The sequence below is a fragment of the Beijerinckiaceae bacterium genome (assembly GCA_004564215.1).
Classification (GTDB): domain Bacteria; phylum Pseudomonadota; class Alphaproteobacteria; order Rhizobiales; family Beijerinckiaceae; genus Methylocapsa.
Window position 1 is genome coordinate 2,617,501 of the sequence record CP024846.1, and the last position, 110,448, is coordinate 2,727,948.

The 110,448-nt window shown below is 58.9% G+C and carries 129 protein-coding genes and 1 pseudogene (2 of these 130 cut by a window edge); 94 read left to right on the forward strand and 36 right to left on the reverse strand.

Going from position 1 to position 110,448, the window contains the following annotated elements; genetic code table 11:
• The 4 genes from CU048_12375 to CU048_12390 form a co-directional block, all read left to right on the forward strand.
• On the forward strand, window positions 1-294 hold the 3' portion of the coding sequence (locus tag CU048_12375; GenBank protein ID QBR71930.1) for a VapC toxin family PIN domain ribonuclease. It extends 165 nt beyond the left edge of the window; only the last 294 of its 459 coding nucleotides appear in the window; its start codon lies beyond the left edge, outside the window; it ends in the stop codon at window positions 292-294.
• 185 nt (window positions 295-479) lie between these two features.
• Window positions 480-929 (forward strand): diacylglycerol kinase, encoded by a 450-nt coding sequence (locus tag CU048_12380; protein ID QBR71931.1) that lies wholly within the window; start codon window positions 480-482, stop codon window positions 927-929.
• A 309-nt stretch (window positions 930-1,238) separates the two neighbouring features.
• Window positions 1,239-1,490: a hypothetical protein gene (locus CU048_12385; protein ID QBR71932.1), complete on the forward strand. Its 252-nt coding sequence runs from the start codon at window positions 1,239-1,241 to the stop codon at window positions 1,488-1,490.
• A gap of 559 nt (window positions 1,491-2,049) precedes the next feature.
• Window positions 2,050-2,520 (forward strand): SRPBCC domain-containing protein, encoded by a 471-nt coding sequence (locus tag CU048_12390; protein ID QBR72901.1) that lies wholly within the window; start codon window positions 2,050-2,052, stop codon window positions 2,518-2,520.
• Between the two features lie 25 nt (window positions 2,521-2,545).
• On the opposite strand, the gene CU048_12395 is transcribed toward CU048_12390, so the two are convergent.
• From CU048_12395 to CU048_12445, 11 genes are all read right to left on the reverse strand, one after another.
• Window positions 2,546-3,013 (reverse strand): thiol reductase thioredoxin, encoded by a 468-nt coding sequence (locus tag CU048_12395; GenBank protein ID QBR71933.1) that lies wholly within the window; start codon window positions 3,011-3,013, stop codon window positions 2,546-2,548.
• A gap of 53 nt (window positions 3,014-3,066) precedes the next feature.
• On the reverse strand, window positions 3,067-3,510 hold the full coding sequence (locus tag CU048_12400; protein ID QBR72902.1) for a hypothetical protein: 444 nt from the start codon (window positions 3,508-3,510) through the stop codon (window positions 3,067-3,069).
• Between the two features lie 105 nt (window positions 3,511-3,615).
• Window positions 3,616-3,834 carry a HicB family protein gene (locus CU048_12405; protein QBR71934.1) on the reverse strand — a complete coding sequence of 73 codons (219 nt, stop codon included), beginning with the start codon at window positions 3,832-3,834 and terminating at the stop codon, window positions 3,616-3,618.
• Window positions 3,831-4,073, reverse strand: coding sequence for a hypothetical protein (locus tag CU048_12410; GenBank protein QBR71935.1), 243 nt, complete (start codon window positions 4,071-4,073; stop codon window positions 3,831-3,833). Before CU048_12410 ends, CU048_12405 begins: the two co-directional genes overlap by 4 nt.
• Before the next feature lie 134 nt (window positions 4,074-4,207).
• The gene (locus CU048_12415) at window positions 4,208-4,573 is read right to left on the reverse strand and encodes a FeS assembly SUF system protein (GenBank protein ID QBR71936.1); all 366 of its coding nucleotides are present in this window, start codon (window positions 4,571-4,573) and stop codon (window positions 4,208-4,210) included.
• Between the two features lie 51 nt (window positions 4,574-4,624).
• On the reverse strand, window positions 4,625-5,881 hold the full coding sequence (locus CU048_12420; GenBank protein QBR71937.1) for a cysteine desulfurase: 1,257 nt from the start codon (window positions 5,879-5,881) through the stop codon (window positions 4,625-4,627).
• On the reverse strand, window positions 5,871-7,157 hold the full coding sequence (gene sufD / locus CU048_12425; GenBank protein QBR71938.1) for a Fe-S cluster assembly protein SufD: 1,287 nt from the start codon (window positions 7,155-7,157) through the stop codon (window positions 5,871-5,873). Before sufD ends, CU048_12420 begins: the two co-directional genes overlap by 11 nt.
• A 5-nt stretch (window positions 7,158-7,162) precedes the next feature.
• On the reverse strand, window positions 7,163-7,912 hold the full coding sequence (sufC, locus tag CU048_12430; protein ID QBR71939.1) for a Fe-S cluster assembly ATPase SufC: 750 nt from the start codon (window positions 7,910-7,912) through the stop codon (window positions 7,163-7,165).
• A 45-nt stretch (window positions 7,913-7,957) separates the two neighbouring features.
• A complete protein-coding gene (locus CU048_12435) occupies window positions 7,958-9,406 on the reverse strand; it encodes a Fe-S cluster assembly protein SufB (protein ID QBR71940.1) in 1,449 nt (482 codons plus the stop codon).
• Window positions 9,407-9,774: 368 nt separating this feature from the next.
• Window positions 9,775-10,254, reverse strand: a complete 480-nt coding sequence (locus tag CU048_12440) for a hypothetical protein (protein QBR71941.1) — start codon at window positions 10,252-10,254, stop codon at window positions 9,775-9,777.
• 38 nt (window positions 10,255-10,292) lie between these two features.
• Window positions 10,293-11,159, reverse strand: a complete 867-nt coding sequence (locus tag CU048_12445; GenBank protein ID QBR71942.1) for a xanthine dehydrogenase — start codon at window positions 11,157-11,159, stop codon at window positions 10,293-10,295.
• Here CU048_12445 and CU048_12450 point away from each other — a divergent pair.
• Genes CU048_12450 through CU048_12460 form a run of 3 tightly spaced genes read left to right on the forward strand, consistent with a single transcriptional unit; the run spans window position 11,158 to window position 12,099 of the window.
• Window positions 11,158-11,388, forward strand: coding sequence for a hypothetical protein (locus CU048_12450; protein QBR71943.1), 231 nt, complete (start codon window positions 11,158-11,160; stop codon window positions 11,386-11,388). The genes CU048_12445 and CU048_12450 overlap by 2 nt on opposite strands.
• Window positions 11,389-11,413: 25 nt before the next feature.
• A complete protein-coding gene (gene grxD, locus CU048_12455) occupies window positions 11,414-11,749 on the forward strand; it encodes a monothiol glutaredoxin, Grx4 family (protein ID QBR71944.1) in 336 nt (111 codons plus the stop codon).
• Window positions 11,746-12,099 (forward strand): ferredoxin, encoded by a 354-nt coding sequence (locus CU048_12460; protein ID QBR71945.1) that lies wholly within the window; start codon window positions 11,746-11,748, stop codon window positions 12,097-12,099. Before grxD ends, CU048_12460 begins: the two co-directional genes overlap by 4 nt.
• A 103-nt stretch (window positions 12,100-12,202) precedes the next feature.
• Here the strand turns inward: CU048_12460 and CU048_12465 are convergent, their stop codons facing one another.
• The 4 genes from CU048_12465 to CU048_12480 are packed head-to-tail and all read right to left on the reverse strand — an operon-like array spanning window position 12,203 to window position 15,609.
• Window positions 12,203-13,027: a hypothetical protein gene (locus CU048_12465; GenBank protein QBR71946.1), complete on the reverse strand. Its 825-nt coding sequence runs from the start codon at window positions 13,025-13,027 to the stop codon at window positions 12,203-12,205.
• A complete protein-coding gene (locus CU048_12470) occupies window positions 13,024-14,694 on the reverse strand; it encodes a nitroreductase (GenBank protein QBR71947.1) in 1,671 nt (556 codons plus the stop codon). The genes CU048_12465 and CU048_12470 overlap by 4 nt, the downstream gene beginning before the upstream one ends.
• Complete coding sequence (locus CU048_12475) at window positions 14,691-15,128, reverse strand: arsenate reductase family protein (protein ID QBR71948.1); 438 nt, start codon at window positions 15,126-15,128, stop codon at window positions 14,691-14,693. The genes CU048_12470 and CU048_12475 overlap by 4 nt, the downstream gene beginning before the upstream one ends.
• A 46-nt stretch (window positions 15,129-15,174) precedes the next feature.
• The gene (locus tag CU048_12480; protein ID QBR71949.1) at window positions 15,175-15,609 is read right to left on the reverse strand and encodes a hypothetical protein; all 435 of its coding nucleotides are present in this window, start codon (window positions 15,607-15,609) and stop codon (window positions 15,175-15,177) included.
• Window positions 15,610-16,062: 453 nt separating this feature from the next.
• On the opposite strand from CU048_12480, the gene nifH reads away from it, so the two are divergent.
• The 10 genes from nifH to CU048_12530 all read left to right on the forward strand — a co-directional run bounded on the left by nifH (window position 16,063) and on the right by CU048_12530 (window position 25,462).
• A complete protein-coding gene (gene nifH, locus CU048_12485) occupies window positions 16,063-16,947 on the forward strand; it encodes a nitrogenase iron protein (protein QBR71950.1) in 885 nt (294 codons plus the stop codon).
• Window positions 16,948-17,029: 82 nt separating this feature from the next.
• On the forward strand, window positions 17,030-18,532 hold the full coding sequence (gene nifD, locus CU048_12490; GenBank protein ID QBR71951.1) for a nitrogenase molybdenum-iron protein alpha chain: 1,503 nt from the start codon (window positions 17,030-17,032) through the stop codon (window positions 18,530-18,532).
• A 78-nt stretch (window positions 18,533-18,610) separates the two neighbouring features.
• The gene (nifK, locus tag CU048_12495) at window positions 18,611-20,170 is read left to right on the forward strand and encodes a nitrogenase molybdenum-iron protein subunit beta (protein ID QBR71952.1); all 1,560 of its coding nucleotides are present in this window, start codon (window positions 18,611-18,613) and stop codon (window positions 20,168-20,170) included.
• Between the two features lie 132 nt (window positions 20,171-20,302).
• Window positions 20,303-21,991: a nitrogenase iron-molybdenum cofactor biosynthesis protein NifE gene (locus CU048_12500; protein ID QBR71953.1), complete on the forward strand. Its 1,689-nt coding sequence runs from the start codon at window positions 20,303-20,305 to the stop codon at window positions 21,989-21,991.
• A gap of 3 nt (window positions 21,992-21,994) precedes the next feature.
• A complete protein-coding gene (locus CU048_12505; protein ID QBR71954.1) occupies window positions 21,995-23,383 on the forward strand; it encodes a nitrogenase iron-molybdenum cofactor biosynthesis protein NifN in 1,389 nt (462 codons plus the stop codon).
• A 24-nt stretch (window positions 23,384-23,407) separates the two neighbouring features.
• The gene (gene nifX, locus CU048_12510) at window positions 23,408-23,803 is read left to right on the forward strand and encodes a nitrogen fixation protein NifX (protein ID QBR71955.1); all 396 of its coding nucleotides are present in this window, start codon (window positions 23,408-23,410) and stop codon (window positions 23,801-23,803) included.
• An 8-nt stretch (window positions 23,804-23,811) separates the two neighbouring features.
• Window positions 23,812-24,282: a hypothetical protein gene (locus CU048_12515; protein ID QBR72903.1), complete on the forward strand. Its 471-nt coding sequence runs from the start codon at window positions 23,812-23,814 to the stop codon at window positions 24,280-24,282.
• A 14-nt stretch (window positions 24,283-24,296) separates the two neighbouring features.
• Window positions 24,297-24,497 (forward strand): hypothetical protein, encoded by a 201-nt coding sequence (locus CU048_12520; protein QBR71956.1) that lies wholly within the window; start codon window positions 24,297-24,299, stop codon window positions 24,495-24,497.
• A 21-nt stretch (window positions 24,498-24,518) separates the two neighbouring features.
• Window positions 24,519-24,827: a ferredoxin III, nif-specific gene (gene fdxB, locus CU048_12525; GenBank protein ID QBR71957.1), complete on the forward strand. Its 309-nt coding sequence runs from the start codon at window positions 24,519-24,521 to the stop codon at window positions 24,825-24,827.
• A 14-nt stretch (window positions 24,828-24,841) separates the two neighbouring features.
• A complete protein-coding gene (locus CU048_12530) occupies window positions 24,842-25,462 on the forward strand; it encodes a hydrogenase (GenBank protein ID QBR71958.1) in 621 nt (206 codons plus the stop codon).
• 2 nt (window positions 25,463-25,464) lie between these two features.
• Here CU048_12530 and CU048_12535 read toward each other — a convergent pair whose 3' ends face one another.
• Genes CU048_12535 through sseA form a run of 3 tightly spaced genes read right to left on the reverse strand, consistent with a single transcriptional unit; the run spans window position 25,465 to window position 26,931 of the window.
• On the reverse strand, window positions 25,465-25,779 hold the full coding sequence (locus tag CU048_12535) for a hypothetical protein (protein ID QBR72904.1): 315 nt from the start codon (window positions 25,777-25,779) through the stop codon (window positions 25,465-25,467).
• A gap of 5 nt (window positions 25,780-25,784) precedes the next feature.
• Window positions 25,785-26,042 (reverse strand): hypothetical protein, encoded by a 258-nt coding sequence (locus CU048_12540; protein ID QBR71959.1) that lies wholly within the window; start codon window positions 26,040-26,042, stop codon window positions 25,785-25,787.
• A 31-nt stretch (window positions 26,043-26,073) separates the two neighbouring features.
• Entirely contained in the window at window positions 26,074-26,931 is an 858-nt protein-coding gene (gene sseA, locus CU048_12545) for a 3-mercaptopyruvate sulfurtransferase (GenBank protein ID QBR71960.1), read from the reverse strand.
• Between the two features lie 141 nt (window positions 26,932-27,072).
• On the opposite strand from sseA, the gene CU048_12550 reads away from it, so the two are divergent.
• Window positions 27,073-27,279 carry a transporter gene (locus CU048_12550; GenBank protein ID QBR71961.1) on the forward strand — a complete coding sequence of 69 codons (207 nt, stop codon included), beginning with the start codon at window positions 27,073-27,075 and terminating at the stop codon, window positions 27,277-27,279.
• On the opposite strand, the gene CU048_12555 is transcribed toward CU048_12550, so the two are convergent.
• The 3 genes from CU048_12555 to CU048_12565 all read right to left on the reverse strand — a co-directional run bounded on the left by CU048_12555 (window position 27,266) and on the right by CU048_12565 (window position 29,142).
• The gene (locus tag CU048_12555; protein QBR71962.1) at window positions 27,266-27,910 is read right to left on the reverse strand and encodes a molybdenum ABC transporter ATP-binding protein; all 645 of its coding nucleotides are present in this window, start codon (window positions 27,908-27,910) and stop codon (window positions 27,266-27,268) included. The genes CU048_12550 and CU048_12555 overlap by 14 nt on opposite strands.
• A gap of 151 nt (window positions 27,911-28,061) precedes the next feature.
• Entirely contained in the window at window positions 28,062-28,520 is a 459-nt protein-coding gene (locus tag CU048_12560) for a hypothetical protein (protein QBR71963.1), read from the reverse strand.
• Window positions 28,521-28,734: 214 nt separating this feature from the next.
• Window positions 28,735-29,142 (reverse strand): hypothetical protein, encoded by a 408-nt coding sequence (locus CU048_12565; protein ID QBR72905.1) that lies wholly within the window; start codon window positions 29,140-29,142, stop codon window positions 28,735-28,737.
• A gap of 176 nt (window positions 29,143-29,318) precedes the next feature.
• On the opposite strand from CU048_12565, the gene CU048_12570 reads away from it, so the two are divergent.
• Together CU048_12570 and CU048_12575 are read left to right on the forward strand one after the other, a co-directional pair.
• The gene (locus tag CU048_12570) at window positions 29,319-30,944 is read left to right on the forward strand and encodes an amine oxidase (GenBank protein ID QBR71964.1); all 1,626 of its coding nucleotides are present in this window, start codon (window positions 29,319-29,321) and stop codon (window positions 30,942-30,944) included.
• Window positions 30,945-30,972: 28 nt separating this feature from the next.
• Window positions 30,973-31,395 (forward strand): (2Fe-2S)-binding protein, encoded by a 423-nt coding sequence (locus CU048_12575; GenBank protein ID QBR72906.1) that lies wholly within the window; start codon window positions 30,973-30,975, stop codon window positions 31,393-31,395.
• Window positions 31,396-31,424: 29 nt separating this feature from the next.
• Here CU048_12575 and CU048_12580 read toward each other — a convergent pair whose 3' ends face one another.
• A complete protein-coding gene (locus CU048_12580; GenBank protein ID QBR71965.1) occupies window positions 31,425-32,015 on the reverse strand; it encodes a hypothetical protein in 591 nt (196 codons plus the stop codon).
• A 145-nt stretch (window positions 32,016-32,160) separates the two neighbouring features.
• Between CU048_12580 and CU048_12585 the strand changes: the two genes are divergently transcribed.
• The 28 genes from CU048_12585 (at window position 32,161) to CU048_12720 (ending at window position 53,493) form a co-directional block, all read left to right on the forward strand.
• A complete protein-coding gene (locus CU048_12585; GenBank protein QBR71966.1) occupies window positions 32,161-33,864 on the forward strand; it encodes an AAA family ATPase in 1,704 nt (567 codons plus the stop codon).
• A 162-nt stretch (window positions 33,865-34,026) separates the two neighbouring features.
• Entirely contained in the window at window positions 34,027-34,350 is a 324-nt protein-coding gene (locus CU048_12590; protein ID QBR71967.1) for an iron-sulfur cluster assembly accessory protein, read from the forward strand.
• Window positions 34,351-34,392: 42 nt separating this feature from the next.
• The gene (locus tag CU048_12595) at window positions 34,393-34,683 is read left to right on the forward strand and encodes a hypothetical protein (protein ID QBR71968.1); all 291 of its coding nucleotides are present in this window, start codon (window positions 34,393-34,395) and stop codon (window positions 34,681-34,683) included.
• Window positions 34,684-34,695: 12 nt separating this feature from the next.
• The gene (gene nifS, locus CU048_12600; protein ID QBR71969.1) at window positions 34,696-35,895 is read left to right on the forward strand and encodes a cysteine desulfurase NifS; all 1,200 of its coding nucleotides are present in this window, start codon (window positions 34,696-34,698) and stop codon (window positions 35,893-35,895) included.
• A 16-nt stretch (window positions 35,896-35,911) separates the two neighbouring features.
• Window positions 35,912-37,078, forward strand: a complete 1,167-nt coding sequence (gene nifV / locus CU048_12605; protein ID QBR72907.1) for a homocitrate synthase — start codon at window positions 35,912-35,914, stop codon at window positions 37,076-37,078.
• Between the two features lie 47 nt (window positions 37,079-37,125).
• Window positions 37,126-37,908 carry a serine O-acetyltransferase gene (gene cysE, locus CU048_12610; protein ID QBR72908.1) on the forward strand — a complete coding sequence of 261 codons (783 nt, stop codon included), beginning with the start codon at window positions 37,126-37,128 and terminating at the stop codon, window positions 37,906-37,908.
• Complete coding sequence (locus CU048_12615; GenBank protein ID QBR71970.1) at window positions 37,908-38,261, forward strand: nitrogenase stabilizing/protective protein NifW; 354 nt, start codon at window positions 37,908-37,910, stop codon at window positions 38,259-38,261. The genes cysE and CU048_12615 overlap by 1 nt, the downstream gene beginning before the upstream one ends.
• Window positions 38,262-38,551: 290 nt before the next feature.
• The gene (locus CU048_12620) at window positions 38,552-39,406 is read left to right on the forward strand and encodes a nitrogen fixation protein FixA (GenBank protein QBR71971.1); all 855 of its coding nucleotides are present in this window, start codon (window positions 38,552-38,554) and stop codon (window positions 39,404-39,406) included.
• A gap of 14 nt (window positions 39,407-39,420) precedes the next feature.
• A complete protein-coding gene (locus CU048_12625; GenBank protein QBR71972.1) occupies window positions 39,421-40,518 on the forward strand; it encodes an electron transfer flavoprotein subunit alpha in 1,098 nt (365 codons plus the stop codon).
• A gap of 11 nt (window positions 40,519-40,529) precedes the next feature.
• Window positions 40,530-41,834, forward strand: coding sequence for an FAD-dependent oxidoreductase (locus CU048_12630; protein ID QBR71973.1), 1,305 nt, complete (start codon window positions 40,530-40,532; stop codon window positions 41,832-41,834).
• A gap of 5 nt (window positions 41,835-41,839) precedes the next feature.
• Entirely contained in the window at window positions 41,840-42,142 is a 303-nt protein-coding gene (locus tag CU048_12635; GenBank protein ID QBR72909.1) for a ferredoxin family protein, read from the forward strand.
• Window positions 42,143-42,177: 35 nt separating this feature from the next.
• Complete coding sequence (modD, locus tag CU048_12640) at window positions 42,178-43,023, forward strand: ModD protein (GenBank protein ID QBR71974.1); 846 nt, start codon at window positions 42,178-42,180, stop codon at window positions 43,021-43,023.
• A gap of 187 nt (window positions 43,024-43,210) precedes the next feature.
• A complete protein-coding gene (gene nifA, locus CU048_12645; protein ID QBR72910.1) occupies window positions 43,211-44,962 on the forward strand; it encodes a nif-specific transcriptional activator NifA in 1,752 nt (583 codons plus the stop codon).
• Window positions 44,963-45,200: 238 nt separating this feature from the next.
• Window positions 45,201-45,395 carry a ferredoxin gene (locus tag CU048_12650; GenBank protein QBR71975.1) on the forward strand — a complete coding sequence of 65 codons (195 nt, stop codon included), beginning with the start codon at window positions 45,201-45,203 and terminating at the stop codon, window positions 45,393-45,395.
• 234 nt (window positions 45,396-45,629) lie between these two features.
• The gene (gene nifT / locus CU048_12655; protein QBR71976.1) at window positions 45,630-45,848 is read left to right on the forward strand and encodes a putative nitrogen fixation protein NifT; all 219 of its coding nucleotides are present in this window, start codon (window positions 45,630-45,632) and stop codon (window positions 45,846-45,848) included.
• A gap of 3 nt (window positions 45,849-45,851) precedes the next feature.
• A complete protein-coding gene (locus CU048_12660) occupies window positions 45,852-46,724 on the forward strand; it encodes an SIR2 family protein (protein ID QBR71977.1) in 873 nt (290 codons plus the stop codon).
• A 289-nt stretch (window positions 46,725-47,013) separates the two neighbouring features.
• The gene (nifB, locus tag CU048_12665) at window positions 47,014-48,549 is read left to right on the forward strand and encodes a nitrogenase cofactor biosynthesis protein NifB (GenBank protein QBR72911.1); all 1,536 of its coding nucleotides are present in this window, start codon (window positions 47,014-47,016) and stop codon (window positions 48,547-48,549) included.
• A 40-nt stretch (window positions 48,550-48,589) separates the two neighbouring features.
• Window positions 48,590-48,814, forward strand: coding sequence for a ferredoxin (locus CU048_12670; protein QBR71978.1), 225 nt, complete (start codon window positions 48,590-48,592; stop codon window positions 48,812-48,814).
• Between the two features lie 11 nt (window positions 48,815-48,825).
• Entirely contained in the window at window positions 48,826-49,140 is a 315-nt protein-coding gene (locus CU048_12675) for an iron-sulfur cluster assembly accessory protein (GenBank protein ID QBR71979.1), read from the forward strand.
• Between the two features lie 14 nt (window positions 49,141-49,154).
• Window positions 49,155-49,697 (forward strand): hypothetical protein, encoded by a 543-nt coding sequence (locus CU048_12680; GenBank protein QBR71980.1) that lies wholly within the window; start codon window positions 49,155-49,157, stop codon window positions 49,695-49,697.
• On the forward strand, window positions 49,687-50,460 hold the full coding sequence (locus CU048_12685) for an LRV FeS4 cluster domain-containing protein (protein ID QBR71981.1): 774 nt from the start codon (window positions 49,687-49,689) through the stop codon (window positions 50,458-50,460). Before CU048_12680 ends, CU048_12685 begins: the two co-directional genes overlap by 11 nt.
• Window positions 50,457-50,774, forward strand: a complete 318-nt coding sequence (locus CU048_12690) for a nitrogen fixation protein NifZ (GenBank protein ID QBR71982.1) — start codon at window positions 50,457-50,459, stop codon at window positions 50,772-50,774. The genes CU048_12685 and CU048_12690 overlap by 4 nt, the downstream gene beginning before the upstream one ends.
• Window positions 50,771-51,010 (forward strand): nitrogen fixation protein NifZ, encoded by a 240-nt coding sequence (locus CU048_12695; GenBank protein QBR71983.1) that lies wholly within the window; start codon window positions 50,771-50,773, stop codon window positions 51,008-51,010. The genes CU048_12690 and CU048_12695 overlap by 4 nt, the downstream gene beginning before the upstream one ends.
• A 14-nt stretch (window positions 51,011-51,024) precedes the next feature.
• Complete coding sequence (locus tag CU048_12700; GenBank protein QBR71984.1) at window positions 51,025-51,384, forward strand: hypothetical protein; 360 nt, start codon at window positions 51,025-51,027, stop codon at window positions 51,382-51,384.
• Window positions 51,385-51,426: 42 nt separating this feature from the next.
• Complete coding sequence (locus tag CU048_12705; protein QBR71985.1) at window positions 51,427-51,696, forward strand: hypothetical protein; 270 nt, start codon at window positions 51,427-51,429, stop codon at window positions 51,694-51,696.
• Window positions 51,693-52,904, forward strand: a complete 1,212-nt coding sequence (locus tag CU048_12710; protein ID QBR71986.1) for an aminotransferase DegT — start codon at window positions 51,693-51,695, stop codon at window positions 52,902-52,904. The genes CU048_12705 and CU048_12710 overlap by 4 nt, the downstream gene beginning before the upstream one ends.
• A gap of 47 nt (window positions 52,905-52,951) precedes the next feature.
• Window positions 52,952-53,260, forward strand: coding sequence for a ferredoxin (locus CU048_12715; protein QBR71987.1), 309 nt, complete (start codon window positions 52,952-52,954; stop codon window positions 53,258-53,260).
• Between the two features lie 17 nt (window positions 53,261-53,277).
• Window positions 53,278-53,493, forward strand: coding sequence for a hypothetical protein (locus tag CU048_12720; GenBank protein ID QBR71988.1), 216 nt, complete (start codon window positions 53,278-53,280; stop codon window positions 53,491-53,493).
• Window positions 53,494-53,593: 100 nt separating this feature from the next.
• On the opposite strand, the gene CU048_12725 is transcribed toward CU048_12720, so the two are convergent.
• Window positions 53,594-53,878, reverse strand: a complete 285-nt coding sequence (locus CU048_12725) for an aldehyde dehydrogenase (protein QBR71989.1) — start codon at window positions 53,876-53,878, stop codon at window positions 53,594-53,596.
• A 53-nt stretch (window positions 53,879-53,931) separates the two neighbouring features.
• The gene (locus CU048_12730; GenBank protein QBR71990.1) at window positions 53,932-54,618 is read right to left on the reverse strand and encodes a glutathione S-transferase; all 687 of its coding nucleotides are present in this window, start codon (window positions 54,616-54,618) and stop codon (window positions 53,932-53,934) included.
• Between the two features lie 158 nt (window positions 54,619-54,776).
• Here CU048_12730 and CU048_12735 point away from each other — a divergent pair, with 158 nt between their 5' ends.
• The 6 genes from CU048_12735 to CU048_12760 all read left to right on the forward strand — a co-directional run bounded on the left by CU048_12735 (window position 54,777) and on the right by CU048_12760 (window position 58,752).
• Window positions 54,777-55,085: a hypothetical protein gene (locus CU048_12735; GenBank protein ID QBR71991.1), complete on the forward strand. Its 309-nt coding sequence runs from the start codon at window positions 54,777-54,779 to the stop codon at window positions 55,083-55,085.
• An 80-nt stretch (window positions 55,086-55,165) separates the two neighbouring features.
• Window positions 55,166-55,615 carry a (2Fe-2S)-binding protein gene (locus CU048_12740; GenBank protein ID QBR71992.1) on the forward strand — a complete coding sequence of 150 codons (450 nt, stop codon included), beginning with the start codon at window positions 55,166-55,168 and terminating at the stop codon, window positions 55,613-55,615.
• A 43-nt stretch (window positions 55,616-55,658) separates the two neighbouring features.
• Window positions 55,659-55,961, forward strand: a complete 303-nt coding sequence (locus CU048_12745) for a hypothetical protein (GenBank protein ID QBR72912.1) — start codon at window positions 55,659-55,661, stop codon at window positions 55,959-55,961.
• Between the two features lie 6 nt (window positions 55,962-55,967).
• Entirely contained in the window at window positions 55,968-56,153 is a 186-nt protein-coding gene (locus tag CU048_12750; protein QBR71993.1) for a hypothetical protein, read from the forward strand.
• Between the two features lie 111 nt (window positions 56,154-56,264).
• Entirely contained in the window at window positions 56,265-58,331 is a 2,067-nt protein-coding gene (locus CU048_12755) for a thioredoxin domain-containing protein (GenBank protein QBR71994.1), read from the forward strand.
• Window positions 58,324-58,752 carry a globin gene (locus CU048_12760; GenBank protein QBR71995.1) on the forward strand — a complete coding sequence of 143 codons (429 nt, stop codon included), beginning with the start codon at window positions 58,324-58,326 and terminating at the stop codon, window positions 58,750-58,752. The genes CU048_12755 and CU048_12760 overlap by 8 nt, the downstream gene beginning before the upstream one ends.
• A gap of 3 nt (window positions 58,753-58,755) precedes the next feature.
• On the opposite strand, the gene CU048_12765 is transcribed toward CU048_12760, so the two are convergent.
• Together CU048_12765 and CU048_12770 are read right to left on the reverse strand one after the other, a co-directional pair.
• Complete coding sequence (locus CU048_12765) at window positions 58,756-58,995, reverse strand: hypothetical protein (protein ID QBR71996.1); 240 nt, start codon at window positions 58,993-58,995, stop codon at window positions 58,756-58,758.
• Window positions 58,996-59,024: 29 nt separating this feature from the next.
• Window positions 59,025-59,270, reverse strand: coding sequence for a hypothetical protein (locus CU048_12770; GenBank protein ID QBR71997.1), 246 nt, complete (start codon window positions 59,268-59,270; stop codon window positions 59,025-59,027).
• A gap of 254 nt (window positions 59,271-59,524) precedes the next feature.
• On the opposite strand from CU048_12770, the gene CU048_12775 reads away from it, so the two are divergent.
• Window positions 59,525-60,001, forward strand: a complete 477-nt coding sequence (locus CU048_12775; GenBank protein ID QBR71998.1) for a hypothetical protein — start codon at window positions 59,525-59,527, stop codon at window positions 59,999-60,001.
• 122 nt (window positions 60,002-60,123) lie between these two features.
• Here the strand turns inward: CU048_12775 and CU048_12780 are convergent, their stop codons facing one another.
• Complete coding sequence (locus CU048_12780; GenBank protein QBR71999.1) at window positions 60,124-60,441, reverse strand: hypothetical protein; 318 nt, start codon at window positions 60,439-60,441, stop codon at window positions 60,124-60,126.
• Between the two features lie 47 nt (window positions 60,442-60,488).
• Window positions 60,489-61,250 carry a carboxymethylenebutenolidase gene (locus CU048_12785; protein QBR72000.1) on the reverse strand — a complete coding sequence of 254 codons (762 nt, stop codon included), beginning with the start codon at window positions 61,248-61,250 and terminating at the stop codon, window positions 60,489-60,491.
• A gap of 276 nt (window positions 61,251-61,526) precedes the next feature.
• Between CU048_12785 and CU048_12790 the strand changes: the two genes are divergently transcribed.
• From CU048_12790 to CU048_12885, 20 genes are all read left to right on the forward strand, one after another.
• Window positions 61,527-62,126, forward strand: coding sequence for a glycerol-3-phosphate acyltransferase (locus CU048_12790; protein ID QBR72913.1), 600 nt, complete (start codon window positions 61,527-61,529; stop codon window positions 62,124-62,126).
• The gene (gene dprA, locus CU048_12795; protein QBR72001.1) at window positions 62,126-63,403 is read left to right on the forward strand and encodes a DNA-protecting protein DprA; all 1,278 of its coding nucleotides are present in this window, start codon (window positions 62,126-62,128) and stop codon (window positions 63,401-63,403) included. Before CU048_12790 ends, dprA begins: the two co-directional genes overlap by 1 nt.
• A 168-nt stretch (window positions 63,404-63,571) precedes the next feature.
• Window positions 63,572-63,937, forward strand: a complete 366-nt coding sequence (locus CU048_12800; GenBank protein ID QBR72002.1) for an NADH-quinone oxidoreductase subunit A — start codon at window positions 63,572-63,574, stop codon at window positions 63,935-63,937.
• Window positions 63,928-64,464 carry an NADH-quinone oxidoreductase subunit B gene (locus tag CU048_12805; GenBank protein QBR72003.1) on the forward strand — a complete coding sequence of 179 codons (537 nt, stop codon included), beginning with the start codon at window positions 63,928-63,930 and terminating at the stop codon, window positions 64,462-64,464. Before CU048_12800 ends, CU048_12805 begins: the two co-directional genes overlap by 10 nt.
• Before the next feature lie 96 nt (window positions 64,465-64,560).
• A complete protein-coding gene (locus tag CU048_12810) occupies window positions 64,561-65,175 on the forward strand; it encodes an NADH-quinone oxidoreductase subunit C (GenBank protein QBR72914.1) in 615 nt (204 codons plus the stop codon).
• Window positions 65,176-65,200: 25 nt separating this feature from the next.
• Window positions 65,201-66,391, forward strand: a complete 1,191-nt coding sequence (locus CU048_12815; protein QBR72004.1) for an NADH-quinone oxidoreductase subunit D — start codon at window positions 65,201-65,203, stop codon at window positions 66,389-66,391.
• Between the two features lie 84 nt (window positions 66,392-66,475).
• Complete coding sequence (locus CU048_12820) at window positions 66,476-67,420, forward strand: NADH-quinone oxidoreductase subunit NuoE (GenBank protein ID QBR72005.1); 945 nt, start codon at window positions 66,476-66,478, stop codon at window positions 67,418-67,420.
• 8 nt (window positions 67,421-67,428) lie between these two features.
• On the forward strand, window positions 67,429-68,739 hold the full coding sequence (locus CU048_12825) for an NADH-quinone oxidoreductase subunit F (GenBank protein QBR72006.1): 1,311 nt from the start codon (window positions 67,429-67,431) through the stop codon (window positions 68,737-68,739).
• A 9-nt stretch (window positions 68,740-68,748) separates the two neighbouring features.
• Entirely contained in the window at window positions 68,749-70,836 is a 2,088-nt protein-coding gene (locus tag CU048_12830; GenBank protein QBR72007.1) for an NADH-quinone oxidoreductase subunit G, read from the forward strand.
• A 6-nt stretch (window positions 70,837-70,842) separates the two neighbouring features.
• Window positions 70,843-71,871 (forward strand): NADH-quinone oxidoreductase subunit NuoH, encoded by a 1,029-nt coding sequence (locus tag CU048_12835; protein ID QBR72915.1) that lies wholly within the window; start codon window positions 70,843-70,845, stop codon window positions 71,869-71,871.
• Between the two features lie 60 nt (window positions 71,872-71,931).
• On the forward strand, window positions 71,932-72,420 hold the full coding sequence (locus CU048_12840) for an NADH-quinone oxidoreductase subunit NuoI (protein QBR72008.1): 489 nt from the start codon (window positions 71,932-71,934) through the stop codon (window positions 72,418-72,420).
• 76 nt (window positions 72,421-72,496) lie between these two features.
• Window positions 72,497-73,105, forward strand: a complete 609-nt coding sequence (locus CU048_12845) for an NADH-quinone oxidoreductase subunit J (protein QBR72916.1) — start codon at window positions 72,497-72,499, stop codon at window positions 73,103-73,105.
• A 53-nt stretch (window positions 73,106-73,158) separates the two neighbouring features.
• On the forward strand, window positions 73,159-73,467 hold the full coding sequence (locus tag CU048_12850; protein ID QBR72009.1) for an NADH-quinone oxidoreductase subunit NuoK: 309 nt from the start codon (window positions 73,159-73,161) through the stop codon (window positions 73,465-73,467).
• Between the two features lie 7 nt (window positions 73,468-73,474).
• Window positions 73,475-75,511 (forward strand): NADH-quinone oxidoreductase subunit L, encoded by a 2,037-nt coding sequence (locus CU048_12855; protein ID QBR72010.1) that lies wholly within the window; start codon window positions 73,475-73,477, stop codon window positions 75,509-75,511.
• Window positions 75,511-77,022, forward strand: a complete 1,512-nt coding sequence (locus tag CU048_12860) for an NADH-quinone oxidoreductase subunit M (protein QBR72011.1) — start codon at window positions 75,511-75,513, stop codon at window positions 77,020-77,022. The genes CU048_12855 and CU048_12860 overlap by 1 nt, the downstream gene beginning before the upstream one ends.
• Before the next feature lie 11 nt (window positions 77,023-77,033).
• Window positions 77,034-78,467: an NADH-quinone oxidoreductase subunit NuoN gene (locus CU048_12865; protein QBR72012.1), complete on the forward strand. Its 1,434-nt coding sequence runs from the start codon at window positions 77,034-77,036 to the stop codon at window positions 78,465-78,467.
• A 102-nt stretch (window positions 78,468-78,569) separates the two neighbouring features.
• Complete coding sequence (locus CU048_12870) at window positions 78,570-79,286, forward strand: biotin--[acetyl-CoA-carboxylase] ligase (GenBank protein QBR72917.1); 717 nt, start codon at window positions 78,570-78,572, stop codon at window positions 79,284-79,286.
• Between the two features lie 121 nt (window positions 79,287-79,407).
• The gene (locus CU048_12875; protein QBR72918.1) at window positions 79,408-81,078 is read left to right on the forward strand and encodes an MBL fold metallo-hydrolase; all 1,671 of its coding nucleotides are present in this window, start codon (window positions 79,408-79,410) and stop codon (window positions 81,076-81,078) included.
• A 21-nt stretch (window positions 81,079-81,099) separates the two neighbouring features.
• On the forward strand, window positions 81,100-81,504 hold the full coding sequence (mce, locus tag CU048_12880) for a methylmalonyl-CoA epimerase (protein ID QBR72013.1): 405 nt from the start codon (window positions 81,100-81,102) through the stop codon (window positions 81,502-81,504).
• 220 nt (window positions 81,505-81,724) lie between these two features.
• On the forward strand, window positions 81,725-81,958 hold the full coding sequence (locus CU048_12885) for a hypothetical protein (protein ID QBR72014.1): 234 nt from the start codon (window positions 81,725-81,727) through the stop codon (window positions 81,956-81,958).
• A gap of 151 nt (window positions 81,959-82,109) precedes the next feature.
• Here the strand turns inward: CU048_12885 and CU048_12890 are convergent, their stop codons facing one another.
• Window positions 82,110-82,421: a hypothetical protein gene (locus tag CU048_12890; protein QBR72015.1), complete on the reverse strand. Its 312-nt coding sequence runs from the start codon at window positions 82,419-82,421 to the stop codon at window positions 82,110-82,112.
• Between the two features lie 132 nt (window positions 82,422-82,553).
• Window positions 82,554-83,549 carry an extensin gene (locus CU048_12895; protein QBR72016.1) on the reverse strand — a complete coding sequence of 332 codons (996 nt, stop codon included), beginning with the start codon at window positions 83,547-83,549 and terminating at the stop codon, window positions 82,554-82,556.
• A gap of 109 nt (window positions 83,550-83,658) precedes the next feature.
• Between CU048_12895 and CU048_12900 the strand changes: the two genes are divergently transcribed.
• On the forward strand, window positions 83,659-84,081 hold the full coding sequence (locus CU048_12900; protein ID QBR72919.1) for an aminoacyl-tRNA hydrolase: 423 nt from the start codon (window positions 83,659-83,661) through the stop codon (window positions 84,079-84,081).
• Window positions 84,082-84,144: 63 nt separating this feature from the next.
• On the opposite strand, the gene CU048_12905 is transcribed toward CU048_12900, so the two are convergent.
• Window positions 84,145-84,651 (reverse strand): hypothetical protein, encoded by a 507-nt coding sequence (locus tag CU048_12905; GenBank protein ID QBR72017.1) that lies wholly within the window; start codon window positions 84,649-84,651, stop codon window positions 84,145-84,147.
• Between the two features lie 236 nt (window positions 84,652-84,887).
• On the opposite strand from CU048_12905, the gene grxC reads away from it, so the two are divergent.
• The 3 genes from grxC (at window position 84,888) to CU048_12920 (ending at window position 86,036) form a co-directional block, all read left to right on the forward strand.
• Window positions 84,888-85,154, forward strand: a complete 267-nt coding sequence (gene grxC / locus CU048_12910; GenBank protein ID QBR72018.1) for a glutaredoxin 3 — start codon at window positions 84,888-84,890, stop codon at window positions 85,152-85,154.
• Entirely contained in the window at window positions 85,151-85,603 is a 453-nt protein-coding gene (locus tag CU048_12915) for a DUF1178 domain-containing protein (GenBank protein ID QBR72019.1), read from the forward strand. Before grxC ends, CU048_12915 begins: the two co-directional genes overlap by 4 nt.
• A 112-nt stretch (window positions 85,604-85,715) precedes the next feature.
• On the forward strand, window positions 85,716-86,036 hold the full coding sequence (locus tag CU048_12920; protein ID QBR72020.1) for a hypothetical protein: 321 nt from the start codon (window positions 85,716-85,718) through the stop codon (window positions 86,034-86,036).
• Between the two features lie 115 nt (window positions 86,037-86,151).
• Here the strand turns inward: CU048_12920 and CU048_12925 are convergent, their stop codons facing one another.
• From CU048_12925 to CU048_12935, 3 genes are read right to left on the reverse strand one after another with little or no spacing between them, the layout of a single operon-like run.
• Window positions 86,152-87,897 (reverse strand): serine/threonine protein kinase, encoded by a 1,746-nt coding sequence (locus CU048_12925; protein ID QBR72021.1) that lies wholly within the window; start codon window positions 87,895-87,897, stop codon window positions 86,152-86,154.
• Entirely contained in the window at window positions 87,894-88,796 is a 903-nt protein-coding gene (locus CU048_12930) for a serine/threonine-protein phosphatase (protein ID QBR72022.1), read from the reverse strand. Before CU048_12930 ends, CU048_12925 begins: the two co-directional genes overlap by 4 nt.
• 18 nt (window positions 88,797-88,814) lie before the next feature.
• Complete coding sequence (locus tag CU048_12935) at window positions 88,815-90,677, reverse strand: phosphopeptide-binding protein (GenBank protein QBR72023.1); 1,863 nt, start codon at window positions 90,675-90,677, stop codon at window positions 88,815-88,817.
• A 373-nt stretch (window positions 90,678-91,050) separates the two neighbouring features.
• On the opposite strand from CU048_12935, the gene CU048_12940 reads away from it, so the two are divergent.
• The 13 genes and pseudogenes from CU048_12940 to CU048_13000 all read left to right on the forward strand — a co-directional run bounded on the left by CU048_12940 (window position 91,051) and on the right by CU048_13000 (window position 106,758).
• Complete coding sequence (locus CU048_12940; GenBank protein ID QBR72920.1) at window positions 91,051-91,596, forward strand: molybdopterin adenylyltransferase; 546 nt, start codon at window positions 91,051-91,053, stop codon at window positions 91,594-91,596.
• 7 nt (window positions 91,597-91,603) lie between these two features.
• On the forward strand, window positions 91,604-94,123 hold the full coding sequence (locus CU048_12945; protein ID QBR72024.1) for a hypothetical protein: 2,520 nt from the start codon (window positions 91,604-91,606) through the stop codon (window positions 94,121-94,123).
• Window positions 94,120-94,998 carry a transglutaminase gene (locus CU048_12950; GenBank protein ID QBR72025.1) on the forward strand — a complete coding sequence of 293 codons (879 nt, stop codon included), beginning with the start codon at window positions 94,120-94,122 and terminating at the stop codon, window positions 94,996-94,998. Before CU048_12945 ends, CU048_12950 begins: the two co-directional genes overlap by 4 nt.
• A gap of 88 nt (window positions 94,999-95,086) precedes the next feature.
• Window positions 95,087-96,463, forward strand: a complete 1,377-nt coding sequence (locus CU048_12955; protein QBR72026.1) for a hypothetical protein — start codon at window positions 95,087-95,089, stop codon at window positions 96,461-96,463.
• 225 nt (window positions 96,464-96,688) lie between these two features.
• Window positions 96,689-97,381: a glutathione S-transferase gene (locus tag CU048_12960; GenBank protein ID QBR72027.1), complete on the forward strand. Its 693-nt coding sequence runs from the start codon at window positions 96,689-96,691 to the stop codon at window positions 97,379-97,381.
• Complete coding sequence (gene queG, locus CU048_12965) at window positions 97,252-98,523, forward strand: tRNA epoxyqueuosine(34) reductase QueG (GenBank protein ID QBR72028.1); 1,272 nt, start codon at window positions 97,252-97,254, stop codon at window positions 98,521-98,523. The genes CU048_12960 and queG overlap by 130 nt, the downstream gene beginning before the upstream one ends.
• 35 nt (window positions 98,524-98,558) lie before the next feature.
• Window positions 98,559-99,434, forward strand: coding sequence for an NAD(P)-dependent oxidoreductase (locus CU048_12970; GenBank protein ID QBR72029.1), 876 nt, complete (start codon window positions 98,559-98,561; stop codon window positions 99,432-99,434).
• A gap of 134 nt (window positions 99,435-99,568) precedes the next feature.
• Window positions 99,569-99,760: a hypothetical protein gene (locus tag CU048_12975; GenBank protein QBR72030.1), complete on the forward strand. Its 192-nt coding sequence runs from the start codon at window positions 99,569-99,571 to the stop codon at window positions 99,758-99,760.
• A 42-nt stretch (window positions 99,761-99,802) separates the two neighbouring features.
• On the forward strand, window positions 99,803-101,878 hold the full coding sequence (locus CU048_12980) for a peptidase M3 (protein QBR72031.1): 2,076 nt from the start codon (window positions 99,803-99,805) through the stop codon (window positions 101,876-101,878).
• Between the two features lie 33 nt (window positions 101,879-101,911).
• Window positions 101,912-102,022 (forward strand): annotated as a pseudogene (locus tag CU048_12985) (SAM-dependent methyltransferase).
• Window positions 102,023-102,160: 138 nt separating this feature from the next.
• Entirely contained in the window at window positions 102,161-103,201 is a 1,041-nt protein-coding gene (locus CU048_12990; protein ID QBR72921.1) for a glutathione synthase, read from the forward strand.
• 47 nt (window positions 103,202-103,248) lie between these two features.
• On the forward strand, window positions 103,249-106,041 hold the full coding sequence (locus tag CU048_12995; GenBank protein ID QBR72922.1) for a [protein-PII] uridylyltransferase: 2,793 nt from the start codon (window positions 103,249-103,251) through the stop codon (window positions 106,039-106,041).
• Window positions 106,042-106,164: 123 nt separating this feature from the next.
• Window positions 106,165-106,758 carry a nucleotide exchange factor GrpE gene (locus CU048_13000; GenBank protein ID QBR72032.1) on the forward strand — a complete coding sequence of 198 codons (594 nt, stop codon included), beginning with the start codon at window positions 106,165-106,167 and terminating at the stop codon, window positions 106,756-106,758.
• A 50-nt stretch (window positions 106,759-106,808) separates the two neighbouring features.
• On the opposite strand, the gene CU048_13005 is transcribed toward CU048_13000, so the two are convergent.
• Window positions 106,809-107,609 (reverse strand): hypothetical protein, encoded by an 801-nt coding sequence (locus CU048_13005; protein QBR72033.1) that lies wholly within the window; start codon window positions 107,607-107,609, stop codon window positions 106,809-106,811.
• A gap of 6 nt (window positions 107,610-107,615) precedes the next feature.
• Entirely contained in the window at window positions 107,616-108,341 is a 726-nt protein-coding gene (locus CU048_13010) for a hypothetical protein (protein ID QBR72034.1), read from the reverse strand.
• A gap of 262 nt (window positions 108,342-108,603) precedes the next feature.
• Between CU048_13010 and CU048_13015 the strand changes: the two genes are divergently transcribed.
• Window positions 108,604-109,005 (forward strand): copper-binding protein, encoded by a 402-nt coding sequence (locus CU048_13015; GenBank protein ID QBR72035.1) that lies wholly within the window; start codon window positions 108,604-108,606, stop codon window positions 109,003-109,005.
• A gap of 12 nt (window positions 109,006-109,017) precedes the next feature.
• Window positions 109,018-110,448: the 5' portion of a hypothetical protein gene (locus tag CU048_13020; protein QBR72036.1), read on the forward strand. Its footprint extends 606 nt past the window's final position; the window shows 1,431 of its 2,037 coding nt (coding positions 1-1,431); it begins with the start codon at window positions 109,018-109,020; its stop codon lies beyond the right edge, outside the window.

Genomic DNA, 110,448 nt, shown 5'->3' on the forward strand with positions numbered 1-110,448 from the left:
GGAAAATCAAGGACTGACGCCCGCGATGCTTTGCTGAGTTGGCGCGACACCTTTCCCATTGTCGAGACCTCCCCGGAAGTCATGCTGGCGGCGGTCGATCTGGCGACAGATCACCAGTTTGGCATCTGGGATTCAGTCATTCTGTCCGTCGCCTCGCAAGCAGGTTGCCGGCTGCTATTGTCGGAGGACCTTCAGGAGGGCTTCACCTGGGGTGGAGTAACGGTCGTCAATCCGTTCGCATCACCACACCACACGCTGCTGGACGCCTTGTTGGGAGGTGTCGCCGAGTCATAGTCGTATCAAATGCCGCCATCGGTGGGGACTGATTCGCCGATCACTCGGTCAAGTTCAGGAATCGGACTCTCCCCAATTTAGGCGGTAGATCTTTGAGTTCGCGGATCGCGGCTGCGCGAGAACGCGAAGCTTGATCGGAGGCGGCCTGCCAAATCCTCCAACCACAAATTTCGGAGCCTGCCGGAATGACATCGCGCAATAGGAATCAGGGGCCGGGTGGCGCCGATGTCCGGGTGATCTGCGCCATCGGAACCAGTGGCCAACTCGGGCTCAACGGGCGCATGCCTTGGGAGGGGAACCCTGGGGCCGCATTCAAGGCGGATGTTGAGCGTTTTTTCGCTTTGACAAAGGGTCATGTCGTGATCGCCGGACCGCGCACTTTCGCGGCTTTCCCGGATTGGGCGCGGCAGGACAGAACCGTGGTGGAGATCCATGCGTCCGACGAACCGAGGACAATCATTGAACGATACCGCGACCGGGTCGTGTATGTCGGAGGCGGGCCGGCGGTTTGGAAAGCCTATGCGCCGTTTGTAACCCATTGGGACGTGACGCGACTGCCTTACGAGGGCGAAGCCGATAGATATTTAGATCCCGCGTGGCTGTGCGCCGCTGGATTTGGCGACGGACGGTCTTAAGAGCTTCAAAATCAATCATTAACGGAAGGCCATGGCCCGTCTTAAATGGCCCGTCTCAAAATGTGAGATGCCAGTGGGGTCTATTCGCAATTGCCGATCCATGAAACTTAGCGGCGGCAGCTCAACCCTTCGTTGATCGCCCCGGAACTCCCAGCGGCTTGCTAATGTTTAATCGGCCAAATTCGCAAACCTCCACGAGGGTGACGTGGAATTGATAAAATTCTGGCGGAAAGCCGCGCGAGGATGACGAGGACCACTAACCACAGCCTGCCTTATTTCTGAATTCTCGATAGAAGAAGGAAGTTAAGAATGGAAAAGCTGCAAGACGCGCAAGGCTGCATCGTCGACGCGCAACATCTCACCGATCTGGTCGAGATTGTAGCCAGCACGCTCGACAATCGCGAAGGCGCGACGATCTCAAACGCGGTCCGCTGCGCCGGCGGAAAACTCACTCGGGCGATGCTTTTGCTGGAGGAAGTCGAAGCCGATATGAACGCGGCGCGCGCTCCCCAAACCGGCTCGATCGAGGCCGTTTTCATCAATCAGAGACGAGGCAAGTAACAAGACCGGAGAATCATGCTGGCCGTTCCAAATAGCTTGGCCAACGCTTGATTGTAGCATTCACCGTCCGCGGCTACCTCTTTAACAAATGCGCGACGACTCATTGTTGCACGAGCGCTGGCCGAGCCGCCACTTGTAGAACGGCTGTATGAAAGATCAGTGCACTCGGTCAGGTTGAGCGGAGCATTCGGATGCTCTTGCCGTGTCCGCAATAAGTCTTCGGCATCTTCAACGGAACACGCCCCTGTAGGAAAATGGCTTCCGTTCGCGCGGGCGCATGCTCATGGTAGGATTTCCTTCAAGTCGAGCACCAGCAAGACTCGCCCATCCCCAAAAGAATGGTGCCGGAAAACGCCGGGTATTGGAAAGTAGCTCCTGCCTCGGCTTGAACACCACTTCGACGCGATTGCCTATGGCACTCCATCAGGGAACCAAAATTGCACGGACAACACCGCAAAGGGCGTTGCCCTCGTTGTCGCAACGAAATTCGTCCTCACTTATTGTCCGGCGCAAATTGGCCCGATCCTTGCTTTTTTTCCTTTCGACTGGAGTTCGACCCGTGACCGAAGTTTCTGAAAAGCGCTCCGTTCTGACCCAAGCGGATTTTGAGTATCCTGCTGAAACCGTGTGGCAGGCGATGACAGATTCAGAATGGCTCGCCGTATGGTTTTTCCCTAATGATATCCAGCCCGTTGTGGGACATAAGTTCACCATTTGGGGACGCCCGATTGAGCGTTGGGACGGCGAGTTTAACTGCCAGGTGCTTGCTGTCGAGGCGCCCAAGATGATCAGCTTTCGCTGGTACGGTGGGCATGAGGAACTCAAGGCGTTTGGCCACTATATGGATACAACGGTAACCTGGACGCTTTCTCCGCTCGAGAGCGGCGGGACCCATTTCCGTTTCGTCCACGAAGGGTTCGGCACCGATCCTGAGTCAGATGCCCTCTATGACGTGATGGCCAAAGGATCCGAGAGTGTCCTTAGAACACTCGCCAAGCGGCTTCCGGACCTTATCAAATTTGGGGCGTGAGTTGCTCTGTGCCCGACGCTAATGCTTATGGGGAGGCATGCTCCTCCTCCGGCTCGGAGAGGGCGCCATAAAGCCAGCGGCGCAGATCGCCCGCATAAAGCACGCCAGCGACGCGTGCGACTTCGTTTTGATTGCGGATGAAACTCAGTGTCGGAATGGATTGGATGCGGAAATATTGGGCAAGCTCTCTCTCGGCGTCCGTATTCACCTTGGCAAAGCGGACCATGGGCTCGAATTCAGCCGCCAGGGCCTCGAAAATGGGCGCCATCGTCTGGCAAGGTCCACACCAGCTCGCCCAGAAGTCGATCACCAGTGGCAAGCCCTGCGCGAGCGCATGGGCGTTAAAGCGCTCGGCCGTCAGGTGAATGGGATGGCCAGTGAAAAGGGGGCTTGCGCAGGCGCTGCATTGGCCGCTCTTCGCGTCTTGGCCCTCTGCAAGACTGTTGGCCGTGTCGCAGGCGGGGCATGGAATGATCATGTCTTTGTCGCTCATCAACGAATGGTGCCATAGTCGCGCACGCTGCGCATAGTGCGCTTTTAACGCAGTCAAGCCCCTGACACTTCGCTCCCGCCCATCAGCCGGCCGTGCCAGCGCTGTTGAAACGCCGCCCATGACGCTTCGTCTTGAAAGATGACGTCGACAAACCACTCGATCGTGTGGATGCCGTCCGGCCAATGGCGGTCTTCGCCGTGCCAGGTCAGGATAGGCCAAAGGGAGTTGCGATAAGGCCGACCGGTGCTGTCGCGCAACGACGGGCGGCCCAAATGTTCGCTCAGCCAGACCATGATCTCCGGCAGAAAAGTGCTCGCGAAGGAAAGTCCATGGCGGCTTAGGCGTTCCGGCGTGCGCAGCAGATGCTGCTCGATCCAGGCAAAGGCCGGCGGTTCCTTCTCCGTGCGGAGTTCTCGCAGGGTCAAGAGCCGGAAACCAGGCTCCAGCCATTGGGCCGGGACGGCATGGATGGCCGTGGCCTCTGGTTGCAAGCTCATCGTCATCCCATGGTCGTCATGCGGCATGAGGCCCTCTTTTTCAATGGCCTTTATGACGAGCGCAAGGGAAACGCTCGATGCTTTCGTGCTCCTGGAATTGCGAATTCATGCAGGCGGAACGGACGGGACGGGCGGCGCTCTGTCAACCGCCTTTAAGGCATCAAGGCAGGCAAACAGCGCCAATTGAGCGTCCTCAACGGCTTCTTCTTGCGTGTCGCCAACGCCGAGGCAGCCTGGAATATCGGGAAAGCTCACCACATAGCCACCCCCTTCCTCAGGCGGAAGCGGTGCCACATCGTATCGATAGACGCTGAGATCGCTCATCGGTCGAGTTCATCCATGCGGTCGATCAAATCGATAAAAGCCTTCACGTGAACGGCTCTGACCTTCTTTTTCATGGGGATCGCGACGCAATTGGGAACCGAGGGATGGGTGAACGCGACATGAGTGCCCGTCACCTTTCGGAATTTGACCGCATATTGCGATGCCGTGATTTCAAAATCAGCGGGAACCCAATCGCCTCCTGGATTGCCGCGAAAGGCTTCCAGCCGCTTATTATGCATGTCTGAATGTCCAAGTTGTGCGGTCTAATGTGTCGGGTGCAACCATCCCAAATTGCGAAACCCCGGTCCTTCTGGCCGGGGTTTTTGTTTGAACCGAAGTGCCAAAAGTCTGGCCGTTCATTCCAGGGCGAAATCTACATCAAACCCAATTCGAGTTGGGTTTCCTCCGACATCTTCGACTGGTCCCAGGGCGGATCAAAGACGAGATTAACTTTTACCTCCGTGATGCCCTCGACACTACCCACCGCCTTTTCCACCCAGCCCATCATCTCGCCTGCGACAGGGCAGCCTGGCGCGGTTAATGTCATATCGATCTCGACGAGCCCGCCGGGGTCCTTCGCACTGATCCGGTAAATAAGTCCAAGATCAAAGATGTTTACCGGAATCTCTGGATCAAAAACGGTGCGCAGCGCCCCGATGATATCGGCAATAATACCCTCAGGAGGGACGTCAGGCGTCCCCGTCACAGAATCGATTGTCTGATCGCTTGCGTCTGTCATTGGCGGGTCACCTGATTGCGACAATATGGAGATCGCTTAGGCTAGAATCGATCATCGGAAGAGCTCCAGAACCTGCTGAATGCCTCGGATCAGCGCGTCGACCTCCGCATGCGTATTGTAGAGCGCGAAGGAGGCGCGCGTGGACGCTGTCACGCCGAGTCGGTCCATGAGGGGCTGGGCACAATGACTGCCGGCGCGGACGGCGATGCCGGCGCGGTCGAGCAAGGTCGAGACATCATGGGGATGTGCGCCCTCGGTGACGAAGGTCACAAGCGCGCCCTTGTCGGGTGCCCGCCCGAAAAGCCGGAGGGCCTTGAATTTTGACAGCTCCTCGGTCGCATGTGCGAGAAGGGCTGATTCATGCGCGGCTATGGCCGCCCGATCAAGGCTGCTCAGATAGTTCAGCGCGGCACCGAGGCCGATCGCCTCGACGATCGGCGGCGTGCCAGCCTCGAAGCGGTGCGGCGGCTCGGCATAGGTGATCTTGTCCTTGGTCACCGCCTCGATCATTTCGCCACCGCCCTGATAGGGCTGCATGTCTTTGAGATGCTCATATTTTCCGTAAAGGAAGCCAATGCCCGAGGGGCCATAGAGCTTGTGGCCCGTCGCTACGTAGAAATCGCAGTCAAGCGCTTGGACATCGACCTCTGTATGCACGGAGCCCTGACAACCATCGATCAGAATCTTGGCGCCGGCGGCGTGGGTGAGGCGAATGATTTCCGGCAGTGGCGTAAGCGTGCCGAGCACATTGGACATTTGCGTCACGGAGACGATCTTTGTCCTTGGCGAAAGCAGCTCGGCAAAGGCCTCGAGGTCGAAGCAATCATCCGTGGTTAGGGGCACCCAGCGTAGCACCGCGCCTTTGCGCTCGCGCAGAAAATGCCACGGCACGATGTTGGAGTGATGCTCCATTTCGGTCAGGATGATTTCGTCGCCTTCGCCGATGTCCGCTCCCAGGCTCGAGGCGACAAGATTGATGGCCTCCGTCCCGCCTTTGGTGAAGATGATCTCTTCCAGTTTTTCGGCATTGACAAACCGGCGAACGGTTTCGCGAGCTTCCTCGAATGCGACCGTCGAAGCGGTGGACAGAAAATGTACGCCGCGATGAACATTCGCGTAAGTTTCCTCATAGCCCTTAGCCATGGCGTCCAGGACGGCCTTCGGCTTTTGGGCAGAGGCGGCATTATCGAGATAGACGAGCGGCTTGCCGTGAATCTCGCGGCTGAGAATGGGAAAATCCTCGCGCAAGCGGGCGACATCGAAGCCAAGAGCAGGCTTTGCTTGAAGCGTCACCGAGCTATTCGACATGAGAGATCTCGCTGGCATGAACCTTCAGCCAATCTTGAACTGCCGCGGCTGCGAGCGCCCGCAAGGCGTCGCTTTCAATCGCTTCGAGAATTTCGCCGAGGAAGGCTTCGACGAGGAGCGCCCGTGCCTCTGCTTCCGGAATGCCGCGCGCGCGCAAGAAGAACAGCGCCGCCGAGTCGAGTTCACCCACCGTGGTGCCATGGCTGCATTTGACATCGTCGGCGAGGATTTCGAGTTCCGGCTTCGTCGCGATCTCGGCTTGCCGCGAGAGAAGCAGCGTTCTGATCATCTGCCGCGCATCGGTTCCTTGCGCGTCGGGCCGGACCCGAATACAGCCCTGATAGACGCCGCGCGCCGATCCTCCCAACACGCCCCGAAAGGCCTGATGACTCGCCGTGTTTGGGCCAGCATGAGTGATGACGATGGTATTGTCGCAGTGCCGGCTTTCGGTTGCCAGATAAGCCCCGTCCAAACGGGCCTGCGCGTCCTTCTCCGTCAGCGAAAGCAAAGCTTCGTGCCGCGAGAACCGTGCGCCCTCCGACAGATAGAAGCCTTTATAACATGCGGCGGAGGCGACCTCCCCAAGGGTCATCGCCGATTGCCGGGCCGCGGATCCAAGCTGTTCGATGCGGACATGCGTGAGTTCCGACTGGGCAGCAAGCCGAACCTCGGTCACGATCGTGGAGAACCCCGGATTGCCGCTGTGGGCCTCGACGAGCGTTGCCTTCGCGCCCTCATCCAGCAGGATCAGGATGCGCAAATGGCGGCCTTCTGGCGTGCGGGCTTCGGTGCCCTGCCAGTCGAACTGCAGGTAAAGCGGGGCATCGAGGGTCACCCGCGCGGGCACATGCAGGACGAGCCCATCCTCCATGAGCGCTGTATTGAGGTTCAGGAGGGCGTGGTCCTTCTGCGGGTTGATATGCCCGATTTGATTGGCGAAGGGCGTGACGGGGTCGGCAAGGATCTGCCGCAAGGGCACGGCACCAATCTGGGAGAGTCCCGATTTGGCCTCGTTGAGAATGCCGTTCTCGAACAGCGCGAGATGCGCGCCGGGCAGGACAGGCGCGGGCCGCACGGGGCTTGTATCTTCCGTTGTATGGGCAAGCGCCCGGGCAAGGTCGGAATATCGCCATGCCTCGACCTGGCGGGTCGGCAGGCCGCTTTCCGCAAACGTCGTTCTAGCTTCCTCGCGCAAGGCTCCGAGCCAGGGCACGGGGGTCTCGCCGCCATTTGCCATGACGTCCAGCAGGCGGCTCAGTGCAGAGGTCTCGCTCATGTCCGTCAAGCCGCCTTTCCGGTCATGCCGTCATAGCCCTCTTTTTCCAGGAGAAGCGCCAGCGATTTATCGCCGGAGCGAACGATCCGGCCTTCCGCCAGGACATGTACATAATCCGGCACGATATAGTCGAGCAGCCTCTGGTAATGGGTGATCACCAGAAACGAGCGATCGGGCGCCCGCAGCGCGTTGACGCCTTCGGCGACAAGCTTCAAGGCATCGATGTCGAGGCCGGAATCCGTCTCGTCGAGGATTGCCAGCGAAGGCTTCAGAAGCGCCATTTGCAGCACCTCGTTGCGCTTCTTCTCGCCGCCGGAAAAGCCAACGTTGAGCGGACGCTTCAGCATGTCCTCGGACACGTTGAGTTTCTTCGCGGTCTCGCGAACAAGACGCAGGAATTGAACGGCATCGAGATCCGGTTCGCCGCGAAGCCGGGCTTGCGAGTTGATGGCGGTCTTCAGGAACGTGAGGTTCGAGACGCCAGGGATTTCGAGGGGATATTGAAACGCCAGAAAAACGCCTTTGGCCGCGCGTTCCTCCGGCTTGAGGGCAAGCAAATCCTCGCCCTTGAACGTGACCCGGCCGCTTGTGACGTCATACCCTTCACGGCCGGCGAGCGCATAGGATGTCGTCGATTTGCCGGCGCCATTGGGGCCCATGATGGCGTGCACCTCGCCCGCACCTACCTTAAGCGACAGGCCTTTCAGGATCTCCTTGCCTTGAACGCTCGCGTAAAGGTCTTCGATCTCAAGCATGCCGTTCTCCGCTTTGATTCTTACATGGAAACAGGGGCGAACGCCTCACCCGACGCTTCCTTCAAGACTGATGCCGACTAGCTTCTGCGCCTCGACGGCAAATTCCATCGGCAATTGCTGCAGCACCTCGCGGCAAAAGCCATTGACGATGAGCGCGACCGCCTCTTCCGTGGCGATGCCGCGTGAGAGGCAATAAAAAAGCTGATCGTCGCTGATTTTCGATGTCGTGGCCTCATGCTCGAGGATCGCCGTGGGATTGCGGGACTCGATATAAGGCACCGTATGCGCACCGCATTTGGAACCCAGGAGCAGCGAGTCGCATTGCGTAAAATTGCGCGCGCGTTCCGCTTTCTGATGCACACGCACTAGGCCCCGGTAGGTGTTCTGCGCAAACCCGGCGGAAATGCCTTTGGAGATGATCCGGCTTTTGGTGTTCTGGCCCAAATGAATCATCTTGGTGCCGGTATCCGCCTGCTGATAATGATTGGCGATCGCGATCGAGTAAAACTCGCCGACCGAATTGTCGCCGCGCAAAATGCAGGAAGGATATTTCCAGGTAATCGCCGAGCCGGTTTCGACCTGGGTCCAGGAGATTTTCGAATTGGCGCCGCGGCAGTCGCCGCGTTTGGTCACGAAATTATAAATTCCGCCTTTGCCATTCTCATCGCCAGGATACCAGTTCTGCACGGTCGAATATTTGATCTCCGCGCCTTCGAGTGCGACGAGCTCGACCACCGCCGCGTGAAGCTGGTTTTCGTCGCGCATCGGTGCCGTGCAGCCTTCGAGATAGCTCACATAAGCGCCCTTGTCGGCGATGATGAGCGTGCGCTCGAACTGGCCCGTGTTGGATGCATTGATCCGGAAATAGGTCGAGAGCTCCATCGGGCAGCGCACGCCCTCGGGCACATAGACGAATGAACCGTCCGAAAAGACCGCCGAATTCAGCGTCGCGTAGTAATTGTCGGTGACCGGAACGACGGTCCCCAAATACTTCCGCACAAGTTCAGGATGCTTGGCCAGCGCCTCGGAGATCGGGCAGAAGATCACACCCACTTCTTCAAGCTTGGACTTGAAGGTTGTCGCAACCGACACCGAGTCGAACACGGCATCGACCGCCACGCCGGTCAGCATCTTTTGCTCCGAGAGCGGAATGCCGAGTTTCTCATAAGTTTTCAGAAGTTCCGGATCGACCTCGTCGAGGCTGGTCGGCGCATCCTTCTTTGGTTTGGGAGCCGCGTAGTAATAGGAGTCCTGGAAATCGATCTGTGGATAATGAACGCGCGCCCATTTGGGCTCGGTCATGGTCAACCAGCGGCGATAGGCCGCGAGCCGCCACTCCAGCATCCACTCCGGCTCGTTCTTCTTCGCCGAAATATACCGGACGATATCTTCAGATAGGCCTTTCGGCGCGAACTCGCTCTCGATCTCCGTGACGAAACCATATTTGTATTTCTGGTCCGCAATCTCTTGTAGAGTTTCTGCCTCTTGGCCCATGTCAGATTCCCGACGTTGAAATTAAAGAGACATGGCGGCAGGCCGCCATTTCAAAGAGGGCGTTGCCACGCATTGTGAGGATCGGCGCTGCACAAGCTGCATCCGACCTTCGGTTCGCTGTATCGAGTTTTGCTTGATCCACGGCCTCGGTCCTACACTACGACAACGCCGGACTTGGCTGCCACAGTGTTTGGTAGTGCAAGCGTAATGCCACGGGAGGTGAGGACGGAAGGGTTGCAGGCGAAAACGCTTGCAGGTCAACGACATGAACCTGAAAACGAAGGCTCATTTTCCGACGGCTTCAGCAAGTTGATGTCGCAATGTCTGCGGAGCTTTTTCTTCAACGCGGCATTCTGCGCGCGCTTCGTTCAACAGCCTTCGGCAAGCGCCGCGACGACTGGCCAGCCAACCGCGCCTGTCGGATCCAATTTTTGCAACGCCTGCAGGATTTCGAGGGCTTGATCTCGTTCGGTTCGCCGAAGGTGAATGAACGCAAGTGCCTTCAACGTATACAGCGCGAAGCGGCCCGGCCCGTCCGGGATGATGGACGCCGGCTGCCAATTGCGCCAATCCTCTTCCCAGCCGGCCTGTCGCGCTGCTACTTTGAGGCCGAGCTCGGCGACGCCGAGCGCTTTATCGAGGTTTCCCTGATAGGTGTGGATCTTGTATAGGCAGAAATAAGTCGGGAGTTCCTCAGGGGCCGCCGCCAGGGCCTCATGAAACAATCGATCCGCCAGAATGTGGTCGCGGCGATAGGCGGCAACGCCCTGCTGGAGCAAGGCATCGATGGCCTCTGGGAGGTCGCCGAAATTGATGGCCTCTGGTTCTGAAAGCAACTCTATCGACATTTAAAACTCGAAAGCGCTCCCGCTCGGCTCGGCTGCGCCTATTTGACGACCGAAAGCGTGCGTCGAAGCTCAGCTGGAGCGGTCGCGGCGTGAATCGAAACTGCCTTGGTGACGGCGTTGGCGATCGTCTTTGCGCGGCCATCGATCCCTGTCCAGCAGGCTTTGCGACCGCGCGGATCGACTTCGAGAAGCTTCACGGATGCTGGCACCTCGGTGCCATCGCGGACAACGCCGCGAAGAACGCCATCGAAGGGCGCCCGTATTGCCGTACCACCGAGGTGGCCGATAATGAAATCCTTGAATATGCGGGTGCCGATCTCAATCGCCGTATGCCATCGGCCCGGAAACGCGGCATAGACGAAGCGCTCTGCACCTTTGTTCCCAAGTTGACGGGCCAACCCGTCCGCTGCGTCGGTGGAGCCTTGTTGAAGGATTCTCCCGACCTTCGAGGGGCGGGTTTCGATTGCGGCATCGCAATTGGTCCCTGCGCAGAAGCCTGGACCGACGCCGACGGTGAAGCGGGCCAGCCGGCGCAAGTCGGGCGTCACCTGATATTTCTGCATTCTGGCGTCGATGAGAACATCGAGCCGGCGAAGGACGATCAGATCGAGAAGACCGAGCTCGGTGATGATCACGCCCCGGGACCGGGAAAGGCCCGAGAGAATGGCGAGGCCCATGTCCATTCGCTCGGCAGTTACGCCGGCGATCGTGATGGGATCATCGAAGAGAACGTCGTGAAAAGCCATTTTTCGGCGGATCACGGGCGGCAGCGGATCATGGGACAAGACCACGGAATAGCCGTTGCGGTAGAGATTGACCGCGATAGCGGAGGCAATTTCGTTGGTTCCGAGGATCACGGCAAATAATGGGGGCGTGGGCCGGCCGGAATTTGTGAAGCTGTGCATGGAGTGTTCTCTTGACTTCCTCGACGAAAGCAAAAGCCGGGCCGCACCAGCTGGGGCCCGGTTCACGGCCGTTGCCCTGCTGCAAGGGCGGCGAGAAATCCCTGCCGTCTTTCAGGCCATGTCTGGAAACCGACATTATTGCGAGAAAGCGAAATCCGGCCATCCACGGGGCGAGTCGAAACGAAGCGCGCTGTCAACCAAATGGACTGGCGCTTGCATCCCGGAGTGACCGAATTTGACTCGAGAGGCAGTTGATGGCCGATTCAACAGTTAAGCGCATCGAAGATATTGTTGCGGGAAGCGATGTCGTTTTATTCATGAAGGGTATCCCCGCCGCTCCCCAATGCGGTTTCTCAGCTGCGGTCGTCCAGATTCTGTCCCAGCTCGGTGTGCCTTTCCAATCCGTGGATGTCTTGTCCGACCTCGAGATTCGCGAGGGGATCAAAGCTTTTTCGAACTGGCCGACGATCCCGCAGCTTTATGTCAAGGGGGAGTTTATGGGCGGCTGCGACATTGTTCGAGAAATGTTTCAGACGGGTGAGCTCGCCGCGCTGTTGAGCACCAAAGGTATCAAGGCGGCCGCGCTATGACCGTGAGCGAAGACACCGAAATCGAGATTCCGCAGGTCTTTAAGCGCCACGCCTTTGCATGCCACACGCAACGCCCTCCTAATCATCCGCGGGGGAGCTGCGGCAGTCTCGGCGGTCAGCCACTCTGGGATCGGTTGGGCAAGAAGCTCGAGGCGGAGGGGCTTACGGACGTCGGCTTCACGGCGTCCGGGTGTCTCGGCTTTTGCAAGGCTGGCCCCTTAATGGTGGTCTATCCGGAGGGCATCTGGTACCGGCCAACCACGCCCGAAGACATCGACGAGATCGTCGAGTCGCATTTCAAGCAGGGCAAGCTGGTGGAACGCCTCGTCATGATTCTGACGCGGAGCTAAGCCCCCCAGCTTGGTCCTTTCAGGATCCAAAGCGAGGGCGAGATTTGGCTAGCCTGAAATCCCGGGCTCGCCAAATGGCTCAAAGCCACCCGCTTCCTTCTCTTCAAAGATTGAGCTGCTTCATGCCCTGGCCGAGGCGGGGCGCCGACGCATTTTCCTGGGCAGGGACGGCGCGCCGCAACAGGGTGAGGCATTCGATCGTCGCGGCCATGTCAAGGGCGGAGAAGCCATCAAGCGTCTCCGGCCTTGTATCGGCGCCGGCGGCGAGCAGGCGTTCAACGACGGAGGCCTTGCCAGCTGAGGCGGCATACATCAGGCACGTCGCGCCATTGTCGTTCGGATTGTCGATGTTTATCCCCGCCTGGATGAGCACGCTCATGGCCTCCAGGGAGCCGCCGACGCAGGCAAGCCACAGCGCATTGTTGCCGTCGGCGTTTCGTACGTCCAGCTGTGCGCCGGCCGCGATGATCGCGCGCATGATTTCAATGTGCCCCCCATGGCTAGCTTTCATCAGGGCCGTTGTGCCGTTCGCGATCACGGCATTGACGTCATTGGCGGGGAAGCCATTGGCGGTGAGCCAATTCTGCAGGGTTTTCTCAAATGTATCGTCGCTTATGCGCGGCCTTTTGCTCCAGGCCTCATAGCCGCCTTCAAGGCTATAGACTTGGGAAAACCCAAAATCTGAGAAAATCTGCGCATATTCGCGGCTTGCATAGCCGTGATAGCAGTAAATGAGGATCGGCATGCTCTTGGCCGTTGCGTCGATCACCGCGGAAAGATTGGTGATGGAAACGTTGCGGGCCCCTTTGATATGGGCTCGGGCAAACGAGGGGGCATCCCGAACGTCGAGCACCAGCACGTCCTGATCTCGGATCAGGCTTTGGGCCTCATGAATGCCAATGTCCTTGAAGGGAATGCGGGGTCTCATGACGATAGCTCCTCGGGGCGACCGTGACCGATCGGATAGGCAGGCAAGGTCGTAATGCGGCCATCGGTCAAGGGATAGCCGACTGTGAAGTGGTAAAGTGATTGAAAACGCGTGGTTTTCAGTCCCAGCAAATTGTGCAGCAGATCGTCGAAATAGCAGCCGATGCCGGTTCCTCGTAGCCCTGCGGCCTCGGCCTCCAGATAGAGGACATGTCCGAGCAAACCAGCTTCCCAATGAAGCTGGCGGTAACGCCACGGGTTTTGTTTCACGACGTCTTCAAATTCGCCCAGCATCCCAAGCGAGAAGCACCCGTCGCTCGCGATCGCTTGGTGGCAGCTCACCGTTTTGGCGACGTTTCTGCAATCCGCGGCCATCAGTTTGACGAGTGGGAGGTGATGTGGGGCGCTGTCAGGTTTCTGCCAGAGGAAGTCCGGGCTGATCGCTTCTTGCAGAATATGGCCAGCGTCGGGATGGCGGGGCAGCGCATAGAGGCCGGGTTCCAGGCCCTCCACCCGGTGAACAAAGAAAACCGGATGAAGGCGCGGCCTATAAGTCCAGACGTCCCAGGGCGCGAGCGGACGGACCAGCAGGCAATCCACCATCCGATAGAAAGCCTCCGCGCTCATCGTAAATTTGCTGTCGAAACGCTGGGCGCTGCGTCTGTTCAAAATAACTTCGGCCGCCTGAGGTTTCGTTGCCTCCGATTGCAGCGGCGCATAATTTGGACCCTCGGCCGGATGTTCCACAACGGCGCCCTGCGTCGCCAGGCTGACCTGATCGATCACCGGCCAACGATAAATCGGATGTGGGTCGAGGAGGTTGGCGTGTCCCATCCAATGGGTAGCCTGGGGCTCCCAGGGGCTTGGCGTTTTGGGTTCTGCGCTGGAATTGTCGGATTTCGGATCAAAATCGATCGCGACCAGGAGATCGCAATCCTCAGGCTCAACCCCGGCAAACTCGTCGGCTCGGTCAAGCCCCATCAACGCCGTCAGCTCGCGATAGCCAATCGTTTCGACCAATTTCGCCGACCATCCGAGGGTGCCAGCGGCGTATCGCAGGGCACCGAGTGCATGGCCAATGTCGAGCTGGCAATAGCGGAAGGCGCGTTCGCCATATTTCCAAGCTTCCCGCCAATGAATCGAGGAAAGACAAATCCAAAGGCGTTTTTCCGCCGTCGCCGGGGGAGGCACGGCAGCGGGACCGGGCGTGCTCTTGCATCGCTGTTCCAGCGCGTGCTCACGGCTCAAATAATGGTAGAGACCATCATCCAATCCGGGGACATTGTTGGAAATCACATAGGCTTCCGTCGGGTGCAAATTGCCGCTCGACGGGTTGCAGCGTAGCGCCCACCGGTCGGGTCCATATTCCTTCCATGCCGAAAGTCCCAGGGACAGCTCCATGAGCCTGCTTACGGACGTAAGGGACAACGCGGCCGGACGAACGCGGCCCGGCACATAAAGATCCGCAAAACTGGTCTCGAGCCCGCTTGCTCCGAGGGGGAGAGCGATGCGCGCGCTGCCTTCAAATTCCCGGAAGGGATTTGGCTGCGCATCCCAATCCAGCGTCTCGGGTCCGGCGGCATAACGCTCCGGCTTATGCTTGGTCCGCGCGTGATAGGCGAAGGCAATCTCCGCTGGATCCGTCGTCGGGGATACTGCGTGAGTCATCGATGTCCAGGCTCGCTCGGGTGGTTCGGATCGGGGCAGGGCGGAGAGGTCACGGGGCGCCCGCACCCTTGAACGTCCGCCCTCTCGGTCCCAAGCAGCTCCCTGATCAATGCACCGTCAAAGCCAAAAGCTCTTTGCTCATCGACTTCCAAAAGGGGCCTCCGGATCAAAAGCGGCTCGGCCAGCATCAGCGTGAGCGCGGTTGCCGCATCCATTCTTTCCGGATCAATGTCCCCCGATTTCACCCGTGGCGCGGCCGCATTGAACCAGGCGGCCGGATCCGTATCGCCAAAAAAGCCGCGAAGGCGCTCGGCCGTCCAACGCTCCGTGAGCAGATTCCTCGCAACGACGGTGTGGCCCGCCGCCTCGAGGATCCGCTTCTGACGAGCATTGGTCCCGCACCCGGCCTTTTCATAGAAAACGACGACCGCCAAAACATATCTCTCCCAGTGGGTGACCAGCCAGGCCGTAGGTCGACAGCTACTTGAGCATGCCGAGCTGAATGAGCGGTGCCCCGCCGCCACGTCCAAGAATCGTGTCGACCTTTTTTCGGACCGACTCGAGCGTCAGGGGCTTGACCAGGGCGCCATGCGCTCCGGCCTTCATACCGTCGACGGCCGTCGTCTCATCGGCTTTGTCGCAGACGATCAAAATGCGAACGCCGGGAAATTTCGCGTTTAACTCGCCGAGCAGTTCGACGCCTCTTTCCTTCAGAAATGACACGCCAAGCAGCAAGACGTGAGGCTTGAGCCAGCCGGCGCCTCTCTCATACGCTTCTTCGGGAGTCGCCAGCTCATGGGTTTCGATTTCATCGTGCAGCATGAACTGCAACGCCGCGCGTGTGATCTCGTCATGATCGACAACGAACACGCGCCGTTGATCGACGGCCTTGGAAGTTTCGACACCGATCTGCATTACGCCCTCGCCAAAGGTTCCAGGGTCCACATGCGCCGCTCCGTCAAGCGACGTGGGTAGGCTGCTCTAGCAAATCTCGTTCCGAACGCCGCGGAGAGGACGGCATTGGAAATGCGAGACGACCGGGACGAACAGAATGCCGGGAGCCTCGCGGCGGAATTCATCGTTGTTTTGTTTGTTACAGCCTGACATCTGATGTCGGGTTCAAAACATCCTCACGTCGTCCCGTGCCAGAAATTAAAGCGCATAAAAAACAACTACTTAGCTTGATAAAACCGACTGGCACGCTGGTTGCTCGATATGGCCCGGAACGGCGAGTGAGGGCTGAGCGCACGCCGACGCTAATACGAGCGTTGCGCTCCTTCCCGTAATACGCGAGCCAGTTTCTGGCAGAGGAACAGTCTCGCGCGGAATGCGCGGTGGTTATTAGCAATCGTTTCCGAGGAGAGCTACATGTCGGCACTACGACAAATCGCGTTTTACGGTAAGGGGGGCATCGGCAAGTCGACAACCTCCCAAAACACTCTCGCGGCGCTCGCAGAAGACGGGCACCGGATTCTGATCGTTGGCTGCGATCCCAAGGCGGACTCAACCCGTCTCATTCTGCACGCCAAGGCCCAGGACACCATCCTGAGCCTCGCGGCGTCAGCGGGCAGCGTCGAGGATCTCGAGATCGAAGAGGTCATGAAGGTCGGCTTCCGGGACATCCGTTGCGTCGAATCCGGCGGACCGGAGCCAGGTGTGGGTTGCGCCGGTCGCGGCGTTATCACCTCGATCAACTTCCTTGAGGAGAATGGCGCCTACGAGGACATCGACTACGTCTCCTATGACGTGCTCGGCGACGTTGTTTGCGGTGGCTTTGCGATGCCGATCCGTGAAAACAAGGCGCAGGAAATCTACATCGTCATGTCCGGCGAAATGATGGCCATGTATGCAGGCAACAACATTTCCAAGGGCATTCTGAAATACGCTAATTCCGGCGGCGTGCGCCTTGGTGGGTTGGTCTGCAACGAGCGCCAGACCGACAAGGAGCTGGAGCTTGCGGAAGCTTTGGCAGCCAAGCTCGGTTCCAAGCTTATTTACTTTGTGCCGCGCGACAACATCGTGCAGCACGCCGAGCTTCGCCGTATGACGGTGCTTGAATACGCACCCGAGTCCGCGCAGGCCCAGCACTATCGTAACCTGGCCAAGAAGATTCACGCCAATGCCGGCAACGGCGTCATTCCGACTCCCATCACCATGGACGAACTTGAGGACATGCTGATGGCTCACGGAATCATGAAGGCGGTCGACGAAACTCAGGTTGGTAAGACTGCCAGCGAATTGGCGACAGCCTAACCATTTTAAAAAACACGATCCGGCCCCTTTCAGGAGGGGCCGGACTGCGGCGCGATAACAGGGATGACAGCGAGGTAGGGCTATGAGCTTGGCTAAAACGGAGAGCGTTGCGGAAATCAAGGCTCGCAATAAGGAACTGATCAACGAAGTCTTGCAGGTTTATCCTGAAAAGACGGCAAAACGGCGGGCCAAGCACCTCAATGTGCATGAAGCCGGCAAGTCCGATTGCGGCGTGAAGTCCAATCTGAAATCCATTCCGGGTGTTATGACGATCCGTGGCTGCGCTTATGCCGGCTCGAAGGGTGTCGTCTGGGGCCCCATCAAGGACATGATTCACATCAGTCATGGGCCGGTCGGATGCGGTCAGTACTCCTGGGCCGCGCGGCGCAACTATTATATCGGCACGACGGGCATCGATACCTTCGTGACCATGCAGTTTACGTCCGACTTCCAGGAGAAGGACATTGTTTTCGGCGGCGACAAGAAGCTCGCCAAGATCATGGACGAGATCCAGGAGCTGTTCCCGCTGAACAACGGCATTACGGTTCAGTCGGAATGCCCGATCGGCTTGATCGGCGACGATATCGAAGCCGTCTCCAAGCAAAAATCCAAGGAATATGAAGGCAAGACCATCGTTCCGGTCCGCTGCGAAGGTTTCCGCGGCGTGTCGCAATCGCTTGGTCACCATATCGCCAATGACGCGATTCGGGATTGGGTCTTCGATAAAATCAACCCGGATACGCCGGCAAGATTCGAGTCGACCCCCTACGATGTGGCAATCATCGGCGACTACAACATCGGAGGCGATGCATGGTCCTCACGTATCCTCCTCGAGGAAATGGGCTTGCGGGTGATCGCCCAGTGGTCAGGCGATGGCAGTTTGGCGGAGCTTGAGGCGACCCCGAAGGCTAAACTCAATGTGCTGCACTGCTACCGTTCGATGAACTACATCTCGCGGCACATGGAAGAGAAATACGGGATTCCGTGGTGCGAATATAACTTCTTCGGTCCGTCCAAGATCGCCGAATCTTTACGCAAGATCGCAGCGTTCTTCGACGACAAGATCAAGGAAGGCGCGGAGCGCGTCATCGCGAAATATCAGCCCTTGATGGACGCGGTCATCGCCAGGTACCGGCCGCGTCTCGAAGGCAAGACCGTCATGCTGTTCGTCGGCGGTCTCCGCCCGCGGCACGTGATTGGCGCCTACGAGGATCTCGGCATGGAAGTCGTCGGGACTGGCTACGAATTTGGCCACAACGATGACTATCAGCGCACCGCCCAACATTACGTCAAGGATGGCACGCTGATTTACGACGACGTGACCGGCTACGAATTCGAGAAATTCGTCGAAAAGATCCAGCCCGATCTCGTGGGCTCCGGCATCAAGGAAAAATACGTGTTCCAGAAGATGGGTGTGCCTTTCCGGCAGATGCACTCCTGGGATTATTCCGGCCCGTATCATGGTTACGATGGTTTCGCGATTTTCGCGCGTGACATGGATATGGCCATCAATGCGCCGATTTGGAAGATGGCGAAGGTGCCGTGGAAGGCATCTCCCGAGCCGACGATGCTCGCTGCTGAATAGGCTTCGTGACCTGGCTCTCCTCGCGTGGGGAGAGCCAGGACATAACTCTCGCATAGGACAATTGAAAAGGGCTTCATTATGACCCAGAACGCCGATCACGTGCTCGATCACTTCGAGCTATTCCGGGGTCCGGAATACCAGCAGATGCTGGCGAACAAGAAGAAGATGTTCGAGAATCCACGCGATCCGGCTGAGGTGGAGCGGATTCGCGAATGGGCCAAGACGCCCGAATATAAGGAGAAAAACTTCGCTCGCGAAGCGCTGACCGTCAATCCCGCCAAGGCATGTCAGCCGCTCGGCGCGGTGTTTGCGGCGGTCGGGTTTGAAAAAACCATTCCTTTCGTCCATGGGTCGCAAGGCTGCGTTGCGTATTACCGCAGCCACTTCTCTCGCCACTTCAAGGAACCGAGCTCCTGCGTATCCTCCTCGATGACCGAGGATGCGGCGGTCTTCGGCGGCCTCAACAATATGATCGACGGGCTTGCCAACACCTATCATATGTACAAGCCCAAGATGATTTCAGTTTCCACCACCTGCATGGCGGAAGTGATTGGCGATGACCTTAACGCCTTCATCAAAACGTCGAAAGAGAAGGGCTCAGTGCCAGCAGATTATGATGTGCCTTTCGCCCATACGCCCGCCTTTGTTGGAAGCCATATCACCGGCTACGACAATGTGTTGAAGGGAATCTTCGAGCATTTCTGGGACGGCAAGGCCGGCACCGCGCCAAAGCTCGTGCGCGAACCCAATGAGAAGATCAATTTCATCGGCGGGTTCGACGGCTACACGGTCGGCAATATCCGTGAGGTTAAGCGCCTGTTCAATCTGATGGGCATCGAGCATACCATTCTCGCGGACAACAGCGATGTGTGGGACACACCGACCGACGGTGAGTTCCGGATGTATGATGGCGGTACCACGCTTGAAGAAGCGGCCAACGCGGTCCATGCGAAGGCAACCATTTCGATGCAGGAGTTCTGCACCGAGAAGACACTGCCCCTCATCGCCGCGCATGGTCATGAAGTGCTGGCCTTCAATCATCCAATCGGCGTGACTGCCACCGACAAATTCCTCATGGAAATATCGCGGATCACCGGTAAGGAGATCCCCGAGTCAATCGCGAGGGAACGCGGCCGTCTTGTCGATGCGATTGCGGACTCAAGCGCCCATATTCACGGCAAAAAGTTTGCGATCTATGGCGATCCGGATCTCTGCCTCGGTCTTGCTGGCTTCTTGCTCGAACTTGGCGCGGAGCCCACGCATGTGCTCGCCACCAATGGCGGCAAGACTTGGGTACCAAAAGTCCAGGCGCTCTTCGATAGCTCGCCGTTTGGACAGAATTGCCACGTGTATCCGGGCAAGGATCTTTGGCATATGCGGTCGCTCTTGTTTACCGAGCCAGTCGACTTCTTGATCGGTAACACCTACGGAAAATATCTGGAACGGGATACGGGCACTCCGCTGATCCGCATTGGCTTCCCGGTCTTCGATCGCCATCATCACCATCGCTATCCGGTGTGGGGCTATCAGGGCGGCATGAATGTTCTGGTCTGGATCCTCGACAAAATCTTTGACGAGATCGATAAAAACACCATCGTTCCGGCCAAGACCGACTTCAGCTTCGATATTATTCGCTGATGGGGGTGTGACGGGGTTTCCGCCGCCGATCCAGGTGAATGAGCCGGGATCGGTGGCGGGGCAGTTTGAAAGAAGATCATAATTGTTCGTCGCGGGTACGTCGGCTTCCCGCGATGGAGCTAGGAGGCACGAATGAGTTCGCTGTCGGCCACGATCCAGGGAGTTTTTAACGAGCCGGGCTGCGGCAAGAACGCGAACAAATCGGAGGCCGAGCGAAAAAAAGGGTGTACCAAGCAGCTGCAGCCGGGAGGCGCCGCCGGAGGCTGCGCATTCGACGGCGCGAAGATTGCCCTTCAGCCCCTCACCGATGTGGCGCACCTCGTTCATGGGCCGATCGCCTGCGAGGGCAATTCCTGGGACAATCGCGGCGCGAAATCGTCCGGGTCCAATATTTGGAGAACCGGCTTCACGACCGACATCAATGAAACGGATGTCGTGTTCGGCGGCGAAAAGCGGCTCTATAGAGCGATCAAGGAAATCATCGAGAAATATAATCCGCCGGCGGTCTTTGTTTATCAGACCTGCGTGCCGGCGATGATCGGCGATGATATCGACGCCGTCTGCAAAGCGGCCCGCGAAAAATTCGGCAAGCCCGTCATTCCGATCAACTCACCCGGATTTGTTGGACCGAAGAACCTCGGCAACAAACTCGCCGGCGAGGCCCTCCTCGAACATGTGATCGGGACCGAGGAACCGGACTATACCACTCCCTATGACCTCAACATTATCGGCGAATATAATCTGTCCGGAGAGCTGTGGCAGGTCAAACCGCTTCTCGATGAATTGGGGATTCGGATTTTGTCCTGCATCTCCGGAGATGGACGCTATCGCGAGGTCGCCTATTCCCATCGCGCGCGCGCATCGATGATGGTCTGCTCCAAAGCGATGATCAACGTCGCGCGGAAGATGGAGGAGCGCTACGGGATTCCGTTTTTTGAAGGGTCCTTTTATGGGATCACCGATTCCAGCGACTCCCTGCGCGAAATTGCGCGGATGCTGGTTGAGCGGGGCGCTCCCGACGAATTGATCGGCCGCACCGAAGCAGTCATCGCCCGCGAAGAAGCACGGGCCTGGGCGGCCATCGCGCCCTACAAGCCGCGTTTCGAGGGTAAAAAGGTTCTGCTCATCACGGGCGGCGTAAAATCCTGGTCGGTTCTCGCTGCCTTGCAAGAAGCCGGGCTCGAACTTGTCGGCACCAGCGTCAAGAAATCGACGAAAGAAGACAAGGAGCGGATCAAGGAACTCATGGGGCAAGACGCCCATATGATCGACGATATGGCGCCGCGTGAAATGTATAAAATGTTGAAGGATGCGCGCGCCGATATCATGTTGTCGGGGGGCCGTTCGCAATTCGTGGCGCTGAAGGCCTCGATGCCCTGGCTTGATATTAATCAGGAGCGCCACCACGCCTATATGGGCTATGTCGGCATGGTGAGGCTCGTCGAGGAAATCGACAAGGCTCTCTACAATCCGATCTGGGAGCAGGTCCGTAAGCCCGCGCCTTGGGAAAATCCGGCCAATAATTGGCAAGCCAAAGCGATCGCGCAATTGGACGCCGAGGCCGCGGCGCTGGCCGCAAATCCGGAACTTGCTGAAAAAGCCCGGCGCGCCAAGAAAATCTGCAATTGCAAGAGCGTCGACCTTGGCACGATCGAAGACGCCATTGCCGCTTACGCTTTGGACACGGTCGAGGGAGTCAGGGAAAAGACCAATGCTTCCGGCGGCTGCGGCGCCTGCGCCGGGCGCGTCGAGGAAATCCTCGCCAGCCTTTCGAGGCCGGAAGACATCCTCTCCATTCCAGCCCTTGCCGCCGCGGAGTGAACGATGGCTAAGGTGACAATCGGCAAAAAGGCGTGCGCCGTTAATCCATTGAAGATGAGCCAGCCGATCGGCGGCGCGCTCGCCTTCATGGGCTTGCGTGGCGCCATGCCGCTGCTGCATGGGTCGCAGGGCTGTACCTCGTTCGGGTTGGTCCTGTTCGTGCGGCATTTCAAGGAAGCCATTCCGCTGCAAACAACCGCGATGAGCGAGGTGGCCACTGTCCTTGGCGGCCTCGATAACGTCGAGCAGGCGGTCCTTAATATTTACAATCGGGCCAAACCTGAATTGATCGGCATTTGTTCGACGGGCGTGACGGAAACCAAAGGCGATGACGTCGAGGGATACCTCAAGCTTATTCGCGATAAATATCCAGATCTTGCAAAATTTCCGATGGTTTACGTCTCCACGCCCGATTTCAAGGATGCGTTTCAGGACGGCTGGGAGAAAACCGTCGCCAGAATGATCGAAGTGCTGGTCGATCAGCCGGGCAATGCGGCGCGGAAGGATCCGAGCCGGGTCAACGTTCTGCCCGGATGCCATTTGACTCCCGGCGACATCGAGGAACTGCGCATAATCATCGAGGATTTCGGGCTCGAGCCATCGTTCCTGCCCGATTTGGGCGGATCGCTCGACGGGCATATTCCGGATGAATTCACCCCGACGACGATCGGGGGAATCGGCGTGGAAGAAGTCGCGACAATGGGGTATGCGTCCTGGACGATCGCGATCGGCGAACAGATGCGGCGAGCCGCCGAAGCGATGGAGAAGAAGGCGGGCGTTCCTTTCAAGCTTTTCGATCGTCTGTGTGGTCTTTCTCCCAATGATGACTTCATCATGTTTCTGAGCAGCATCAGCGGCAGGCCGGTGCCGATGAAATATCGGCGCCAGCGCGGCCAGCTCGTCGATGCAATGCTCGATGGACACTTTCATTTGGGCGGCCGCAAACTAGCCATCGGTGCAGAGCCCGACCTGTTGTTCGACATCAGCAGCATGTTGCACGAGATGGGGACCCGAGTTACCGCCGCGGTGACCACCACCGCGTCGCCGGTTCTGGCCCGCGTCGCCGTCGACGAAGTGTTGATCGGCGACCTCGAAGATCTGGAGACCCTTGCAAAAGACAGGGGGTGCGATCTGCTGATCACCCACTCGCATGGCCGCCAAGGTGCCGAGCGCTTGAAAATTCCCTTCTTTCGCATGGGGCTGCCGATGTTTGACCGACTGGGTGCCGGGCATCTTGTTTCGGTCGGCTATCGGGGCACGCGCGATCTTATTTTCGGTATCAGCAATCTGATCATTGCGGATGGCGAGGAAAATCATGAGCCGACACCTGACACGTGGCGGACGCCGGCTGGCTTGGCGGCGGATGCCGCAACGGCCGTATCGACCCATTAGCGACAGAGGAGAGGTGGAAGGCTGATGAAAATCGCATTTGCTACCCAAGACTTGAAGCGCGTCGACGCGCACTTCGGCTGGGCCAAGAATATTGCGATCTATGAGATTGGTCCCGAAGGGCATCAATTCCTCGAAGCTATTCAATTTGACGGAGACCTCAAAGAGGATGGCAACGAGGATAAACTCGCGCCGAAGATCGAGGCGATCAAGGATTGCGCCATCCTCTATGTGGCGGCTATCGGCGGCTCGGGTGCGGCGCGCGTTGTGGCAAACAACATTCACCCCATGAAGGTCAATGAGCCGGAGGAAATCTCAAACCTTCTGCTGAAACTTGAGGATGTCTTGAAAGGCACGCCGCCTCCCTGGCTCCGCAAGGCTTTGTCGAAAGGCAAAGAGAGAACTCTTGATTTCGATGAATGAGGCATGAAATGGCTGAAGTAGCTGCAGTGATCGATAGTAATCCGGCCGCCGAGGCTCCTTTTGTGAAGGAGCTAATCAAATTATGGCGGGCGCAGGATACCCATGGCACCTGGGACGGAAAGGCCGATCTGGACCTGCTGGAACCCTACATCATTGACAAGGCAGCGCGCAGGGCATTGCCGATCATTGGCGATCCGGACCCGGATACCATTTGGCGAATGGAGCTCTTCTTCAATGCGGTCTCCCTCTCCATCGAGCGCGCGACAGGCGTCATGATCTCGCCGATGCTGAAGATGAGCCATGAAGGGTTCGGACGCATGGTCCTCATTGGCGGCCGCCTCATCGTCGTCAACAAGCAATTGCGCGATGTGCATCGCTTCGGCTTCGACAATCTCGGCAAACTCGCTGAAGAGGGAGACAAATACGTCGCCTCCGGTGTTGAAATGATCAACAAATTTCCGGATGTGGCAAAATATTGAATAGGGACGCAAACATGAGCGACGTCGAGACTTTGAAAGCGGAAATCAAGAAACTCTCCGCTAAAGCCATCCAGGCCAAAATGGATCTGCATGATTTGTCGGAAGAACTGCCGGTGAATTGGGAGCAGATCCTGAGCGTCGCGCAGAAAGCCCATGACGCATTCGCGGAATTGGAACTTAAACGGGCAAGCCTGAAAACCCTTGAGGCAGCCTAACTATCTAAGGCGCAACGACCAATGCCACATTCAACTCGCGACGGACGTTCATGGCAGCCCGAATTTCTCCAGGCCATAGACCCGGATAAATGTATCGGCTGCGGTCGTTGCTTCAAGGTCTGCGGCCGTGAAGTCATGACACTGAAAGGCATCAACGAGGATGGCGAACTCGTCTCCCTCGACGATGACGAGGATGATGAGGATGATGAGGTCGAGAAAAAAGTCATGGTCATGAACGACGATGGGGCCTGCATCGGATGCGGCGCCTGCGCGCGCGTTTGCCCGACCAACTGCCAAACCCATGCCGCCGAAAAGGCCGAGGCCGCCTAACGCGAGAGAGAAGAATGGATGCGGACGAGGCCTATCGTTGGCTGATCGGATGTTCCGCCCATTCGGCGCACGATAGCTTTGACCTTCATATCGTGGCGTCAGTCTTCGCTCTCGCGATGAGCGAGGCTGAGCAAAGCCATGGTGACCTGATTGCCGGTGTGGGCCTTGAAAAGAAAGCCCTTCTGGATCTAGTCCGGGCGATGTTTCCCGGCACCCTGGCCGCGTTCCAAGGCATGCTCCCCGACACCGCCATCGTGGTTGACGAAGAGGAACAATCGCTTCGCGATATTTTGGGAATTTATGCGACCGGCGCCCGGCGCCTTGAACGTCCTCTCGCGGCCGTGATTGCGCGGCGCTGCAAATCGCCCCATCATCTTTGGCAGGATCTCGGGCTGCGGAACCGGGACGAGTTGTCACGGCTCATGAAAAGGCATTTCGCGCGGCTTGCCGAACGCAATCAGCACAATATGAAGTGGAAGAAATTCCTCTACCGGATGGTCTGCGGTTCCGAGGGATTTACGCTGTGCGCCGCCCCGGTCTGTTCGGAGTGCGATGATTTCGCGGACTGCTTCGGGGCCGAGGATGGCGAAGCACGGCTGGCACGCTTGGGGAATCCGCGAGAAAACGCAGCCTGACGCTACTCGATCCCTTGCTCTCGCGCCTTCCACATCGCCGCGATCCGAAACCGCTCGTTAATCGCGGTTGGGCTGGCGAGAATCTCGGCCTCTGCCTCTTTGAAGGCGGCGTCCACGATCGCAGCTTCTTCCTGGGTGAGCGCTACTCGTCCCGCCATATGGGAGGCTTCCGGCAGGACTTGAAGGATTGCGCGGCGATTTGGATGCATCTTGACTTCGATGAGTTCGAAGGCTTCGAGCTCGCCATCAAGGAGGATCGCCAGCCCGACGACTTCCAATTTGCGTCCGTCCTGGGTAGTCTTAACAAGTGTAGCCATCGTCATCATCCATCCTGTTCGGCGAGCCAGCTATAGCCACCTTGGTCCCATAGCTGAGCAAGCGTTTGATCGGCGTGCCAGGCCGGATATTGTATCTTTAGCGCTTCGTAATCTGCCAGAAAACGAACGGCGTCGTCGCCCCGAAGAAGGGCCGATAATTGATCGGTCTTGAACCGCAGTACGAAGGCCGCTCCATCATCGGTCGACAAGAGTTCATATTCTGTCCCCTCCGCGATCGAGCGGGTTACCTTCTCATCGGACATGACAAAGCCTCCCCTCGCGGTCTTGGGTCTCTCAAGCGGCGACCGCCGGCGTATCTTCGGCGAGGCCCCATTCGGCCCAGGATCCGTCATAAACCGCGACGTCGCTTTTTCCCAAAAGATAGAGGCCGAGGGCCACGACGCAAGACGTGATGCCCGACCCGCAAGTCGTCACGATCGGGCGCTGAAGATCTATGCCCGAAGCGGCGAAGCGGGCCGCAAGGGCTTCGGGCGGGATGAAAGCACCCGACTCGGGATCAATCAAGTCGCCCCAAGGAATATTTATGGCGTTGGGAATGTGCCCCAGCTTTTTGTGCGGAAACACGTCCTCCTGGCTTCCATCGAATTTGCTTGGGCCCCGGGCGTCGATGACTTGTTCGGCGCCGGTTTCAAGATTGGCCTTCATCTCGCTCAGCGTGCGGACAAGGGCCGGATCGAACGTCGCCGTAAAGCTCCCGGGCTCCGGTCGAACCGGGGACATTTCGGTGGGCAGCTTCTCCTTGGTCCATTTGCCATAGCCGCCGTCCAGCAACGCGACCTTGTCATGCCCGAAGACGCGAAACATCCACCAGGCCCGCGCGGCTGCCGAGCCGCCGCAGAGGCGATCATAGACGACGACCCGGTCGCCTGCGTTGATCCCGATGAGCCCGATCTTGTGGGCGAACTCCGCGGGCTTCGGCAGCATATGGGGCAAAGGATTTGACTTATCCGCGAGATGATCGATGTCGAAGTGGACGGAGCCCGGCAGATGGCGCCCGCGATATTGCGTCCGTCCGTCGAGATTGGTGCTGACATGATGCCAGGTGCAATCGAGAATCCGCAGATCGGGGTCCGACAGATGCTCGGCAAGCCACGTCGTGCTCACCAGCGCTTCGTGGTTCGTGTTACTCATTGCAGAAAGCCTCCGTGACATGCATTTGTGTTGGTCTGACTGTCAAAAAGAGATATTGGCGCGCTAGGCCCTCCGAAAGACTGAAACGGAAGCGTTGTCGGCAACAAGGGCGCTACGGTCGCTCGATGATGGAGACATGTCATGAAATTAAGCGCTCGCAATGTTTTTCCTGGTCGGGTGGTCGCGGTGACGAAAGGTGCAACGACGGCCCACGTCAAAATCGAACTCGCGCCTGGCCTTATTGTCACATCCTCGATCACCAATGAATCCGCAGACGATCTGGGCCTCAGGGTCGGCGATGCCGTTTCCGCAGTCATCAAATCGTCGGATGTTATTATCGGCAAGTGAGTGGCAGCGATAAGCTATCCTCCTGGCTCTTTTGCCCGTCGGGTCTCGTCAGACCGGGCCCCGGTTCCCCGCATCTTTCAAGCTGGGCGAGCACGCGTCTGCGGCTGGTCCGCCATGAAATCTCCTGCCACCAATCGTCGATCACGCTGCGTTCGCTTGCCAGGGTCGTTCCGAACCCTCCCGTGAAAGCGGTCCAGGCGTCCAAATGCTTTTCGGGCACGGCGGTGAGGACGAGAAGCCCGGCAGCGACCGCCGCGGCGAGCTCGTCCCGCAAGCCTTTTCCGGCCGCTTCCTGGGTTGAGAATTTGTTGACGATGACGAGTTCGACGCCGGCCTGCACCGCATTTCCGATCGCAAGCGCGGCATTGGCGAGCCCGCTCGGATCGAGCTTGCAGTCGCCACTTGCCTGACTGATGGGGAACATGCGTCCCGACATCAGGTCGATCAGTTCCATCGCGCGGCGTGGATCCTGACCGTTTTTCTCATTGTGCTGCACCAATCCGCCGACCCGGTGGCCCCGGCGGATCAACTCAAGCGCGAAGTCCCTCAGCAGGCCATCCACGTCATCTGCGGGGTGATAGACCACCGCCGCGAGGTTCAGGAGATGATCCGTGTAATCGGAGCTGATCATGGCTCACTCGCCGCCGGGCAAACCCCGGCTTTGCAAGAATTAGCAAACTCCGTGCCGTGTGAGCGCGTCGAACTTAAAAAGCCCTGAACGTGTCGGGAAACAAACATGTGTCTCGATATGAACATGCTCCGGCGAATCCGTTTGCTTTGCTTCACGCGCTCTTTGGGAGAGCATAGCCAGTCCGGGGATGTGCCTCGTAATATTCCGGCTTCTCCGGCCATGTCCCGTCCGGCATGAATTTGAACTTCGTTACAGTAACGGGCGCGCCCTGCGAAAATGAGACCTCGCTGAATTTAACCTCGCGGTCTCCGGGTCCGGCGGAGAAATCTCCCACCACGCTCCCATCCGCTTTGCAAGCGCGCGCAAAGCCGGGTGTGCCGACGCTGCTCGCCGGCACGGGATTGTCCACGAAAAGAGGGGTTTCAAGTCCCTCGGACTCCGGGCCAAAGGCCGGCGAAGCGAAGGTAAAGGTTGCCAACAGGCCGCTTCGATCGACGGAGGCGTCCGGCGTTAATGGCCGCGCAACCGAGTAAACCTTGAGCGTGCCCCCCTCCAAAAGCGCTTTCAGCTCCTCAATCCCGCAATTAGCGAACGCTTGTGTAACCTTCACGGCGAATCTCCTGCTCTGTCATGCCGCGCAATGCGCATCAATTTCTGTGCCAATTCCGGGCGCAAGCTTAGGCAGCGTAACCGCAGCATTACGGCGCGGCGCTAGAGCACTTCCCGATCAGATGGAATCATCTGATCGAAAAGGAATCGCTCAAGTTCAACGAGTTGGAGCATGTTCTGATCGAAAAAGTCGGTCAACTTTTTCAGAACATGCTCTAGTGAATCTGTCCGCGCGGCGGGTCGCTGGATGGGCCGCTTTCCACATGGGCGATTGGACTCGACTGGTGATGCACGATTCGCCATGTGCCGGCGATCTGCCGGAAGTGATTGCTCGCGGCGAGCGCCACCGAACCCATCGCTTCAATGCAAAGGACGCGTCCCTCGTCGCCCGCGATGATGGCATGGGGTTCATGACACGTGATTGCGGGGCAGTTGGCGCTCTGGAGTATGTCGCGCCAACTGCCGAGAACGGCAGTTCGTCCGATGATGGCCGGCCAGCCGGGATGAATGCAGGAGACGGCGTCGTCATCCGCCCAAAGCCGGGACATCGCCTCGACATCTCCGGTTGCGAAAGCGGTATAGAAGGCCGCGTTGGCGGCAAGGATCGTTGTCTTGTCGGTCATTTGTTTGGGTTCGTTCGAATGCATCCAATTCAACCTACTCCCAATGCACTGAATATGATCGGAAAGGAATTGCTCCTGTGAAAAAGTGAAGCACTAGTTTTGATGGGCAAGGGCCCGCAAGGCTTGCGCGATTCTTGCAAGGTCGCTCCCGCGCGAAGATTTGCGGAGATGTAGCAATGCTTGAGACGGCAATCATTGGCGGCGGATTATGCGGCCTCAGCTTGGCCGCGAGCCTGCATCGGCAAGGCGATTTTCTGCTGTTCGATGCGCGGACCCGGTTGGGGGGGCGCATTCTCACCGAGTCTTGCGCGCGGTCGGGCACGGCTGATCTGGGGCCCACCTGGTTCTGGCCGGACACCCAGCCGCTGGTCACGCAGCTCATCGCCGATCTTGGACTCGCGGACTTTCCGCAACATGATGATGGCACGGTGCTGCACCTCCGTGATCCCGACAAGACACCCGAACGGTTGGAAAACCAAGGCGTGCACAGTGGAGCCCGCCGCCTGACCGGCGGCATGGGAAGCCTGGTCGATGGTTTGGCGAAGGACCTGCCCCTGGAAAAATTACGGCTTGGCCATGTTTTGACAGGTCTTCAAAATCGCGGGGATCATATTGGGCTGATTTTTCGATTTGAAGATCAATTTATCGAGCTTGCGGCGCGCCATGTGGTTCTTGCCCTGCCGCCTCGGCTCGTGGAGGAGAACATCCGCTTCGAGCCGGAGCTCGACGTCCCCGTGCGCGATGCCATGCGCGCGACCGAGACCTGGATGGCTGCGCAGGCAAAGGTAGTGATCAGTTATGAACAAGCGCTCTGGCGGGACGAAGGCAAGTCCGGCAATGCCTTTGTCACGCATGAACAGGCGGTGATCGGCGAGATTTTCGATGCTTGCGATTCGACCGCCGCCCAACCTGCTTTGGGGGGATTTCTTGCGCTGTCGCCGGAGCTACGCGACTCTTTCAGAGGAGGATTGCCCCTGCTCATGGGCAATCAAATGGCTCAGGTGTTTGGTCCGGAGCTTGAGGATGGGGAGCAGCATTATCAGGACTGGGCAAAGGAGCCCTATACATGCAGCACCTTGGATCGGACCGCATCGAGGACCGAGCATGCGGGCTTCGCTAATCCTCTTCTGCGCCGGGCCATATGGGACGGAAAGCTCTATCTGGGCGGTTCGGAAACCGCGTCCCATGGGAGTGGTTACCTTGAAGGCGCGATCGAGGCGGCAAGGCGGATCGATCGTGAACTCACACGCGCCTGGGTCGCCAAGGGGCAGGGGACATCGACCGTTCTCCACGACGGCGCCGAGGCCCCCCTCACCGACTCTATGAATGCCGCAAGTCTCGCCCAATTTCGCGATTGGGTGGTGTTGCAGGGCGATGTTGCCTTCGACAGCTATCGTCACCGCCTTAACCGCAGTCTTTCTATTCAGCAGCGGGATCAGCTTACCCAGCGGGCGATCCTGGGGTCGATTGAGGAAATCTATAGTAAGGCCTTGGCCCTCCTCGACGATTTACCTTTCGACATGAAGGAGGTGCGGGTCGAGCGCGGCCGGTCGGCAATGACGCCGGATGTGCAGGCTCCATTCCGCTCCTTCATGCAAAACTTGCTGGATGATGTCGTTGCGTTCAACGCGACATCTTGTGCACTGTCGAACTTCCCGGATGAGCATCATCCGCCGAAGGACTATATGCAGACGATTCTGCGGGACATGGCTGCCGCCTGGCAGGAGTTCTCCTTGGCGGCCAACGCGCTGCTTCTGAGCAAAGGGCAAGCGCAGGATCGCCCGCAACGGAAGATGATGTGAGATGGCAGCTTGCTTGAACGAGGACACAATGAACTCAGATGTTGCTTATGCAATTTGCAGCATGAATGACATTCCCAGCCAGAAGGCCAGGGGTTTTCAGCTGATGCGCGTCGGGGAGGATGGCACCAACCGGCCGTGGCACATTGTGGTGATTCGATGGGGCCGGCAGGTGTTTGGTTATGTCAACAAATGTCCCCACGATGGGGTCAATCTCGACTGGGAGCGAAACCAGTTTTTGGATCCGAATGGCATCCGCCTGATGTGCGGCAAACATGGTGCGCTGTTCGAACTAGGGACCGGCACCTGCGTCGACGGGCCCTGCAAGGGCCGGAGTTTGACACCCGTGGCCCTGACCATTTTGGACAATGACATCTGTGTCACGGGTGTAACGCTTGTCGAGGAAGACGATAGCATTGAGGACGAAGAGATTGCAGACGAAGAGAAGGCCTGAGGGGAAGCGCCTTCTCCTGCTTTTCCTCGTCAAACCGGACGATTCTCATTCCGATTCTTGACCGGCTCCATGAGTGCCAGTCCTTGTTCGTAACTGATGTTCTCATATTTTGCATCTAGGCCGATTGCGGCATCGAGAAGGTAATCCAGCTTTCCCGCTGTATCGAGCTTCTTGATGTCGTTCTTGTCGATGCTCATGAGATCCAGCATTTCCTTCCATACGGTGGATTCGTCGCAGGGCAGGACGGTGAAGGTAATGCCGTCGTGGGTGACGCGGTACTTCGCCAAGAGATCAATGTTGTTGCAATACATGAAATAGGTTCCTGTGGGGCTCAGGAGGCCTTTGAGAACCCCGGTGACCGACTCCAGATAGGCGAAGGAATGGAGGTAGCCGGCGAGAATAGGGATCGTCGTTTCCCCTTCCTCCGCGATGGTCAGAACCTGTTCGATGGAAAAATCCGGCGGCCGTTTTTCATCCGCTACCTGCGCTTGGAATTTCAGCGCGATGTCACCTCGAAATCCAAATCGGCCAGGCTTCTTAGTGGGGCTCTTAAGGACCGCATTGAGGAGGCGTCCCTCCTGATCAAGGCGGCCAAGGGGGGTCTTCTCAATCGTTGTCATGAAGATTTCCTCAATTGTCATCGAATTGGCAGGGCTGCGCGCTGCGGCGCAAGCGCCCCATGCAAATGATCTGCCGGTTTTGGCGCGAGGCGTGCAAGCCTGGTGAAACCGACACTTTGTCTGTCGCACGAACAGGCGCACAAGCATGAAACTTCAGATCGAACGGCCCTTTGTCGAAACCTTGGTCGCGGCCTTCCCGGATCTCTCGCCGTTGAAGGAACAGCTGCGATTTGGCGATAAAGTCGAAGTCCCGTTCCACCAGCTTTCGAGTGCCGAACTCACCTTCCTGCAGAGCTTATATCTGGATGCTGGGCCGAAGATGCAGGCCAGCTTTGCCCATATCGCAACACTCCAGCGAGCCTTCAACGACAACGGCGTAAGGTTCACGGCCGAGGATCTGGAGTCGGTGCTGCCGGCGATCGCGCGCTATTTGGTCGCAGATGCGATCCGGGGCTGGATGTTCACTGCCAATGTGGCGAGCCGGCCGCTGCCCTATGCGGTCACAAGGCTCGATTACACGCCGCCCTCCAACGATGAGACAGGGCGCGTGTTCATCGAGCTGAAGGCCAACGCCAAGGGCGCGATCACCTCGGCGACGCTGAGGATTTCTGCCGGCGACATTGTTGGTAAAACAATCGGAGAGATTTTTGCAGCCAAGGGATTTTTGAAGGAAACCCCCGAGCTCATTGCCGCCTATGACGAGACCGAGGCGCGCTATTTTGACTGGCGCGCCCGCTACGGCTCTCAGTTCTCCGGCAAGGGAACAGGATTTTACACGGATGATCCAAATTCATCTCACCGGGATGTGGATTGGTCCCGCAAGGACGTGGTCGTCCTCGCCTCCGGTGGCGGCACCGCCCGCCTCGTCAATGACGAAAGCATTTTGACAACCCGTGCCCTGACGCTCGATGTCACGGGAGACATCCTCGGGCAATATTTGAGAAAGGCCGCAAAGAGCAATTTATACAATGCCGAGGACGAGGTCGAAGAATCCAAAGCCGCCATCGGCAAAGGCCTGTTCTGCCGTATTCCCGTGCACGCCTATATTCTTATGTTTCACCTCGACCTGCATCATTATTTGTGGGTGCATGTCGACGATATGACACCTTACGCCTATCAGCCGGACTTAAAACAAAAGCTGATTTTGCCCGAGGAACAAACCGATCTCATCGACATACTGACGGCCGAAATGGACATCTTGATGGATGACATTATCGCCGGGAAGTCGGGAGGGACGACGGTTCTCTGCGCCGGCCCGCCGGGGGTCGGCAAGACCTTAACGGCCGAGGTCTATTCGGAGATCATCAAACGGCCCCTCTACCGGGTTCATTCCGGTCAGCTGGGTCTCAATGTCGCGGCCATGGAGGCCGTTCTAAAGGACACTTTGACGCGGGCTCAGCGCTGGGGCGCGGTGATGCTCATCGATGAGGCGGATGTTTACATCAAGCGTCGCGATGACGACATTCAGATGAATGCTGTCGTCGGCGTGTTCCTCCGAGTCCTTGAATATTTCAACGGGCTTTTATTTCTGACCACCAACCGCATCGACGATATTGATGAAGCGATCGTGTCACGCTGCATCGCCTTGATCAAATTCTATCCCCCCGACAACGTCGCGCGGCGCAAGATTTGGACGGTGATGACCGAACAATTCGGGCTGACCGTTGACCGGCTGCTCGTGGACCAGCTGACCGAAACATTTCCGGCCGCGAGCGGTCGCGATATCAAGGGCTTGGCAAAGCTTGTCGCAAAATATTGCCATCACAAGCAGGTCCGTCCTTCCTTGGAAGTCTTCAAGCGATGCTCGATCTTTCGAGGGATGGATCTCGATGAACAATTGGCCCCGTGACCTCCCACAATGGCGCGGAAAGCGCACCCCTGTCGTAAACACGACACACGTCGGAAACGCAACAGCTAAGAATATGTAAACCCTTGTAATAACAGCTTCTTGCGAAATGGCACGCCGCTTGCCCTTCAACGCCTATGTTTCCTCGGTAGTGAGGGTGAGTGAATGATTAACCTGACCGACAGCGCATTGGAAGCGGTGCGGAGCGCGATCCAGGGTGCCTCCGAGCCCGTTGGCGGATTGCGCATCATGGTCGAGGCCGGTGGCTGCGCCGGCAACAAATATATGATGGGCCTCGTCAATGAGGCCGAGCCGGACGACACCGTCGTCGAGCGCGACGGCGTGAAAGTATTTGTCGACATGAATAGCCACGATCTCCTCGCCGGCACGACCATCGACTTCGTCGTGGCGCTGGAAGGTTCGGGGTTCACATTCGAAAACCCGAATGCAACGGCGAGTTGTTCTTGCGGCAAGTCATTCGGCTCCTAACGCGCGACTGTTTGAAGCCCGTCAAAAAGTGAAGGCAGAGTCATGCTGGTTGAATCTGAGCAGGTAGGCCAAGTCCCGACAGCAGAGGCGGATCGGATCCGGCTCATCATGGAAGTCATCGAGGAAATCCGTCCGAATTTGCGCCGGGATGGGGGCGACTGCGAACTCGTCGAGGTTTGCGGCAACAAGGTTATGGTCAAGCTCACCGGCGCCTGCGTGTTCTGCAAATTGAGCAGCGCGACACTCGAGGGCATTCAAACCCGTATTGTGGAAAAGCTGGGCGAGTTCGTGCGCCTTGTTCCGGTCATGGGCGGGGTCAAGGCCGCGCATTGAAAGAGGCGTGCCGTGGGACCGATCTATCTGGACAATAATGCGACAACTCGCACGGACCCTCGGGTCGTCTCGGCGATGCTGCCGTATTTTACCGAACAGTTTGGCAACGCGTCGTCCACTCACGCCTTCGGCACAGAGGTCGGCGGGGCGCTGAAACAGGCTCGCCAGCATTTGCAGGCCCTGCTCGGGGCGGCGTTCGACCACGAGATCATCTTTACCTCCGGTGGCACGGAATCCGACAACGCAGCGATTCTTTCAGCGCTTGAAGCGCAGACGGACCGGGATGAAATCGTCACGACGAGTGTCGAGCACCCGGCCATTCTGGCGCTCGTGGCCCATCTGGAAAAAACTCGCGGAATTAAGGTTCACGTGATCCGCGTCGATGGCCGCGGTCGCCTGGATCTTGACTCCTATAAGGCCGCGCTTGGGCCGCGAACCGCGATTGCATCGGTCATGTGGGCCAACAATGAGACCGGAACCTTGTTTCCGGTGGCAGAGCTGGCTGCGCTCGCTCATGCCGCTGGTGCGCTGTTCCATACCGATGCGGTGCAGGCGGTCGGCAAGATTGCGATCGACCTAAAAGCCACCGAAATCGATATGCTTTCCCTGTCGGGGCACAAGCTGCACGGGCCGAAAGGAATCGGCGCGCTTTATGTCCGAAAGGGCGTCAAATTCAAACCGCTGATCCGGGGCGGCCACCAAGAACGCGGCCGGCGTGGCGGAACGGAAAACGCCCCGGCGATCATTGGGCTTGGCAAGGCTGCTGAACTCGCGAGCGCTTACTTGGAAGAGGAGCGCCTCCGGGTCGGCGCCCTGCGCGACCGGCTCGAGCGGGGGCTGCTGCAGATCGGCCATTGTTTCGTGACGGGAGACGAACAGAACCGGCTGTCGAATACCTGCAACATCGCCTTTGAATACATCGATGGCGAGGCCATCCTCCATAACATGAACAAGGAAGGCATCGCGGCGTCATCGGGCTCGGCCTGTACCTCGGGCTCGACTGAACCGTCCCATGTCTTGCGCGCGATGGACGTCCCTTCCACGGCCCTGCATGGCGCCATCCGCCTTTCCCTGTCCCGCGAAAATTCCGACGGGGACGTCGATCGGGTTCTCGAAATATTGCCTGGCATCATTACAAAGCTGCGGGAACGGTCGCCGATGTGGCAAGAGCGCCAAACGAGTGCCGAGCTTCACGTCTCGAATTACGCGTGAGGACATGATGACCATCATGCCGCAGGGACAGCCTCCCATCATCGTGAATGATACGACGCTTCGCGACGGCGAGCAGGCGCCGGGCGTCTCCTTCACCCTCGAAGAAAAGCTCGCGATCGCGCGCAGCCTTGATGCGGCCCGGGTCGATGAGATCGAGGCCGGAATTCCGGCGATGGGAAGAGCCGAGATCGAGGCCATTGCGGCCGTGGGCGAGACGGTCCGCAATGCGGCCGTCATTGCCTGGTGCCGAATGACCGAGGCGGATGTCGATGCCGCGCTCGAGACCGGCCTCACGCGGGTCAATCTGTCGGTGCCGGTGTCCGACCGGCAAATTTGGGTCAAATTCAGATCTGGGCGCGAGGAGGTGATTTCGCGCATTCAACGGGTTGTTTCTTATGCGCGGGAGAAGGGTCTTTCGGTCTCGGTCGGCGGCGAAGATTCGAGCCGCGCGGACTTCGGGTTTCTGTTGCAGGTCGTCAAAACCGCGGGAGAAGCCGGAGCGCATCGCTTCAGGTTTGCGGACACCGTCGGAATCCTTGAGCCGTTCAAGACCTACGACCTTTTCAAAAGCCTCCGCGCGGAAACCGATCTGGAGCTTGAATTTCATGGTCACGACGATCTCGGCCTGGCGACGGCAAATACGCTGGCGGCTGTGCGCGGCGGAGCAACCCACGCGAGCGTTTGCGTGCTGGGCCTCGGCGAGCGTGCCGGAAATGCCGCGCTTGAGGAAGTGGTTGCTGCGCTCGGTCAGGTTGGGAATCGTCAGACCGCCGTCGATCTCACCCATCTGACCGATCTGGCGGAGCTGGTTGCAAAGGTGGCGCGCCGGCCGATTCCCGCGGCGAAATCGATCGTTGGGGCGGCGGCCTTTGCCCATGAATCCGGAATCCATGTTTCCGGGCTTCTGCGCGACCCTGAGTGCTACGAAGCGCTGAATCCGGCCTGGTTCGGCCGAACCCGCAGCATTGTGCTCGGCAAGCACTCCGGCATGGCAGCGGTGACCAATGCGTTGGTCTCGCTGGGTTTGGAGGTCGATGAAAGCCGGGCGCGCCGGGTGCTCGACGAAGTCCGCACGCGCGCCTCCGCCCTCAAAAGGTCGGTTGGCGATCTTGAGCTTTTGGAGTTTTACGCTGCGACGGGCTCCGAGAAATCGTCGCTCCCGACAGATGCCAATTTGGATTGAGGACGCCGATGATCACCGCGCAGACTCTTGAGCGGACGGGACAGCTGATGGGCGGCGCGAAAATTTGGACTTTGCTGCGCGAAGACATCGGTTGCGTGAAGGCGCGCGATCCTGCCGCTCGGCATACCCTTGAAGTCATTCTTACCTATCCAGGAGTGCACGCTCTCATCCTGCACCGCTTCGCCAATTGGCTCTGGAAGCGGGGTTTGAGGTTTCCGGCCCGCTTGGTTTCCTGGTTTGGACGCCTCGTCACCAATGTCGACATCCATCCGGGAGCGACGATCGGGCGCCGGTTCTTTATCGATCATGGGGCCGGGGTCGTGATCGGCGAGACGGCGGAAATCGGCAATGATGTGACGCTTTACCACGGCGTGACCCTTGGCGGCACCAGCTGGTCGCCCGGCAAACGGCACCCGACGGTGGAGAGCGGCGTCTTGATCGGCGCCGGCGCCAAGATTCTCGGGCCGATCGTGGTTTGCGCCGGGGCCAGAATTGGAGCCAATTCGGTAGTGGTCGAAGATGTGCCGCCGGGGATGACGGTCGTCGGCATCCCCGGAAGAGTGGTGCGGGAGGCGCGCGAATGGAGGCGGAGCGATGGCCGCATCGACCTCGATCATCACCTGATCCCGGATCCTGTCGGTGAGGCGCTGACCCGCATGCTCGACCGGATCGAGTTCCTGGAGGCCCGCGTCACGCATTTGCAGGGGCGCGTCAATCCCTATCTTTCCGGCGTCCAGGAAGCGCGCGCCAAAGCCGCGGACAAACCCGGCAAGACTGAAGAAAAAATAGATTCGGCCTCGACTTCATTTGCGATGACGGAGCTTAGGTGATGAGTGTGATTGACGATCTTGGACAGCTCTCCGCCGCTGAGGAGTTCTTTGTCTTTCTTGACGTACCCTTTGATGCCACCGTCGTACAAGTCGCGCGGCTGCATATTCTGCGGCGCATGGGGCAATATATTAAGGGGAGCCAAATCGACGGGTCTTTTGAAGGTCTTCCCGATGCGGAGATTCGATCACTCTGCCGCACTCATCTCGAACAAGCCTATCAGGATTTCGTCAAATCCTCTCCGATCCAGGAGCGGCTGTTCAAGGTGCACAAGGAAGCCGTGGAGCCGAAGGCAGAGCCCGCAAAACCTTTCGTGCCGCTCGCCTCCCTCGCCGTGGCGAACAAAGGAAAGTGACAAAAATGTTGCGTAGCTGACAGCAGAGGCGGTTTTCCTGCCGGACCTTGTCAGAGTTGCGCGCTAGAGCGCTTCCCGATCAGATGGAATCATCTGATCGAAAAGGAATCGCTCAAGTTCAACGAGTGGGAGCATGTTCTGATCGAAAAAGTCGGTCAACTTTTTCGGAACAGGCTCTAAGGGCCCGATTCGTGGCCCGCCGTTCTTGGCGGCATGTTGGCACGAAGCTTGCGCGTGGAAGGTTGGCGGCCCACACCGTGGTGGGGGCTTCAGGGCGAAAGTGAGATCCTATGCACATTGTCGTCTGCATGAAGCAGGTTCCCGATAGCGCGCAAATTCGTGTTCATCCGGTTACGAACACGATTATGCGCCAAGGTGTGCCGACGATTATCAACCCTTACGATCTTTTCGCGCTCGAAGAGGCGATGCGATGGCGCGACCGTTTTGGCGGTGAGGTGACGGTGCTTACCATGGGTCCGCCCATGGCCGAGGATTCGCTTCGCAAGGCGCTGACGTTTGGAGCCAACCGCGCCGTCTTGCTGACGGATCGCTTTTTTGCCGGCTCCGATACTTTGGCGACGAGCTACGCTTTGGCCGGTGCCTTGCAAAAGATCGAGCAGGAATTTGGCAAGCCGGCGATGATCTTCACCGGCAAGCAGACCATCGACGGCGACACGGCGCAGGTCGGCCCCGGGGTTGCCAAGCGGCTGGGGCTCAATCAGCTTACTTATGTCGCCCGGATCGTCGAGCTTGTTCCGGAGGAGGACCGTATTACCGTCGAGCGCCGCGCCGAGGGCGGTGTCCAGGTCTTATCGACGCGTTTGCCGGTCCTGATCACAATGCTCGAGGGCGCCAACGAAATCCGGCGCGGCTCGCTTGACGATGCCTTCCGGGCGGCGCGGGCGAAGATCGTCACTTGGAGTGCCGCGGATGCGGGGATCACGGATCTCGCCAAATGTGGATTGCGCGGCTCGCCGACTATCGTGAAGAAAGTCTTCGCGCCGCCAGCGCGGGCTGAAAAGGCGCATCAAATCCCGACCACCGATCAGTCCATGGAGGAGCTCGCGGAGAAGGCGATGGGCGAGATTTTTAAGCGTCAACCGGCCCTTGAAGGCGAACTCATGCGATTTTCCGCAGGCCAATAGAAAGAGGCTCAATCATGACCGAGGCCGCGAAACCAGCACCCGCGCCAGCCGGCCGCGCCGGCACCAGGAAAGAGCTGCCTGAACATTTTAGAGGCTACAAACATGTTTGGGTCGTCGTCGAATGTGAGCATGGCGCCGTCCATCCGGTTTCGTTCGAGCTTCTAGGCGAGGGCCGTAAGCTGGCGGACAAGAGAGGCGTCGAACTGGCCGGAGTCATCATGGGCAGCGATCGCGAAACCATCGCTGCGGTTGCCAATGAATGCTTCGAATATGGCGCGGATGTCGTCTATACGGTGACCGATCCGGCGCTCGCTCATTATCGCAATGAGGCCTACACCAAGGCCATGACGGATCTCGTCAAAACCTACAAGCCCGAGATTTTGCTCCTCGGGGCGACGACGCTGGGGCGCGATCTTGCCGGATCCGTGGCGACGACTCTGCTTACGGGGCTCACCGCCGACTGCACGGAGCTTGCCATCGACGATGAAGGCTCGCTCGCGGCAACAAGGCCGACCTTTGGCGGTTCGCTCCTTTGTACCATCCTGACCCTGAACTATCGGCCGCAGATGGCGACCGTGCGGCCGCGGGTCCTGCCGATGCCGACGCCCGAGCCCGGCCGTCGGGGCCGCATCGTCGAACATCCGCTCGGATTGGTGGAAGAAGATATCGTCACCAAAGTCCTGCAGTTCGTCGCCGACAGAGAGTCGAACAAGGCCCAACTTGCTTATGCGGATATTGTTGTCGCCGGCGGTTTGGGCCTGCGCTCGGCCGAGAATTTTCAGCTTGTCAAATCGCTCGCCGAAGTCCTCGGCGCCGAATATGGCGGCTCGCGCCCGCTGGTTCAAAAAGGCTGGATGAGCTCCGACCGACAGATTGGACAGACGGGAAAAACCATTCGGCCAAAGCTCTATATCGCGGCCGGGATTTCGGGAGCGATCCAGCACAGGGTGGGCGTCGAAGGCGCCGATCTGATTGTCGCGATCAACACCGACCCGAACGCGCAAATATTCGATTTCGCACATCTGGGGATCGTCGCGGATGCCATCAGGCTGTTGCCGGCCCTGACAGAGGCCTTCCGCAAGCATCTCTCGGTCAACCGGCTCGCGGGCTGAAGGAGGCATTCATGATCGAGGAACGCTTCGACGCGATTGTGGTAGGGGCAGGCCCTTCAGGCAATGCCGCCGCCTATACCATGGCCAAGGAAGGGCTCAAGGTTCTCCAGCTCGAGCGAGGAGAATACCCAGGTTCGAAGAATGTCCAGGGGGCGATTCTCTACGCCAATGCTCTGGAAAAAATCATCCCGGATTTTCGGGAAGATGCGCCCCTAGAACGCCATATCATCGAGCAGCGTCTTTGGACGATGGACGACACCTCCTATGTCGGCATGCATTACCGTTCCGAAGATTTCAATGAAGAGCGGCCGAACCGCTATACGATCATCAGGGCGCAGTTTGACAAATGGTTCAGCCGCAAGGTCCGCGACGCGGGCGTCGTCCTGCTGTGTGAAACAACGGTCCGGGAACTCTTGCGCGATCGTCACGGGAAAGTTATCGGGGTCAGGACCGATCGCGATGGCGGCGTGGCGTTCGCCGATGTCGTCATTCTCGGCGAGGGCGTGAACGGCCTCGTCGGACAGCGCTCGGGCCTCCGCTCCGAATTAAAGCCGGAAAGCGTGGCGCTGGCAGTTAAGGAAATGCATTTTCTGCCGCGAGAGGTCATCGAGAGCCGATTCAATCTGAAGGGCAACGAAGGCGTGGTCATCGAAGCGATGGGCACGATCACCGCCGGGATGACGGGCACGGGCTTTCTCTACACCAATCAGGAATCGATCTCGGTCGGTATCGGGGCCATTGTGTCCGATTTCGCTGAAAATGGCACGACGCCTTACGGCCTCCTGGAAGCCTTCAAAAATCATCCGAGCATCAAACCGCTGCTGGCCAATTCCGAGTGCAAGGAATACGCGGCCCATCTGATCCCCGAAGGTGGCTACAAGTCGATTCCCGAACTCTTCGGCGACGGCTGGATTGTCGTTGGCGATGCCGGGCAATTCGTCAATGCGGTGCATCGGGAGGGGTCCAATCTGGCGATGACCACAGGCCGCATTGCCGGCGAAACGGTCGTTTGGCTCAAGCGGCGGCGCGAAGAATTGTCGAAGGCAAATCTGGTCGAATATAAGCGCCGGCTCGATGAGACCTTCGTCATGAAGGATCTCAAGAAATATAAGAAAATTCCCGAATTTCTGCACCACAACAAGCACGTCTTCGGGCTTTATCCGAGGCTGTTGACCGCCGCTGCGCAGACCTGGTTTCGGGTGGACGGCGCCGACAAGCTCACGAAGGAAAAAGAGATCCTTAAGTCGTTCCGCAAAGGCCGGACGATGTCTGGCCTAATTGGAGATGCATTCAAGCTGGTGAGGGCATGGCGATGACAAGCATGGCGGAAGTCGGTGCATCCGGCACCAAGGTTGAAGAGAAGCTTTTTCAAAATCGCTATCTGGTGGACGCGGGGCGGCCGCACATCAAGGTGCGCCCGCATGAGGTTCCATCAAAGGCCTTGCTGTCGCTGACATTCACGTGTCCGGCAGGCTGTTATAGCCAGAACGACAAGGGCCAGGTCGAGATCACGGTGGACGGCTGCGTTGAATGCGGGACCTGCCGTGTGGTGACCTCAAAAACCGGCGAGATCGAGTGGGATTATCCACGCGGCGGGTTTGGCGTTCTTTACAAATTCGGATGATCGCCCGCAGATTCTAACTTCTGCGGAGATGAAGCTTGCGCTTGTCGGATGCTGAAATTGACATCCTCCTGGAGGAGGACGTGCGTTTCGGCGATTTGACGATGCGGGTGCTGGGCATTGGCGATAAGCCGGGGCGGATGACCTTTGCGGCGCGTCAGAATCTGGTCGTTTGCGGATCGGATGAAGCAGCTCGGCTGCTATCTCGCCTCGGTGCGTCGGTCGGCTTTGCCGCGCCGGCTGGAATGCGCGTCGAGAAGGGGACCCTTCTCCTCGAGGTCGAGGGGTCGGCCGCCGCTCTTCACGCCGGTTGGAAGACGGCGCAAACGCTCATGGAATGGGCGTCGGGAATTTCGACCCTCACCAACGGCATTGTCTCAGCCGCGAGAACTTACGCTCCCCGGATTGCGGTTCTCTGCACGCGGAAGTCGGTACCGTTCACGCGCAAGCTATCTTTGAGCGCCGTGATCGCCGGTGGGGGCGAGATCCATCGCCTTGGGCTTTTCGACACGATCATGGTCTTCGACGAGCATCGGGCTTTTCTAGATAGACCTGCTGATTTTAAGGCCTTCATCGCCAAGCTCAAGGAACGCGCCCCCGAGCGCTCCGTCATGGTGGAGGTCACCTCTGAAGCCGATGCGCTTCTGGCGGCTGAAGCTATGGTGGATGTGATTCAACTTGAAAAATTCGCACCCTTTGCAGTGGCCTGCGTCGTGCAAGAGATCCGCAAAAGAAGGGATGGTCGCCCCGTCATCGCTGCAGCGGGCGGCATCAATGCACAAAACGCAGGCGACTATGCAAGGGCTGGAGCCCATGCGCTGATCACATCGGCTCCTTTTTATGCAAGCCCGGTTGAGATTCAGGTTCGCATTAGCCCATTGTGAGCTGTGTGACGTTTTGACTGCAGAAGCGCGCGCAGCTTTTAAGCTTAATGAGGTCCCGCACCAGAATTTCCTTGCACCTTCGTTTCGCACCTGCAAAACTTTTCGAAAGCGCCAGATCGGATGGTCGACAAAATGACGCTATGTTTTGGGGAGGCACGCTCTGAACCCGAAGGTTGGTGCGATGCCCATGATTAGCTCCACAAGGGACGGCTTGAATTTTACCTCTCATCACGCGCCCGACTCCAACGAGTTCTCCAACCGCGCTGAGATCGCTCTCCATGGCGTGTACGAGATCTCGAAGATTCTCGCGATTCCCGCGCGCCTCGAGACAACCCTTTCGAATGTCCTGAAGCTGCTTTCGAGTTTCCTCGAAATGCGGCACGGAACGATCGCGCTTCTGGACGCGGACGGCGCGCCGAAAATTGTCGTGGGCTTGGGCTGGAATGAGGAAAATGCGAAAACCCATTTCGACCGGATTCCAGAACGGGCTATTGGTCAAATCGTGACGACCAAAATGCCGGTCGTTATCGAAGACGTCGCGAAAAACCCCTTGTTTGCGGATTGGTCGGCCTCCGAGCGGGGAAAGACCGATTCAAGAGTTTCATTCATTGGCGTTCCGATCAAGGAGCGCGACAGGGTGATCGGCACGCTGACGATCGATCGGATTTGGGATGGCCGCGCCGATTTCCGCTTCGATGAGGATGTCCGTTTTCTTGCAATGATCGCCAATCTGGTTGGGCAGACAGTGCGCCTCCATGATGTCGTCTTGCGCGATCGCGAGCGCCTTATGACAGAGCAATACCGGCTTGAGAAGGAGCTGTCCGAGTCCGCCCCGGCGGAACGCGAACCACGCTTGAAGGGTATCATTGGCGAAAGCGATGCGATCCGCTCCGTCCTCGACAAGATCAAGATCGTCGCGCGCAGCAATTCGACGGTGCTGCTGCGTGGAGAATCGGGGACCGGCAAGGAGCTTTTCGCACGCGCCACCCACGATCTTTCTCCGCGCAAGAAAGGGCCTTTCATCAAGCTCAACTGCGCCGCATTGCCCGAGTCGGTGCTGGAATCCGAGCTTTTCGGGCATGAGAGAGGCGCGTTTACCGGCGCGATGGCGCAGCGCAAAGGCCGCTTTGAACTGGCCGATCGCGGCACCTTGTTTCTGGACGAGATTGGCGAAATCTCGCCGACGTTTCAGGCGAAGCTTCTTCGGGTGCTTCAAGAAGGCGAGTTTGAGCGGGTTGGGGGGATGCGGACGCTCAAGGTCGACGTCCGCCTGGTCGCAGCCACGAACAAGAATCTCGAAGATGCCGTCGCTCGCGGGGAGTTCCGCGCCGATCTCTATTACCGCATCAATGTTGTCTCGATTTCGCTTCCGGCGCTTCGAGACCGGCCCGACGATGTCTACATTCTGGCCCGTGAATTTCTGCGCCGGTTCAATCAGGAACATGGAACCCAGCTGGCCCTGACGTCCTCGGCCAAAGGCGTCCTGGAGGAATGTTATTTTCCCGGCAATGTGCGGGAACTTGAAAATTGTGTGCGGCGAACAGCCACGCTGGCCAAGGATGTGAAAATTGTCGCCGACGATTTCGCCTGCCGTCATGACGAGTGTCTATCTTCGACTCTGTGGAAAGGGCCCATCCCGACATCCGGATCGCTGAAGATCATCGCCAAACCCGCGCCACAACCCGCCGCGCGGACTCCGGTGCCGGAGCCTTCCCCGCCGCCGCGCGAGGTGGAAGTCGCTCCCCAGGCGAATTCCTGCCCTCAGTCGGACAGTTGTAGCGTTTTGCACGGGGAAGGTCAGTCGGAACGGGATCGCTTGCTCGAGGCGATGGAGACGGCTGGCTGGGTGCAGGCCAAGGCCGCGCGCTTGCTGAATTTGACTCCGCGGCAGATTGGCTACGCTCTGCGCAAGCACGATATTCCGATCAAACGATTCTGAGCCGCGGCCTCCGGATCGCGGAGCCTAAAACCTCAGGACCGGCGACAGACGCATGTCGGGATTCCGACGCGGTCATTCGACCGCTGTCAGGCTTGACTGCCGAGAATCTGAAAATTCTTGCTGAAACAATAGCTTATTTGAATGGCACAACGCTTGCTGTTTCCTCCTCGGTTGCTGGTGGGCTGGTGCGTCTTGGGGCGCCCGAGCGCCGCGGCGTGGCCCGGAAAAGGAGGGGGGTATGGCCTATAAGATTATCGCTTCACAATGCACGGGCTGTAGCATGTGCGAGTTCGAATGCCCCAATGCTGCGATCTCGATGAAGGGCGATACATTTGTCATCGATCCCAAGAAATGCACCGAATGCGAAGGCCATTTCGACCGGCCGAAATGCGACGAAGTGTGTCCGGTTCCGAATACCTGCGTTCCAGCCTAACGCCAGGTGCGCCGTTCCGAGGCTGTCAGGATAATTTATGGACGAACTGAGAGAGGCTCTTGATCGCCCTTTGCAGACAAAGACCGCGCCTGCGTGCAAATTTGTCGCGAACCCATCGAGCGCTTGTTCGGTCTTTGCCGTCCGTTTTTTCAACGAATAACGCGGCCGGACGCCAGTTGGCGGCGGTTCGCGGGTCACGTCTAAAGATGCCTCGCACCCCAAGGAACGGACTCCATGAAAGTAATGATTCGCCGCTCTCCCGAGACCGGTCTTTCGATTTATGTGCCGAAGAAAGATCTCGAGGAGCCGATTGTCGAATCCCAGTTTGAAACTCTTTGGGGAGGCTGGATTCGCATTGCGAATGGTTGGGTGCTCAATCTTCCCGAAATGGCGCCCGATACGCCTCTGCCCATAACCGTGAATGCGCGCAAAAGCGGCGAAGAGGAGTCCTGACGAATGAATGCGCCAATCTCTCCGCCCGCCGAAATGTTGAAGCTGGCAGACGCGGAGGCTGAGCTTGCCGCTCTCGCCGCTCCCTTGCGCGCCGGCAAGATTGTTCCCTATCTTGGGCCAGCAATTTCCTTGCTCTCAAATCCTCAAGTTCCCATGACGCCGGAGGCGCTTGCGGAGTTCTTCGGGACCAAGGTCGCGCTGCCGCGCCGCGCCAGGGGCAATGCCTGGGCGTCGGCCCAGCATATTGAGAGTTTTAAGCATCGTTCCACCTTATCGGCCTTGATGGGCCAAGCCTTCGCTACGCCGGTCGAACCGACGCCTTTTCATCGCTATCTTGCGTCGCTCCACCTGCCGATGATCGTCGACACATGGTACGACGGAGCCATGCGCGCGGCGCTCGCCTCGGAAACCGGCTGGGGAGAAATCCAAGGGATTACGCGCGCCGGAATCGGTGAAAGCCGTTGGTATCGCTTTTATGACCCGGCAGGGGTTGAAACAGATCATACGGCGGCGGAAACATGGGCGACGCTTCTTTACAAGCCGCATGGCAGCGTTACGCCCGCGAAGAACTTCCTAATCTCGGATGCTGACTATGTCGAGGTTCTGACGGAGATTGACATCCAGACGCCCATCCCCGACATCGTGAAGGATCGACGCACGGAACGAAGCTTTCTGTTCATCGGCTGCCGTTTCCACGATCAGCTTCTGCGCACCTATGCGCGGCAGGTCGCCAAAAGATCGGCGGCGACGCGTTATGTTATCGTCGAACCAGATAGCCTGACCAAGAATGAGGTTCGCTTCTTTATCGCGCAAGGCTTGACGCCCATTGGAGTGCCGCTGGCCCGTGCGATAGAGATTCTGACCGAAGCAGCCTGACCTTCCTCTTGTTGCTCATGTCGTACAGCGCCGGGATCAAGACCGGCGCTGTTTGCTTTTACTTGTTCTGCACTGGAACCTATGCTTGTCGCGTTTCCAACATACTCAAATATTGGTGCGAACATGTTCGCAAACCGACAGTCTCGATAGCCCGCTAAGTCATTGAACTCTCAGCAGGTTCAATAGGTCTTTAGAATGGCACGCGAGTTGCTCCCTATACGCCAGATTTTGGAATATCGACGAGCGAGGAGCGGACATGCAAGCGCAAGCGCCAGCACAGCACGAGGGGATGAATGTCGGGACCGTCGCCAACGTGGAAGATGTTTTGCAGAAAGTAGCGGAGCACAAAGGGTGCGGCACATCGGGCGGCAGCGGTAAGGCAAGTTGCGGATCGGCGGCAGGTCAAGGCGATCTTCCTACCGAAATCTGGGAAAAGGTTAAGAACCATCCCTGCTACAGCGAGGAAGCGCATCACCACTACGCGCGCATGCATGTGGCCGTGGCTCCCGCCTGCAACATTCAATGCAATTACTGCAATCGCAAATATGATTGCGCCAATGAGTCTCGGCCGGGTGTGGTCAGCGAAAAGCTGACGCCCGAACAGGCCGCCAAGAAGGTGCTCGCCGTTGCATCGACCATCCCGCAGATGACGGTGCTTGGCATCGCCGGCCCCGGCGACCCGCTCGCCAATCCTGAAAAGACATTCAAGACCTTCGAACTGATCGCGAAGACTGCGCCGGACATCAAGCTGTGTCTGTCCACGAATGGCTTGGCGTTGCCGGATCATGTCGACACCATCGCCGGCTTCAACGTCGATCATGTCACCATCACCATCAATATGGTCGACCCCGAAATCGGCGCGAAGATCTATCCCTGGGTGTTTTGGAAACATAAACGCTACACCGGCGTGGAAGCCGCCAAGCTGCTGACCGACCGCCAGCTGCAAGGTCTGGAAATGCTGACCGAGCGCGGGATTCTCTGCAAGATCAATTCGGTCATGATCCCCGGCATCAATGACAAGCATCTTGTTGAGGTCAACAAAGCCGTCAAATCGCGCGGCGCGTTCCTCCACAACATCATGCCGCTGATCTCGGCCGCCGAACATGGCACGGTGTTTGGCCTCAACGGACAGCGCGGTCCGACGGCGCAGGAGCTGAAGGCGCTCCAGGACAGCTGCGAAGGCGAGATGAACATGATGCGGCATTGCCGCCAATGCCGCGCGGACGCCGTCGGGCTTCTCGGCGAGGACCGCAGCGCGGAGTTCACGACCGACAAGATCATGGCGATGGAGGTCAACTACGATCTCGACTCGCGCCAGGCCTACCAGGCAAAGGTCGAAGAGGAGCGGGTTGCCAAAGTTGCCGCGAAGCAGGAAGAGCTTGCGACACTTGCTGGTGAAATGAGCGACATCAAGCTTCTTGTTGCGGTGGCAACCAAGGGTTCGGGACTGATCAACGAGCACTTCGGCCATGCCAAGGAATTCCAGGTTTGGGAGCTTTCCACAGCCGGAGCAAAGTTTGTAGGTCACCGTCGCGTCGATCTGTATTGCCAGGGCGGCTATGGCGAAGAAGACAGCCTCGAGACGATCATTCGAGCCATCAACGATTGCCACGCCGTATTCGTGGCGAAGATCGGCGGGTGCCCGAAGAGCGATTTGATCAAGGCGGGGATCGAGCCGGTCGATCAATTTGCACACGAGTTTATCGAGAAGTCGGCGATCTCCTGGTTCAAGGCCTATCTTGACAAGGTGAACAGCGGCGAAATCGAGCACGTCGTGCGCGGCGATGCGGAAATTCGTCAAGGAGCGCTGACCGCGGCGGCCTAATCCCTCGATCCCTCGAAGGTCCAGGTAATAGGAGCAACTTATGACTTTGAAGATTATCGCCTCACAATGCACAAGTTGCTCGGCCTGCGAGGCCGAGTGTCCCAACGTCGCCATCTCGGAGAAGAACGGAACCTTTGTCATCAACCCGAAGAAGTGCACCGAATGTCTTGGGCACTTCGACAGCCCGCAATGCGCGGCTGTCTGTCCGGTCGATGACACCTGTGTGATCGACAACGCATACCCGCGATACCAATTGGCGGAATAGGGAGGTCCTGTATGAGCTTTGAAATAACTCCGGCGGCGGAAAAATTCATTCGCCTTATGCTGCGCAGCGATGGCACCCAGGGTAGCGGCTTCCGGCTGGTTGTCAGCCCTGGCGGCTGCTCCGGGCTTGCCGCCGACATCAGCGTGTTGCAGGCGCCGGAGCCGGGAGACGCGATTGTCGAGCGCAATGGCGTGAAGCTCTTTCTGCCAGCGGAGAGTCGGATTCTGCTGGACGGCGTGACCATCGATTTCGCGGATACGGCCTCGCAAACAGGGCTCGTGTTCCGCGATCCGAAGGCCACTTCATGCGGCTCGCACGGGCACTAGATGGGGGAGCGTGCATGACCGGCGCAGCCAGCGAAGGCAGGCCGCAGGCTCTACCGGTGGAGGACGCTATGCTTGCCGACGCTCTGTTGGGAGGCGGTCTGCCTCCCGAAGCAGAGCAGCACTTGTGGCAAGCAGGGGACTCCTATCACTTGGACGATGTCGCGGAGGGCCATCTCCGCGAAGCGCAGGCGCTTGCTCCAGGGCATGCGGCTGTGCTGATCGGCCTTTATCGTTTTTATTTTTACAAAGGGCGTCTGGGCGAGGCGCTGGACGTCGCAAAACTATGTCTGGAAAAGGCCGCGCACGACAATAATCTTTCGCCGGATTGGCGGGAGGTGAAGGCCGGCGATGCCTTGTTCAGCCGTTATGAGGAAATTCTTCCTCGGTTTTTTCTCTTCACTCTCAAGGGCTATGCCTATCTCCAAATGCGCCTCGGCAATTTGGACGAAGGCCATACCGCGATCCAAAAGCTGTTGGAGCTCGATCCCACCGACAAGGTCGGAGCCAAAGTCCTGCTCGAGGTTATTGAACGCATAGGGCAGGACAATGACGGATGATATCGACGAAGCCTTGGATTGGCTGGGGAATGAGGTCGACTGCGCTTCCTGTTCTCATTTGGCGATGCGGAACGCGGGACGTTGCGAACTGAAGCATGCATGCGTCAACGACCGTTATGCGCGACGGATCGATCGTTTCTTCAATTGGAATCCAGAGGTTGCGAATTCCTATGTCACGCACCCGCATTTCGAGGTGCGGGCGATCGCGGCGAAGCACGCGGACATTTTTCTGTTGCCGCCGCTTCTGGATGACCCGGAAGAGGCCGTCAGATGGAACGCCGCCCGGCGCTTGCCGAAGCGCTACAATTTGCGTCTGCGCACGGATCCGCATCGCGAAGTTCGCATTCGGGTTGTCTCGCTTTTGGAGGATTCGGACCTCATCCCGATGATGACGGACTCCGATTATTACGTCCGGCTGGTGATTGCACGGCGCGTGACGCCGGCACTCCTGGTTCGGATGATTTTCGATGAGGAGGCGGAAGTTCGGCGGGTGGTCGCGCGCCGCATTCAGCAGGCTTGGCTGTTGCAAATGGCCGCCGATTCTGACGCGACCGTCAGACTGGAGGTCGCGCAACGGCTGGCCCCGGATCTGTTGCCGCGGCTGCGTCACGATGCGGACTGGCGCGTGCGTTACGAGGTCGCGAGCCGAGTCCCTCTATCCAAGGTTGTTGAATTGTCGGACGATGATGATCTGCTGGTCCGGGAAATGGTGCAGTCTCGCCTTGTGGGTGAACAGGAAACGCTGAGGGGTATGCCGACATGAGCAATATCGTTCGCGACAGTGATGTGGTTGAGATCAGTGAGCCGCCCTATTTCGGCTTCGGTGAAAAGGTGAAGGCAAAGCGTGTCATTCGCAACGATGGAACCTATGCCGGCAAGGAAATCGGCGAGATCTTGGCGAAGAAGGGCGAGGAAGGCTTCGTCGTCAGCATCGGCACGTTTCTGCAGCAGTTCTATATCTATGGCGTCGAATTCCTGGAAAGCGGCAATCGCGTGGGCATGAAGCGCAAGGAGCTTGAGCCGGCGAAACCGCGTGACGACGATGAGGACTTGCCGTTGCCGAAGGTGGCGTCGTGATTGAACCGAGGTTCCCAAAATATCAGTGGGGTCAGCGTGTGCGCGCCCTCCTTGATCTCCACAATGACGGCTCATATCCGGATTTCCCGGAAGAGGCGCTGCTGGTCAAAAATGGCGATGCGGGTGAGATTGTCCAGGTTGGGACACACACCGAGTCAAACACGCCAATCTATCTCGTTGAGTTCGCCGAACGTCTCGTCGTCGGTTGTCTGGAGGAAGAAATCTTACCGCTTTAGCGGAGATTGACGCCATGGAAGCAGCGGCTCTCAGTGAAATAAAGGTGGGACAGTTTCCCCATCCCAACGATCTAGACCGCAAACGCATCGAGCGCGCGCTTCGGGCGCGCAAGCGATACCGCTACGTTCTGCCAAAAGTGCTCGCCGTCGCCAAGGGTTATCGAATCGAGAGCCCCTGTTGTTCGCGCAACATCGACGCCGACGGCGGCATCATCGACGTCGCTTTGCTGCAATATGACGAACAGCAGAGCTCGTGGCAGCTTTATCGAAAGGATCATCGTAACGGGACATGGGAACTCCACAGCACCGCTTTGCGGTTGCCGGAAGTGTTGGATCGGCTGAACACCGATCCCGAACGGAAATTCTGGCAGTAAAATTGCAACGGGTATTTGCTTGAAAAAAGTCAGAGTGGATTCATGGCCTTGAGTGTCGATGATTTAACGGCGATAGATGCGTTGCTGGTGACGCCGGACCCCAATGCGAGTCCGTTCAGCGAATTGCGGCGCCGGCTTCCGCATCTCTCCTGGACCTGCTGCGATGCGACGGATGTGACCGAGGAGCCGTTTCGCGTTTACGAGCGGTTTGAAATCCATTTGGTGAACAGCGCCGATCACTGCGCCCAAATCACCTCGGATCCCGCGCGTGCCACGGGAATTGTTTTGGCACGACGGAGCGCTGTCGCATGACAAATCCGGATCTCGTGCAAGATGTTAACGACGAACTGAACGATCTTATCGGCGAGGAAGCGGACTCGTCGTTTATTCCGCTTTCCGATCCCGACATTACGACGGCCGAGCTTGAAGCTGTCGATCTTGTCATGCGCTCTCCGCGGCTGTCGACTGGACCGACCGTCGAGGCCTTTGAGCAAGCTTTCGCGGAATATGTCGGTCGCCAATATGCGGTCGCCGTGCCGAGCGGCACCATCGGTCTTCTGATTACGCTTCTCTCCTATGGCATCGGTCCCGGCCAGGAGGTGATTGCGTCGCCCTATTCGTTCCGGGAAACCGCCCACGCGATCAGCCTGGCGGGTGCAAAGCCGGTGTTTGCGGACATCGATTATTGGGCCGGCACGCTGGTTCCCGAGAAGGTCGAAGCGCGGATCACGGAGAAGACGCGCGCCATTGTCGCCTGCAACAACAACGGGCATCCGGCGGCTTGGCCTGGCTTGCGCGCCGTTGCGAAGGCACACCGCCTGATCCTCATCGAGGACTCCACCGAAGCGATCGGCTCCAAATATCAAGGCGCGCTGGTTGGTACATTTGGCGATGCCGCGATTTTCGATTTTTCGCAGCCATCCCCGCTCACCTGCGGCGAGGGCGGCATGGTTGTGACCGATGATGTAGATGTCGCGGTGGCCTTGCGGCGGCATCGCTCGCATCGCCTTCAGGAACGCTCTTCCGTTGTCGTCACCGCGACGGCGCCTTATCAGGCCGGGATGAGCAATCTTTCGGCCGCGCTTGGTCTGGCCCAGTTGAAGCGGCTCGACGAGATCCTCGAGCGCCGCCGCCTCACCGAGCAGCTTTACTACGCCTATGTCCAATCCTTCGAGGGGATCAAGGACCCGTATGTGGCGCCCGATGTGACCGAAGTGAATTGGTTTTTATATCTCGTGCATCTGGGGACGCGATTTTCACGCTCGAGCCGGGACGCGATCATCGAAGATTTGCGAGTGGAACGGATCGAAGCCGCCGCTTATTGCACGCCGCTCCATTTGCAGCGGCATTATTTCGAGTTGGGCTATCGTCGGGGTGGCTATCTCGTGACCGAGAAAGTGGCGGATCGCGCGGTCGCATTGCCGTTCCATTCGCATCTCACGGAGCATCAGATCGAATTCATCGTCGCGACCATGAAGGACGCGTCGATCAATGTCGGCGCGGGGGCGGCGATTTATTAAACCAACCGAGTCGTGCAAACGACGTCAGAGAAACGAGGAATGTTTCAATGTCATTGATTACGATTATGCCATCTGGAAAGACGATCGAAGCTGTGGAGGGAACGACGCTGCTTGTGGCGATCCTGGCAGCCGAAGAGGATCTCAATCACAAATGCGACGGCAATGCTTCATGCGGGACCTGTCATATCTTCGTGCATGAAGGACGCAAGGGCGTGTCCAAGATCGCTCGCGAGGAAAACGAGAAGCTCGATTCCATTGTTGGCGTGGGCTCGAAATCGCGGCTCGCCTGTCAGGCCAAAGTGCTGGGCACGGAGAATATCAAGGTCGAGCTGTTAGGCTTTGGCTCCGGTATGTAGAGTGTTGGGAGGCAGAGATGGATTCGGCAAAAGTTATGATTCATGTGCGCTTCGCGCCGAACGGCACCGTCGTCGAGATCAGCGAACGGCCGCCGGCGTTGAGCCCGCAGGATTGGTTCAATTGCTTAAGCGACAATGCTGGCAATGAGTATCAGCCACTCTCGGGTGGACGCGGCGTGTTTCGCCTGACGCGGACCGTAGTCGATACGCTGAGAACGGCGAACGCAGCGTAAGCGCGCCGAGGGAAGGTGGTGAGGAGAGCGCCCCGGCGCATAGGATGCGCAAGGGGCGCTTGCGCCTCAAGTCCACCCGCAGAGCGGCTTATAGTTTGTATTATTTCAGAAAATGCAGTGAGAACTGAGCCAGCTTTTCCGACGTATCGAGGCCGCGCTCGACCGGCCATTTATTCTGGAAGAAATAGGTTTTTACGTCGCGGGTCACTTCTTTCCCGTTGAGATACCAACGCTCGACGCCATCGGGGAAAATCACCGCCGGCCCGTCGGCCCGGTGCACCACGTCATTGTCCAGCCAAAGCCTCGTATCGACATAGAGGTAGCACCCCGCCTTGCGCGACATGTCATCTTGATTGCGGTCGTCCACGGTGGCCATCTCGGTCATGATTTTTCCTTTCGAGGCTCATCACTATTGGTTCTGCGCATTCGGTATCTGTCCTAAAGGGCTGCGGGCTGGTGCGCTCTTTCCGGGCTTGCGACCATGACATCACCGGACATGCCTAAGGCATCCGGATTATAGCCCTCTTCGCGGAGGACGCGCCGCACCGCTGGGCGGGCGAGCATGCGGCGATAATGTGCGGCGAGATGTTCTGGCAGCGGAATCTTGACCTTGTCAGCCCAGAATTCGACGTAAAAGAGAATCGGATCGGCGATTGAAAAATCGCCGATCACATAGGGTTTGGCCTTTATCTCGTCGTTCAGGATGGCAAATCCCTTCTCGATGATGTCGCGGCCAAGCTTCCGCACCGTCGCATGATCGCTCGGATTGCGGGTAAAGGTCGGGGTGGCGAAGATGCGGGCAAAGCCCTGGCAGTGGATGGTGTCCACGACATAGGCCATGGTCTCGAGAGCTTTTGCCTCCAGGTCGGGGGTCTCGGGCCATAATTTGGCGCGTGGGTGGGTGCGCGCGAGCCAGTAGGCGATCGCCTGCACCTCGGTGAGCGTGCTGCCGTCCTTGCGCATGAGCGCAGGAATCGTCGATTTTGGATTGATCGCGACATAGTCCGGCTTGAAATGATCGCCCGCCGGCAGGTTCACGATATAAACTTCGAAAATCTCCTCCAGCTCTTCCAGGATGATGTGAATACCGGTCGAGCAGGATCCAGGTGTCATGTAGAATTTCATGTTTGCTCGTCCGCATTTTTGAGGGATGGGGCGCAACAGCGGGACCGCTCAGGCGTGCCCGGCATGCTTCATGCAAATGCCGTGTCACCGCAGGTCTTGCGAGGAGGCGTCCGCAAAGCGCGTCCAGAATCCGTGTTCCATTTGCGACAAAGACGAAAATGGCATTCGATCTCAAAAATGACTGGTCCGTGACCGATGTGAGCTCGCTGCTCGGCTCGGTTGAGGATGACCGGAGCTGGCGCCTCGAAGTCACGAGTGACGGGGTAGCGCAGCTGAATGATATGACCACAATTCCCGACGCGGATTATGAAGCAAAGCTGCACTGCTTCTTTGAGATCTGGGATCAGGGAACCGATTTTGTGGGTCCAGGCGCGGCCGGCGACAACAGCCTTTGTAAGAAGCTTGAGCGCGTTCTGCGGGAAAATTATCCGGTCCTTGCAGGTCCAAGGACGCTCTCGGCCCTTTGAGATACATGGGCGCTCGAGAGGTTCGTACCCCATAAGAGGGTGTGGCAAGGGTTAATAACTCGGCGGATAGAGGTGAAGGAATGTCATCGGGGGATGCTGAGGTTTATGTGATCTGCGCCGCCAGCAATATCGAGCCGGGCACGGCCAAAGCATTTAGTCTCTTTCGGGTCAACGACACCGGAGAACACAGGCCTTTTCCGATCGTGATCGTACGAAAAAATGCAAAGGAATTTTTCGGCTATGTGAATACCTGCCCGCATGAGGGGCTTTGGCTCAATGTGGGCGCCGGAACATTTTTCGATGCCGAGCGGAAGTTTCTCAAATGCGGCCGGCATGGAGCCAAATTCGAGATCGAAACCGGGCTTTGTGTCGATGGACCTTGTAAGGAATCGAGCCTCCAGCCCATCTCGCTGGCGGTCGTCCAGGGCGATGTTTGCCTTTCCGGCGTCGAGCTCGTCGAGGACGACGGTGAGCCGGATCCGTTCGAAGAGCTTGACGATACCATGGAGATCATGATCCATCCCGACTGATCGCTCGCCGACCCAAAGTCTGGAGGATATTATGGCGGAGGAAATGCCCGAGGACTGTCGCTTTTTCGTATCTTATACCGGTGTCAAACTGCCCTTCAATCTTGTGAACCCGATCGCGGCAACTGCCCTTTCCAATCGCAATACGTTTATCCGCGCCTATTTCAACACGGCGGGTGCGCTGACCAGTTTCGAGAAGGTCGTTTATGGCGAGGTCGAACTTGCCCATCGCTATGAGTACCACCCGAACGGCACCCTTAAATCGGCTGAAATCATCATGTTGGAGGAGGATCCGGTCGTCATGAACTTCGACGAAAAAGGTGTGCAGCTTTCGGGTTCTGATGCCTGATCGCAAATGGCGGAGGAGGGAGCGGTGACGGTCGCTCAATTGATCGAAGAACTCGCAAGGATGCCGAAAGACGCGGTCGTGTTGATGGAAAGCGACGGGGGGTTGTCGCTGGTCAGCGCGTTGGATTTCGTCGCGGCTCTGGGTCCAGCGGCGCCGGCCGAAGTAATCCTGCTTCCGAATATGAACGAATAGCGCGTGTGGCTCGCATGCCGGGGAGCCGATCTTCCTCACGCCGAAGGCACGCGATCAATCATGCGCGTTGGTGAGATCCTTGCTTAAGATCTGGCGGGGCGGTCGCCCGGAATGGGATGTGGCAGGAGATCTGGGGTGACAAACCGGTTGGCGCAGGAAACGAGCCCCTATCTTCTGCAGCATAAGGACAATCCGGTCGATTGGCATGTGTGGTGTTCGGACACGCTCTCGAAAGCGCAAGCGGCGGACATGCCGATCTTGCTTTCGGTCGGCTATGCGGCCTGCCATTGGTGCCATGTAATGGCGCATGAGAGCTTCGAAGATGCCGAGACGGCGGCGCTTATCAATGAGCTCTTCATCCCGATCAAAGTCGATCGGGAAGAGCGGCCCGACGTCGATACCATTTATCAAAATGCCTTGTCGCTGCTCGGCCAGCATGGCGGCTGGCCGCTGACCATGTTTCTAACGCCCAAGGGCGAGCCTTTCTGGGGCGGCACCTATTACCCTCCTGTGAAAAAATATGGCCGCCCGGCATTTGCAGATGTGTTGAAGAAAGTTGCCGGAGTTTATCGCCAGGAAAAAGAGACGGTGGCAAAAAACACCGGCATTCTCGCCAATGGCTTGCGCAAACTGTCCGAGCCGCCGCCCGACAATATGCTCACGCCCGACACGCTGAACGAAATCTGTCTGAAGATCGCCGAATTGATCGATCCGGTCGAAGGCGGTTTGGGACAAGCCCCGAAATTTCCGCAATCGCCCGTGCTGGCCCTTCTGTGGCGCGGCTACAAGCGCACCGGCCACGCGAGTTTGCGCGATGGAGTCTTGCTGACGCTTGACCATATGTCGCAAGGCGGCATTTACGACCATCTCGGCGGCGGTTATGCGCGTTATGCGACGGACAATGATTGGTTGATCCCGCATTTCGAAAAAATGCTCTACGACAATGCCCAGCTCATCGAGCTTTTGACCTGGGCCTGGCAGGAAACCAAAAATCCGCTTTATGCGGCGCGGGTCGCCGAGACCATCGGCTGGATGCTGCGGGAAATGCGCGTCGAAGGTGGGGCCTTTGCCGCGGCGCTCGATGCCGACAGCGAACATGAGGAAGGCAAATTCTACACATGGACGGCAGCCGAGGTGGGGGCGGTTCTTGGACCCGACGCGCCTCTCTTCAACAGGCATTACAACGTGCATCGCATCGGCAATTGGGAAGGCAAGACCATTCTCAACCGCTCGGATATGCCGGAGCTGATGGATATGGAGACCGAAGCGAAACTCGCCGCATGCCGCGAAAAACTTTGGGCGGTCCGCGAACAGCGTGTGCGGCCGGGGCGGGATCACAAGGTCCTGGCGGATTGGAACGGCTTGGCTATTTCAGCACTGTGTCTTGCGGCCGGCGCATTCGTCAAGGGCGAATGGCTGGACGCGGCCCGGGAGGCATTTTCCTTCATCGAAACCAGAATGACGGGAGCGGACGGCCGCCTATTCCATTCCTGGTGCGAGGGCCGCGTGCACCCGGGTATTCTCGATGACTATGCGAATATGAGCCGCGCCGCGCTGGCGCTCTATCAGGCGACGGGTGCGGATTTCTATCTCGCCCGCGCCGAGAGCTGGGTCGCTCTGCTCGGGGCGCATTACCGCGACGAAGAGCGGGGCGGCTATTTCTCGACGCCGCATGATGCCGCCGATCTCATTACCCGCATCCGCAATGCGGCCGACAATGCAACCCCCTCCGGCAATGGCATGATGGTCGAGGTTTTGGCGAATCTTTATTATTTGACAGGCAAGCCTGGCTATCGCGACCAGTCCGAGGTGCAGATCGGGGCATTTGTGGGGGAGGCCGTACGCCACGCCGTTCCGCTCGCCACTCTTCTGTCGGGGATGGATTTTCTCCTCAATGCCGTGCAAATCACGATCTGTGACGGTGAGGGAGCGCAGGCGCTGTTGCGAGAGGTGGAGACCTTCTGTGTCCCCAATCGGGTCTTACAAAGGATCCAAGGGGATGAGGAGGTGCCGCCGGGGCATCCTGCGGAGGGAAAGACACGGGTCGGCAATTTGGCGACGGCCTATGTCTGTGTCGGCGAGAGTTGCTCGCTTCCGATCACGGATTGGGAGATCTTGCACCGCGTTCTTTCGGACCGCGGCGCGCATATGACAGGGTGTGGAGTGAAGGATGTCTGACGTCGCGGTTGAGGTTTCAATGTTTGAGCGGATCGGCGGTGCGCTTGTCATCGACCGTTTGGTCGAGGGCTTCTACCGGAGGATGGAGACGCTGCCGGAAGCCAAGGTGATCCGGACCATGCACGCCGACGATCTCGGGCCGACCAAAAATATTCTCAAGCGCTATCTCTGCGAATGGATGGGAGGTCCAAAACTCTATTCGGCCGAAAAGGGCCATCCCCGGCTGCGCCAGCGGCATATGGGCTTCAAGATCGGCGCGCCGGAACGCGATGCCTGGTTGCTTTGCATGAAGGGCGCGTTGGAAGAGACCGTTGCCGATGTCGAAGCCCGCCAGGAGATTTACGTCTTGCTGGCAAAGCTCGCCGATTGGATGCGCAACCAAGCGGACAATCCCCACGATATGGGCGCACATCGTCCGTGAGGTCTATAAAGGGATCCCAAAAAAGTCCTCGTCCGCGCCGCCCCAGGCTTTATGAAGGGCCAAGCCCTTCTGCCATTGCGCGGCTTCCGTTTCGTCCGCGCCGCGATGGGTAATCTTGCCGGTCGAGTTTTCAGCCAGCAGATAGGTCTTCCCGTTGCGAATGAAGCGATTGAGATCTTTCATGTCGGTCGGGCGCACGACGCATCGGGGCGCTTCGTCGACGAGAATGGTCGTGGGAAGCATTGCCAGATCTCCTCTTGACTGAACTCAGCTTAAAATCCGTCCTCCGCGCGGCCCCATGGATGCGAGCCTGGGACAAGCGACGCGCTGATTCCAGCCTTCTCTATATCCGCAAGGCTTTTGTAGAAGGTGCCTTCATGCACAAGGGTGCCGCCCTTTGTGGTAATCGCGACATAGCGTGCGACAGGATCGGTTTCACAGAGATATCCGCCACCCGGATCCAGGGTGTTGCGTGCATTTCCATCCCAATCCACAAAGAAACCTTCCGCGACCGGCATGCGACATCCTCATTGATTGAACTCATCGACCATCGGTGAGCCGATGCTGGCATGAGAGCAAATTTCTTGCCGCGCCCGATTCACAGGTGATTGTCATGTTCAATGTTGCGAACGCGACAATCATGCCAAGCGCAATGTTAAGCTCCGCAAGCTGTCCGTACGACAGCGAAATTTAGTCCAAGCCTCATTGATTTCTGCGCGCGCGAGGCTCCATTTTGTGCTAGCTATTTCTTTTCCGTTCTGGGGATAAAATCATGGCTGACTTGAAGCAACGCGCGGCGGCGTTGAGCGATCTAAAAGACATCTGGGGCCTGCTGAAAGAAGCTGCAAACGAGATCCCGTTTGATCTCGGGAATGAGGCCAGCCAGGAAAACGTCTTGACCGAAATCATGGCGTGCTGCACCTCCGGCCTTTCGCCGATTGTTATCGGCGAGGACAAAGCCGTCGTTGGGGCATTGCTTGTGCGCCGGGACGATTTCGAATGGGGTTTTAGGAACGGTGAGGCGGTTCACGTTTCCTATGCGGCAATTGCACCGACCCACCGCGATCAAGGGGTTTTGGCTTCGCTGGTCGCGGAAGTACAAGACCGCAAGGTTCCGGTGTTTGCCAGTGTGAAAACCGGAGACCAGCTGGGTCTTGCCGATGAACTCCAGAAGCTTGGCTTCAAGCATGAATGCGCGGCGGAAAGCGGCTGGGGCGATCTCTACAAATGGCAGCCTGCGGCAAACTAAGTTTGTGCCTTGGCGCGCTTGCAAATAGGGTTCGGGCCAAGATCCGATCAAGGATCAGGGTCCGAACTTCTTGATGATTTTATCGAACGGCTTCCCTGCCGAGCTCCGAAGGGAATCGGGCTTTAAGAATCGCCCCGCGTTGCGAGGTCGGCGAGCGCCTGTTCGATGATTGCCCGGCAATTTAAGAGGCGTTGATATTCCGCCTTGCTTACTTGAACCGTCTCCCGCGAAAGGGGCTGCCCCGGCACGGGCTCGCTCGCCTGAGCGGCTTCGAACAAGATTTTTTCGAGCTGGAATATGCGCTCGCTCGCCCGTTCGAGATAGGGAACCGGATTCGCCAGGACATTCGCTTCGTGCAGCGCATCCAGGCTTAACAGCGTTCTGAGGCGGCGTGCCGACTGACGCTTCTTCTTGCCGAACTCATGCTTGATCACGCTCACGATGGTCCCCGTCGATCATCGGTTCGCTGAGCATTTGATCCCGGCACTCATTCGGGCGGTCCATCCGCCATGGCCGCCGCCGGCTTTTTCTTCTTTTCCGTTTTCGCAGCCGCATAGGCCCCCGCGTTCTTCAGAAGAATGGGCGGTTGACCTTCCACATATTGGGCGATCCAGAACAGCGTGCGCTCAAGGGCTTTGGTAGCGGCTACCTCGTTATAGCTGCTGCGTTCATCGCAGTTGAAGCCATGCCCCGCCAGATAGGTGAAAGCGCTGACATCTGGCCGAGCGGCCCGGAAGTGGACAATCTCTTCCGGCGCGATCAGAGGATCTTCCTCGCTGAAATGCACCAAGGTTGGGATTTTCCGCTTCTCTTGGAATTCATTTGTGATTCCGCCGCCATAATAACCGATGGCGCAGGCAAGCCCGCTCACTTTGTTGCCCGAGAGATAGGCGAGATAGCCGCCCCAGCAATAGCCGACAATCGCGACTTTCCCGACATCCTTCACCGAATCGACAGTTGCCTGAATGTCGGCAAGCGCATCCTTGAGGTCCACTTTGCTCTTGAGTTCCAGGCCCTGGGTGAGTCCCGCTTCGTCATATGGCAGTGCCACGTCGCGGTTTACCCGATCGAAGAGCGCGGGGGCGATCGCGACATAGCCGCGCGCGACAAAGCTTGCCACCATTTTCTTGATATGCGGATCGATCCCGAAGACTTCGTGAAGAACCACAACGGCGCCTTTAGGCGCCTCGGATGGATCCTCGCGATAGGCTGAAAATTTATGTCCGTCGGCTGCGGTTAGCTCGATCATGGTGCTCCCAGTCACTTTGCATGGAGAGGATGAAAGCGGTTAGGGTCGCTCTGCCGCTGATGACTGGGATGAGGATGCAGGTAAGGTGCCAACCCTGCAGCCCTCGGGCGGTGTGGCAAATCGTGAAGGCTTTCCGACAACCGCCGACCTCCCGTCGGACATGGCGGGCCGCGGCCAGCGTCCAGCGACAGGTCGGAGTAAGGACGCAAGAGTAAAAGGGACCGGTTGCCGCTTAGCTTGCGGCCAGCTAGGTTGATCGCTCCTTTTTCGCCAGCGATTGGTTCTACCGACGTGCTTCAGAGCGCTTTTGCTTTTTTCTTTGGCTATCTCTGTGGCTCAATTCCTTTCGGTCTCCTGTTGACGCGGCTTGCCGGAACCACCGATCTTCGTTCGGTCGGGTCAGGCAACATTGGGGCCACCAATGTTCTGCGCACCGGCCGCAAAGACTTGGCCGCGATGACCCTTCTCCTCGATCTTTTGAAGGGTACGCTGGCGGTCTCGGTCGTCGCGTATTTTGCACCCGGTCAAGCTGTGCTGTTGGCGGCGCTGGGGGCCTTTCTGGGCCATCTCTATCCAGCATGGCTGCGCTTTCGCGGCGGTAAGGGGGTGGCGACGTTTCTGGGTTGCCTCCTGGCCGTGGCATGGCCGGCGGCACTCGCCTTTGGCCTCGTTTGGCTTACGGTCGCGGCGCTCACCCGTTACTCCTCCGCCGCGGCGCTGACGGCAAGCGCGCTAACCCCTTTCGTGCTTTTCGTTTTGGGCCGAACCGACGCGGCGTTTTTGTTCGCTCTGATGGTGATCCTTTTGTGGATGAAGCACCGCGCCAATATTTCGCGCCTCATTGCGGGCACCGAATCGCGGATCGGGCGCGGTTGATGCCGCTACCCACGGGACAGCTTGTCGAACTGAACGATGCCGAGCGGTTCGACTGGCTGCGGCTCGTGCGGTCGGAAAACATCGGCCCCCGTACATTTCAGCTTCTCCTCAGCCGCTACGGTAGCGCCGGAGCGGCTCTTTCGGCCTTGCCGGACCTGATCGCTAGGGGCCAAGCGGGACGCCCAATTCGCATCGCGACCCTTGAAGACGTCGACCGGGAACTAGACGCGGTCCGGCGCCAGGGGGCGCGATTCTTCGGCCTCTGGGAGCCAGATTATCCCGCGCTCTTGCGGCAGATCGCTGGGGCGCCCCCGCTGATCGCGGCGCGCGGGAATTTTGCAAGCCTCCGGCGGTCCATGATTGCGGTGGTCGGTTCGCGCAATGCTTCCGCGGCCGGACTTGCGTTTACGTCGCAGCTCGTGCGTGGGGTTGCCCGCGCCGGTCACGTCATTGTTTCCGGTCTGGCCCGAGGAATCGATGCGCGGGCGCATCAAGCCGCAATGGAAACCGGAACCATCGCCGTTCTTGCCGGAGGGCTGGGCAATATTTATCCGGCCGAACATGAAGCCTTGCTTGAACGGCTCCTCGAAGAGGGCGCGGCGGTCAGCGAAATGCCGTTTGGCTGGGAGGCGCGAGGGCGCGATTTTCCCCGCCGCAATCGCATTGTGGCGGGCCTATGCCGGGCGACCATCGTCGTCGAGGCGGCCCGCCGCTCCGGCTCCTTGATTACCGCAAGATTTGCGGCCGAACAGGGCCGCGAAATCTTTGCTGTTCCCGGCTCGCCGCTTGACCCCAGAGCCGAGGGGGCCAATGACCTTTTGCGTGACGGTGCGACATTCTGCACCAAGGCGGAGGACGTGATCGAGGCCCTAGCCGAGCAAGACCTGGCGCGCGAGCAGGCTTCGTTTGGCTTTTCCGAGCCCGACGTGGGCGCCGAGCCGCAGGAACCATTGTGGGACGAACTCGATCTTGCGGAAGTGGCGGGGGCGCCCTCGGCAACGGCACGGATCGAGCCGAACATGGGCGCGACAGCTTGTGTCGATCCCCAGTCGACGGGAGAGAACCCCTCTTTAAGGAGACCGGCCGTGGTCCCGCACGACGATTTGGTGGCGCGGGTCTTCGAGCTTTTGGGACCGGTGCCGATCTCGGTTGACGAAATCGTAAGAATGTCAGAGGCCTCCGCGAAAGAGGTACGGACCATACTGCTGGGATTGAAACTCGCCGGAACCATCGAATGGCACGGTGGCGATCTGGTTTCTTTCCTGCCTGAAACCTGAGCCTAAACGCAGGTTTTCGGGTGCGGCAGCCGCATACGCGCTTCAGCTAAATTGAAACACCATCTTGCGCGGGCGGTTGCGCTGCGGTACGGATCGCCCCAGCCGAGGCAGGGGAGCTTGCTCCTTGCCGCGCGATTCCGATCTCGCTCATTGAGACCGAGCCCATTCATGCCGAACCTTCTCGATCAATATTTGCCGCTTGCGGTCTTTATGGCGGTTGCCGCCGTGATTTCCGGCGCTTTGCTGGTTGCGCCCTTCCTCGTCGCCTTCAAGGCGCCCGATGCGGAAAAACTGTCCGCCTATGAGTGCGGTTTCAACGCCTTCGACGATGCGCGCATGCAATTCGATGTAAGATTCTATCTTGTGTCCCTGCTGTTCATCATTTTCGATCTGGAGGTCGCGTTTTTGTTTCCCTGGGCGGTGGCCTTCCGCGATGTCGGGGCGTTCGGCTTCTGGTCCATGATGATTTTCCTTGGCGTTCTGACCGTAGGCTTCGTCTATGAATGGAGAAAGGGTGCGCTCGAATGGGATTAGACCTGCGGCACCAAGACGTTGCGCTGGCGGCGAATGATCCGTATTTCCTCTCGATCAATGACCGTCTCGCCGACAAGGGCTTCCTCGTCACGACCGCGGACGAGCTGATCAACTGGGCGCGCACGGGCTCGCTCATGTGGATGACATTCGGCCTGGCCTGCTGCGCCGTCGAAATGATGCAGGCGGCGATGCCGCGCTATGATCTGGAGCGGTTCGGCTTCGCGCCGCGCGGTTCGCCGCGGCAGTCCGACGTCATGATCGTGGCCGGCACTCTGACCAACAAGATGGCGCCGGCTCTCCGCAAGGTCTATGACCAGATGCCGGAGCCGCGTTACGTGATCTCGATGGGCTCCTGCGCCAATGGCGGTGGCTATTACCACTATTCCTATTCAGTCGTGCGCGGCTGCGACCGAATTGTGCCCGTGGATATTTACGTCCCAGGCTGCCCACCCTCGGCCGAAGCACTTCTCTACGGTGTGTTGCTTCTGCAAAAGAAAATCCGCCGGACCGGCACGATCGAACGCTAAAACATTTCAAGCCAACTGGATGCCGGGTCGCATGGGAAGAATGCGATCCTTGCAAATTCTTTGGGGCATTTTCCACCCGCATTGGATGAAGTCGAGATGCACGGCGACCTGCAACAACTGGGCGAGGGAATAGCGGCGGCTTTGCCGGGCGCGATCAGTGCTGTTTCCACGGCCTATGGAGAGCTGACCTTGACGGTGGAAGCGGATCGTTTGATTGAAACCGTGACCTTTCTTCGCGACGACCCGAGCTGTCTGTTCTTATCCTTTATCGATCTCACCGCGGTCGACTATCCGGTCCGCGAAAAGCGCTTCGACGTCGTGACCCATCTTCTCTCGCCCAAACATAATCGGCGGATCCGGATCAAGGTCGCAACTGATGAAGCAACGCCCGTCGCTTCGCTGTCGAGCCTTTATCCAGCGGCCAATTGGTTCGAGCGGGAGGCTTACGATCTCTTCGGTATTTTGTTCTCCGGCCATCCCGATTTGCGCCGCTTATTGACCGATTATGGTTTTGACGGACATCCCTTGCGCAAGGATTTCCCGATGACCGGTTATGTCGAGGTGCGCTATGACGACCAGCAGAAACGCGTTGTCTATGAACCGGTTATGCTGACCCAGGAATTCCGCAGATTCGATTTCCTGTCTCCGTGGGAAGGCGGGATCGACTATGTTCTGCCCGGCGACGAGAAAGCTAAGAACAACCCGCAATGATCACCGCGCTTTGAAGATTGTATAAATGAGCGACAATTCGGTCCGTAATTTTGCGATCAACTTTGGCCCGCAGCATCCCGCCGCGCATGGCGTTTTGCGGCTCGTCCTCGAACTCGACGGCGAGGTTGTCGAGCGCGTCGATCCGCATATCGGCCTCCTCCATCGCGGCACCGAAAAGCTGATGGAGGCGCGCACCTATCTTCAAAACATCCCCTATTTCGATCGGCTCGATTATGTCGCGCCGATGAATCAGGAACATGCCTTTTGTCTCGCCATCGAGAAATTGCTGGGGCTTGAAGTCCCGCGGCGCGGTCAGTTGCTGCGTGTGCTGTTTTGCGAAATTGGTCGGATTCTCTCGCATCTTCTCAACCTCACCACGCAGGCCCTGGATGTCGGCGCCTTGACGCCGCCCGTATGGGGCTTCGAGGAACGCGAGAAGCTCATGGTGTTTTATGAGCGCGCGTCCGGCGCCCGGCTGCATGCGAATTATTTCCGTCCAGGCGGTGTGCACACCGATATTCCCAGAAAGCTGATCGAAGACATCGACGCCTGGTGCGACCCCTTCTTGAAGGTTTGCGACGATCTTCAGGCTTTGTTCATCGACAACCGCATTTTCAAGCAGCGCAATGTCGACATCGGGGTGGTCAGCCTCGAGGATTGCTGGCGCTGGGGTTTTTCGGGCGTCATGGTGCGCGGTTCGGGTGCGCCCTGGGATTTGCGCAAGGCGCAGCCCTATGAATGCTATGAAGAGATGGAGTTCGACATTCCGGTCGGGCGGCACGGCGATAATTACGACCGCCAAGTCATCCGCATGGAGGAGATGCGTCAGTCCGTCCGGATCATGAAGCAATGCGTCGAGAAGCTGTTTGCGAAGGATGGCCAGGGCCCCGTCTCCGCAAAGGATGGCAAGGTCGTGCCGCCGTCCCGAGCGGAAATGAAGCGTTCGATGGAAGCGCTGATCCATCATTTCAAACTCTATACCGAAGGCTTCCATGTGCCGGCCGGCGAAGTCTATTGCGCGGTCGAGGCGCCGAAAGGTGAATTTGGCGTCTATCTCGTCTCGGACGGCACCGATAAACCCTATCGCTGCAAAATAAGGGCCCCAGGCTTCGCGCATCTTGCGGCGATGGACTTTCTCTGCCGCAAATCCATGCTCGCCGATGTCAGCGCGATCCTGGGTTCCATCGACATCGTGTTCGGCGAGGTGGACCGGTGAGGCCGCCGTTCATCGCGGGTGCGATCCAGATGCATTTGTCGAAAAGGGCCGCTCCCGCGGCCATGACCCACAAGAGCTGAAACCATGTCCGTTCGCCGCCTTGCCGAGGTACAGCCGCCAAGCTTCGCATTCACGCCCGAAAACGAGGCTTGGTGCGAAGAGATCGCGAAGAAATATCCTGAGGGCCGTCAGGCTTCCGCAGTGATTTCTCTGTTGTGGCGGGCGCAAAAGCAGAATGATTATTGGCTGCCGAAACCTGCCATCGAGGACGTCGCGCAGCGGCTCGACATGCCCTATATTCGGGTGCTCGAAATTGCCACTTTCTATAGCATGTTCAACCTCTCCCCGGTGGGCAGGTTCTACATCCAGATGTGCGGCACGACTCCCTGCCTGCTCGCTGGCTCCGACTCCATCAAAGCCTTCTTGCACGAGCGAATCGGCGAGCCGGGCGAAGTGACCCCGGATGGCGATTTCTCCTGGACCGAAGTCGAGTGTCTCGGCGCCTGCTGCAATGCTCCCATGGTTCAGATCAATGACGATTATTACGAGGATCTGACGCCGGAGAATTTTGAAGAACTGCTTGACGATCTTGCTGCCGGCCGTCCGGTCAAGGTCGGCTCGCAGACCGGCCGCGTCACTTCGGAGCCGGCTGGCGGCCTCACCTCCCTGACGTCGTTCTATGGCAGCGATGGCCGCAGCGGTCCGCTGACGTGCAAAAGCACCCCCACGCCGGGCGATCGGGCCGCGGCGCGCCTTGAATTTGCGGCACAGAACGTGCCAGCCGCGGAGCCCGCGGGCGAACGCCTCAAGCAGGAAGCCAAAATGGAGTGGGGCAAGCCGAAGGGCTCGATCGTCGAGACCGGTACGAAGCATACTTCGATTGCGATCTCGGACGAAGGAAAGCGATTGGAGGCCGAGATGCAGAATGTGGCGGTGAAAGCCGGCGGCGCGCATCAAGGCGGGGCTTCCGCTCCTCCCGGCATAGAGCCGTCCAGCTCGGATCGTCAGTCCGATCCGAAAAAATCGTGAGGTCATAGATGCTTGAGGACAAGGATCGCATCTTCACAAATCTCTACGGTTTCGGGGACTGGGGCCTGAAGGATGCCATCGCGCGCGGCGCTTGGGATAATACCAAGAAACTGATCGACAAAGGCAAGGATTGGATTATTGCCGAAATGAAGGCTTCGGGCCTCCGAGGCCGAGGCGGCGCCGGTTTTCCGACCGGCCTCAAATGGTCCTTCATGCCGAAGGCCGATCCGGCGCGGCCCTCCTATCTCGTCGTCAATGCCGATGAATCGGAGCCTGGGACCTGCAAGGATCGCGAGATCATGCGCAATGATCCGCAGCTTCTGATCGAGGGCTGCTTCATCGCCTCCTTCGCGATGGAAGCGCATGCCTGCTACATCTATATTCGCGGCGAATATATTTTCGAGGCCGATCGGTTGGAGGCCGCCATCGAGCAGGCTTATGCGGCCAAGCTCGTCGGCAAGAACAACATTCACGGCTGGCCTTTCGACATTTACGTTCATCGCGGCGCGGGCGCTTATATTTGCGGCGAGGAAACCGCGCTCCTCGAATCGCTCGAGGGCAAGAAGGGCATGCCGCGGCTGAAGCCGCCGTTCCCGGCCAATATGGGACTCTATGGCTGCCCCACGACCGTCAACAATGTCGAATCGATTGCCGTCGCGCCGACCATTCTGCGTCGCGGAGCCGCCTGGTTCGCGGGCTTCGGGGCCAAGAACAATTCGGGCACCAAGCTATTCTGCATTTCCGGTCATGTGAATCATCCCTGCAATGTGGAAGAGGCGATGTCGATCCCCTTCCGGGAATTGGTCGAACGCCATTGCGGCGGCGTCCGGGGCGGATTCGACAATCTGCTTGCGGTGATTCCCGGTGGCTCTTCGGTGCCTTGTGTTCCGGCCCATGAAATCATCGATGCGGCGATGGATTTCGATACGTTGCGCGATCTGAAGTCCGGCCTCGGTACGGCGGCCGTCATCGTGATGGATAAGTCGACCGATATCATCCGGGCGATCGCGCGGCTCAGCTACTTCTACAAGCATGAGAGTTGCGGTCAATGCACGCCGTGCCGGGAAGGCACCGGCTGGCTTTGGCGCGTGGTCTCGCGCATGGCGGAAGGACGCGCCCAAAAGCGCGAGATCGACATGCTGCTCGAAGTCACCACCCAAATCGAGGGCCACACGATTTGCGCGCTCGGGGATGCGGCGGCCTGGCCCGTACAGGGCCTGATCCGGCATTTCCGCCCCGAAATCGAAAGGCGTATCGACCAATATGCCGCCAATCCTCATTCGGAGCCGGTCAAAGACTTCGGCGTCGCGGCGGAGTAGGGAAGAGGCATGGCCAAACTCATCGTTGACAGCACCGAAGTCGATGTCCCGCCGGAATTTACTCTGTTGCAGGCCTGTGAAGAGGCCGGCGCGGAGATTCCACGTTTTTGCTTCCACGAGCGCCTGTCGATTGCCGGCAATTGCCGGATGTGCCTTGTCGAGGTCAAGGGTGGCCCCCCCAAGCCGTCGGCGTCCTGCGCCGTCGCGGTCAAGGACTTGCGCCCCGGCCCGAATGGCGAGCCGCCGGTCGTTCTCACCAATTCGCCGATGGTGAAAAAGGCGCGCGAAGGAGTGATGGAATTCCTGCTGATCAATCATCCGCTCGATTGTCCGATTTGCGACCAGGGCGGCGAATGCGATCTGCAAGACCAGGCCATGGCCTTCGGCGTCGATTCCTCGCGCTATGCCGAAAACAAGCGCGCGGTCGAAGACAAATACATCGGGCCGCTTGTGCGGACCTCGATGAACCGCTGCATCCATTGCACACGCTGCGTTCGCTTTACCGCTGAAGTCGCCGGAACCGCCGACATGGGTGCGACCGGGCGCGGCGAAGATATGGAGATCACGACCTATCTCGAGACGGCGATGCGCTCGGAGCTGCAAGGCAATGTTGCGGATCTGTGTCCGGTCGGCGCGCTATTGCCAAAGCCCTATTCCTTCAAGGCGCGGTCATGGGAATTGGTCAAGACGCCGTCGGTCGACGTCATGGATGCTCTGGGCTCGGCGATCCGCATCGATACCCGCGGTCGGGAAGTCATGCGCATCCTCCCCCGCATCAACGAGGCGGTGAACGAGGAATGGATTTCCGACAAGTCGCGCCAGATCGTGGATGGTCTGAAGACCAAGCGTCTCGATCGTCCCTATGTGCGCGAGAACGGTAAATTGCGGGAAGCCACGTGGCAGGAGGCTTTCGCGGCCATCGCCGCCAAGGTCAAAGCAGCGGCGCCCGAGCGGATCGGGGCCATCGCTGGCGATCTTTGCGCGGTTGAGGAAATGTTCGCGCTGCAATCCCTCCTGAACCTGCTCGGCGCAAGATCGCTCGATTGCCGCCAGGACGGAACAAAGCTCGATCCGCGTTTCGGGCGCGCGAGCTATCTGTTCAACCCATCCGTCGCGGGCATCGATCATGCCGATGGATTGTTGATCGTCGGTTCCAACCCACGCAAGGAATCACCCGTGCTGAACGCTCGCATTCGCAAGCGCTGGCGCAAGGGCGGCTTCTTTGTCAGCGTGATCGGCGAAAAGGCCGATCTCACCTACGACTATAAATATCTGGGGGCTGGCCCCGAGACGCTCGCCGGTCTGGTCGAGCAGCCCTTCGCGAAAATGGAAAGGCCGATGATCTTAGTCGGTCAAGGTGCGTTGGCGCGGGAGGATGGGCTCGCCATTCTTGCGCTCGCGGCCAAGGTTGGCATGGCGATGGGCGCGCTCAAGCCAGATTTGATGAGTGCCCTCAAGCCGAGCTGGAATGGGTTTTCGGTCCTGCACACCGCGGCGGCGCGGGTGGGGGGCCTTGATCTCGGATTCGTGCCGGGTCTTGGCGGTCTCGATGCCGCGGCGATGGCGAAAAGCGGAGCGCTCGATGTGCTCTTTGTTCTGGGTGCCGATGAGATCGCGGTGGAACCGGGCGCCTTCGTTATCTATCAAGGCACGCATGGCGATAGGGGCGCGGCGCGCGCCGACGTTATTTTGCCGGGGGCTTCCTACACCGAGAAATCCGGCACCTATGTCAATACGGAAGGTCGGGTGCAGCTGGCCGATCGTGCCAATTTTCCGCCCGGGGACGCGCGCGAGGATTGGGCGATTCTCCGCGCGCTTTCGGAAGTGCTCGGGCACAAATTGCCTTTCGATTCGCTCAAAGCCCTGCGCGCGCGGCTTTGCGAAAAACATTCGCATTTCTCGCAGCTGAATGAAATTCCAGCGAGCAGCAGTTTTGACGTCGCAAAGCTTTTCGCCAGTTCGGACACGCATGGGCAGGCGCCCTTTGTCTCGCCCATCTCAGATTTTTATTTGACCAATCCGATCGCGCGCGCCTCGGCGGTGATGGCGGAATGTTCCGCCGTCGCGAGCGGCTTCGCGCGTCAGGCAGCGGAGTAGATGGCGATGACTTTTTTGGCCGGGCTGGCCCCTTTGCTGCTGACGCTCATCAAGAGCGTCGCGCTGCTGGTCATTCTTTTGATCTTTATCGCCTATGTGCTTTACGCCGATCGCAAGATCTGGGCGGCGGTGCAGTTGCGGCGCGGGCCGAATGTGGTCGGCCCATGGGGCCTCTTCCAAAGCTTCGCCGATATGTTGAAGTTCGTCTTCAAGGAACCGGTCATTCCCGACGGGGCGAACAAAGGCGTCTTTCTGCTCGCCCCCTTCGTCATGGGAATGCTGTCCCTCGCCGCCTGGGCGGTGATCCCGATCAGCGACGGTTGGGCGATCGCCGACATTAACGTCGGCGTGTTGTATATTTTCGCCATATCGTCGCTCAGCGTCTACGGAATCATCATGGGCGGCTGGGCGTCCAACTCCAAATATCCGTTTCTGTCCGCGTTGCGCTCGGCGGCGCAGATGATTTCCTACGAGGTCTCGATCGGATTTGTCATCATCACGGTGCTGTTGTGCGCCGGCTCGCTCAATCTCGGCGAAATCGTTCTCGCGCAGGACACCCGGTTTGGGCTGTTAGGCTGGTACTGGCTGCCGCTGTTTCCGATGTTTGTCATCTTCTTCATTTCGGCCCTCGCCGAAACCAACCGGCCGCCTTTCGATCTCGTCGAAGCTGAATCCGAGCTCGTCGCCGGCTTCATGGTCGAATATTCCTCGACGCCATACATGCTTTTCATGCTGTCGGAATATGTGGCCATCCTGACGATGTGCGCGTTGACGACCATTCTGTTTCTCGGCGGCTGGCTGTCACCGATCCCCTTTTCGCCCTTTACCGAAGTTCCAGGCGCGGTCTGGTTTATTTTGAAGGTTTGCGCGGTCTTCTTCATGATCGCCATGGTGAAGGCTTTTGTCCCGCGCTACCGCTATGATCAGCTGATGCGGCTTGGCTGGAAAGTGTTTCTGCCAATTTCGCTTTTTATGGTCATCCTCGTAGCCGGAGTTCTCGAATTCACCGGCTGGGGCGCGGGCATGGCGCATTGATGCTGGGCTGCATGACAATCAAACCTGAAAAAATGCGATGAGAGACTTGAGGCAGGACCCATGAAACTCGACCAGGCTGCCAAGGCGGTTTTCCTGACGGAATTCGTCGGCGCGTTCGTGCTTTCGATGCGCTATTTCTTCAAGCCGAAGCCGACGCTCAACTATCCGCATGAGAAGAACCCGCAATCGCCGCGCTATCGGGGCGAGCATGCCTTGCGGCGTTACCCGAACGGCGAGGAGCGCTGTATCGCCTGCAAGCTCTGCGAGGCGATCTGCCCGGCCCAGGCGATCACCATCGAAGCCGGTCCGCGCCGCAACGACGGCACGCGGCGCACCACCCGCTACGACATCGACATGGTCAAATGCATCTATTGCGGCTTCTGCCAGGAGGCTTGCCCGGTCGATGCGATCGTCGAAGGGCCAAACGCCGAATTCGCTGTCGAGACGCGCGAGGAACTTTACTACGACAAGAACCGTCTCCTGGAAAACGGAGCGCGATGGGAACGCGAGATCGCCCGCAATCTTGCGCTCGATGCGCCCTATCGATGAGGCTGAAATTGTCACGCCAAGCGAGGGGCAAGTCCGGCAGGGGTCACAAGAGAGCCGGTACGAACGAGGTCAATCCATGAATGTCGCAACGCTGTTCTTCTACCTGTTTTCGGCGGTCATGATTGCGTCGGCCTTTATGGTGATTTCCTCGCGCAATCCGGTTCACTCGGTGCTGTTTTTGATCCTCGCCTTTTTTAATGCCGCGGGCCTTTTCCTGCTGCTCGGGGCGGAATTTCTGGCCATGATCCTGGTCGTCGTTTATGTGGGCGCGGTCGCGGTCCTGTTCCTCTTCGTCGTCATGATGCTCGACGTGGATTTTGCCGAATTCAAGCAGGGGTTCCTGCAATATCTGCCGATTGGCGGAACGCTCGGCCTTATCGTTCTGATCGAGACCGTGGTGGTTGTCGGCGCCTGGACCATCGGGCCCATCTCGATTGCCAATGTCACGACGCCGATGCCGCCCGGCATGTCCAACACCATGGCTCTCGGCCGGGTGCTCTACACGCAATATTTCTACTTGTTCCAGGCCGCCGGCCTCATCTTGCTGACCGCGATGATTGGCGCCATCGTCTTGACGTTGCGCCATAAGGTTGGCGTCAAGCGCCAAAACATCGCCATCCAGAATGCGCGCACGCCCGCCGAGGCGGTGGAAATCCGCAAGGTCCCCTCGAGGCAGGGGCTTTGAGCCCCCGGCCGTTCAAGCTGGCGTGTTCTGGCAGCGCCGCGGAGAAAACCTAAATGATGGTCTCGCTCACCCAATTTCTGATCGTCGCGGCTATTCTTTTTACGCTCGGCGTCGCGGGCATTATCTTGAACCGCAAGAACATCATCGTGGTTTTGATGTCGGTCGAGCTGATCTTGCTTTCCGTCAACATCAACCTCGTTTCCTTTTCGGCCTTTCTCGGCGATCTGACGGGCCAGGTCTTCGCGCTGTTCATCCTCACCGTGGCCGCGGCGGAGGCCGCGATCGGACTGGCGATCCTCGTGACCTATTATCGCAACCGTGGATCGATCGCGGTCGAAGACATCAACATGATGAAGGGCTGAGCGACCCATGTATGCAGCCATAGTCTTCCTTCCGCTTCTGGGATTTTTGATCGCGGGGCCGTTCGGCTGGCGCATTGGCGATCGGCCCTCGGAACTCGTCACCACAAGTTTTTTGTTTATCTCGGCGATCTTGTCCTGGGTCGTGTTCGTCAATGTAGCGCTGGGCACGGCGCCGGCGAGCGTTTCGGTTCTCGGTAATTGGTTTACGTCGGGCGCGCTCAAAATCGATTGGTCGCTCAAGATCGATACATTGACCGCGGTGATGCTGGTCGTCGTCACCACCGTATCCTCGCTCGTGCATCTCTATTCGATCGGCTATATGAGCGACGATCCGGGGCGGCCTCGTTTCTTCGCCTATCTCTCTCTGTTTACCTTCGCCATGCTGATGCTGGTGACGGCCGATAACCTCGTCCAGCTGTTTTTCGGCTGGGAAGGGGTCGGACTCGCCTCCTATCTTTTGATCGGTTTTTGGTATCAGAAGCCGGCCGCCAATGCCGCCGCGATCAAGGCTTTCGTTGTCAATCGGGTCGGCGATTTCGGCTTTGCGCTGGGCATTTTCCTGGTCTTTGTCCTGACCAATTCGGTGAGTTTCGATCAGGTTTTCGCGGCGGCGCCGGGGCTTGCCGGAAAGTCGATCCATGTCTTCGGCTTCAATACGGATGCGATGACGATCACCTGTCTGCTCCTGTTCATGGGAGCGATGGGTAAATCGGCGCAATTTCTGCTGCACACCTGGCTCCCCGATGCAATGGAAGGTCCGACGCCGGTTTCGGCGCTGATCCATGCCGCGACCATGGTGACCGCCGGCGTGTTCATGGTCGCCCGGCTTTCTCCGCTTTTCGAACAGGCGCCGGCGGCCCTCTCCTTCGTAATCATCATCGGCGGGACGACGGCCTTTTTCGCCGCGACGATCGGGCTCGTCCAAAACGACATCAAAAGGGTCATCGCCTATTCGACCTGTTCGCAGCTCGGCTATATGTTCGTTGCCCTTGGCGTCGGCGGCTATTCGATCGGCATTTTCCACCTCTTCACCCACGCCTTCTTCAAGGCGCTGCTGTTTCTTGGTGCCGGATCGGTCATCGTTGCGATGCATCATGAGCAGGACATGCGCAACATGGGCGGGCTCTGGCGGAAAATTCCGTTCACCTTCGCCATGATGACGATCGGCACGCTGGCCCTCACCGGCTTTCCGTTCACCTCCGGCTATTTTTCCAAGGATGCGATCATCGAAGCAGCCTTCGCTTCCCATCGGGTCGGAGCCTCCTACGGCTTTTGGCTGACGACCCTGGCCGCGGGCCTCACCTCTTTCTACTCATGGCGGCTGGTCTTCCTGACCTTTTTCGGCAAGCCGCGTTGGGCAGGCGACGGGCATGCTCCGGAAGAGGCCGCGCACCACGCTCATGAGGAGACTCATGGCCACGAAGCTCACGGTCACGAGGCCAATGAACATGAGTCGCATGGTCACGGCCATCATCTCGATCCGCATGAATCGCCGATCACAATGCTCATTCCCTTGGGCGTGCTGGCCGTGGGCGCTCTATTTGCGGGGATTTTATTCGCGCATGATTTCATCGGCGAGGGATTTGCCGAATTCTGGAAAAGCGCCCTGTTCCTCGGACCCGACAATCACATCCTCGAACTGCGGGAAGAGGTTCCCGAGTTCGCCAAGCAACTTCCTACCGTGCTGATGGGGGTTGGCTTCGTCGTCGCGGTTCTGTTCTATTTTGCGGTGCCGAGCCTGCCGGCGCGCCTCGCGCGGGCGGTGCCGCACCTCTATCAGTTCCTTCTCAACAAATGGTACTTCGACGAACTCTATGACATGATTTTCGTGCGCCCTGCCTTCTGGCTCGGCCGGCTGTTTTGGAAGGGTGGGGACGGTGCGATCATCGATCGCCTCGGCCCCGACGGCGTCGCCGCGCGCGTCATCGACGTGACCGGACGAGTCGTCAAGCTACAGAGCGGTTACATCTATCATTATGCTTTTGCCATGCTCGTCGGCCTCGCTGCCGTGATCACCTGGTATGTCGCCTGGGGAGTGCGCTGATGTTCGGCTTTGGCATCCTGTCCTGCATCGTCTTCCTGCCGCTTGTGGGCGCGGGCTTTATCCTCGTCCTGCGGGGCAATGACGAGGCGACCTTGATGAATGCGCGCCGCGCGGCGCTTGGCACGACCGTGATCGTCTTTCTGCTGACGCTCTATGTCTATGCGAAGTTCGATACTTCCTTGTCGGCATTTCAGTTCGTCGAGGAAAAGAACTGGTTCGGCCACGGCCTCGTCTACAAGCTTGGCGTCGACGGAATATCGTTTCCGTTCGTGGTGCTGACCGCGTTCTTGATGCCGATCTGCATCCTGGCGTCCTGGCAATCGATCCAATATCGGGTCAAGGAATATCTGATCGCTTTCCTCGTTCTCGAAACCTTGATGCTGGGCGTCTTCTGCGCCCTGGATCTTTTGCTGTTTTATCTTTTCTTCGAGGGCGGCCTCATCCCGATGTTCTTGATCATCGGGATTTGGGGCGGCAAGCGGCGAGTCTACGCGAGTTTCAAATTCTTTCTTTATACGCTGACCGGTTCGCTGCTCATGCTGCTGGCGATCATGTCGATGTACGGCGTCGCCGAAACCACCGACATCGTCACCTTGCTGCAGACCCATTTTCCTAGCTCGATGCAGAAATGGCTATGGCTTGCGTTCTTCGCGTCGCTCGCCGTCAAGATGCCCATGTGGCCGGTCCACACCTGGTTGCCGGACGCGCATGTCGAAGCGCCGACCGCGGGCTCGGTCATCCTTGCCGGAATTCTGCTCAAAATGGGCGGCTATGGTTTCATCAGATTCTCGCTGCCGATGTTCCCGGAAGCCTCCACCTATTTTGCGCCTCTTGTCTTTGCATTGTCGGTCATCGCGATCATCTACACATCGCTCGTCGCGCTCGTGCAGGAAGACATGAAGAAGCTCATCGCCTATTCGTCGGTGGCGCATATGGGCTTCGTGACGATGGGGCTTTTCAGCATGACCACGCCCGGCGTTCAGGGGGCGGTCTTTCAGATGGTTTCGCATGGCCTCGTCTCGGGCGCTCTGTTTCTTTGCGTCGGCGTCGTCTACGATCGTATCCATACGCGGGAGATTTCGGCCTATGGCGGCCTTGTCGCCCGCATGCCGCTCTATGCCGTGGTTTTCATGGTCTTTACCTTGGCCAATGTGGGCCTGCCTGGAACCTCGGGGTTCATCGGCGAATTCCTGACCTTGCTCGGCACCTTCACAGTCAATAGCTGGGTCGCCTTTTTCGCCACCACCGGCGTCATCTTGTCGGCGGCCTATGCGCTCTATCTCTATCGCCGCATCATCTTCGGCGTGCTCGACAAGCCCAATCTTTCGTCGATCCTCGACCTTTCCTGGCGCGAGATGGCGATGTTCGCGCCGCTGGTCTTGCTGACGATCTATTACGGTTTCCATCCGGCCCCGATTCTCGATGGGACCGCGGCCTCGATCACCGCCCTAATCCAGGGCTATGACGCTTCGCTCGCCGCCATAAAGACGGCCGCGCTCGCTCTCCACTGAAGGCTTCCAGAATGGCACCGTTTTCCTCGGCCCTTGCCCATTGTTTGCCTGAAGCCATTCTGGCGACGGGCATCCTTTTTCTTGTGCTGTTCGGGGCGATCCGCGGCAAGGATTCGGACGGGCCGATCACCGAGATCGCGGTCGGGCTTCTCGGCCTCGCCATCGTTGTTATTCTGCTCGGGACCAAGACCAATGCGGTCGTCTTCAACGGCGCCTTCATCGACGACGGTTTTGGCCGCTTTATGAAGGTGCTCACGCTTGGCGGAGCCCTCGTCACCTTGGTGATGAGCCAGGATTTTCTGGCGCGCGAGAAAATCGACAAATTCGAGTTTCCGATCCTGATCCTTCTGTCGACCCTTGGCATGATGATGTTGATTTCGGCGGCCGGCCTCATCGCGCTCTATCTTGGGCTCGAATTAATGTCGCTTGCCCTTTACGTCATTGCCGCGTTCCACCGCGACGATCTCAGGGCGTCGGAAGCCGGCCTCAAATATTTCGTCCTCGGCGCGCTCTCGTCGGGCATGCTGCTCTATGGTGCTTCGCTTCTCTATGGCTTTGCCGGCACGGTTTCTTTCGCGGGAATTGCCGAAGCCATCGGCGGAAAGCCTTCTCTCGGGGTTGTCTTCGGTCTTGTGTTCCTGATGGCGGGGCTCGCCTTCAAAATGTCGGCCGTGCCTTTTCACATGTGGACGCCGGATGTTTATGAAGGCGCGCCGACGCCTGTGACTGCTTTTTTTGCCTCGGCCGTCAAAATGGCCGCTGTGGCCATTACGCTGAGGGTCATCCTCACCGCATTTTCGGGGATTACGCCGCAATGGCGGCAGATCATTATTTTCCTCTCCATTCTGTCGATGGTGCTTGGCGCTTTTGCCGCGATCGGCCAGTCTAACATCAAGCGCCTGATGGCCTATTCGGCAATCGGCCATATCGGCTTTGCCTTGGTTGGGCTTGCCGCCGGCGGCGAAGCCGGCGTCGTGAGCGTTATCATCTATATGGCCATCTATCTCATCATGACGCTCGGCACCTTCGCCGCCATCCTCTCGATGCGGGTGAATGGCCAAGGCGTGGAGAATATTTCCGATCTTTCCGGTCTGGCGCGGACCGACGGGGTCATGGCCTTCTTTCTTGCGACGATGATGTTTTCCTTGGCCGGGATACCGCCGCTCGCCGGCTTTTTCGCCAAATGGTATGTTTTTAACGCCGCGATCCAGGCCCATCTCTATCCGCTGGCGGTCATCGGCGTTCTGTCGAGCGCGGTTGCCGCTTACTATTATTTGCGGATCGTCAAGATCATGTATTTCGACGAGCCGGCGCCGGCTTTCGACAGGCCGACGATTGCCTTGCGCGCGGTGCTTGCGGTGACTGGCCTTCTGGTCGTGCTGCTGTTTGCTTACCCCGGCCTCTTCATCGACGCCACCACGGCGGCAGCGAAGTCGCTGTTTTGAACTTAAGGGTGGTTTGAGCTGTTTCGTCTTGCCGGTGCCGCCCAAGATAAAGCGTTCAGGTTGGTTCAGCATGACCAGCTCGGCTCGACCAACAGCGAGGCCATGACGCGTGCAAGGTCCGGCGACGCTGGGCGGACCTGGGTGGTTGCAAATGCGCAGACAGAGGGCAGGGGCCGCAACGGTCGCGTATGGTTCTCACCGCCTGGCAATCTCTATGCGAGCCTCCTGCTGATCGATGCGGCACCGGCGAACCGCGCCGCCGAACTTGGCTTTGTCGCCGGTGTCGCGCTCGTCCATGCGTTGCGCGAAATCCTTTGCGACGATCCGCGTCTCGCAATTAAATGGCCAAATGATATTCTCTACGATGGCGCCAAGCTTTGCGGAATCTTGTTGGAAAGCGCCAATCTGCCGGACGGACGCTTCGCCTGCGTCGCTGGAATAGGCGTAAACTGTAGCTCGCATCCGCAGGATACTCCTTATCCGGCGACGGATTTGGCCCTGATTGTGGGGAAGGCCGTCGCCCCGGCAAAGCTGTTCGAGCGGTTGTCGGCAACCATGGCTCATTGGCTCGAGGTTTGGGGTGAAGACGATGGCTTTGAAGTCATCCGCGCGGAATGGCTCTCCTCAGCCGCTGGCCTTGGCACCAGAATTAGCGTGAAGCGGCCGTCGCAAACGATCGAAGGCGTGTTTCAGACAATCGATGCAACGGGACGGCTCATTCTCGAGCAGTCCGAAGGTCCGATCGCGGTCGAGGCCGGCGATGTTTTTTTGGATCAATATCCAAAGAGCGCCGTCACCAAGGCGGGAGAACACAGTTGAGCAGGCATGAACGGGAAGGGCGTGACATTCACTCCACCCCTGTCTCGCCGTGTTTGAGCCGATTTTCAGATTTTGCGGATCGGACGCCAGGGCGGCGCCGGTCCATAAGGGTTTTTTGCAAATGAACGATGGACATGACGAGCTGCTCTTTGTGCCGCTCGGAGGCTTGGGCGAAATCGGTATGAACCTCGCCCTTTACGGTTTCGGCCGCAAAGGGCGCATCAAATGGTTGATGGTCGATTGCGGTGTGGCCTTCGCCGGGCCCGATCTGGCTGGGATTGACCTGATCGTTCCGGACGTCAGCTTCATCGATAAGATGCGGGCGGATTTGGTCGGCATGGTCATTACCCATGCGCATGAGGACCACATCGGCGCAATCGCCGACCTATGGCCGAGGCTCGGATGCGGCCTCCATGCAACGCCCTTCGCCGCCGGCCTTCTCGCAGCCAAGCGCCTTTCCGAGCCGGGCGCGCCGGAAGTCCCCATTACGGTCGTTCCGCAAGGCGCAACGGTTCAGATCGGGCCTTTTGGGGTCGAATTCATCGCCATGGCTCATTCAATCCCGGAGAGCTGCGCGCTCGCCATTCGCACGCCGCTTGGCACAGTCGTTCATTCCGGCGATTGGAAGATCGATAGCGAGCCTGGCATAGGCAAGCCGACCGATGCAAAGCGCCTCGCCGCGATCGGTGCCGAGGGCGTTCTGGCGCTCATCTCGGACTCGACCAATATTTTGCGCGAAGGCATGAGCCCCTCTGAGGGCGAGGTCGGCAAGACCTTGCGGGAAATCATCGCTGCGGCTTCGGCCAGGGTGGTTGTAACCACCTTCGCGTCCAATGTTGCGCGGGTTCGCGCGGTTGCCGAGGCTGCTGCGGCTGCGGGCCGCACGGTTATTTTGGTCGGGCGCGCGATGGAACGGGTGGTCGCCGTTGCCCGCGAGTGCGGCTATCTCGACGGCATCCCGGATTTTCTGTCCCAGGATGCGTTTCCGCATATTCCGCGCGACAAGGTGGTCGTCATTGCGACCGGAAGCCAAGGTGAAAGCCGGGCCGCGATCGCGCGCATTTCCTTGGGCGAACACCCGGTGGTCACGCTTACACCCGGCGATCAGGTGATTTTTTCGTCGCGCACCATTCCGGGCAATGAGAGGGATGTCGGCCGCATCATCAATCATTTCATCAGATCCGGGATCGAGATCATTACCGATCGCAATGCGCTGGTTCATGCGTCTGGCCATCCGCGCCGCGGCGAGGTCGCGCAGCTCTACGGCTGGACCAAACCGAAAATCGCAATTCCCGCCCACGGCGAGGACATCCATCTTGAGGAGCATGCGGCGTTCGCCGGACTGCAAGGCGTGCAGCATGTGGTCCGAGCGCGCAATGGAGACATTGTTCAGCTCGCGCCGGGCACTCCCGGAATCGTTGGAGAGGCCCAAAGCGGCCGCCTTTGCAGAGACGGCAACACGCTGATTTCGGCCGCCGACGAAACAATTAAAATTCGCCAGAAACTGGCGGTTTCGGGAATCGTGACCATCGCCATGGCGGTGACTTCGAAGGGCGATATGGCCGGTGTGCCGGACGTCATGACCGCGGGGGTGCCGGCGCGAACCCGGGATGGGGCCGCCATGGATGCGATTGTCGATGACGCGCTCTTCCAGACCTTTGATCATTTGCCGCGGCAAAAACGCCGCGATGCCGATGTCGTCTCCGTCGCGATCGAAAAAGCGGTGCGCAACGCCATCGCAGCGGCATGGGGCAAGCGCCCGTCGGTCCATGTCTTGGTGGTTGAGGTATGATCGAGCCCGGGAGGTCGGCGCATGATCGGGCGGTTGAACCATGTCGCCATCGCGGTCAAGGATCTTGCCGCCGCAAGCTCTCGATACCGTGAGGTTCTTGGCGCCAAGGTGAGTGCGCCCTTGGCTTTGCCCGAACATGGCGTCAAGGTGGTTTTTGTCGAGCTCCCCAATACCAAAATTGAGCTGATCGAACCTCTCGGGGACCAATCTCCGATCGCCAAGTTCATCGCCGAACATCCAACCGGCGCGATCCATCATCTCTGTTTCGAAGTCGCCGATATTGGTGCGGCGTGCGAGCGCTTGACCCGCAACGGTGCGCGGATTCTTGGAAATGGCACTCCGATGATCGGGGCGCATGGGAAACCAGTCGTTTTCTTGGACCCGAGGGATTTCTCCGGAACCTTGATTGAACTCGAAGAGACCTGATTGGGCTTGGGACGCGAGTTTCCCACAGCTGTTTTTTCGGTGGAAAACACATCGTTTATTTTTGCTTGATGGCTGGCATCAGGGTTAAAAATCAATCGCTTCCGGGCATTGATGCTACGGGCTGCCGTGTCGAATCCCATTTGAACGTGCAAAATTCCGAGTTGATTTTTGCTCTGCATGGTTGCAATATTGGTTGTGCTCTCATGAGTTGAGTAAATCCATGCTCCTTGCTTTGATCGGGCGTCGTGCCCAGAGGAAAGCGGCAATTGCAGCCGACGTCTGCCGCCTTACCGAAAGGTTCAAGGATCAGGCCTATTTCGAGGCGCGCGAAAGGGTCCGGGGCCGCTGCATGGACGGGCCGCGCTCGGCGCGGCATTGGACCGCCGTCAAACTCGAAATCGCCAGGCAGCAGAAAATCGTAATCGGCATCGCCGGCGCTGACATGCGGGCCTGACATCCCCGGAGCACGCTTCGCCGGTCGCGGACAAAATTCACCGCAGCGCAAATTCACCGATCGTTTGACTCACCGTCGCTTTAATTTTCCCGTGTCGTCGGTTGGCGGCACGCAGGCCCGCGCAAGCGCCCCTTTCGAAGGATCCCGTCGATCATCCAACATCATCCCGTCGGCGGGTCGGCCCGGCGATTTCCGGCGGACGGCGATCTGAATTCCTGGCGGGGACGGCAGCTGGAGCGGCGCTAAGCCATGGTATCCAAGCGGTCTGGGCCAACCGCATCCAGAACATAAACGGATTGGCCGCCTCCAGAAACCTGCCAAATGCCTCGAAGGAGGGCGCCGCTTGCACACTTATGGAAATACGCTCGGCGTCGCCATCGGGCGAAATGCTCCGGACAATCTCGATGTCGAGATTCGGCAATCGGGCGGTCAGCTTGGTTTCGTCCGGGTAATCTTGTGGCATCGTTCCCCCCCCTCTCACGCGGCCGGCTGTCGAGACCGGCGCAAGGCGCCGGAGGTGATCGTACGTCGCCAGGATACCAGCTCGCTCCAAGAGAGGCCAGAAGCCCCGTTCGAGCCCTTGGCCGCAAACCGGTCAACGGCGAGGAATCGAGGACGTCAGATCCCAATCGGCCGGGTTGCCCTCGGGAACAAAGGCCCCGTCTTCGCGTAGCGAGCCGCGGACCGGTTCTGGCGGCACCACCGGCGCATAGGCTCGGACGGCGGTCGGTCCGCGCGCGGCGGCCGCGAAAAAGGAATCCGGTATGCGCCCCGTCGGCGCCGGCCCCGGTCCGGCATGCAAGGCAACGGGCTCGTTGCCTGGGCTGCCGGCATGGGCGACATCGACGTCTTCGTCGATGTCCGGCGGATTGGGCAAATTGTCTCGTGGCGGTTCCGGCGTCGCGCTTGGACGCAGCTGCGGACGGCAGATGCGGCGCGGACCGGTCGACGTATTGCCGTGCATCGCGAGATCCAAGTGGATGTGGTTATAATGGAAAATATTCGAACCGGGTCCAAGCACGGTAGTGAATTGACCGCAGGCGCCGGCATGGACGTCCTGAAGGAACGCCCGTACCTGATCGTCGCCTCGCGTCCAGTCGCGCACAATCAATATCTCGCGTCCGTCCGCGAGAACAAACCCGCCAATGTCGACGGCATTGCCGAACGCGTGTTCGGAAATGCGCCCGCCATACTGGTTGTTCATGGATCGGCAGCTGTAGGCCCCCATCGAATTGACCTGGACGACCGGTTGACCAAAACGGGATTGCGCGGCTGGCTGCACAACCTCGGTCAGCCAAGCGTTGAGCGTGGCGATCATCGGGCAGTCGAGGGTTGACACCATATTGAAACGCACCGCGCCGTCGAGCAAGGCGCTCACCTTGAACGGCCTAGTGAGGCCGCAAATGCTGGGTCCGTCGATTTCGCGGGCCGGTTGAACATAGGCTGAGACGCGGATCAGCTGTTGCGCGATACAGGCGTTTTCGGCTTGACCACGCCAAGCGGGCCGGCGCGGGCGCTCGTAGTTCGAGCATCCGGCCAGCGCCAAGATCAAGGCCGTGACAACGGCAAATGGCAGAACGCGACACGCCATCGGCAAGACATGCGCGTAATGTGTTAATCCGCGCTAAAGCATTGCGGTTAACGGTTTTGAAATGAACCCCTCGTGCCGAGATCAGGGCGCGGCAAAAACGGGCAAAATCATGCCAAGGATCGAAGTGACGCCGGAGATTGCCATCGACGAGTCCGAACTGGCGTTTTCCTTCGTCCGCGCCAGCGGCCCCGGCGGCCAAAACGTCAACAAGGTCGAAACCGCGGTCCAACTCCGCTTCGACGTCGCCAACTCGCCTTGTCTCGATGAACCCCTGAAGAAGCGTCTGAAGCGCTTGGCCGGCACCCGCCTGTCCAGGGACGGCGTGCTGGTCATCTTCGCGCAAGAGCACAGGTCGCAGGCGCAGAACCGGCGGGCGGCGCTGGATAAATTGCTGAGCTTGATCGCGGCGGCGGCGGTTCGTCCTACGCCGCGGGTGAAAACCAGACCGAGCTTGGCGGCCCGCAAGCGGCGGCTGGAGACAAAGTTGCGGCAGGGCGAAACCAAACGGCTCAGAAGTCCTCCGACCGAATAGGCCGCCCTCAACACGGCCGTTTCGGAAACGGCCGTGTCTCTGGTTCGATGTGGGAAGCTGGGCCTATTGGCCGGAGGGACGGTTTTGCTGGTTCTTATACTCGTTCATGAACCGCTCGAATTCCTCGCGATCCCGGGCGTGGCGCAGATTCTCCATGAATTCCGCGAATTCACGTTCGGCGGCGACGAGTTTCTGGCGCTCTTCTTCCAGCCGAGCGAGTTCGGCGGCACGCCATTCGTCAAAGGCGCGGTTTCCAGTCGAGCTCATGCCGAAGCCGGCAGCCGACCAGTTGTTGACACCCCAACGCCCGGAGCCTGTTCCCCAATTCCCGCGGTTCCGCCATTTTTCTTGGCCGAAAGCAACAATGTCGCCTGGGTAACCTGTCTTCTTCTGCCAAAATTTCCAGCCTATGACCGCAAGACCGATCGGCCAGAACACGATGAAGCCCAAAACCATGGCCAGGATTTCGACTGGCTTCCAAGGCTCTCCATGCCAGCACCCGCGCCGGTGGGATCCGTCGCCGTGTCGGCCTGAGCATGATTCATAGGGCATTCCGGTGTCAGCACTCATCTGATTGCTCCTCTCGCCGCTCCATGTTGACCGCTTGAGCGAAGCAAGGCGGTATTGGGTGGCGCTCCCGAGATATATGTATGGATTCCCCGTTGTCGATATTGGGCGACAAGATATCCGAGGGGGTTCGGGAGCGGCGGGGGCTGCTGCCCCGCGAGTGGCGCGTAATGTGCTTGGCTTGACCTGGGTTGCGACGGGGATGCCATTTCCCATATAAGAGACTAAAGGGTTAAACCATGCCGCAAATTACGATCTATACAACGGCCACATGTCCTTATTGCTACAGGGCCAAGGAGCTTCTGCGTAAGAAGAACCTGAATTTTACCGAAATTCCCGTCGACGGGGATCCCGAATCCCGCCGTGCGATGATGAACCGGGCGAATGGCAGGGGCACCGTGCCGCAAATCTTCTTCGACGATGTGCATATCGGCGGCTGCGACGAGCTCCACGAACTCGCCTTCGACGGCAAACTCGATCTGATTCTCGCCGATTTAGCGCAATGATCAAATTCGCTTTACTATGTGCGCGCGGACATGAATTCGAGAGCTGGTTCCAGAGCGGCGACGCTTTTGAAACGCAAGCCCAGGCGCGCCTCGTTCATTGCCCGTTTTGTCAGGTAACCGAAGTCTCAAAAGCGATTATGGCGCCGGCCATCACCAGCGGCGAGAAAGAGCGGACCGAACCCGTGGTGGCGCCGGCCGAATCTCAGGTCGCGCTGCTCGACCAGCATGATCTGGAATTGCGTTCCATGATAGATGCCGTCCGCAAGCGGATTTTCGATGCGGCGGACGACGTGGGCGCCCGTTTTCCCGAAGAGGCGCGCAAAATCCATAATGGCCTCCTACCCGAACGTCCGATTCATGGCCGTGCGAGTTTCGACGAAGCGCGCGCGCTGATCGAAGAGGGCGTCGGAATTTGGCCGGTTCCGCCCTTGCCGGACGAACACAATTAATTTCACGCATGTAGCCAATTTGGGCGTGGCGGTCGGACGCGGCGCTGTTGCATATCGAAAGCCTGCATGGAATATTGCGGTTGTTCGAGCAACGAATTTGCGGGGAATCCGAATGGCGGACCGTGGCGGAAACAGGGGTGGTAACGGCAACGCCGTGGCGTTTCCGCGCAAATCATTTTTGATTGGCCTGTCCCTGCTGACCATCGCGGCGTTTCTCGATGTCCAGCCGGCGGCGGCCCAATATCTCGGGATTGGTCCTTTCGGCGTCTATCTCGGCGGCGGTGGCCATTATCGAAGGGGGTATTCCGGGCACCGCTATCGTCGCCACAGCTATCGCTCCGTCCGACATCATAGCAGCCACGCGCGCCGGCACGGCGGCGGCGGTCATCGCCATCACGACGGGGGCGGCGGCGCCCCGGTGCCAAAAATCTGACTGGGCCTCTGAAGAGAAGCGCTCTCTCAGGTCCGTTGAATCGAGATCATGCCCCGATCCCATCTAATGAGTTTGCAAACCGTCCGGGATTCTGCTCTGGCCCCAGAGGGCCGACTCACGGCTCGGGAATATATCCGGCCTTGGCCGCGCGATCCGACCAGTCCTGTTCACAATCCGGCTTCAACTTGCCTTCGCGCCGATGACACATGCCGCTGAGGGCGGACATGGCTTCCGCGACGCCACTCGCCGCCGCCTTCTCAAACCAGTAGCGGGCGCTCTCGTAATCCTTGCGAACGCCACCGAAGCCTTGGTGATACATCACGCCAAGTTTGGATTGCGCCATGCCGTAACCTTCGTGGGCGGCCTTTGAGAAATAATAAAAGGCTTGCTGCTGGTCGGAAGGCACCCCGTTGCCGCGAAAATAGAGCAGACCCAATCCATAGGCGCCGGCCGGATCGCCGCTCTTATCCATGCCTTTGGCGATGGTGTAGGCCTCCGGATAGTTCCCTTGTTTCTCGGCCGTTTCAAAATCCGCAAACTTCGGCTTGTCGGTCTCCGGCGCATTGGAGGCCTCCATTCGGAGCGAAGGCTGTTGCTCGATTGGCTGTGGCTGGACCTGGGTTTTGCTGGCGGTCCTGCCGCAATCTGGAAAGCTCGTGTTGCAACCTTCCGACACCGACAGTTTTTCCTGCGTCATATTGGTCGGGGCCATCCGCGAGGATTGATCGAGTGGGCCTCCAACGGCTCGCGATTTGAAATCCGTCGCGGTCTGCGACGGGCCCGAAGTTCCGTACGAGGGGGATGGCTCGGGGCCAGCCCGCAACAGAAAAACGCCGGCTACAATGGCCACGGCAAAGGCGCCTGCCAGAACACCTTGAACGGCCGGATGAAGGCCCTTGAACCGGCGCATGACGGTGGCCGCCCGGCTCCGCGCCAAGGCCAGCGCGACCGTATGCAAGGCTGGCGGTTTCGCGGTTTCCTGGGTGGCCGTTGCCCCCTGGATGAGGCTGGTGTGGTTATGAATGATCGCCGTCGCATCGCCCCGAAGCGCCGTCGCGCCGATCGCATCGCTGAAGGCGCGCATCGTCGGGAAACGTTGCTCCGGTCGCTTGGATAAGGCGATCATGATGGCCGATTCGAGCGAGGGGTCGATTCCAGATATGCGGGGGATGAGCGGCGGCGGCAGCGTGCCGATATGAGCGCGGGTCAGCTCATAGTCGGTGTCTCCCTTGAAGGGCGGGCTTCCGGCCAACAGCTCATAAAGGACGACGGCGAGCGAATAGATGTCGCTGCGTTCGTCGCCTTCCAAACCGCGGCATTGTTCCGGCGACATATAAAGCGGCGTGCCGACCGCGCTGCCCATGCGGGTCATGCGATCGCTGCCGCGCACCCGCGCGATGCCAAAATCCATGATCTTCACGCGGCCGGACTCGGTGACCATCAAATTCGAGGGTTTGATGTCGCGATGGATCACGCCCTGATCGTGGGCGTAGGCCAAGCCGTCGGTGACCTGGGCCAGGATCGCGAGACTTTCCCTTACCGCAAGAGGCCGGCGGCGTTCCTGAATGATCTGCTCGACGGTGCGGCCGCGGACGAGCTCCATGATCATGCAGACGTGATCATCCTCTTGCGGCAGGGCATAGAGCGTCGCAATGTTGGGATGGTTGAGGCGTCCCAGACTTTTCGCCTCGGCGAGGAAACGGTCGACATAGCTGGAATCGCCGGCCAGTTCCGGGCGCAGGAATTTGATCGCGACTTCGCGTCCGACTTTCGTGTCGATTCCGGCGTACACCTCACCGGCGCCGCCTGTCGCTAGTCGCTCCGTGATCTGATAGGGACCAATCATCCGGGGCAGGCTCATGCTAGACCCTCCGGCACTTTGATGATGCGGGTTGTGGCCGCCTCGAAGGCCGCATCTTCTGCGTCCGTCTCAGCAATATCGATGCGCCGCGTCGTTGTCTGCGTGCCCGTGGCTTGGCCGTTCTTGGCACGCACCGCGAAGATGCCGACCGATACATTGTCATATCCGCCGGCCTTGAGCGCCGCCGCGACGAGATTCGAGCAGGCCTCCTGCGGCGCCGCCCGTGCGGCGGCCTCCGCGATCGCCTTGTCGGGCACCATGTTTGTAAGGCCGTCCGAACACAGGATGAGAATGTCCCCGTCGGCCAATGAAATGCCTTCGCCCCACACGGCGGGCTCAACGTCCGGACGCGTGCCAAGCGCCTGCAGCACAATGTTGCCGCCGGCGCTGTCTTTGGCTTCTTCGGCCGTCACCAAGCCGTCGCGGATCATCTGCGCGTGGAGCGTTTGATCTTCACTCAATTGAGTCAATTTGCCGTTGCGCAAAAGATAGGCGCGGCTGTCGCCCACATGCGCGAGCCAGACGCGGCCGTCATGGATGGCGAGCGCCGTGCAGGTCGTGCCCATGCCTTTGCAATCGGGATTGCTTTTGCTGTGGTCGAGAATGGCGCGATTGGCCGCCTCGAAGGCGGTCAGGAGGGAATCCGGAACGGGCGCGTCGAGCAGGAAATAGACGCGGCGCACGACTTCCACGGCGAGGGCGCTCGCGACTTCCCCCGCCGCATGTCCGCCCATCCCGTCGGCAACGAGCAGCAGGCTGCCACGCCGCGCGCTGGGCTCATTGTTGGACGGGATGACGAAGGCGACGGAGTCCTCGTTCGAACTCCGCACGCGGCCGACATCGGTCAGCATCGCGCCAACGATTTGGAATTCAGCGGCGGGTTCTGACGCAAGCGCCATGGCGGGGCGCCTTCCTGATTAAGGATGTTGCGACTGCAGAAGATCGCGGCCGTATTTGATCGGAACGGCCCCGGACGTGTTCGCCCCTCCACGGCTGATGCCGTAGGTGAACAAGCCAATGACCTTCCCGGCTTTGTTGAATACAGGGCCGCCGCTATTGCCCGCGCCCGTCGAGTTGATGCTCAGCTGGATCATGTCGCCCGAGAGGCCCACCATGGTGATCCCGTTCTCGGTCTTGGCCGCGGGGCTGACCAGGGCCACGATTCCCTCGCTGACGAAAGGCAGCGGCACGATATCCTCGTTTTTCCGGATCTGGCCATTTTCGATGGTGGAATTAAAGGCAATCGCCGAGCGCGCCACCGACGGATAACCGAGGGCGATGACTTTCTCGCCGACGGTCACATCGTCATCGCTGGCGATTTCCAATTTGTTGAGGAGCTGCGGCGTGTCGACCTTGATAAGGGCCGCGTCACTTTCACTGGAAACACGCGCGAGATTGGCCGCGGCGCTCACCCGGCTGTTGGCAAAGCGAACTTCGAGCACATCGTCGCGCCCGAAAAACGTATGGGTCCCGCCTTTGGACGGATCGGGGATGTTCCCTTCCACGCCGTTCGGAAACAATGCCATATTCTTCACGAAGACCAGGCCGCCGGAAGCCGGAGCCCAGGCTTTGAGGGAGCTGTAATCTTCGTCCGCCAAATCGATCCGTGTCGGATAGCGCAGTTTGGGATCCTTGGCGCCGGGACCGCCGCCGATCTCATACAGCCAACCGAACCTTGAATCATTGGCGGGATCGGATTGGCCGAAGGCGAGGTTCCAGGGCGCCGCGACATGCTTGTTGGTCAGGATGAACCCATGTTCGCTGACGACGAAGCCGGTGCCCTGCAGCCGTTCGCCGATCGGAATATTGGTCCGATTGTCGTCTTCGAGCGTGAGCCAGCGGACGACCACATTGTTGGGCATGCGCACATAGGCCGGGTAGGTGTAGAGGTCCTTGCTGCGTCTCTCATGGTCCCGGAACGTCTGATGAAACACGGGTTTGCCGGTGGTCTGGTCGTAGAGGCGCCAGGAGGTGCTGATCTGGGCCGTCGCGTTCCCGAATTGCTTGACGATGTCTTGCGAACTCAAGCCGAACTGCTCGTCGGTCTTTGACTCGAGCCCGGCCTGCCGTCGGGAAAGATCATCCTTCAGCCGCTGGTTTTGGGTTTGCAGCTCCTGCTGATCATGGGCGTGCTTCCAATAGAAGAATGCACCACCTAATGCGACGAAAGCGGCGAAACCGGCGAGCGAAGCAATCCAGATGCGGCTGGTCGCCCGGCGCTCTTCACCGAGCAAATGGAGCACGGTCTCTTTGCCGACGCCGGTTTTCGGCGGGGGTTCGAACTTGCCGGTCCCCGTGTCGGCGCCGATATTGGTCTTGGTGACCGCATCATTGGCGGCCATCGAAGCCGCGATCTCGGCAGTTTTGATGACGCGCGTTGCCGCCGCGTCGCCGACGTCGATCAAGCGGGTCCGTGACGCCAGGCTGGACGGCCGCGGCTGCACGTCAAAGATGAGCTTCACGCCATTCTTGCCCAATCCGATGGCATCGTCGGGCAGAAGCTCCAGCTCGTCCGTGATCCGTTCGCCATTCAGAAACGTCCCATTGCTGCTGCCGAGATCGGCGAGTCGGAACGAAATATGCGGCTCCCGAACCACGCGGATTACGGCATGGCGACGGCTCACAACGTCATCGCGGGGAGAATCGAACGCGATCGTCGACGATGGGTCGCGTCCGATCGTGATCTCGGTCAAATCGCCAAGAGAAATTTGTTCAATCTGGTTAGCCTTCGAGCCATTTACATGACGGATGATGATCCGTTCAATCCCGTCATTACTCATTGGCGATGTCTCCCCCAATATTAAAAACTACTTGTATATTTACTTGTGATAGCATCATGCGCAGACGCAAAAAGACCCATTTGCTTCTTCTACCATTTTTTGGACACATTGGCCAGACCGTTGCCTGAGGAGGACCTGTTATCCTTCGAATTACAAAGGTAAAACGCGTCTTCACGTGTATTATTAAGTTTTGATAATCTTCACTCTCCAGTAGAGGCCCGCGGCCAGCCTTACGAAATGCGCCCGCGTGCCGGGCGGAGATTTCCCGCCGACCCTTTCCAAAGCCGGCACCGACGTCTTGCGGCGTGCGGTTCAAAAATCGGTTCCGATCCGTTACACTGCGCTGCAATTTCAAGCGGGCGGAAGGTTTTGCATGGCGGAAGAGACAAACCGCGCGGCCATTATCGGGGTCGTCACTGCTTCCGACCGCGCCAGCGCCGGGCTTTATGAAGATCAAAGCGGACCCGCCATTGTCGCCTACCTGTCCAAGATTCTGACGAGCCCGTTTCATATCGTCCAAAAAATAATTCCGGATGGGTTCGAATCCGTGCGTGATACGCTTATCGAACTCGCGGATAAGGAGAAGTGCGATTTGATCCTGACCACCGGTGGCACCGGGCCCTCCCCCCGCGATTTGACACCGGAAGCCACGGAGGCCGCCGCCGCCCGGGTGTTGCCCGGCTTCGGCGAACTCATGCGTCAGGAAAGCTTGAAGCAGGTCCCGACCGCAATTCTGTCGCGCCAGATCGCGGCGCATCGCGGTCCCTGCCTGATCATTAACCTGCCCGGCAAACCGGCATCGATCGAAACCTGCCTGAATGCGATCTTTCCGGCTGTGCCTTACTGCCTCGACCTCATCGGCGCCGCCAGCATCCAGACCAACGCGGCGATCCTGAAATCTTTTCGGCCCAAGCCATAAGCAATAGATGAGCCTCAGCGCGTCGGACCAGACCAACCCCCATATCGAAGCGGCCGAGCGGCTCGCGAAGCTGGCAGCCGGTTACAAGCCGCTGCCCGGAATCCCAGATGAATTCATCGGCAAGGATGGGCGCCCCCGGCCGCATTGGCTGCGCTTTCTCGGCTCGCTCATGGATTTGGGAGCCGAGGACATTCCGCGCCGCTTCGCCACCGCGGACCGGCACATTCGGGACACGGGCGTCTCCTATCGCGCCTATGGCGATACGAGCGAGCGGGCCTGGCCGCTTTCCCATGTCCCTCTCCTCATCAATGATGACGAATGGCGCGACATCGCGCAGGGCATTGAGCAGCGCGCGCGGCTCATGGAAATGGTCGTTGCCGATATTTACGGCGAAGGCCGATTGGTCACCGCCGGCGATTTGCCCGCGGCCGTCGTCACCGGCAGCCCGGATTTCTTGCATCCCCTGCATGGGGTGAGCCCTCCCGGCGGCAAATTTCTGCAAATTTACGCTGCGGATCTCGGACGCGGGCCGGATGGCCGCTGGTGGGTGATTGGCGACCGTACCCAGGCGCCGTCCGGCGCCGGTTACGCGCTTGCCAACCGCCTCGTCCTGTCGCGTGCGTTTCCGACCCTCTATCGCGACATGAATGTCGAGCGGCTTGCCCCCTTTTTCGAGGCATTCCGCCTGGGCCTGACCTCGATGGCGCAGCGGTCCAATCCGCGCATCTGCCTCCTTACACCAGGTCCGTTCAACGAGACCTATTTCGAGCAGGCCTATCTTGCCCGCTACCTCGGCCTGCTGTTGGTCGAAGGCGGCGATCTGACGATGCGCGATGGGAAGGTGCATGTGCGGACCATCGCCGGCTTGAAGCGCGCCGATGTGATCTGGCGCCGGATCGATAGTGATTTCGCCGATCCGCTGGAACTCAATGCGCGCTCGCGCCTTGGTGTGCCGGGACTGGTCGATGCCTTGCGCCAGGGCGGCGTCGTGATCGCCAATGCACTTGGGTCGGGGGTGCTCGAAGCGCCGGCGATGATGAGTTTCATGCCGAAGCTCTGCCGCAAGCTGCTGGGCGAAGATCTTCGCCTGCCGAACATCGCGACCTGGTGGTGCGGCCAGGAGCAGGCCCGAGAGTCGGTCATCGAGGACATGGACGATCTCGCGATCGCGGGCGCCTATGGCAATCCGGTGCTCGGCTTTCCACGCAATCAGCCGGTTGTCGGCGCCGCCCTGACCGAACAAGAAAAAGAACGTCTCAAGGCCGCCATTTCCGAGCGGGGCATTGATTTCGTCGGCCAGGAAGTCGTCAATTTGTCCACGACCCCGGTGTGGCACGACGGTCTGCTCATTCCGCGGCCCTTCGTTCTGCGGGTCTATGCCGCGCATACGCCCGATGGATGGAAAATCATGCCGGGCGGATTTTGCCGCATTTCTGGCCGGACCGACGCGCGCGCCGTTTCGATGGGGGAGGGGGTTCAGTCGGCGGACGTCTGGGTGCTCGCCGACAAGCCGGTGGCCATGGTCAGCCTGCTGCCGACGGACGAGACCGTTCGCATTCGCCGCATCATGGGCACCCTGCCGAGCCGGGCCGCCGATAATCTGTTCTGGCTCGGTCGCTATCTCGAACGTTCCGAAGCGACCCTGCGCTTGATCCGGTGTCTCGCTGGCCGGATGATCGAGACCGATGCAGGGACAGCCAATGTCGGTTGGGCGGCTTGCAAGCTCACGGGCCTGCTGGTGTCCTGGCATGCGGCCCCCGTGACCGCCGTCACCGACACCATGAAGATGGCGGCGATTGCTCTGCATGGGGACGAAGACTACGGTTCTGCGCTATCCCTTGTCCGCGATGCGCGCCGCGCCGCCTCGTTCATTCGAGAGCGCCTTTCGCCCGACACCTGGCGGTTGATCGGCGATCTCAATCAGAACCTTGCCGTGCCGTCGCATGGGCCTCTCAGCGAGGCCGAGGCTTTCGAGCGTGCCGATACGGCCCTGCGGACAATCGCGGCGATCTCGGGTCTAGCCCAGGAAAACATGAATCGCGGCGCGGGCTGGCGCATCTTCGACGTGGGCCGCCGTATCGAGCGGGGCATCAATACCTGCCGCTTCGCACGCCATTTTGCCAGCAGCGACGCGCCGGCCGACGATCTCGACGTCCTGCTCGATCTCGTCGATTCGCAAATCACCTATCGTTCGCGCTATCTGATGGGCGTTGCGCTCAATCCGGTTCGGGACATGGTCGTGCTCGATCCGTTCAATCCGCGCTCGGTTGCCTTTCAGATCGAACGGCTCGATGAACATCTCGAAAATCTTCCTTTGTTGAGCGACGACGGAATGCTCGAGACGCCGCGTCGATTGATCCTGCAACTCGCGGCCGAGGTTACGACGGCCATCGCTCCAAGCCTTAACAATGAAAAGATTCTTGGCTTCGAGCAAAATCTTCTCGGCCTCGCCGACGCGATCGCCGCGCGGTATTTCCTGCAAGGTCCGCATGTTGCGCGGGCCGATAAATCGAGTGGCCTCGCGTGATCTACGATATTCGCCACCAGACCCTGTATGAATACGGCTCGACGGTGACGTTTTCGAACTGCGCTCTGCGGCTGTTGCCGAAGGACGGCCCCGGCCAAACAGTGCTCGCGAGCGAACTTCTGATCACGCCGGAACCGGCGCAAATGATCGAACGGATTTGTTTTTTTGGCAATCGCCTCACATTCCTGACGATCGAAACCGCACATCGCAAATTGATCGTCGAAGCCAGGACAAGTGTTGAGGTCGACCGCCCGGAGCCTCCGATTTTAAGCGCTACACCCGCTTTCGAGACGGTTCGCGAGGAGGCCTTTGGCAGCGACTCTCTTGATAAAGAGTCGCCCGCGCATTTTTTGCACCCGAGCCGGCTTGCGCCGCGGTTCGAGCCGGCCTCGGACTATGCGCGGGCAAGCTTTCCGGCCGGCCGACCAATCCTCGAAGGCGCCAATGAATTGATGCGGCGGATCAAGGCCGATTTCAAATACGACACCAAAGCAACGGTGGTTTCGACGCCGATTTCGGAGGCTTTCGAGAAGCGCCACGGCGTTTGCCAGGATTTCGCCCATATCATGATTGCGGGCCTGCGCGGCATTGGCCTGCCGGCGGCCTATATCTCGGGGTATATCCGGACGATTCCGCCCCCGGGCAAGAAACGTCTTGAAGGCGCCGATGCCATGCATGCCTGGGTTTCGGTCTGGTGCGGCGAGACGCATGGCTGGGTCGATCTCGACCCCACCAATTCCATCATGATCGGCAATGATTTTATCGTCTTGGCGAAGGGCCGCGATTACGCCGATATTTCTCCGGTGGCGGGAATAATCCTGGGTTCGCGCGAACAGGATGTCGATGCGCGTGTCGATGTCGTGCCGCGAGCGTAGCTTTTTTATTTACAGATTTCGAAATTGGCATAACAATATTTTTTCTTGAAGTAATTGAATTTTCTTCCAGTAATTTGGATGGGTTAGAATGACCCTCTGTTTCTTCTCAAAAATCTGCCTCGCCGCCGTGGGATTTGCGCTCTGCCTTGCAAATGGCGCCTGGGCGCAGCAGTGTTCCTCGGCTTCCCCCCAAGAGCTTTTGGCAGCCATTAAACTCGCACCGGAGAAGTCGGCGGCAGCCTATGCGGATTGGGCTCCCTGGGGTTCACGCATGAGCGTGGCAATTCGACCTCTGGCTTTTGCACAGGGCGGTGAAGTCGACGCCGAAAACGTGAAGGAAACGGTCCGTTTACGCTATCGGGTCTTGGTGGAAACGGCAAAAGGTTCGCAGCAGTTCGTCCCACTCATATCGGTGAGTGCGCTTCCCAAAGACCATCCTCTGGTCGAGAAGGGGAAGGCGGCCGAGAACGACATCTTGTTGACCTTTCTTCTGCCGGAGAATTCTGCGGCTTGGGGGTGGGGACGCGGCAATATTACCGCGATAGCCTGTCAAGACAATCAACTGCAGTTTTTTGCAAACACGCAGACCAATTTTTCAAGTCCAAAAACAACGGCGCTCGTCAGTTTGGTGGTCGCTTTAGCCATATACATATTCCTGTCCCAAGGGGTACGTATGTGGGAGATTAGACATGAATTGCGGAAGCTAAACTGGTATAAATATCTGGACCCGGTGATCTTGACTTCTGGTCCTAATGGAGATGGCAGCATATCGCGGTTGCAAATCCTCTATTTTTCCTTTCTCGTCTTTGCACTCGTCTTGAATTTCTTTCTTAAGTACGGCCAACTCAGTGGTTTATCCGATAGTATTCTAGTTTTATTGGGTATCTCCGGTGGTGCCGCGGCATTCGCCAAGATCGCGGACGGACAAAAGGAAAGACTGAGCTTAGAGAATTGGGCTTGGCTGATCGAGCAAAAATGGTTGCCGGAAAAGGGCGTCGCCGCCACCAAGGTCGCGAAATGGACCGATCTCGTGACCTCCGCCGATGGCGTCGATGTCTATCGCGTCCAAATGCTCATCTTCAGCCTTATCGTCGGCATGAGCCTGACCAAAAATGGCCTCACCGACCTGACGGATTTTTCGATCCCTCAGTCCATGCTGGAATTGATGGGCCTTAGTCAGGTGGTCTATTTGGGCGGCAAACTGGTGGCTTCGCCGGGCTACAAGGAGCTCGACAACACCCTGACAGAACTTCGTAAAATGAATCCGTCCGATTACGCCAAACAGGTGCCGGTTGTGCGAAAAATGTTTGAAACCGTGTTTGGCGCAATTGCTCCAGAGGCCATTCTCCCGTCGCCGCCCCAAAAAAGTGGGCTCACAGCGGATGCTCGGGAAGTAGATGCGAGTGGAAGCCGGGTAGGAGGAGCGATTGGTGTCGCCAGCGCACCCGAGCAAGCCAAGAGCTGAAAGCGGCATAACTGCCCAGGCCCAATTGCCCGCCTGAGGCGCCGGCGATTCGGCGTGCCAACTTTCGTCAGCTTCTTGCGCTCAAACTTTACAAAGTCTTTACCTTAACTTGGGATGTCTCCCTCACCCGGCGCATCTTCCTTCGCCGATGACCATTGTTTTGCCTAAACTTTTAGGCTCATAAGTCCGTCCATACCGGGCGTTTGCCTCAGAACTTGGAGCCGAATGGTCACGCTCTTTCATCATCCGCTTTGCCCGCATTCGCGTTTCGTGAGGGTGCTGTTGGGCGAATACGCCATCAAGCCCGACCTCATCGAGGAAAAGCCCTATGAACGGCGGCGCGATTTCCTGGCTCTCGATCCTGCCGGGCAAACCCCGGTTCTTGTGGAAGAATCGGGGATTGTAATTTCAGGCCCGGGTCCGATCGCCGAATATTTCGACGAAACCCATGGCCTTGCCCTGGGCCGCCACCGGCTGCTGCCCGAGGATCCGGCTTCGCGGGCCGAGGTGCGGCGGCTGTTCGAATGGTTCAGCCAGAAATTCTACAACGAAGTGTCCAATTGGCTCGTCAACGAAAAGGTTTATAAGCGGTTTATGTCGCGGGAGCAGGGCGGCGGCGGGCCCGACATGAACCTCGTACATGCGGCGCGGGTCAATATCCGCACCCATCTGCGCTATATCGGTTATCTGGCCGGCCATCGGAATTGGCTCGCGGGCGACCGGCTATCCCATGCCGATCTGGCCGCGGCGGCGCATCTCTCCTGCGTGGATTTTCTAGGCGACGTGCCATGGGACGAGGACGAGACGGCAAAAGTCTGGTACGCGCGGATAAAATCGCGTCCGGCGTTCCGCTCGCTGCTCGCGGACCGGTTGCCGGGCCTCTCCCCGAATCCCATCTATGCGGACCTCGATTTTTAAGCTCCGATTTCGGATCGCAGCTGCGGGCGAAGGCCCAATCGCTGGGCTTCGACATTTGCCGAGTCACGGATCCGGGGTCCATTCCCGACGCGCCGGAAAGACTGGCCGCCTGGCTGGCCTCCGGCGCGTCCGGCTCGATGGACTGGCTGGCCGAGACGCAAGCGCGACGGGCCAATCCGCGACTCCTGTGGCCGGAGACCGCGAGCATTATTCTCGTTGGCATGAATTACGGGCCGGCGGAGGATCCGCTCGCCGCGTTGGCGCGGAGATCGAGGGGGAATATTTCCGTTTACGCGCGAAACCGCGACTATCACGACCTTATCAAGGGGCGTCTCAAGCTGCTGGCCGCATGGCTCGTCGCCCAAGCCAAAGGGACTGAGCTTAAGGTTTTCGTCGATACCGCGCCGGTGATGGAAAAGCCGCTGGCCCAGGCGGCGGGCCTTGGCTGGGCCGGCAAACACAGCAATCTGGTCTCCCGGGACTTCGGCTCCTGGCTGTTTCTCGGCTCGATTTTCACCAATCTGCCGCTCGTGCCCGATCCGCCGGAAACGGACCATTGCGGCCATTGCCGGGCCTGCCTCGATATCTGCCCGACGCGGGCGTTTTCGCGCCCCTATGTGCTCGATGCTAGGCGTTGCATTTCCTATCTCACCATCGAGCATAAGGGCCACATCGACGTCGAGTTCCGGCCGCTAATGGGAAACCGGATCTATGGCTGCGATGATTGTCTGGCCGTCTGCCCCTGGAACAAATTTGCGGCCGTGGCCCGGGAAGCGAAATTGCAGCCGCGCGAAGACTTGTGTGCACCGCCTCTGGCCGAATTGCTTCGCCTTGACGATGCCGCCTTTCGGGGTTTCTTTGCCGGAAGCCCGATCAAGCGAATCGGGGTCGACCGTTTCCTGCGCAATGTCTTGATCGCGGCCGGCAATTCCGGCGATGGGGCGATCGCCGGCGCGGTTGAAGAGAAACTTGCGAGTGCGTCTCCCCTCGTGCGGGCGATGGCGGTTTGGGCGCTGAGTCGGCTCGTTGCGTTCGATCACTTTATTGAACTCGAACGGCGCTGGCATCCGGTCGAGACCGACGAAGCGGTCAAGGCGGAATGGGCGATGGCGAATCACGCCGGCGCTGCTTTAAAGCCATGACGGAGACCGATTGATTTGAAAAAAGGCCGTCCTTCATGAAGCTCTTTGCATTCGGTCTTGGCTATTGCGCGCGCCATTTCATTGCCCGCTCGGGAAACGCCTATGAATCCGTCGCAGGCACGGTTCGGAGCGCCGCCAAAGCCGAGGAGCTGAAAGCTGAAAATATCGAGGTCTTGGTGTTCGGCCCCGAGCATGAGGATCCTTCCATCGCCGAGAAGGTTGCCGCCGCCGACGTTCTCCTGGTTTCGGTCCCGCCGGGCATTTCGGTCGATCCTGTGTTGGCGCGGTTCGGTCACCGCATCGCCAGCCTCAGGCGCCCGCAGACGATCGTCTATCTCTCGACCATCGGCGTTTATGGCGACCGTCGTGGCGAATGGGTCGATGAAACGGCGACCCCCGTGCCGTCCTCTGCGCGTTCGGTCGCGCGGCTCCAGGTTGAAAAATCCTGGGCTGCCATTGGCAAGGAAATCGACAAGAAGGTTCATATTCTGCGGCTTGCGGGAATTTATGGCCCCGGCCGCAATGCGCTCGCCAATCTGAAGTCCGGCACCGCGAAGCGGATCGTGAAACGGGGGCAGGTCTTCAACCGGATCCATGTGGAGGATATCAGCCGGGCGATCGAGGCCGCCGTGGCCTACACTGGCCCGAGCGGCATTTGGAATGTGAGCGACGATGCGCCATCGCCGCCGCAGGATGTGATTACGTTCGCGGCCATGCTGATGGGCATCGATCCGCCGCCCGAGCAACAGGTCGAGACCGCCGAAATGTCGCCGATGACGCGAAGCTTTTACGCCGAGAACAAGCGCGCCTCGAATTGGAAATTGAAGGACGAGCTTGGCGTCAAACTCGCTTTCCCGACCTATCGGGTCGGCCTGGAAGCGCTTTGGGAAGCGGGCGAGGGGCGCAGCTGACGGCTTTCAAAAGTGCCAGCAGGTCCTCAGACGGATCATGTCATCATGAAAGTGGAAACCGGGTGCCATAGATGCAGCTATCGCGCGAAGGATCTTCTCCTGTATGCTTGCTGAACGCAACAAGAGGTTTCTTCATGGCATACGGACTATGCTTCCTGACCGAAAGCGGCACCGGGAAAAGCATCGCGATTAACCCACAACTTGTCCGTCTCATAATCCAAATTGACGAGAACAAGGTCGCGATCGTGTTCGACAACGATCTACGAGTTACAATTGACGGAACTGTGGCCTCGATTTCTGGTAGTCTCCGAAAAGCAATGTGGTAATCGCGCCATGAAAGATCACCCCAAATATCGGACAGCCCAGCCATGGATGAAAAGAATCCGCGCGGAAACCCGCTGCTTGAACCATGGACGGGGCCTTTCGAAATCCCTCCGTTCGATCAGCTGAAACCGGAGCAATTCCGGCACGCGTTTGAGGTTGCTCTAGGCGCGGCGCGCGGCGAAATCCAGTCGATCGCCAATAATCCCGAGTCCCCGACATTCGCAAATACGATCGAGGCGCTCGAAAAAAGCGGCCGCGAATTGACCCGCGTTGCCTCGGTTTTTTTCAATCTGGCGGGCGCCGACACCAATGACGAACTCGAAGCGATCGAGCGCGAGGTCACGCCCTTGCTCGCGCGCCATCGCAGCGAACTTTATCTCAACGAGGCGCTGTTCCAGCGTGTCGATGCGCTGCAGGCCAAGAGGGACACGCTCGATCTCGATGCCGAACAAGCCCGTGTTTTGGAGCGCTATCATATTGCCTTCCGGCGCAACGGCGGCGGACTGCCGCAGCAAACCAAGGCGCGACTCGCCGAGATCAACGAGCGGTTGGCGACGCTTGGCACAAACTTCGGCCAAAACATTCTTGCCGATGAGCGAGCCTATATGCTGGTTTTGTCGACGCCGGAGGAGCTCGCCGGACTTCCTGACTCGCTGATAGACGCGGCAGCGCAAACCGCCGCCGACCGGGGCCTTCCCGGCAAATATGGAATCACGCTTTCGCGTTCGAGCATCGAACCGTTCTTGCAGTTTTCGACGCGTCGCGATCTTCGTGAAAAAGCGTTTCGGGCCTGGACCCAGCGCGGCGAAAGCGGCGGGGTGACGGACAATCGCGCCATTGCGGCCGAAATGGTGCAATTACGGGCCGAACGCGCGCAGCTTCTCGGCTTTGAAAGTTTCGCGCATTTCCGCGTCGCCGATACGATGGCGAAAACCCCGCAGGCCGCGCTCGATCTATTGCAGTCCGTATGGGTGCCCGCGCGGGCCCGAGCCCTGCGCGAGGAGGAAGCCTTGCAGGCGCTGGTCGCCGGGGAGGGCGGCAATTTCGATCTTGCCCCTTGGGATTGGCGCTTTTATGCCGAGCGCCGCCGCAAGCTGGAGTTCGATCTCGACGAAGGCGAGCTCAAGCCCTATCTGCAACTGGACAAAATGATTGAGGCGGCGTTTTTCACCGCCAACCGGCTGTTCGGCCTCTCTTTCATCGAACGCACAGATCTGCCGCTCTACCACCCGGACGCGCGGTCTTGGACGGTGGCCGGACGCGACGGCCAAGAGCTCGCGCTTTTTGTCGGCGATTATTTCGCACGGCCCTCGAAGCATAGCGGCGCCTGGATGAGTTCGTTCCGGGAACAGCACAAGCTCGAAGGCGAGGTCCGGCCGATCATCGTTAATGTTTTGAATTTTGCCAAGGCCGCCGAGGGGCAGGCCAGCCTTCTGAGTTTCGATGATGCGCGCACCTTGTTTCATGAATTCGGTCATGCCCTCCACGGCATGTTGTCGAATGTCACCTATCCGATGATCTCGGGCACCAATGTCGCCCGCGACTTTGTCGAATTCCCATCGCAGCTTTACGAGCATTGGCTGGAGCAGCCGGAAATTCTGCGCCGCTTCGCCGTGCATCACGAAACCGGCGAACCGATGCCGGAAGCGCTGGTTCAAAGGCTCTTGTCGGCGCGTCAATTCAACCAGGGTTTTGCGACCGTCGAATATGCGTCATCGGCTCTGATCGATCTCAATCTTCATCTTGAGCCGAAGCCCGAAGCGATCGATATCGTCGAATTTGAAAAGCAGCAACTCGGCAAGCTTGGCATGCCCGGCTCGATTGTCATGCGCCACCGCACACCGCATTTCCAGCACATCTTCTCCGGCGATTCCTATTCGGCGGGCTATTACAGCTATCTCTGGTCGGAAGTGCTCGATGCCGATGGATTTGGGGCTTTCGAGGAGCGCGGCGATATTTTCGATCCCGAGACCGCCAGCAGGCTGGAGACTTACGTTTATTCCGCAGGCTATAGCCGCGATCCGGATGAGGCCTATAAGCGGTTTCGCGGCAGCGCGGCGCGGCCCGAGCCGCTCTTGCGCAAGCGCGGGCTGATGGAGGCGCCGTCCACAGAAGTTTGAGCTGGCCTGGAAAAGGGTAGAACCAACGGCCCAGATCACGATGATTTTGGATTGACTCAATCCAAAATCATCGTGATCGATTCTAAAAATTTAGAGCGGGATGCGGGCGGAAAACCGGCTTCCACTTTTCCTCATCCTGCTCTAGGCCATTGATCTTTAAAGGTTTAGCTGGTTTTTTCGGCGCAAATGGCAGCGTGAGCCTATCTGCCCCTTGCGAAATTTCCGCAGCCATGCGCCATGCTGGGGCTGCCAGACTCACAGCGTCTCCCCGAGGGGAATTCCATGTCCTTGAATGTCGCCGTCCAAATGGACCCGATCGACAAGATCAACATTGCCGGCGATTCGACCTTCGCTCTGATGCTTGAGGCGCGCGCCCGCGGCCACAAACTCTTCTACTACACCCCCGACAAGCTTTCCCTGCAGGATGGACGTGTGGTGGCCGTGGCAGCGCCGATCGAAGTGCGGGATGTCGAAGGCGATCATTTCAGCCTGGGCGCGGCCGCCCGAATCGACCTTGCCTCCCTGGACATCGTGCTGCTGCGCCAGGATCCGCCGTTCGATCTGGCCTATATCACCTCGACCCATCTCCTCGAGCATTTGCAGCCCAAGGTTCTGATCGTCAATGATCCGGCAAGTGTCCGCAATGCGCCGGAAAAGCTTTTTGTGATGCGTTTTCCGCAGCTTATGCCCCCAACCCTGATCACCCGGGACAAGCAGGCGATTGAGGCGTTCCGGCAGGAGCACGGGGAGGTGGTCATGAAACCCCTGCATGGGCACGGCGGCGCGGCCGTATTCAAAATCGCCCGCAAAGACCCGAATTTCGGTTCGCTCTACGATCTTTTCGCCACCACTTTTCGCGAACCCTGGGTTGTCCAGCGCTTTTTACCCAAGGTGGCGGAAGGCGACAAGCGCATCATTCTGATTGACGGCGTAGCGGCCGGCGCGGTCAACCGGGTGCCGGCCGAGAATGATATTCGCTCAAATCTTGTGCGGGGCGGTGCCGCCGCCGCCACGGAGTTCACGCCGCGGGAGCGGGAAATCTGCGCGACCATCGGACCTGAACTTAAGCGGCTGGGATTGCTTTTCACCGGTATAGACGTCATCGACGGCAATTTAACCGAGATCAATGTGACATCGCCGACGGGGATCCGGGCGATCAAACGGCTTGGCGGACCAGACCTCGCGGCTTCGATCTGGGATGCGATCGAGGCAAAAATGCTGCCCAAATCGGCCTTGCCATTGATGGAAACGGGCCCCAAATCAGATAGGATAGGGGTCAAGGTCCACGGCGCTTCCCCCTCGCCCGACAGCAGGAATCCATGAACGTCTTGCTCGAGACAGTGTCGCCGGGCCGCCCCCGGCGCAACAGGATGAACTTGCCGCAGGGAGCTTATTTCCATCGGGCGAACCTGTGCGCCGAGCTTGCGGCCCTCCGTTCCGGGGATGAGCCGCCGCATGTGATCCGCAAAGAGGTGGTCACGCTTTTCCGCACTGCGCTGAACCACGGACGCACGCTTGCCCGCAAGAGTCTCATGGCCAATGGTGGCGGTCTCGCTTGTGCCGGCCATCTTGCCCATATCGAAGATGAATTGATCCGGGCGATCTTCGAATATGTGACGACCTATGTTCATCCCTGTGAAGGCGAGACCGCTGACAAAGCGCTCGTGATCGCCGCGGTGGGCGGCTATGGCCGCGCCACCCTGGCGCCAGGTTCGGACATCGATTTGCTGTTCCTGCTGCCTTCAGGCAACCGGCTTCGCGCCGAACGGATCGTCGAAGCGATCCTTTATATGCTTTGGGATCTGGGCCAGAAAGTTGGCCATTCGACCCGCACCGTCAAGGAATGTCTGGTTGAAGCCCGCGGCGACATGACGATCCGCACGTCGCTTCTGGAAGCGCGCCACATCGTTGGCGACATGGAGCTGTTTGAGACCCTGCGGACGCGGTTCGAGCGCGAGATCGTTCGCGGCACAGCCGCCGAATTCGTCGCCGCCAAGCTCGCCGAACGCGATACCCGCATCGCGCTGGCGGGGCGCTCGCGCTATCTTGTGGAACCGCAAGTCAAGGACGGAAAAGGCGGTCTCCGCGATCTGAATACTTTGTTTTGGATCGCCAAATACGTCTATCAGGTGCGCGAGTCCGCTGATCTTGTCGCCGCCGGGCTGTTTTCCAGATCCGAATACCGGCTGTTCCTGCGCTGCGAGGAGTTTCTTTGGCGGGTGCGCTGCCATCTGCATTTTCTGACCGGCAGGGCGGAAGAGAGGCTGAGCTTCGACCATCAACGCCGGATCGCCGAAAGGCTCGGCTATTCGAGCCGCGGCGGTCTGGCGAGCGTTGAGCGGTTCATGAAGCATTACTTCCTGATCGCCAAGGATGTCGGCGATTTGACCGCGATCGTCTGCGCGGCGCTGGAAGAAAAGCAAGCCAAGCCCACGGCTACGCTCGACCGTTTCAGACCGTTTCTGCGCAAGCAGAAGGTGATCAAGACGGGTGATTTCGAAGTCGAGAATGGCCGCGTCACCGTCACAAGTCCGGATGTGTTTGTGCGCGATCCGGTCAATCTCATCAGGCTTTTTTGGGTCGCGGACCGCAATGGCCTGGCGATTCATCCCGATGCCACGAGACTTGTTACGCGGGCTCTGAAGAGGATCGATGCGAAGCTCCGCGCCGATCCCGAAGCCAATCGGCTGTTCTTGGAAATTCTGACGTCCCGAAACGAATCCGAAATTGTTCTGCGCCTCATGAACGAAGCCGGCGTCCTCGGACGTTTCATTCCCGATTTCGGCCGCATCGTCGCGCTGATGCAATTCAACATGTACCACCATTATACCGTCGACGAACATCTGTTGCGGGCGGTGGGCAATCTCGCCGAGATCGAGTCTCGCAAGATGGCCGCCGAGCTTCCCTTGGCGACCGAGATCGTGCCTTCGATCGGAAATCGAAGGGCACTGTTTCTTGCGCTTTTTCTGCACGATATCGCCAAAGGGCGCATGGAAGATCACTCCGTGGCGGGCGTCGATGTTGCCAGATCGCTGGGCCCGCGCCTCGGCCTGACGGAGGCCGAGACCGAGACCGTCGCTTGGCTGGTGGAAAACCATTTGATCATGTCGGATACAGCGCAGCGGCGCGATCTCGCCGACAATAAAACAATTGAGACCTTCGCAAACCGCGTTCAGACTCTGGAACGCCTCAAGATGCTTTTTGTCCTGACCGTCTGCGACATCCGTGCTGTCGGTCCGGGCGTTTGGAACAATTGGAAGGGCGAGCTGTTGCGGACTCTCTATTGGGAGGCCGAGGTCGTGCTCGCCGGCGGCCACTCCACGATCAATCGTAAGCAGCGTGTCGCCCAGGCCCGCGCGGAACTGCGGCGGGCTCTGCCGACGTGGTCGGACCTCGATTTCGAGGCCTATGCGGCGCGGCTCCCCCAACCCTATTGGCTCAAGGCGACGCTGGCGCAGAAGCTGCTCCATGCCAAGCTTTTGAATATGACCGAGATGGAGGTGTTTGCGCCGATTACCCATATTCTGGCGGATCGCGAGCGCGGTGTGACAGAGCTCACCATCATCGCCCCCGATCATGCCCGACTCTTGTCTATTGTTGCCGGAGCTTGTGCATCCTCTTCGGCCAATATTGTCGATGCCCAGGTTTTCACGACAACCGACGGGCTGGCCCTCGATACGATCTTCATTTCACGCGCGTTCGATCATGATGAAGACGAAATGCGGCGTGCGGGCCGGATTATTCTGACGATCGAGCGGGCGTTGACCGGCGAAATCCGGTTGCGCGATGTGATTCCTGGATCGACCGGGCAAAGCGGTCGCCCGGTTTTCCGTATCCATCCGGAAGTGTCGATCGACAATACGCTTTCGAATCGGTTCACGGTCCTCGAAGTGACGGGCCTTGACAGACCCGGCGTGCTATACGAACTGACAACGATTATTTCGAGACTGAACCTCAACATAGCGTCGGCGCATATTGCGACCTTTGGCGAAAAGGTTGCGGACGTTTTTTATGTGACCGATCTGACCGGCGAGAAAATCATTTCGGAGCGCCAGCAGGATGCGATTCGCCGTGCGATTTTAGGAATTTTCATCTCAAACCAAGACGTCCTTCCGGCACCAGGTCCCACTCTGGAGCATTCGGGCGAACTTAAATTTGGCTGATAGAGGTTGCAGAAGCGGAGGGGTCACCGGGTCCCCGCGCTTATTTGAGATTGCCGGGAAAAGCTTGATTTTCGTGGCCGGAAAATAGATATCCGGCGTAGTTTGGCATGCAGCAGAGCGATCATGAACAATTCAAAAAACGCCGAAAATGAACCTGCCGACGAGGCGCGCGACCCAGTGGCGCAAGCGCCGCAGCAAGGAGCGGCGGAGTCCGCAACCGAGCTCGACCCTCTTCAGATCGAAAACGCGGGGCTGAAGGACAAGCTCCTCAGAACCCTCGCCGAGATGGAGAATCTGCGGCGGCGTGCCGAGCGGGAGGTTGCCGACGCCAAAACCTATGGTGTGACCTCGTTCGCGCGCGATCTGCTGCCCTTCGCCGACAATCTACGCCGCGCCGTCGAAAGCGTCCCGACCGAGGCGCGAGAAAAGGCCGAGGCCGCTTGGAAAACCTTGATCGAGGGGATCGAACTCACCGAACGCGACTTCCTTTCGCGGCTTGGCAAGTTCGGCATCAGGAAGCTTGAACCGCAGGGATCCAAGTTCGATCCGCATTTCCACGAGGCCTTGTTCGAAGTGCCCGATGAGACAGTGCCGAACGGTACGATCGTCCAGGTTGTCGAAGATGGCTACGCGATCGGTGATCGGGTTCTCCGGCCGGCCAAAGTCGGGGTCTCGCGCGGCGGGCCCAAGACCGCAAACCAAAACGCTCCCGCCTGAGGGGGGAGCGTTCTTCCGGGGCTTGAGCGCCTCGCAGCCGGCAGTGCCGACTAGTATTTGAAGGTGATGCCGACGGTGGCCAGCCAGGGATCGAGCTGGAGATGCGAACGAACTGGGACAAACGTCCCGGGACGGACCACCAAACCCTGTCCATCGGTTGAATAGAACAGTTTTTTCCCGTCGACGAACACGCCCCAGTTCTCCGTGAGCATGTAATCGGCGCCGGCTTGAAGCGCTAAGCCAAAATTCTGGTCGACGCTGAAGTCTGCGAGAATCCCGTCGCTGATATTGGCAAAAACCAACCCATAGCCGACGCCAGCACCAACATAGGGCTGAATGGCACCGAATTGAGTGAAATGATATTGCAGGAGACCTATCGCCAGACCTGCGCGGGTACTTCCTTGCAGGTTGGTGCCATAAAGTCCCGCCATCGGAAAGCCTGTCGCCTTGTAACGTTCGATCGGGGGTACTCCGGTCGAGAACGCGATGGCGATATTGGGCGTGATAAAATACCCTAATTCCAAAGCCAAAGTGTAAACGGGCCGGATAGCAATATTCGACGCGGTGAATAAGCCACCGCCAGTCCGGCTGCCATTGGTTTCGAAGAAAGAGCCGATCGCTCCGGCATGAACAAAGAAGAGCGGAGCGCGGGGTTCCTGTTCGCTCTGCGGAGCCAAGTCTGCCGCCGTGGCGGGAATGGACCCTGAGGAAATGATGACCCCGAGGGAGAGCATCATCACCGCAGCATAAAATTTCAATGCACTAGTCATAGTGTTCCTCAACTTCATGCAAGCAGGGACTTCATGTAAGGAGGAACCAGCCTTGCGGAAATTATTCTGCAAGGCTGGCATTCGCTACTAGTACTTGAAGGTAATGCCCGCTCCGGCGACCCAAGGATCAAGCTGAACGTGGGTCCGAATTGGGACATTCGTGTTCAGGAGAAAGCCCTGGGCGGTTGTCGCGTAGAACACCTTTTTCAGATCGACAAACACACCCCAATTGTCGGTCAGCATGTAATCGGCACCACCCTGCAAGACGAGGCCAAAATTCTGGTCGACGGTGAAGTCGCGGAGAATTCCGTCGCTGATGTTGCCGAAATTGAGCACATAGGCCGCGCCGACGCCGAGATACGGCTGGAGGGCACCGAAATTGGTGAAGTGATATTGAAGGAGCAGCATCGCCGGCCCATAGCGGACGCTACCCAAAAGATCGGTTCCGACAGCGCCAGCCACGGTGAGGCCTGTCGCCTTGAGATGCGCAACCGGCGGGACGCCAGCTGACAGCGCGATCGCGATATTCGGGGTGACGAAATAGCCGGCTTCCAAGCCCAAGGTATAATCCGGGCGCGTGGCTATGTTCGAAATTCCGATCCCGCCCAGAACGGGGACGGAATTGAAGAAGCCGCCGCCGGTCGATTGCGCATTAACCGTCTTGAACACGCCCAAGGCACCGACATGGACAAAGAAGATGGGTGCCGGCGGCGGGAGCGGCTCTGGCGTAGGAGCCAAGTCCGCGGCGTCAGCTCGCGTGATCGCGAGGGCTGCAATGAAAGCAGCGGCCCAGATTTTGATAACACCGGTCATGAACTTTCCCTCCGTATTTTATGCCTTAGGGTTCACGCGATATTGACTTTTTGTCAAACGATCGGTGCTTGTCACAGCCCATTCGATGAGCACTATGACTTTTTTATCACGTTCTGAGCGCCCAAGTGGCGGAACCGGTTCGGCTGCAACTTTGATTCAAAACAAAATGGGCTCTAATGTGCGGTGGTAGTTAGGGCGATCCTCAGGACCCGCTTAAGAGGTATCTGGCCCCAAGGGGAAGCGCCGGCACAAGGAGTAACAAATGAAGTCCGCGATACGACCGACCGTTAGAGGTTTGGCGCTGCTGGTGTTTGTGATTGCCGCCTATGCGATGGGGCCAGGAATCACCGAAGTTTCCGCCCATTCGCGGCTGGTCAAGTCGGAACCGTCGGCCCGCGCCGTCCTCGATGCGACCCCCAAAGAGTTGAAGCTGTGGTTCAACGAAGGCGTCGAACCGGCCTTCGCTAAGGTCTGGATCATCCAGAAAAGCGGACCTGAAATCCAACTGAGCACGCGCGGCGACAGCTCCGACCCGCGGCTTCTCGTCGCCACGCTTCCAGATAATCTGCCAGCTGGGCCGGTCGTCATCGGGTATCACATGCTTTCCGTTGACGGCCACGTGGTCGAGGACAAGCTTACCTTCACGGTCAAGGCTCCGAGTTAGGGGCGGCGAGATATGCTCGATCCATTTGCAATTGTTCGAGCCTTTGCGACCCTGGGGGCGGCCATCGTCTTGGGGTCGGGTATTCTGCTTTGGTACACGCGGGATGCGCGATTGCCGGCGGGGGGCGCCGCTTGGCGCCGCCGGGTCGTCATCTCGGTCATGGTCGCCGCTCTGGTCGGCGCCGTCGCCACATGCGTGGGCATTATTGGCGCTGCGACCGCCGCCGCCGGCATATCCGTGTTTTCCGCCACCGGCTCGGTCCTCGGCACCTTCCTGACCAAGACCGGGGTTGGCCGAATCGCGATCGTCGAGATCGCCTGTGCCGTGGCGGTCTGCGTGCCGGCCGTCGTTGCCTGGTTCACGCTCAAGAAATTATCGATTTCGGATGTGGCCTTGCTGCTCGCCGCCTATGGGGCGGGTGTCGGTATCGCCGCGTTTCCCTTCAACAGCCATCCTGTCACGCTCGATCAGCAAGCGATCGGACTTTTCGCCGCCGTTGCCCACCGCCTGGCCCTGAGCCTTTGGCTCGGCGGACTGCCGGCGCTTATTTTGTTGATTGGGGCCGGGCCGATGCCCGACGACACGCGGCAATTGGCAGCGGTCGTGCTCCGCCGGTTTTCGAAAGTCGCTACCTATTCCATGATCGTCATTCTGGCGAGCGGCGCGCTGCTGACGTGGTATTTCGTTGGCAATTTCTCGAGTCTCATCGGCACCGGATATGGACGTCTGTTGATCCTCAAGCTGCTGTTCCTCGCCGGTGTCCTGGCGATCGCCAATGATCTTCAACGTAACGTCTTGCCCCTGCTGGAGCGCAAGCCGAGCGACGAAACATTTCGCGGCTATGCCAACCGGGTCAAAATCGAGACCGTGCTGGCCGTTCTCATTGTCGTCGTGGCGTCCGACATGGCGGGACTGGCCCCGCCTGCCCACACGGACATTGTCTGGCCGCTGCCGTTCCGCTTCTCGTTTGCGGCGAGTTGGCCGACCCCTTGGGTTCCGACCCTGTTCTTCACCGGCTCCGCTTTTTTATTGGGCGGCTTTGCCTTGATCTGCTTGGCATTTTTGCCGGCTCACCGGCCTGTGTGGTACAAGCTGTCCAAGCGTGCCAGTATCTTTGCGGGAGTGGCCGTCACGGCTGTCGGCAGCGCGTTGGCTTTTCCGGCCATTTCTGTGCAGGCCTATCCGGATACCTATCTCACAACCGAGATCCCTTACGCGGCCACATCGATTGCCGCCGGTCTCAATCATTACGAGCAGAATTGCACCACGTGCCACGGCACCAGCGGTCATGGAGACGGCCCTGCGGCGGCTGGCTTGCCGGTAAAGCCGGCCGATCTGTCGGCGCCGCATACTGCCTTGCATACCGGCGGCGACCTCTATTGGTGGGTCACCCACGGGATCGAGAAATCGGGGATGCCGGCCTTCGGCGACGTGCTCGCCAAC

Bases quoted from the DNA above. Each gene is read 5' to 3' on its own strand.
- dprA (QBR72001.1), top strand. From the start codon at position 62,126: ATGCCGCTACCCACGGGACAGCTTGTCGAACTGAACGATGCCGAGCGG.
- CU048_12615 (QBR71970.1), top strand. From the start codon at position 37,908: ATGAGTGTGATTGACGATCTTGGACAGCTCTCCGCCGCTGAGGAGTTC.
- CU048_12905 (QBR72017.1), bottom strand. From the start codon at position 84,651: ATGAGTGCTGACACCGGAATGCCCTATGAATCATGCTCAGGCCGACAC.
- CU048_12865 (QBR72012.1), top strand. From the start codon at position 77,034: ATGGCACCGTTTTCCTCGGCCCTTGCCCATTGTTTGCCTGAAGCCATT.
- CU048_12840 (QBR72008.1), top strand. From the start codon at position 71,932: ATGAAACTCGACCAGGCTGCCAAGGCGGTTTTCCTGACGGAATTCGTC.
- CU048_12920 (QBR72020.1), top strand. From the start codon at position 85,716: ATGGCGGACCGTGGCGGAAACAGGGGTGGTAACGGCAACGCCGTGGCG.
- CU048_12580 (QBR71965.1), bottom strand. From the start codon at position 32,015: ATGACAACGATTGAGAAGACCCCCCTTGGCCGCCTTGATCAGGAGGGA.
- cysE (QBR72908.1), top strand. From the start codon at position 37,126: ATGGGCGGCGCGAAAATTTGGACTTTGCTGCGCGAAGACATCGGTTGC.
- CU048_12845 (QBR72916.1), top strand. From the start codon at position 72,497: ATGAATGTCGCAACGCTGTTCTTCTACCTGTTTTCGGCGGTCATGATT.
- CU048_12400 (QBR72902.1), bottom strand. From the start codon at position 3,510: ATGAGCTTGCAACCAGAGGCCACGGCCATCCATGCCGTCCCGGCCCAA.
- CU048_12900 (QBR72919.1), top strand. From the start codon at position 83,659: ATGCCAAGGATCGAAGTGACGCCGGAGATTGCCATCGACGAGTCCGAA.
- CU048_12810 (QBR72914.1), top strand. From the start codon at position 64,561: ATGCACGGCGACCTGCAACAACTGGGCGAGGGAATAGCGGCGGCTTTG.
- CU048_12980 (QBR72031.1), top strand. From the start codon at position 99,803: ATGGATGAAAAGAATCCGCGCGGAAACCCGCTGCTTGAACCATGGACG.
- CU048_12670 (QBR71978.1), top strand. From the start codon at position 48,590: ATGACTTTGAAGATTATCGCCTCACAATGCACAAGTTGCTCGGCCTGC.
- CU048_12835 (QBR72915.1), top strand. From the start codon at position 70,843: ATGACTTTTTTGGCCGGGCTGGCCCCTTTGCTGCTGACGCTCATCAAG.
- CU048_12690 (QBR71982.1), top strand. From the start codon at position 50,457: ATGAGCAATATCGTTCGCGACAGTGATGTGGTTGAGATCAGTGAGCCG.
- nifD (QBR71951.1), top strand. From the start codon at position 17,030: ATGAGCTTGGCTAAAACGGAGAGCGTTGCGGAAATCAAGGCTCGCAAT.
- CU048_12405 (QBR71934.1), bottom strand. From the start codon at position 3,834: ATGAGCGATCTCAGCGTCTATCGATACGATGTGGCACCGCTTCCGCCT.
- CU048_12860 (QBR72011.1), top strand. From the start codon at position 75,511: ATGTTCGGCTTTGGCATCCTGTCCTGCATCGTCTTCCTGCCGCTTGTG.
- CU048_12775 (QBR71998.1), top strand. From the start codon at position 59,525: ATGGCTGACTTGAAGCAACGCGCGGCGGCGTTGAGCGATCTAAAAGAC.
- CU048_12970 (QBR72029.1), top strand. From the start codon at position 98,559: ATGAAGCTCTTTGCATTCGGTCTTGGCTATTGCGCGCGCCATTTCATT.
- CU048_12785 (QBR72000.1), bottom strand. From the start codon at position 61,250: ATGATCGAGCTAACCGCAGCCGACGGACATAAATTTTCAGCCTATCGC.
- CU048_12850 (QBR72009.1), top strand. From the start codon at position 73,159: ATGATGGTCTCGCTCACCCAATTTCTGATCGTCGCGGCTATTCTTTTT.
- CU048_12800 (QBR72002.1), top strand. From the start codon at position 63,572: ATGCCGAACCTTCTCGATCAATATTTGCCGCTTGCGGTCTTTATGGCG.
- nifH (QBR71950.1), top strand. From the start codon at position 16,063: ATGTCGGCACTACGACAAATCGCGTTTTACGGTAAGGGGGGCATCGGC.
- CU048_12895 (QBR72016.1), bottom strand. From the start codon at position 83,549: ATGGCGTGTCGCGTTCTGCCATTTGCCGTTGTCACGGCCTTGATCTTG.
- CU048_13015 (QBR72035.1), top strand. From the start codon at position 108,604: ATGAAGTCCGCGATACGACCGACCGTTAGAGGTTTGGCGCTGCTGGTG.
- CU048_12930 (QBR72022.1), bottom strand. From the start codon at position 88,796: ATGGCGCTTGCGTCAGAACCCGCCGCTGAATTCCAAATCGTTGGCGCG.
- CU048_12705 (QBR71985.1), top strand. From the start codon at position 51,427: ATGGCCTTGAGTGTCGATGATTTAACGGCGATAGATGCGTTGCTGGTG.
- CU048_12620 (QBR71971.1), top strand. From the start codon at position 38,552: ATGCACATTGTCGTCTGCATGAAGCAGGTTCCCGATAGCGCGCAAATT.
- CU048_12595 (QBR71968.1), top strand. From the start codon at position 34,393: ATGCTGGTTGAATCTGAGCAGGTAGGCCAAGTCCCGACAGCAGAGGCG.
- CU048_12550 (QBR71961.1), top strand. From the start codon at position 27,073: ATGAAATTAAGCGCTCGCAATGTTTTTCCTGGTCGGGTGGTCGCGGTG.
- CU048_12925 (QBR72021.1), bottom strand. From the start codon at position 87,897: ATGAGCCTGCCCCGGATGATTGGTCCCTATCAGATCACGGAGCGACTA.
- CU048_12960 (QBR72027.1), top strand. From the start codon at position 96,689: ATGGTCACGCTCTTTCATCATCCGCTTTGCCCGCATTCGCGTTTCGTG.
- CU048_12745 (QBR72912.1), top strand. From the start codon at position 55,659: ATGCCCGAGGACTGTCGCTTTTTCGTATCTTATACCGGTGTCAAACTG.
- CU048_12715 (QBR71987.1), top strand. From the start codon at position 52,952: ATGTCATTGATTACGATTATGCCATCTGGAAAGACGATCGAAGCTGTG.
- CU048_12685 (QBR71981.1), top strand. From the start codon at position 49,687: ATGACGGATGATATCGACGAAGCCTTGGATTGGCTGGGGAATGAGGTC.
- CU048_12500 (QBR71953.1), top strand. From the start codon at position 20,303: ATGAGTTCGCTGTCGGCCACGATCCAGGGAGTTTTTAACGAGCCGGGC.
- CU048_12935 (QBR72023.1), bottom strand. From the start codon at position 90,677: ATGAGTAATGACGGGATTGAACGGATCATCATCCGTCATGTAAATGGC.
- CU048_12725 (QBR71989.1), bottom strand. From the start codon at position 53,878: ATGACCGAGATGGCCACCGTGGACGACCGCAATCAAGATGACATGTCG.
- nifX (QBR71955.1), top strand. From the start codon at position 23,408: ATGAAAATCGCATTTGCTACCCAAGACTTGAAGCGCGTCGACGCGCAC.
- CU048_12565 (QBR72905.1), bottom strand. From the start codon at position 29,142: ATGACCGACAAGACAACGATCCTTGCCGCCAACGCGGCCTTCTATACC.
- CU048_12720 (QBR71988.1), top strand. From the start codon at position 53,278: ATGGATTCGGCAAAAGTTATGATTCATGTGCGCTTCGCGCCGAACGGC.
- CU048_12730 (QBR71990.1), bottom strand. From the start codon at position 54,618: ATGAAATTCTACATGACACCTGGATCCTGCTCGACCGGTATTCACATC.
- CU048_12940 (QBR72920.1), top strand. From the start codon at position 91,051: ATGGCGGAAGAGACAAACCGCGCGGCCATTATCGGGGTCGTCACTGCT.
- CU048_12520 (QBR71956.1), top strand. From the start codon at position 24,297: ATGAGCGACGTCGAGACTTTGAAAGCGGAAATCAAGAAACTCTCCGCT.
- CU048_12410 (QBR71935.1), bottom strand. From the start codon at position 4,073: ATGCATAATAAGCGGCTGGAAGCCTTTCGCGGCAATCCAGGAGGCGAT.
- CU048_12955 (QBR72026.1), top strand. From the start codon at position 95,087: ATGACCCTCTGTTTCTTCTCAAAAATCTGCCTCGCCGCCGTGGGATTT.
- CU048_12755 (QBR71994.1), top strand. From the start codon at position 56,265: ATGGGATGTGGCAGGAGATCTGGGGTGACAAACCGGTTGGCGCAGGAA.
- CU048_12470 (QBR71947.1), bottom strand. From the start codon at position 14,694: ATGACTCACGCAGTATCCCCGACGACGGATCCAGCGGAGATTGCCTTC.
- sufC (QBR71939.1), bottom strand. From the start codon at position 7,912: ATGCTTGAGATCGAAGACCTTTACGCGAGCGTTCAAGGCAAGGAGATC.
- CU048_12570 (QBR71964.1), top strand. From the start codon at position 29,319: ATGCTTGAGACGGCAATCATTGGCGGCGGATTATGCGGCCTCAGCTTG.
- CU048_12995 (QBR72922.1), top strand. From the start codon at position 103,249: ATGAACTTGCCGCAGGGAGCTTATTTCCATCGGGCGAACCTGTGCGCC.
- CU048_12805 (QBR72003.1), top strand. From the start codon at position 63,928: ATGGGATTAGACCTGCGGCACCAAGACGTTGCGCTGGCGGCGAATGAT.
- CU048_12680 (QBR71980.1), top strand. From the start codon at position 49,155: ATGACCGGCGCAGCCAGCGAAGGCAGGCCGCAGGCTCTACCGGTGGAG.
- nifK (QBR71952.1), top strand. From the start codon at position 18,611: ATGACCCAGAACGCCGATCACGTGCTCGATCACTTCGAGCTATTCCGG.
- CU048_12380 (QBR71931.1), top strand. From the start codon at position 480: ATGACATCGCGCAATAGGAATCAGGGGCCGGGTGGCGCCGATGTCCGG.
- CU048_12735 (QBR71991.1), top strand. From the start codon at position 54,777: ATGGCATTCGATCTCAAAAATGACTGGTCCGTGACCGATGTGAGCTCG.
- CU048_12770 (QBR71997.1), bottom strand. From the start codon at position 59,270: ATGCCGGTCGCGGAAGGTTTCTTTGTGGATTGGGATGGAAATGCACGC.
- CU048_12635 (QBR72909.1), top strand. From the start codon at position 41,840: ATGGCGGAAGTCGGTGCATCCGGCACCAAGGTTGAAGAGAAGCTTTTT.
- grxD (QBR71944.1), top strand. From the start codon at position 11,414: ATGGCCGATTCAACAGTTAAGCGCATCGAAGATATTGTTGCGGGAAGC.
- CU048_12975 (QBR72030.1), top strand. From the start codon at position 99,569: ATGGCATACGGACTATGCTTCCTGACCGAAAGCGGCACCGGGAAAAGC.
- CU048_12590 (QBR71967.1), top strand. From the start codon at position 34,027: ATGATTAACCTGACCGACAGCGCATTGGAAGCGGTGCGGAGCGCGATC.
- CU048_12515 (QBR72903.1), top strand. From the start codon at position 23,812: ATGGCTGAAGTAGCTGCAGTGATCGATAGTAATCCGGCCGCCGAGGCT.
- sseA (QBR71960.1), bottom strand. From the start codon at position 26,931: ATGAGTAACACGAACCACGAAGCGCTGGTGAGCACGACGTGGCTTGCC.
- CU048_12765 (QBR71996.1), bottom strand. From the start codon at position 58,995: ATGCTTCCCACGACCATTCTCGTCGACGAAGCGCCCCGATGCGTCGTG.
- CU048_12825 (QBR72006.1), top strand. From the start codon at position 67,429: ATGCTTGAGGACAAGGATCGCATCTTCACAAATCTCTACGGTTTCGGG.
- CU048_12535 (QBR72904.1), bottom strand. From the start codon at position 25,779: ATGGCTACACTTGTTAAGACTACCCAGGACGGACGCAAATTGGAAGTC.
- CU048_12575 (QBR72906.1), top strand. From the start codon at position 30,973: ATGAACTCAGATGTTGCTTATGCAATTTGCAGCATGAATGACATTCCC.
- CU048_12710 (QBR71986.1), top strand. From the start codon at position 51,693: ATGACAAATCCGGATCTCGTGCAAGATGTTAACGACGAACTGAACGAT.
- nifT (QBR71976.1), top strand. From the start codon at position 45,630: ATGAAAGTAATGATTCGCCGCTCTCCCGAGACCGGTCTTTCGATTTAT.
- fdxB (QBR71957.1), top strand. From the start codon at position 24,519: ATGCCACATTCAACTCGCGACGGACGTTCATGGCAGCCCGAATTTCTC.
- CU048_12465 (QBR71946.1), bottom strand. From the start codon at position 13,027: ATGAGACCCCGCATTCCCTTCAAGGACATTGGCATTCATGAGGCCCAA.
- CU048_12505 (QBR71954.1), top strand. From the start codon at position 21,995: ATGGCTAAGGTGACAATCGGCAAAAAGGCGTGCGCCGTTAATCCATTG.
- CU048_12415 (QBR71936.1), bottom strand. From the start codon at position 4,573: ATGACAGACGCAAGCGATCAGACAATCGATTCTGTGACGGGGACGCCT.
- CU048_12585 (QBR71966.1), top strand. From the start codon at position 32,161: ATGAAACTTCAGATCGAACGGCCCTTTGTCGAAACCTTGGTCGCGGCC.
- CU048_12700 (QBR71984.1), top strand. From the start codon at position 51,025: ATGGAAGCAGCGGCTCTCAGTGAAATAAAGGTGGGACAGTTTCCCCAT.
- CU048_12945 (QBR72024.1), top strand. From the start codon at position 91,604: ATGAGCCTCAGCGCGTCGGACCAGACCAACCCCCATATCGAAGCGGCC.
- queG (QBR72028.1), top strand. From the start codon at position 97,252: ATGGGACGAGGACGAGACGGCAAAAGTCTGGTACGCGCGGATAAAATC.
- mce (QBR72013.1), top strand. From the start codon at position 81,100: ATGATCGGGCGGTTGAACCATGTCGCCATCGCGGTCAAGGATCTTGCC.
- nifA (QBR72910.1), top strand. From the start codon at position 43,211: ATGATTAGCTCCACAAGGGACGGCTTGAATTTTACCTCTCATCACGCG.
- CU048_12630 (QBR71973.1), top strand. From the start codon at position 40,530: ATGATCGAGGAACGCTTCGACGCGATTGTGGTAGGGGCAGGCCCTTCA.
- CU048_13000 (QBR72032.1), top strand. From the start codon at position 106,165: ATGAACAATTCAAAAAACGCCGAAAATGAACCTGCCGACGAGGCGCGC.
- CU048_12915 (QBR72019.1), top strand. From the start codon at position 85,151: ATGATCAAATTCGCTTTACTATGTGCGCGCGGACATGAATTCGAGAGC.
- CU048_12530 (QBR71958.1), top strand. From the start codon at position 24,842: ATGGATGCGGACGAGGCCTATCGTTGGCTGATCGGATGTTCCGCCCAT.
- CU048_12420 (QBR71937.1), bottom strand. From the start codon at position 5,881: ATGTCGAATAGCTCGGTGACGCTTCAAGCAAAGCCTGCTCTTGGCTTC.
- CU048_12435 (QBR71940.1), bottom strand. From the start codon at position 9,406: ATGGGCCAAGAGGCAGAAACTCTACAAGAGATTGCGGACCAGAAATAC.
- CU048_12480 (QBR71949.1), bottom strand. From the start codon at position 15,609: ATGCAGATCGGTGTCGAAACTTCCAAGGCCGTCGATCAACGGCGCGTG.
- CU048_13005 (QBR72033.1), bottom strand. From the start codon at position 107,609: ATGCCAGCCTTGCAGAATAATTTCCGCAAGGCTGGTTCCTCCTTACAT.
- CU048_12445 (QBR71942.1), bottom strand. From the start codon at position 11,159: ATGCACAGCTTCACAAATTCCGGCCGGCCCACGCCCCCATTATTTGCC.
- CU048_12540 (QBR71959.1), bottom strand. From the start codon at position 26,042: ATGTCCGATGAGAAGGTAACCCGCTCGATCGCGGAGGGGACAGAATAT.
- CU048_12820 (QBR72005.1), top strand. From the start codon at position 66,476: ATGTCCGTTCGCCGCCTTGCCGAGGTACAGCCGCCAAGCTTCGCATTC.
- CU048_12855 (QBR72010.1), top strand. From the start codon at position 73,475: ATGTATGCAGCCATAGTCTTCCTTCCGCTTCTGGGATTTTTGATCGCG.
- CU048_12660 (QBR71977.1), top strand. From the start codon at position 45,852: ATGAATGCGCCAATCTCTCCGCCCGCCGAAATGTTGAAGCTGGCAGAC.
- CU048_12440 (QBR71941.1), bottom strand. From the start codon at position 10,254: ATGTCGATAGAGTTGCTTTCAGAACCAGAGGCCATCAATTTCGGCGAC.
- CU048_12650 (QBR71975.1), top strand. From the start codon at position 45,201: ATGGCCTATAAGATTATCGCTTCACAATGCACGGGCTGTAGCATGTGC.
- CU048_12990 (QBR72921.1), top strand. From the start codon at position 102,161: ATGTCCTTGAATGTCGCCGTCCAAATGGACCCGATCGACAAGATCAAC.
- CU048_12385 (QBR71932.1), top strand. From the start codon at position 1,239: ATGGAAAAGCTGCAAGACGCGCAAGGCTGCATCGTCGACGCGCAACAT.
- CU048_12450 (QBR71943.1), top strand. From the start codon at position 11,158: ATGGAGTGTTCTCTTGACTTCCTCGACGAAAGCAAAAGCCGGGCCGCA.
- CU048_12885 (QBR72014.1), top strand. From the start codon at position 81,725: ATGCTCCTTGCTTTGATCGGGCGTCGTGCCCAGAGGAAAGCGGCAATT.
- CU048_12675 (QBR71979.1), top strand. From the start codon at position 48,826: ATGAGCTTTGAAATAACTCCGGCGGCGGAAAAATTCATTCGCCTTATG.
- CU048_12750 (QBR71993.1), top strand. From the start codon at position 55,968: ATGGCGGAGGAGGGAGCGGTGACGGTCGCTCAATTGATCGAAGAACTC.
- CU048_12830 (QBR72007.1), top strand. From the start codon at position 68,749: ATGGCCAAACTCATCGTTGACAGCACCGAAGTCGATGTCCCGCCGGAA.
- CU048_12870 (QBR72917.1), top strand. From the start codon at position 78,570: ATGACGCGTGCAAGGTCCGGCGACGCTGGGCGGACCTGGGTGGTTGCA.
- sufD (QBR71938.1), bottom strand. From the start codon at position 7,157: ATGAGCGAGACCTCTGCACTGAGCCGCCTGCTGGACGTCATGGCAAAT.
- CU048_12815 (QBR72004.1), top strand. From the start codon at position 65,201: ATGAGCGACAATTCGGTCCGTAATTTTGCGATCAACTTTGGCCCGCAG.
- CU048_12740 (QBR71992.1), top strand. From the start codon at position 55,166: ATGTCATCGGGGGATGCTGAGGTTTATGTGATCTGCGCCGCCAGCAAT.
- CU048_12460 (QBR71945.1), top strand. From the start codon at position 11,746: ATGACCGTGAGCGAAGACACCGAAATCGAGATTCCGCAGGTCTTTAAG.
- nifB (QBR72911.1), top strand. From the start codon at position 47,014: ATGAATGTCGGGACCGTCGCCAACGTGGAAGATGTTTTGCAGAAAGTA.
- nifV (QBR72907.1), top strand. From the start codon at position 35,912: ATGCCGCAGGGACAGCCTCCCATCATCGTGAATGATACGACGCTTCGC.
- CU048_12555 (QBR71962.1), bottom strand. From the start codon at position 27,910: ATGATCAGCTCCGATTACACGGATCATCTCCTGAACCTCGCGGCGGTG.
- CU048_13010 (QBR72034.1), bottom strand. From the start codon at position 108,341: ATGACCGGTGTTATCAAAATCTGGGCCGCTGCTTTCATTGCAGCCCTC.
- CU048_12890 (QBR72015.1), bottom strand. From the start codon at position 82,421: ATGCCACAAGATTACCCGGACGAAACCAAGCTGACCGCCCGATTGCCG.
- CU048_12875 (QBR72918.1), top strand. From the start codon at position 79,408: ATGAACGATGGACATGACGAGCTGCTCTTTGTGCCGCTCGGAGGCTTG.
- CU048_12625 (QBR71972.1), top strand. From the start codon at position 39,421: ATGACCGAGGCCGCGAAACCAGCACCCGCGCCAGCCGGCCGCGCCGGC.
- grxC (QBR72018.1), top strand. From the start codon at position 84,888: ATGCCGCAAATTACGATCTATACAACGGCCACATGTCCTTATTGCTAC.
- CU048_12760 (QBR71995.1), top strand. From the start codon at position 58,324: ATGTCTGACGTCGCGGTTGAGGTTTCAATGTTTGAGCGGATCGGCGGT.
- CU048_12395 (QBR71933.1), bottom strand. From the start codon at position 3,013: ATGAGCGACAAAGACATGATCATTCCATGCCCCGCCTGCGACACGGCC.